Source organism: Rhizobium sp. 21-4511-3d, assembly GCF_053522545.1.
Genome location: NZ_JBNWCF010000011.1, coordinates 109,513 through 223,591, shown reverse-complemented (window position 1 = coordinate 223,591; position 114,079 = coordinate 109,513). Strand labels below are relative to the sequence as shown.

The window sequence follows — 114,079 nt, the reverse complement described above, 5'->3', positions numbered from 1 at the left end:
TCAGGCTGGGTGTCTGCAGCGGCTCGGATGCGGAAGAAGACCGCCAGCGTTCGCTGGCAGCCGGCGCCCATGTGTTTTTCCTGAAGCCTTTGAATCCTGAGGATATTCCGCTCGGTTGAGCGGCATGGAACCGGCGCTCGGAACGCTCCGGGCGCGCACGGAAAGGCCGATTGACAAGGCCGTTTCAGCGTCTCAAGATACAACCAATGGGAAGAGGAGTGATTTGAGCGCTGAGAGAGCCGACCGACCCTTGTTCGCCGCCACGAACTTCAGCCAACCCCTTAGCTGAACGGATCTATCGGCCCTCCCGCGCTTACTTCCGGCACTTTTTCCGCTATTCGAGAGATCAAGAATAACGAAAAATGCGATACCTAGGTAAGACTACGATTTCAGTACATCTGGCCTTTGCATCACTTGCGGTTGAGAAATCGATGAGCGTTTATGCCTCAGGATATTGGAGGTCCCTGTTCCTTTATCCTCATCAACTGTCTCGGAAATTTTTCTAACTGTTCGCGTTTAGGACGTATATCCCAAGATTTCGGGATGAGGTGGGGTGACTTGTGAAGGCTTCGAGGTAAGGTTGCCGGAATGACCAACGCAGCGGCTGTTCCTTTTCATACTGGGCCCGAGCTGAACCGGGCCATCAACCGCACCGATTTCTTCCGCCTGTTCAAGGCGGCGGCGCACCATTATCACTTCGACAACTTCGCATTGGCGAAGATTTCCGAAGCCGCCGCCCCGTTCGGCGAGCGCGAAATCGTCATCACCAATATCGCCGAGCGCCGCGCCAGCCTGTTCATCCAGACGCTGAAGGAAGCGCTGGGAACGATCAAGGCCAAGTCCGCGCAGTTCCTGACGACGCCGGTCTTCGGCAAGAGCGCCCAGCTGGAAGGCTATCCGGCCGATCTGGTGTTCAACGAGTTCAACGGCAACACTTTCCTCTTCATCCCGCTCTTCACGCCCGAGGGCCGCCGCTACTGTCTGGTGCTCAGCGGCATTCGCCAGGAGCCGGATCAGAGCGAGATCGCCGATGTCCTCCTCGATGTCATGCGCATCTTCGACAAGCTGTACGAGGAAATCTTGACCCAGGAAATGACTGGACGTCTGACGCAGCGCGAGGCCGAGATCGTCAAGTGGACGAGCGAAGGCAAGACCTCTGCCGAGATCGCCATCATTCTTGGCCTCTCGGAGCATACGGTGAATTCGCATATCACCGCTGCGGTGCGGAAACTCGATGCGGTCAATCGCGTTCATATGGTTGCGATAGCGCTGAGAAACGGGCTCGTTTCGTGACCGGGGGAGATCAGATGACAGCCGAGGCCAGAGCCGCGGGGACCGTCAAGGTCCTGTTCGTGGACGACGAGTTCATCGAGTTCCGCTCGCTGAAGAAGAAGATCGGCAGCCTGTCGGAGCCGGCGGTCGATGTCGAATATGCCCAGTCGGTGGGTGATGCCGTCGACAAGATGAAGAGCGTCAAGTTCGACCTGATCCTGCTCGACAACCGCCTGCTGCCGAATGCCGATTTCCGCGAGACGGTGCCGGAATTGCGTGGCATCGGCTACACCGGCCCGATCGGCGTCATCTCGACGGATATTTCCGACGGCTATTTCCAGCAGTTTCCGGATTACGGCGTCGATTTCCGCATCGGTAAGGACGAGATGGACGCGCGCACACTGCAATACATCATCCGCGAATACGTGACCTACGACGTCCCCGACTTCTGGAAGGACGACTACAATATCTGACGATTTCAGGCGGGCAGGCGGATTTCGAACCGGCTGCCATTCTCGGATGAGCTTGCGAGATCGAGTGTTCCGCCCATAGCAGTGATCAGCTCGCGCGAGATCGACAGCCCGAGCCCCGGACCCGCAATGCGGCCTGGCTTCGGCAATTTCCAGAAGGCTTCGAAGATGCGCCCCTGATGATCAGGATCGATGCCGTGTCCATTGTCCGCAATGGCGATGACCAGCGCCGACCCATCCTGGGACGCCGTTACCTCCACCCGCAGGGCATCCCGGTCGCCATGAAAAACCGCATTCGCGAATAGCTGCCTCAGCACCGCGGTCAGCAGCGCGCCGTCGGTGCGCAGTTCCGGCAACTCGCCGTGAACGAGGGTCGCATCGGTACCGGGGATCTCGACAATCGCCTCATCCCATGCCGTTTGTGCAGCGGCGTTGAGATTGACGCTCTCGCGCGCCACCTGCGGCGTACCCGCGGCAAAGGTCATCAGCGCCTTCGTCAGCCGCTGTGCCGTCTGCACCTTGTCGAGAATGGTCGTCAGGCTCTGCTTTTCGTCGGCGCTGATCCTGCCTTCGAGATCCTCAAGCAGGATTTCCGAATACATTGCGATATGACGAAGCGGCGACTGCAGGTCGTGCGATGCGACTGCGAGGAAGCGGCGGATGCGCTCCTCGGTAGTGTTCGTCTCCTGCGGCGTCGTGCTGGATGACATGGCGGTATCTCCCCTCGACCTCAGGGCTACCATAAAAAGAGGGCGCCGGTTCTGCAACCGGCGCCCGCCTCAAGCTTTTGTTAACAACCGATTTTTAGCCGATCGATTTGCGCGGCTCCACAGCGTCCGGCGGAATGATCTCTGCTTCTGGCTTCGCATCGGCTGCCGGCTTGGCATGACGGCGGCGCCAGTCGCCGAGGAAGAGCAGGATCGGCGCCGCGATGAAGATCGACGACGCGCCGGCAACGAGGATGCCGAAGACCATCGGGATCGCGAAGCTCTCGACCGCGCTACCGCCCCAGATCGCCATCGGAAGCAGGGCGAGGAATGCGGTGGCGTTGGTGTAGAGGCTTCGTGCCAGCGTCTCGTTGATCGAGCGGTCGATGATTTCGCGCAGCGGCATCGACTTGTAGAGGCGCATGTTTTCACGCATGCGGTCATAGACGACGACCTTGTCGTTCACCGAGTAGCCGACCAGCGTCAGGATCGCTGCGATAGCCGTCAGGTTGAAGTCGAGGCCGGTCAGCGCGAAGAAGCCGATCGCCTTTGTGACGTCGAGGACGAGCGTCACGATGGCGCCGACAGCGAATGGCCATTCGAAGCGTGCCCAGATGTAGGCAAGCATCGCAAGGCTGGCGATGACGACGGACAGGATACCCGCCCACGCAAGTTCGCCGGAGACCTTCGGGCCGATGACGTCGGTGCCGGTGACGGTTGCCGACGGATCGATCTTGACGATCTCCGCCTTCAGCTTTTCGACGGCGGCCGTCTGTGCCTCTTCGCCACCCTCCTGGCGCTGCGCACGCACCGCCATGGTATTGTTGTCGCCATAGGACTGCAGCGAGACTTCGCCGAGGCCGAGGCTGTTCAGGCCTTCACGGAACTTGCCGAGATCGGCAGCTTCGGTCGTCTTGACCGACATCTGGATACCGCCACGGAAGTCGACGCCGTAGTTCAGACCCGGATGGATGAAGAGGATGACAGAGGCGATCGATAGCAGTGCAGAGACGGTCACGCCGAAGAAGCGTGCCTTCATGAACTGGATGTGGCGGCCGTAGGGGTTGAACATCATCGGCAGCAGCGGCTTGATGTTCAGGACCTTGAGCTTACGGCGGCGGGTGATCTCGATCATCGTGACGCGAACGAAGGCGACCGAGGTGAACATCGAGATGATCAGGCCGAGTGCCATGGTGACGGCGAAGCCGCGGACCGGGCCGGAGCCGAACCAGAACAGGATGGCGGCAGCGATAAGCGCCGTCATGTTGCCGTCGATAATCGTCGAGTAGGCGCGGCGGAAGCCGGTATCGATAGCAGCAAAGGCGCTCTTGCCCTTGCGCGTTTCTTCACGGATGCGCTCGTTGATGAGAACGTTCGCGTCGACCGCAAGACCGATACCGAGAACGACACCTGCGATACCCGGCAGCGTCAGCGTTGCGCCGACAAGGGTCAGGGCCGAGAAGGTCAGGATCGTGTGGATCAGCAGGGCGAAGTTCGCGAGGAAGCCCCAGGTGCCGTAGAGCACGAAGATGAAGAGGGCGACGAGAACGAAGCCGACGATACCCGAATAGATACCCATGCGGATCGCGTCCGCGCCGAGGTCGGCACCGACGGTGCGTTCTTCGATGACGGTCAGCTTGGCGGGCAGGGCACCGGCGCGCAGCATGGCGGCGAGCGTCGTTGCCGTATCCGGCGAGAAGCTGCCTGAAATCTGGCCCGAACCACCGGTGATCGGCTCGCGGATGACAGGTGCGCTCAGCACCTTGTCGTCGAGAACGATAGCGAAGGGGTTGCCGACATTCTGGCGCGTGATGTCTGCGAAGCGGGTCGCACCGGCGCTGTCGAAGCGGAAGCTGACGATCGGCTCATGCGTGTTCGGGTCGAAGCCGACGCGGGCATCCGAGAGGCGGTCGCCGGAGATTTCGACGCGGTCGAGAACCGGATAGCTGTTGCCTTGATCGTCCTTCAGCATGGTCACGCCAGGACCCGGCTGGTTGTTCGGGGCGAGCATATGGAACGACATCTTGGCGGTCGAGCCGAGCAGCTGGCGAAGGCGCGACGGATCCTGGGCGCCCGGCAGCTGCACGAGAACGCGGTTGGCGCCGATGCGCTGGATCGTCGGTTCGGCAACGCCGACCTGGTCGACGCGCTGACGGATGACTTCAAGGCTCTGCTGGACGGCGGAGTCGACGTGGCTGGCGAGACCGGCCGGCGAGAAGGCGACGATGACGTTGCCGCCGTTTGCCGTGACCGAGAGGTCGGACTGGCCGGCGCTGAGACCGGTGCTGATCGGGTTGCCGAGCGTCTGCAGCTGGGTGATCGCTTCGCTGCTCTGCGCCGGATCAACCGGGGTCACGACGATCTGGTTGTTGTTGAGAACGATCGACTTGGTCTGGATGTTCTTCTCGCGCAGAACACGGCGGGCGTCCTGCAGCAGCGTCTGGAGACGTTCCTTGGTCAGGTCCGCTTCGTCGACTTCGAGCACGAGGTGCGAGCCGCCGCGAAGGTCGAGACCGAGGGAAACCTGGCTGTGCGGCAGCCAGGCGGGCAGCTTGTCGAGGGTGCTCTGCGAGAGCATGTTCGGCAGCGCGATGATAATGCCGAGCACGATGATCACCGAATAGGTGAACACCAGCCATGGTGAATTGCGCATTCTTTCAGTTCCTTGAATAAAAGTAGGCCGGCGCAAGGCGCTGGCTGTGTCTCTGCAGTTCTGGAGGCGCCCGTCAGAGGCGCGGAAAATCAGGCGACCGGCGGTGCGCGGGGCTGATGGGCCGCCGGGGCGGCAGGCCGGATGACCGTATCGGCGATGCCTGCAGGCGCAGGTGCAGGCCATTCGGCGAATGCGAGATGCGCAAGCAGCGGCAGGGCCGCGGCATCGGAATCGTGCAGTGTCTGTTTCGGCGCGATCTTGCGCTCGGTGGCAAGCAGCCCGCGCACGGCTTCACGCGCCGTCAGCTGCAGCGGCTGGCTTTCCTTGCCGGGCGCGCTCAGCGCATTATTGCCCTGGGAGTCGGGACCAAGAACCAGGTTGCCGCCGAAAAGCAGGCCGAGATAAGCGAAGACGGCAAGCAAGAGGGAAACGGCGATGCGGGCGCTCAGGCGGCGCGCATCCGGCATTCCCTCGTCATGTCCTGCGATCTCGCTCTCAAACCGGCTCAAAAGCGCAAAAACCCGTCATTCTTTCTCCGGCGGCTCTGTGGCCGCGGGCGGAATTGTATCAGTCTCCGGCCCATCTTCATAGGCTGGTCTGTCATGATGCACTTGAGCGAGCCGGTCAACCATCCCCATGGCGATTTCTCGCTCGCCCATGATCACGGTATCGGCGCCGTATTGCTTGAGTTCTTCCACCTCGGCGTCCGAATGCGCCCGCGCGACGATCAGGATCGAGGGGTTGACCGTACGGCCGAGCTCCGCCACGTGGCACGCCTCGAAGGCATTCGGAATGGCGATGACCAGGCTGCGGGCGCCGTTGAGATTGGCGAGATCGAGCACCTCGCGGGCCGCTGCGTTACCGAGCACCGTCTCGACGCCCTGGGCCGAGAGCTCTTCGATGCGCTTTTCAGAGTCTTCGATGACCAGGAACGGGGTGCCAGACGATTTCAGGTTCTGCCCGACGATGCTGCCCACGCGGCCATAGCCGACGAGGATCACATGGCCGGACAGCGACGTCGGCCGGATGTCGTCCTCCTCCGGCTGGATAGGCTCGACGGGGGCGGGCTCCTGGGACTCCGCTGCCTCTGCCGCTGGCTCCTCGCGCTTCGGACGCTCCAGGAGGGGCTTGATGCGGTCGCAGAGGTAGAAGAGAGCAGGATTGAGAATGATCGAGATGATCGCGCCGGCGAGGATGAGATCGCGTCCTTCTTCCGGCAACAGGCCGAGATCGACGCCAAGCGCCGCGAGGATGAAGGAGAATTCGCCGATCTGACCAAGGCTCGCCGAAATCGTCAGCGCCGTGCCCACCGATTTCCTGAACAGCAGCACGATCAGCAGCGCGGCGACCGATTTGCCGATGACGATGATGAAGACGGTGGCGAGAACCGGCAGCGGCTTCTCGATCAGAATGTTCGGGTCGAACAGCATGCCGACCGAAACGAAGAAGAGAACCGCGAAGGCATCGCGCAGCGGCAGGCTTTCCTGCGCGGCGCGGTGGCTGAGCTCGCTTTCGGCAAGAACCATGCCGGCGAAGAAGGCACCGAGCGCCAGCGAAACGCCGAACATCTTCGAGGCGCCGAAGGCAACGCCGAGCGCGATCGCGAGGACACCGAGGCGGAACAGTTCGCGAGAGCCGGTATGGGCGATGCGGTGCATCGTCCAGGGGATCAGCTTGCGGCCGAAGATCAGCATCAGCGCCACGAACAGTGCCACCTTGACCAGCGTCATGCCGATGATGCCGCCGATGCCAAGATCGAGGCCGAGCAGGCGGTTGAGACCGGCCGAGAGCGGCTCGACCGTCGCATGCTCACCACCGCCGATACTGGCAGCCGCCGGGATGAGAACGAGTGCCAGAACCATCGCAAGGTCTTCGACGATCAGCCAGCCGACGGCGATCTTGCCGCGCTCCGTCTCGACGAGACGCCGCTCCTGCAAGGCCTTCAGAAGCACGACGGTCGAGGCGACCGACAGCGCAAGGCCGAAGACCAGACTGCCGCCGGTCGGCCAGCCCATCAGCCAGCCGAGACCCCAGCCGAGCAGCGTTGCAAAGCCGATCTGCACGATCGCGCCAGGCACCGCGATGCCGCGAACGGAGAGAAGATCCTTGAGCGAAAAATGCAGGCCGACGCCGAACATCAGCAGGATGACGCCGATTTCGGCGAGCTCGGGAGCTAGGTTTTGGTCAGCGACGTAGCCGGGTGTATGCGGCCCGACGAGAATACCGGCGAGCAGATAGCCCACCAGCGGTGGCAGCTTCAGCCTGTTGGCGATGGCGCCGAAGATAAACGCCAGCACGAGACCTCCGACGATTGTCGAAATCAAAGGTGTGTCGTGCGGCATCGCAATCTCCCGATCTGGTATTCCCGTTCAAAACATGACATATATGGCTTATGTTGACCAATATGGGTGACTTGAAATCATGGGTCAAGGCGCTAAAGAAACAATTCTGACGCCTGCTTTATGCCGCGCTGCCCGAGGTTTGCTCGATTGGACGCAGAGCGACCTTGCCGACAAGGCCGCCGTCTCACGCAGCACGATACGCGACTATGAAGGCCGGCACCACGAAATCCACCGTGCGACCGAGGCACAGCTGCGCCTCGCCTTCGAGGAAGGCGGCGTGAGATTCGTCGATGTGGAAGGCGCGGGGACCGGTCTCTGTCTGCCCCCGCAAGCGCCTGCCTAGCGCTGCCGGTCGAGGCAGCTGCCCGGCATCTTGTAGGCGTAGACGTCCTTGCCGCGATAGTAACCGTCGGCCGGCTGCCAGCTCTTCACCAGCTCGGCAGTGCCGGTGGTGCAGGTAAATTCATTGCGGCTGACGAAAAGCACCGGCTCCTGCGAACCCGCGGGCAGGGCGAAGTTCTGCTCGTAATAGCTGTTCGGCAGGTCGACGGGCGCCCGGGCATAGATCTTCACCGGCTCGTTGCGCAGCGTGTGGAACATGTCGGCGACGAAATCGCGGTTGTCGGTGACGATGGTCGCGGTCCCGGCCTGCTTGGCAAGCGCGGCGGCTTCGCGGCTGATTTCGGCGCGGCCGAGATAGCGCTTCATGATCTCGTTGCCGCCGGGTAGCACGAGTTCATGCGCGAAGATCGTAGCCAGCGGGAAGAGGATGCTGGCGACAGCGCCGATGATCAGCGAGATGTTGAGCCCCTTCGGCCAGAGGCGCGAAAGAACGGTCACGGCAAGCACGGTCCCGGCGACATAGGCCGTCACGCCCCAGTTGGCCTCGGCCTTGGCGACGAATGCCTGCAGGGTGATCAGGAATACCACCGGCAGCGAGAACCAGACGAGCAGCTTTTCCGTTTCTCCGCTCCGGCCCCGGATCATCCGCCATCCGGCCCAGAGCATTGCGAAGAAGATGATCGGGCCGACGACACCGAACTGCGCAGCGAAGAATTCCGCAGCGCCGGCGAAATCCAGTTTCATCTGGTCCCACTTGGCGATGTCCTCGGTGTGGCGAACCGTGGTCGCGTCATGCGTGAAGTTCCACCAGAGGTTCGGCGAAGCGAAGATCAGCGCCGTGACGACGGAAATGAAGAAATCGCGCCAGGCAATGCGCGCCGCAGGCACGAAGAGCAGCGCGATCAATCCGCCGGGCACGACGAAGAGGATCGCGTATTTCGACAGGAACGAGCAGCCGAAGGCAGCGCCCATCAGGAGTGCCAGCCCGATCGAGGACTTCTTCGTCAGGCCGGCATAGGCCCAGAGTCCGATCGTCATGAAGAACAGCAGCACGACGTCGGTGGAGAAGAACACCGACGAAAGGGCAACCGCGGGCATCGTCACATAGATGGCGCCCGTCCATCCCTCGACCTCGGGTCCGACGACGCGCTTGGCGAGCTTCATCAGCAGGAAGGCGGTGGCGGCGTGAACGATCGGTCCGCAGAGGCGCACCCAGAAAATATCGGTCGAACTCGCAATATCGGTCATAGCCCGGATGAACCAGGCGATCATCGGCGGCTTGGAATAGTAGCCGAAGTCGAGATTTTGCGACCAGAACCAGTATTGCGCCTCGTCGACGAAGAAATCCGTCGTGTCGAAATGCAGCGTCACGATGCGCCACAAGGTGACGGCAAGAATGATGAAAAGGCCGGTTCTGGCAGACATATAGAACTTCCGCTGGTTAAGGCGCCTGCCATACATCAGCGAAGCTGCACTGCCAACACGGGCGGCTCACAAAGCCGCACTATGCCGCAGTCAAGGGCTTTTCAGAGAACCCGAAGGTCGATGCTGCCGCGGCGCGCCTCGATCTGGTCGAGCAGGGCGACGGCTGCCAAAGTGGCAATTGCGATGAGGCAGGATCCCAATCCGAGAACAATCATTGCTCTATCCTTAACGACATCATGTCATGTCTTAAGGGTGCGATATAACACAAAGCTTGCGCAGGACTTGTAGCGCGCCTGCAACTCCTTGGGACTATTTCATTTGTTGCTCCAAAAATGCTTTCAGCGGCTGCGTTGATTAAAAAGCGCATTAACCTTCAAGCAAGGAATTAACCATAAACATGGCGTTACACGTCGGAATGGGAAATGTTGCTCGTTCCCACCAGGCATGACGCCGTCCCGCCGTACCGGCTCGATCCGGTATCCACTCTTTTCCGAAACAGATTTCTGTTGATGGGAGACGCCTGTCTTCCGGCCATACTGCCGGAGGCTGAAGGCCGCTTCCCTGCATTGTGCTCGTCGGATGGAGCAAAACGGTTTTTCACCGGACCAGGTCCGGATGTGGTTGGGGATAGGCATTGCGGCAGGATATGCCATCAGATCAGGCCAAGGGCGCGCAGGCAGGCAGCCTCCGTGATCGCCTGCGTTTTGCCGGCCTAGATGCCGCGCAATGCGAGCTTGTTCGCCGCCACCGACCGCTGCTCGAAACCGAGCTGAAGAGCGGCCTCCGCGATCTTTTCCAGCGGTTCCAGGCATTTCCGGACGCTGCCAGCAATTTCCAGAACGACCGCCAGCTCGACCGGCTGCACGATCTGCAATCCTCGCACTGGGATGTGCTGACCGATGCGCGCTTCGACAGCCTCTATGCCGAGCGCGTCAAGGTTCTCTCCGATACGCAGAGCAAGATGGGCCTCGACCCGCGCTGGCACGTCGCCGGCCACGGCGTCATGCTCGAGCATATCATCTCCGGTCTCGCGAGTGATCTCGCCGGCAAGCCGCTGCTTCCGGGCGCCAAGCGGCGCGCCAAGGAAATCAGCGAGATGATGACGGCGATCATCCGCCTCGTGATGGTCGATGTCGAAATCGCTGTTTCGCTCCGCTTCAATGCCCTGCGCGCATCGCAGGGCCGCGTGCTCTCCGAGCAGCGCGAGAAGGACAAGGCAGATATCGCCCGCATCTTCGGCGACGTTATCGATGGTCTTGCCGCCCGCGACCTGACGGTTCGCGCACCCGTCGAGGCCGATGGTGCCCATGCGGAACTTGCCGCGGCCCTCAACGCCGCGCTCGACGCCGTCCAGACAGAATTCGTAGGGATCTCCGATCGCACCCAGAAGGCAGAGCTGTCGACGCGCTCGCTTTCCGAGGCGTCGAAGAACTTTGCGGGTCACGCCGCCGGTCATGCCGGAGAGCTGCAGTCCTCGGCTGCTGCGCTGCAGGCGATCGCCGAAAGCGTTCGTCAGGGGGCGACGGGAAGCCGCGCCGCCGAACAGGCGGCCGCTTCGACGCGCGTTGCGGCCGAAGAAAGCGGCGCCGTCGTTGGCCGGGCGATCACCGCCATGGCCGATATCGAGCAGTCGGCCGAGAAGATCGGCCAGATCATCGGCGCCATCGACGAGATCGCCTTCCAGACCAACCTTCTGGCACTGAACGCCGGTATCGAGGCTGCCCGCGCCGGTGAATCCGGCCGCGGTTTTGCCGTCGTCGCTCAGGAAGTCCGCGCTCTGGCGCAGCGCTCGGCAGATGCCGCCCGCGAGATCAAGACGCTGGTCACGACCACCAAGGCGCAGGTCGATGCCGGTGTCCAGATGGTCGGCCGCACCCAGGATTCGATCGGCAGCATCGTCCGCCAGGTCACCGGCATCAACGAGGCGATCGCCGCGATTGCCGTCAATACCGGCGAGCACGCCGCAAGCCTCGATGCCGTCACCGGCGAGGTGAAGAGCCTGAGCGCGGGTGTCGCCGCCAATGCCAATGCAGCCCGCCATTCGGCCGATGGTGCCGATCACCTGCACACCGTCATTCTCGAACTCGGGCAGACGATCCGCGAATTCCGCATCGCCCGCGAAAGCGCCCAGCCGGCGCGCCGCGAACCGGTTCGCGCAGCAGCGCCGCGTGTCGAGATCGCCGCCCAGCCGGTGACGCTCGACGAGCAGTTCGACAACGAAGATTTCGACTTTTCCCGCCCCGCAGCAAGCTTCGGAGGACGGAATGTTTACTAACCTATCGGAATATGAGGTCCGCTCGCTTTTGCGGGTTGGACACAAGGGGACAAGGACAGGCTGATGGCAGCGAAGAAGAGCGGCAAGACGCTTAATCTTGCAGCGGTACTCGATCTCAATGAAGCGACAGCACTCCGCGATAAGCTTCTTTCCATGCGCGGCAGCGACATCGTTATCGATGCATCGGGCGTCGAGCGTGTTGGTGGCCTCTGCGCACAGGTGCTGATGGCTGCGGAAAAGACCTGGGATCAGGACAAGCAGTCTTTCAAGTTCTCGAAAGTGTCTGATGCATTCGAAAAAACCATGCAGCTGGTCGGCGTCGATATAGACCACCTGCTTGCCAAGGAGATCCGGCAATGAAGAAAAAAGTGCTTACCGTGGATGATTCACGGACGATCCGAAACATGCTTCTCGTGACGCTCAACAATGCGGGCTTCGAGACGATCCAGGCGGAAGACGGTGTCGAGGGCCTCGAAGTTCTCGAAGAGTCGAACCCTGACGTCATCGTGACCGACATCAACATGCCGCGTCTCGACGGTTTCGGCTTCATCGAAGGTGTTCGCCGCAACGAAAAGTACCGCGCGATCCCGATCTTGGTGCTGACCACCGAGAGCGATGCCGAAAAGAAGAACCGTGCCCGCCAGGCCGGTGCGACGGGCTGGATCGTAAAGCCTTTCGACCCTGCCAAGCTGATAGATGCCATTGAGCGTGTAACCGCTTAAACCCAGGAATTTCTCCTATGGATATGAACGAAATCAAAGAGATCTTTTTCCAGGAGTGCGAGGAGCAGCTCGCCGAACTGGAATCCGGTCTCATGAAAATGAATGATGGCGATCGTGATCCGGAAACCGTCAACGCGGTGTTCCGTGCCGTCCATTCGATCAAGGGCGGCGCTGGCGCCTTCGGTCTGGATGATCTCGTCGCTTTCGCCCATGTATTCGAGACCACACTTGATTGCGTTCGTTCCAACAAGCTTGAGCCTAATCAGGACGTCCTGAAGGTCATGCTGAAGTCGGCCGACGTTCTGGCCGACTTGACGAATGCTGCCCGCGACGGCGGCAGCATCGATGAAAGCCGCAGCCGCGGCCTAGTGAAGGAGCTCGAGGCTCTGGCACACGGCGAAATGCCGTCGTCGTCGGCTGCCGCCGAAGCGCCCGCACCGAAAGCGGCTGCAAAGCCTGCTCCGGCCCCGGCACCCGTTGCGGCAGCCCCGGCTCCGACCGACGATAGCGGTTTCCAGCCGATCCCCTTCTCCTTCGGCGATTTCGGCGATGAAGAGGAAGCCGGTTCCGATCTGCCGGCCTACGAGATCACCTTCAAGCCGCGCTCGGACCTATATTCCAAGGGTAACGACGCAACGCTGCTGCTGCGCGATCTCTCCCGCCTCGGCGAGATGAGCATCTATTGCAACATGGACGCGCTCGTCGGCCTCGACGAGATCGATCCGGAAGCTGCCTATTTCTTCTGGAACGTCACGCTCAAGACGGACAAGGGTGAAGACGCCATCCGCACCGTCTTCGAATTTGCCGAATGGGATTGCGAACTGACCGTGACGCCGGTCGAGGACGCCAAGTCCGCGGAAGCTTCGAACGAAGAGCTGCCGATGATCCCGGTTCCGTTCGATCTCTCGGCCCTCGACGATGCGCCTGAAGCACCGGTCGAGCCCGCAAAGTCGGATGTTGCCGCAGCCGTTGCTGCCGCTGAGACCGCTTCCAACGTCACGCAGATGGCCGCTGCCGCTGCCCGTGTCGAGAAGAAGGAATCGGCTGCTGCCGCCAGTGCCGCTGCTGCCGCAGCAGCCCAGAACAATGCTGCTGCCAACAGCGCAGGCCAGACGATCCGCGTCGATCTCGATCGCGTCGACCGCCTGATCAACCTCGTCGGCGAGCTTGTCATCAACCAGGCGATGCTCTCGCAGAGCGTCATCGAAAACGACACGACCGGTACGTCCTCGATCAATATGGGCCTCGAAGAGCTGCAGCAGCTCACCCGCGAGATCCAGGACTCGGTCATGGCGATCCGCGCGCAGCCGGTAAAGCCGGTCTTCCAGCGCATGTCGCGTATCGTTCGCGAAATCGCCGACATGACCGGCAAGTCGATCCGCCTGATCACCGAAGGTGAAAACACCGAAGTCGACAAGACGGTTATCGACAAGATCGCCGAACCGCTGACGCACATGATCCGAAACGCCGTCGACCACGGCATCGAATCGCCGGAAAGACGCGCAGCCGCCGGCAAGAGCGCCGAAGGCACCGTCCGCCTCACTGCAAAGCATCGTTCGGGCCGCATCCTGATCGAACTCGCCGACGACGGCGCCGGCATTAACCGCGAAAAGGTCAAGCAGAAGGCAATCGCCAACGAGCTGATCCCGGCCGATGCCAACCTGTCGGATGAAGAAATCGACAACCTGATCTTCCTGCCGGGCTTCTCCACGGCCGACAAGATCTCCGACATCTCGGGCCGCGGCGTCGGCATGGACGTCGTCAAGCGCTCGATCCAGGCACTCGGCGGCCGTATCAACATCACCTCGAAGCCGGGCCAGGGTTCGGTCTTTACGATGAGCCTGCCGCTGACGCTCGCCGTCCTCGACGGCATGGTCGTCACGGTTGCCGGCCAGACGCTAGTCGTGCCGCTGACGGCGATCGTCGAGACGCTCCAGCCGGAAGCCTCCGCGATCCACTCCTTCGGTGCGAGCCATCGCCTGATCTCGATCCGTAACTCCTTCTGCCCGCTGGTGGATGTCGGCCGGATCCTGAACTTCCGCGCAACCCAGGCAAATCCGGTCGAAGGCGTTGCCCTGCTGGTGGAATCCGAAGGCGGCGGCCAGCGCGCTCTGATGGTCGATGCCATCCAGGGTCAGCGTCAGGTCGTCATCAAGAGCCTCGAAGCCAACTATACCCACGTTCCGGGTATCGCGGCCGCAACGATCCTCGGCGACGGGCGCGTGGCGCTCATCCTCGATGTCGATGCAGTGGTCGGCGCCTCGCGCGGCCAGGCCTTGAAGCAGGAAATCTCCCTGGCAGCGGTAGGATAAGACGATGTCGTACGGCGTAAAAAATCTGAACCATGGGGATAGCGAGCTCATCGCTTTCCGCATCGGTGACCAGGAATTTTGCGTGAATATCATGGCGGTGCGCGAAATTCGCGGCTGGACGCCTGCAACGCCCATGCCGCATGCGCCTGCCTATGTCATCGGCGTCATCAACCTCCGCGGCGCGGTCCTGCCGATCATCGATCTGTCGGCCCGCCTTGGAATGAAGGCGGCCGAACCGACCCCGCGCCACGTCATCATCGTGGCGCAGGTCAAGCGGAAGGTCGTCGGTCTGCTGGTCGATGCTGTCTCGGATATCCTCACGGTGACCGAGCAGCATATCCAGCCGACCCCGGAAATCGCATCCGATATCCAGCGTCAGTTTGCCCGCGGCATCCTGTCGATCGACAAGCGGATGATCTGCCTGATCGAACTCGAAGCCCTCTTCCCGGAAGCTGAAAGCGAAGCTGCATGAGTGTCATGAGTGCAAAAGATGTGCGGCAGGGAAGCCCCGACGAGGTTCTGGCGAGCGGCGAATATCCGCTGACCCGTCGCGACCTCTCGGAGATCGCCGCCATGATCTATTCGGACGCGGGGATTTTCCTCAACGAGACGAAGGCCTCGCTGGTCTATTCGCGTCTGTCGAAGCACATCCGCAATCTCGGCCTGTCCGGCTTCCGCGAATACTGTTCGCTGGTGGCTTCGCCGGCCGGTGCCGCACCGCGCCGCGAGATGCTGTCGCACCTGACGACCAACTTCACGCGCTTCTTCCGCGAAAACCATCACTTCGATCACCTGCGCGATCAGGTGCTGCCGGAACTTCTGCACCGCGCCAAGATGGGTGGCCGTGTGCGCATCTGGTCGGCCGCTTCGTCGGATGGCCAGGAGCCCTATTCGATCGCATTGACGGTGCTGTCGCAGATGCCGAATGTCGCCGATTACGATTTCAAGATTCTGGCGACCGACATCGACCCGAAGATCCTGGCGATCGCCCGGCAGGGCGCCTATGACGAGAGCGCGCTGGAAACCGTGTCGCCGCAGATGCGCAAGCAGTGGTTCTCGGAAGTCGAGATCCAGGGCCGCCGCAAGTTCCAGGTCGACGACCGCGTCAAGCGCCTGATCACCTACAACGAACTTAACCTGATGGCGCAGTGGCCGTTCAAGGGCAAGTTCGACGTGATCTTCTGCCGCAACGTCGTCATCTACTTCGACGAGCCGACCCAGATGAAGATCTGGTCGCGCTTTGCCGAGCTGCTGCCGGAAGGCGGCCATCTCTATATCGGCCATTCCGAGCGTGTCTCGGGCGATGCCAAGAACGTCTTCGACAATATCGGCATCACCACCTACCGCTATACGACCAAGGGCGTCGGGAGGAAGGCATGAGCGCACCTGCAAGGGTACTCGTCGTCGATGACTCGCCGACCATGCGCGGCCTGATCACCGCGGTTCTGAGCGCCGACCCCGACGTGACCGTCATCGGCCAGGCCGGCGACGCGCTCGAAGCCCGCGAAGCGATCAAGAAGCTGAACCCTGACGTCGTGACCCTCGATATCGAGATGCCGAACATGAACGGCCTCGATTTTCTCGAGAAGATCATGCGCCTGCGCCCGATGCCGGTGATCATGGTGTCGACGCTGACGCATCGCGGCGCCGAGGCAAGCCTCGCAGCCCTCGAAATCGGTGCGTTCGACTGTATCGGCAAGCCTGCTCCGGGCGATCTCCGCCCGTTCGGCGATCTCGCCGAAAAGGTCAAGGCTGCAGCCCGCACGCAGCGCCAGTTCACCCAGCGCCCGGCCGCAGCACCTGTTGCGCCGCCCGCGGTCGCCGATTTCCGGGTCGGCCGCAAGATCGTCGCGATCGGTTCGTCGACCGGCGGCGTCGAAGCTCTGATCGCGGTTCTGCAGAAGTTTCCGGCCAATTGCCCGCCGACGGTTATCACCCAGCATATGCCGCCGACCTTCACCAAAAGCTTCGCCGAACGGCTGAATCGCCTCTGCGCCCCTGTGGTCGAAGAGGCGAGGGACGGGGCTCGTTTGGAAATTGGCAAGATTTATCTGGCACCAGGAGGTGAACGACACCTGCAGGTCGCCAATGTCTCGGCGCCGCACTGCAGGCTTGTCGAGCGTGACCCCGTCAACGGCCACCGTCCTTCGGTCGATGTGCTGTTTGATTCCGTCGCGGAACTTGCCGGCCGCAACTCGGTCGGCGTGATACTCACAGGGATGGGCCGCGATGGCGCGGCTGGCCTGCTGAAGATGCGCCATGCGGGCGCACGCACCATCGGACAGAACGAGAAGACCTGCGTGGTCTACGGCATGCCCCGTGTTGCCTACGAGCTTGGAGCCGTTGAGCATCAGCTGCCACTGAATGCCATCGGCGAGGAAATCTTGAAAATGACAGCCGCCCGAAAGGAAGGGACAGAATAATGTCGATAGCGGAGAAAATTAAGGTTCTGATTGTTGACGATCAGGTCACCAGCCGCCTGCTGCTCAGCGATGCGCTGACCCAGCTCGGTTTCAAGCAGATCACCTCTGCGGGTGACGGCGAACAGGGCATGAAGATCATGGCCCAGCAGCCCCACCACCTGGTCATCTCGGACTTCAACATGCCGAAGATGGACGGCCTCGGTCTGCTCCAGGCCGTGCGCACCAACCCGGCAACGAAGAAGGCCGCCTTCATCATCCTGACCGCGCAGGGCGACCGCGCGCTGGTTACGAAGGCCGCTCAACTCGGCGCCAACAACGTGCTTGCCAAGCCCTTCACCATCGAAAAGATGAAAGCGGCTATCGAAGCCGTGTTCGGAGCACTGAAATGACAATCGAGGCAGCAGCCCGCCGTGTCCACATCATCCAGGGAGAATGGAAAGTCCTGAATGATCCGAATGCGGTTCTGACGACCATTCTTGGCTCGTGCGTGGCTGCTTGCCTGCGGGATCCCGTGGCAGGAGTGGGCGGCATGAACCATTTCCTTCTGCCGGGAACCGGCAATACACCGATGACCGGCGGGGATGCCACGCGCTACGGCGTGCATCTGATGGAACTGCTGATCAACGGCCTTCTGAAGCAGGGCGCGCGCCGCGACCGCCTCGAGGCCAAGATCTTTGGCGGGGCGAAGACGATCTCGACCTTCTCCAATGTCGGCGAACAGAACGCCGCTTTCGCCGCGCAGTTCCTGAGGGATGAAGGGATCCCCGTTGTCGGCTCCAGCACCGGCGGCGATCACGGCCGCAAGCTGGAATTCTGGCCGGTCTCCGGCCGGGCCCGTCAATATCCGCTTACCGGCGCCGAGACGCAGAAGACCGTTGCCCTTGAGCAGCGTCCGGTCGCGCCTGCCAAACCTGTTGAAAATAGTATCGAATTTTTCTGAGTTTGAGGATTTTTATATGACTTTTAATGCCCCCATCGAACCGCCCTCGCCGTTGGAGGCTCTGCCCGACCTCCTGATGCGCATCGTTTCCGAGCTGCATGACGTTGCCTACCTGATCGAACGCATCGAACCCCAGCTTCTCGAAATCGGCGGTGCCGATATCCTCAATGCGCCCGACAGCATGAAGGTCATGCAGGGCATCGACCTTGCCGTCCAGAAGACCCGCGGCCTCGCCGAATTCATCGATACGATCACCGGCGAAATCCCGCAGAACTGGACCGTCGACGTCGCAACGGCCCTGAGTCTGGTCAAGCTTGCAGAAATGCAGAAGGCCCTTGGCGGTGCCACGCGGCATGGTCATTCCCAGCCTCTCAGCAAGGCAGCAGGCGACTTCGACTTTTTCTGATCCCTGCTTTTCAAGCATGCCCTGACGAAACGCTCGCACAAGTTTCGGTCTCTATCAAGGAATGAGGCAATAAGCCTGTTTTGTCTTTGACGGATCGTGCGAGAACAGAATGAATCTGTTAAATCAATTAGTTCAGGTCATGAAGAACCTCGGTTCGCTAGGCCGGACCCGCCTGCTGGCGCTTGCGGGTGTGGGTGTTCTTTCAATAGCAATTGTTTTGGCTGCGGCCCTTTTTGTTAATAAGCCTGCCCAGGAAACCCTTTACGTCGGCCTCGACAGCCCTGATCTCAACCAGATCAGCATGGCACTTGCCGAAAACAATATGGCATTCGAGGTTGGTACCGACGGTTCCAGCATCACCGTACCGGCTGGCATGACCGGCAAGGCCCGTCTGCTTCTTGCAGAACGCGGCCTGCCGAACAGCGCCAATGCCGGTTACGAGCTTTTCGACAAGGTCGGCTCCCTCGGCCTGACGTCGTTCATGCAGGAAGTCACTCGCGTTCGCGCGCTTGAAGGTGAAATCGGTCGCACCATCCAGTCGATCTCGGGCATCAATGCCGCCCGCGTTCACATCGTCATGCCCGAAGTCGGCAACTTCCGCAAAGCAGAGCAGAAGCCGACGGCATCGGTCATGATCAGAGCGAGCGCCGCCACGGGGCGAAGCGCTGCAAGCTCCATCCGCCACCTGGTCGCCTCGGCTGTGCCGGGGCTCGATGTCGATGACGTCACGATTCTCGATTCGACCGGCCAGCTGCTCGCTTCCGGCGACGAAGCCGGCAACAACACGCTTAATCGTTCTCTCGGCATCGTGCAGAACGTCCAGCAGGAAGTTGAATCCAATATCGACAAGGCTCTCGCACCCTTCCTCGGTATGGATAACTTCCGCTCCAGCGTGACGGCGAGCCTCAACACCGACGCTCAGCAGATCCAGGAAACCACCTACGATCCGGAATCCAAGGTCGAGCGTTCGGTTCGCACGACCAAGGAAGCCAACCAGTCGTCGCAGAAGCAGTCTGACAACGCCACGACCGTCGAGCAGAACGTTCCCCAGGCCGCTCCTGAAGCTGGTGGCGCTGCCGGTCCTCAGTCGGAAGACAAGTCCGATAAGAAGGAAGAGCAGACCAACTACGAAATCAACAGCAAGACGACGGCCACGACGCGCAACAGCTACAAGATGGAAAAGCTCTCCATCGCCGTTGTCGTCAACAAGGGCCGTATCGCCAAGATGGTCGGCGAGCCCGCAGACCAGGCCAAGATCGACGCCTACCTTGCCGAGATGAAGAGCATCGTCTCCTCGGCCGCCGGCATCGACGCCAGCCGCGGCGACGTCGTGACGGTCACCGCCATGGACTTCCTCGAGAACCAGCTGCTCGACGATACCACCAGCGGTCCCCGCGTTCTCGACATGCTGAGCCGCAACCTTGCGACCATCATCAACTCGCTCGCCTTCCTGGGTGTCGCCTTCATCGTGGTCTGGATGGGCATGCGTCCTCTGGTCCGTTCGATCGGTGGCGGCGGTGCCGGCGCAGGCATCCTCGGCGACAGCTCGTCGGAATCGGCCGGCCTCGAACTGCCCGACTTCGCTCCGGCAGCAGCAGGCGGCGGGGCAGGCGGAGCGCTCATGGACGGCTTCGGCTCGGACTTCGGCTTCGACAGCACCGAGGACCTTCTCAGCCTCGGCGACGACGACGGCAACTTCAATCGCCGCGTCAAGGAAGGCCCGGAACGCAAGCTGTCTCGAATGGTCGAAATCAACGAGGAGCGCGCTGCGAAAATCCTCAGAAAATGGGCGGTCGATCACGCCGCGTAACGAACAAAGGCCGGGCAACCGGCCTTTTTCTTTGCCTGTAACAGGCCGCTGGAGCGGTCCGGCGATCCGTCAACTTGACTGACCTTTTTTGGGGGAATGATTAGCTGGCACAAAGAAAACGCATTTTGTCCGATTGTGGCAAAATGGCCTTAATCCCCAGGCGAAACATATACTCTCGATTGAACGAAAAAGGGAAATACACAGGAATTGCTTAAACGATTATCTAGTTGTTCATTAAGTACATTTTCGGCTAATCATCGTAATATTGCTGATCAATATCGACACTTGGCGATATACATTAGATATGCTGATGCAATATTGACTGTTCTTGCCTCGCGCATGGCGTGAATTGTGTTGCGGAACAGAGAGAATCAATTTAGCTTTACTAGAAATTAATCGAGCGACCTCTGCGTGCGAATCAGCGCACGGAATGCGGCAACAGTAAATCCCCAGAACTCGGAGATGGCGATTTGGAGCGCTTCGCCTAGGCTTTGGTGATTCGTGTAAGGGTTGCCGCGGGCCGGAGTTGAACCTGCGCAGTTAGTGCTTTTGCAAAGATTGGTTTTGAGCCGCAGGACGCTGCCTATGGATATGCATATATTGCAGTCGCTTAAGGGCGAAAATCAAACGGCGAATTTTATTGGCCTTCAGGCGTCTAGTCTGTGTTCGCGGGACGAGTTGATCAAGCAGCTCGGAGAGATCGCGGATACCGGCCGTTTGCAACCTGCGATGCGCACCCTGACAGATTACGTCGGCGCCTCCCATTACCTGCTCGCCCGTTCCGACCTGGTTCAGGAAGATGGCCTCGATTTCATCGTTTCCTCCGACTGGCCGTTCGATCTGGTCAAGGATCTGGCCGGTGCGCTCGTCAGCGGTTATTCGCGCACGACCGAGCTTGAGAAGTGCATGCAGCTCTTCCAGCCAAGCTTCTCGCTGCTGCCCGACAATGCCGATGTGCCGGATGGCGCCAGCCGCCAGTATTGCACGCTGTCCTTCAACGTCGGCCGTTCGCGCCTGTCGCTGATGTTCCTCTTCGACGACGGCTTCATTCTTTCTCCGGAGCGCCTGCGCGACGTCGGTCTGCTGGCCGGCTATTTCGCCAGCTTCCTGCGCTGCGGCGGCACCAAGGCCGACCGCGACTTCGAACTGACCGAGCGCGAGCTCGAGTGCCTGTTCTGGATTGCCGAGGGCAAGACCAGCGACGAGATCGCCATGATCCTCGGCATCTCGCGCAACACAATCAACAACTACATCACAAGCGTGATGCGTAAGACTGCTACCAAGACGCGGTCTGAAGCGATTGCATTTGCGGTCAGGAACAGTCTGGTCTGAGAGGGGTTACATGGGGCAGCCGTCAACCAGAACGATGGGAAATACCGACATACGGTCGATGAGGGTCAGCAGGGTTTCCAGCCGCTCCGATCTTTTCCCGCGCCTCGTCGCCATGCAGAAGCTGGCTGACGCGCAGAATTTCGGTGTCTTCCGGGTCAGCGGCTCCGGCGTTCCGGCCAAGCAGCGCCTCGTTTGCGAGCTCGAGAATTGGGGACCGTCCAGCAACGCCGCAAAGGCCTTCGTCGACGCCTACGGCGAGTTCCTGCTCGAACATATCGACAAGTCTCTGTTACCGCTGACATGGGCTGGAGGCCACGACAGGGCCGCTCCTGGCCCCGCAGCATTTGCACCCTTCCTGACGCGTCTGAAGGACGGCGTGCTGCCGTTCTCGGGCATGGCCTTCCCGGTGCGCCTCGGCGCCAACGGCAACGGCTATGTCGTCTTCACCGGCGATTATATGGAACCCGGCAGCGATACGATCATCGAGCTCCACGGCCGCAGCAGCCATATCATGATGGACCTGCTCTCCCTCGACGAGCGCCGCGCGGCCGCATCGGAAGCGCTCAGCGAGCGCGAGATCGCCTGCCTGCAGCTCGCCGGCGACGGCCGTATCAGCGAAGAGATCGCCGACAAGCTTGGCCTCTCGGTTCACACGGTCAATGCCTATCTCGGCTCGGCGACCATCAAGCTGGATTCGGTCAACCGCATCCAGGCGATCGCCAAGGCGATCCGCCTCGGCTACATCAGCTGAGAGCAGAAAGCCCGGCGGGAGAACCAGCCGGGCTTCAGCACTGAATTTCGAAAATGATCAGCCGGCGAAGGCCGGGTAGGACGGGCGCACGTTGTAACGTGCTTCGCGCAGCGCATTCTCGAGGAAAGCGGTGTTCTCGTCCGGATCTGCAGACGGATCCTGGAAAGCGATGTGATTGATCTCGATGCCGGCGACATCTTCGGCGAGCGTCAGCTGCGCATAGACGGTGACGCCGCGCGGCTTGATCTCGAGGTCGAGCACCACTTCCGGCTTGCCACCCCATTCCAGCGTATAATTGCCGCCCAGGCCGAAATTGACGGTGCCCGGATGGAAGAAAAGCTCGGCAGCGGAAGCCACCAGATCGGCGAGATTGCCGTAATACTCGAATCGCAGCAGCGAAATCAGGTCGGATGCGTCCAGAAGCCGAAGCTCCGTCGCAACCGGGCTGATCGCCTCAGCTAGAATTCTTTCACGCTGCGAGGAGTAGGGGCACTTCTTCATGCTGTTTATCTGACCCGCTTGTTCTTGGCTTGTGCGGCGTACACCCGGTGGATGAGCTCCGCGACGGCCTTGTAGAAGACTGACGGGATGACACTATCTATCGAGACTTGCGCAAACATGGAGCGTGCAAGCGGCGGATCTTCGAAAACGGGGATTCCTTGCTTCTCGGCTATCTCTCTGATTTTCAACGCAATGAGGTCCTGGCCCTTGGCAATGACGATCGGCGCGTCGTTTTCCTCGCGCACGTAGCGCAGTGCCACGGCAAAGTGCGTCGGGTTGGCGATGACCAGCGTTGCGCGCTCGACATTGGCGATCATGCGGCGGCGGGCGCGGTCGCGCATCAGCGAGCGCTGGCGGCCCTTGACGAAGGGGTCACCCTGCGACTGCTTGTTTTCTTCCTTCACTTCGTGGCGCGTCATCTTCAGTTCGCTGAACCAGTGATGGCGGGTCCAGAAGAAGTCGGCGATCGCGACGAATGCGGTGGCAAACAGCACGATCAGCACGATCTTGCGCATGATCGTCATCGCCCGCTCGAAGAAGGTCTGCGGGTCGGAGAACATCGAATCGATCGAGCTGAAATATTCGCTCTTCAGCACGAAGAACATGATGAGGCCGACGACGACGACCTTGAACAGCGATTTGCCGAATTCGATCAGGCCGGGCACGCTGAACATGCGCGCGAAACCCTTGGCCGGCGACAGCCGCGAAAATTGCGGTCGGATACGCTCCAAGACGACGCTTGGAAGGTTCTGGCTGAGCGAGGCGATCAGCCCGAAACACATGAACAGCAGCATGGCGGGCGTCAGCAATACCGCGCTGACCCAACCGAGATGCACGAAGAGAGACATGGCATCCGGGCCGGTCTCGATCTTCCATTGGTCCGGCTGCTCGAAAATGTCGCGCAGCTGCTCGCTGACGGTGCTGATACCGTCGGGCAGGTAGAAGGTCAGATAGACGTAGGTGGCGAGAACCGTGGCAAAGATCGGCACCTCTCGCGAGAAGGGGGTATTACCTTTCTCGGCGGCATCCGACAGTTTTTTGCCTGTCGGGTCTTCTGTTTTGCTGTCCTTGTCTTCATCAGCCAAGTGAACGGCACTCCCTGAACGGAAAAGGCCGCGACAGAGCGCGGCCCGACAGGGAAAGGGTAGTCTCCCGGCGCATGGCGATCAACCGCGCGGCGCCGGGAGGAGATAATTGTCAACAGCTGCGGTGGCTTATGCCGCCGCCGCTGGCTCGCCCTCGGTCTCCTTGAGCTGGATCTGGCCCGAATTTGCCAGGCGAATCGCTTCCTGAGCGACGGCGCGGCGGGCAATAGCGATCTCGCGCGGGTTGATACCCGTCGTACCGCTCTGCAGATCCGATTCGATCATGCGGCGCTGACGCGGGCTGATCGAAGCGAGAACCGATTCGCGAATTTCGGCAGAGGCGCCACGCAGCGCCATCGTGAGAATGTCTGCCGAAATGTCGTTGAGCAACATGACGCGGCTGCGCTGCGGCATGAGGAGCAGGTCTTCGAAGAGGAAGATCTTCGGACGAACCTTGTTGACCGCTTCGCGGCTGATCGATTCGAGCGAGGTGAGCAGCGTATCGACCTGCGGCTTGTCCATCTCGTTCATCAGCTCGGCGACCTTGTTCGAGCCGCTCGAATTCTTCTCGGCATCGATCTCGGCAAGCAGCGTCATGACCTGCTTCTCGATGATCTGCGCCGCCTTCGGGCTGACGGACTTCAGGTTGACCGTACGGTTCATGATGTCGGCACGGCGGCTGTCGGGCAGCTGCATCAGCACCTTGGCGCCGAAGGACGACGGCATCATGGACAGGATGTAGGCGATGGTCTGCGGATGTTCGCGCAGCAGGAACTTGCCGATGAAGGCCGGGTCGCCTTCACCAAGGCGATCCCAGATCGACGTCTCATAGGCCTGGAAGGCCGTACGGCGGCCGAGCAGGCTATCGACTTCGTCAGGCGTCAGGCCTTCCTCGAGAATGCTCTCGATGGCCTTGGCGTTGTCCATAAGGCCAGCGCCTTCGGTAAACAGGTCTTCAAATTCAGCGACGAGGCCAAGCAATTCATCCGGCGGAATAGCACGAAGGGCCTGTGCCGAAGAGATGATCGTCTGCAACTCAGCCTGCGTAAAATATTTCAACAGCCGGCCAGCGACTCCCTTCCCCATAGCGAGGAGTACAGCCGCTGCCTTTTCAGCCTGGGTCAACGGTTTCCCGGCAATAGCGCCGCTGAAATCGTCAAAGTCCATCATGGTCTAACCTCTCCGTCCCTAAAACCGGGATCAGGCTTTTTTGGTACTTAAAACTTCTATCAGTTTTACGCCGAAACGCGTGTCGTCATTTTCCAGAACGGTGATTTCGCCGCGTGCAATCTTGCGGCCATTCACCATGATATCTACCGGCTCGCCGATCCTCTTGTCGAGCGCGATCGTGGCGCCCTCGTTGAGGTTCATCAGGCCGGAAACCTGCATGCGGCTGCTGCCGAGCATGATCTGGACGTCGATCGGAATGTCCATGATCAGTTCGAAATTCGAAGACAGCGCGCTGCCGAGCGGAGCAGGTTCGCCGGAGCCTGCCTGGAAACCGGTATCACCGAAATCCGAGCTGCCGCCGAAGTCACCGCCGCCAAAGGCCGCACCGGCATCGTCGTCACCACCGAAGTCGCCGAAGGTCGAAAGGTCGGTGCCGGTGCTGAATGCATCGGCGTCGCCGCCGAATTCCGGGAGACCGCCTTCGGAATCCTGCTTCAGGACACCGCGAAGATCATCGATCGCCTGATCGAGGTCAGCCTCGTTGCCCGGAAGCTCCAATGACAGATCGTCGTTCTGCTGTGTTTTCTTCGTAGCCATGAAATCACTATTCCAGTTGAAACTTGCCTCAAGCTGCCGTGGCAGCGAAATGGCGGGAACCGATTAATTCATTAAGTGGCGGATCAGCTCGTCGTCCGAGCTCATCGTATCCTTGACCCGGACCGTGTAATTCTCGCCGGAACGCCCAAACTCGCACACATACAATTCCTTGCTGTTGGCGCTGACCTCGACCCGGACATCGCCGGAATCGCGGAAAGGAATGACATCGCCGGCGGCAAGCTTGGAGATTGTGCGCAGCGTCAGGTCCTGCAGCCGGATCTTGGCTTCGAGCGTCACCTGCGAGCGGCGAACCTGCTCGCTGATCTGCTCCGTCCAGGCGGCCGACTTCGAGGCCTGGCTCTTTGCCTTCGGCGCCGAAATCTGCGTCTTCAGCAGGGCCTGCTGCAGCACGATCAGCGAGAATTCCGAGGTGATGCCGGCAAGCGTGATCGACATGTTGATCGCCGCGCCAAATTCATCCGCCTTGTCGTCGGCAGGCTTCGGGCGGTTTTCCAGCGCATGCGGCAGTTCGATTGCAGGCTCGAAGCCACCAGGCGCGTTGACCGCAGAGCGCAGCACGCCGGCAATCTTGTCGAACACCATGACCGCAAGTTCGAGCTCGATCGCCGAAAGCAGGCGGTCGGCCGGCGGTTCGATCGTTTCGGGCGCCGCACCAAGCAGGCTTTCCATCAGCGTGATGACGAAGCCGTTGCCGCAGGCAAGCGTGATATCCTGGGACCAGTTGCGCAGCGTCGCATCGACCAGCGTCGAGTTGGCGCCGAGATCGGCAATCAGGTCGTTCTTGTATCCGGAATCGCAGCCGAGATAGGCGATCGTCACGTCGAGGCCGGTCTCGCTCTTGAACATGTCCGGCATGAATTCGATGTAGACGTCCGCGAATGCGGCGCAGAGTTTTTCGATTGTAGCCTTGTCGCCGAGACGGCCAGTAAGTTTGGCCAGCAGTGCGGCATTCATTGCCGGATTCTCTAGTGCAACGTTGTTCATGGTCGCTTAGGCCGCCTTGTTCTCGCCACCCGGGTTCATCATTTCCTGTTCGACCGCGTCGATCGACGGACGCTCGTAAGCGGAGATCGTCTTGCGGCCGTATTCGAGAGCAACCTGCGGTACCGAGCCGTTCATGTAGGCCAGCAGCGTCTGCTTCACGATGACGTAGAGGCGGTGCTGCTTCGAGCGAACGATCTTGATCTGCGAGCAGATCGGCGAGCAGACGCAGTAAGAGAGAAGAATACCGAGGAAGGTGCCAACGAGAGCCGAGCCGATCAGGTGACCGAGGACTTCCGGCGAGTCGTTGATGTGCGCCATGGCCTTGATAACGCCAAGAACGGCCGCGACGATACCAATAGCCGGGAAGGCGTCACCCATGGTCTGGATGGCGTGGTAGGGCTTCAGCTTGTCGTGCAGGATGGTGTTGATTTCTTCGTCCATCAGCGCCTCGATCTCGTGGGAGCGGGCATTGCCGATGATGATCAGGCGAACGTAGTCGCAGATGAAGGCCGTCAGCTCCTTGTTCTTCAGAACCGTCGGAGCGGTCTGGAAAATCGAGGATTCGGCCGGATTGTCGATATGCGCTTCGATCTCGTTGCGCGACTTCGTGCGCAGGTCGCGCATCAGCGAATACAGAACGCCGAGCGTGTCGAGATAGTTGCGCTCCTTCGGAACGGTGTGCTTGAAGGCTTCGCCGAGCGCCTTGCCCGAGTCCTTCACCACCTTCATCGGGTTACCCATGATGAAGCTGCCGAGACCGGCGCCGCCGATGATAACGAGCTCGAACGGCTGAAATAGTGCCTCGAGATGGCCACCCATGGCCATGAAGCTGCCGATGATGCAGCCGAGCGTAATCACAAATCCGATAATGATATTCATCGTCAGTCACACCTGATCGTTATTTTCACCGGAAGGGATAGGGTTGCTGGCTTGCGTCAGGCTGACGGCAGGCCGCAGAAACCGGTTTTCTGCGTGCCAGCTTCGCACAAGGAATTGCCGTCAGATTGGAGATGACGAATGGGCGAATCTCGCCCGTTTCTGAGATGCCGCCTCAGCGGAAGCCGTCGTCGAACGACAAGGAACCCGGCTTTCGTCCCGTTCATCGCCAATGCCAGGAGCTTACCCCGATGCAGTCCGGTCTTTATGTTTCTCTGTCGTCACAGATGGCACTTGAAAAGCGTTTGACGACCATCGCGGACAACATGGCAAACGTGAACACGACGGGCTTCCGCGGCACGGAAGTGAAGTTCAACCAGATCCTCAGCAATACCGACAACAAGCTGAACGCCAAGGTCGCCTTCGTTTCGCAGGGCAACGACTATCTCTCCAACGAGACGGGCGAACTGCAGCACACCGGCAACATGCTGGATTTCGCGATTAAGGGCGACGCCTGGTTCTCGCTCGATACCCCGGCCGGTCAGGTCCTGACAAAGGACGGCCGCTTCACGATGAAGGATACGGGCGAGCTCGTGTCGGTTCGCGGCTATCCGGTCCTCGACGCCGGCGGCGCGCCGATCATCCTCAATACGGCAGGCGGCGAGCCGAAGGTCGGCGCTGACGGCAATATCTATCAGGGCGGCCGCCAGGTCGGCTCCATCGGCCTCTTCGAAGCCGATATCTCCAAGGGCTATCTCCGCTACGAAAACAGCGGCGTCATGACCACGGAAACGCCGCGCACCGTCACCGACCGCTTCAATATCGGCGTCGAGCAGGGCTATCTCGAAAACTCCAACGTCAACGCCATGCGCGAAATCACCCAGCTGATCGAAGTCAACCGCGCCTTCGAAAGCATCGCCTCGCTGACGACCGATAGCGAAAACTCCTTCGGCGAAGCGATCAAAACGCTGGGCGGCAGCCGCTAAGCGGAAGGGTCTGAGACATGAGCCAGACACCGCTCACCGATGGCGCGCTTTCGCCGAAGCTTGGCCACCTCGCATCGCTCGTCGACCGCTACAGCAAGCCGGAATTCTCCGTCGCCCATGGCGGCCATGTGCAGACGATCGCGGCGGGCCACTACACCGTGACAGGCCTTTCCCGGCATGTCCGCCTCGGCGAATTCGTCGCCCACAAGTCGGCAACCGGTATCCATCTCGGCGAAGTCGTTCGCGTCGAGCCAGATCTCGCCTATGTCTGCCCCATCGAGCCCGGTGAGCCGATCGGCATCCACGACACGGTCATCCGCAAGGGCGCCTTCCGCATTTCGCCCTCCGAAAGCTGGTGCGGCCGCACGATCAACTCGCTCTGCGAGCCGATCGATGGTCTCGGCCCGGTTGTCGAAGGTCTCGACCGTCGCTCGATCTCCAATACCGCCCCGCCGTCGATGACGCGCCGCCGCGTCGACAAGGGCTTCAAGACCGGCGTTCGCGCCGTCGATATCTTCTCGCCGCTCTGCCACGGCCAGCGCCTCGGCATCTTCGCCGGCTCCGGCGTCGGCAAGTCGACGCTCTTGTCGATGCTCGCCATGGCCGATGCCTTCGACAAGGTGGTGATTGCGCTGGTCGGCGAACGCGGCCGTGAAGTGCGCGAATTCATCGAGGATACGCTCGGTGAAAACATGAAAAAGTCGATCGCCGTCGTCGCCACCAGCGATGAAAGCCCGATGCTGCGCAAGATGGCGCCGCTGACGGCGGTGACGATCGCCGAATATTTCCGCGACCAGGGCCAGAACGTCCTGCTCATCGTCGACAGCGTCACCCGCTTCGCCCATGCGATCCGCGAAGTCGCTACGGCGTCCGGCGAGCCGCCGATCGCCCGCGGCTATCCGGCCTCGGTCTTCACCGAATTGCCGCGTCTTCTTGAGCGCGCCGGTCCCGGCCCCGAAGGCACGGGCACGATCACCGCGATCATCTCGATCCTCGTCGATGGCGACAATCACAACGACCCGATCGCCGACTCTACCCGCGGGATTCTCGACGGCCACCTCGTTCTGCAGCGCAGCCTGGCGGAAGAGGGGCGCTATCCGCCGATCGATCCGCTGGCCTCGATCTCGCGTCTCGCCCGCAAGGCCTGGACGCCGGATCAGGAGAAGCTGGTCTCGCGCCTGAAGTCGCTGATCCACCGTTTTGAAGAGACGCGCGACCTTCGCCTGATCGGCGGTTACCGCCCGGGTGCTGACCCGGATTTGGACATGGCGGTCAAGCAGGTACCAATTATTTACGATGTTTTGAAACAGTCGCCGGGCGAATCGGCGTCGGCAGATGCCTTTGCTGATCTCGCGGCTGCGCTCAAGGCTGGGGCAGCCCCGCCCAACCAGCCTGCACCCAAAAGAGGTTAGTCGTGACCGGGTTTGAAGACGACGACGAGCGCATTGCTCCGCTGAAATCCGATGAGAAGCGCAAGTCGATGATGCTCGACCGCGTGCTGACCGTGACCGGTCTCGCGCTCGCCGGCGCTGCCGCGATCTTCCCTTGGTACGTCTTCTTCAACGAAGACAAGTTCAGCCTCAATATCGCCCAGGGCGACCGCACCCGCGACCTCCCGGATTGGCCGGCCCGCAATGTCTTCAGCGTGTCGCCGCTGGCGATGGTCAACAAGAACGAAGTCAAGAACAAGCCGGAACCGCCGATCGACCCGCTGACGACAGCAACGGTCTCGAGCGTCGGCAAGGAAATCGACAAGGGCCTGGTCCCGGAAGACCAGCCATTCCCGGCGAGCTCCGGCTTCAAGCTCCTGCATGTCGCAAACGGCCGGGCGCTGATCGAAGACCCCTCGGGCATGTATGTCGTGCGCGTCGGTTCGGTGCTTCCCGACGAAAGCCGCCTGGCGACGATCGAGCAGCGCGACGGCAAATGGGTGATCGTCACCTCCAAGGGCGACATCTACCAGTAAGCGTCAGCCTCTCGAGCTGAATGGAATGCTTCACGGCCCCGGTTTTCCGGGGCCTTTCCGTTTGTGCTGCGCCTGATCGGCAACAGGCCGCAAAAGCCGAATTCTCCGTAAGTCTGACGCAAGATTACCGCCCTAGGGTCGTCTCAGTAAAAACGGAGAGTTCCCATGCAACCGATTCAACTTTTCGACTTGGCCTCGCGGCAGGCGGAATGGCTGACGATCCGTCAGGAGGTTGTGGCCGGCAACATCGCGAACGCGAACACGCCGAAGTACCGTGCGAAGGACATCACGCCCTTTCAATCGGTTCTCGACAAGTCTGATGTTGCCATGGCGCGCACCAATCCTGCGCATTTCAGCGGCAATGACTTCAGCACCAGCGGCGACATCGACGTCAAGGAGGCCGCACTCGATCAGGAGATCGGCGTGCAGGAATCCGGCAACACCGTCGGTCTCGCCGAGGAACTCTCCAAGTCCGGCGAAATCAAGCGCCAATACGAGCTGAACACCTCGCTGGTCGGCTCCTTTAATCGAATGATGTTGATGACCGTAAGGAAGTAAAATCGTGGATCCTTTATCAGCAGCCATGAAGATTGCTGGGTCGGGGCTTGAGGCTCAATCGACTCGCCTGCGCATTGTCTCGGAAAACATCGCGAACGCCCGTTCGACCGGCGACACGCCTGGTGCCGATCCCTACCGCCGCAAGACCGTTACCTTCGGCGAACAGGTTGACCGTGCAGCCGGCTTAACCACCGTCAACGTCAAGAAGCTCGGCGTCGACGAATCGGAATTCACCACTGAATACGACCCCAGCAATCCGGCAGCGGATGAGCGCGGCGTGGTGAAGCTGCCGAACGTCAACATGCTGGTCGAAATGGCCGACATGCGCGAAGCCAACCGATCCTATGACGCCAATCTGCAGACCATCAAGCAGACCCGCGACTTGATCTCCTCCACCATCGACCTCCTGAAGAGCCAGTAATGATCAGCAACGTACAGAACATCGGTTCTCTTTCCTCCACACGCGGCCTCGGCAGCGTCGTTGGCGAGAATTCTTCCTCTTCGGTCACTTCGGCGGCCGAAAGTGCAAAGGCAGACCAGAGCTTCGCCTCCGTTATGGGCAACATGGCCACCCAGGCCATAGACTCGGTAAAAGGCGCGGAATCCATGTCCTTCGCCGGCCTCAAGGGCACCGCGACGACCCGCGAGGTCGTCGACTCCATGCTGCAGGCGGAACAGACGCTGCAAACCGCAATTGCCATCCGTGACAAGGTCGTTTCGGCCTTCCTCGACGTCACCAAGATGCAGATGTAACCGGATAAGGACGGACCGATGAGAGCGCTTGCCATTGCGGCCACGGGCATGGATGCCCAGCAGACCAACCTCGAAGTCATCGCGAACAACATCGCGAACATCAACACCACCGGTTTCAAGCGCGCCCGCGCCGAGTTCACCGACCTTCTGTACCAGACCGAGCGCGCCAAGGGCGTTGCCAACCGCGCCAACCAGGCGATCGTGCCGGAAGGCGCGAATATCGGTCTCGGCGTTCAGACCTCGGCCGTGCGCAACCTGCACATCCAGGGCGAACTCAGCCAGACCGGCAACGACCTCGACGTCGCGCTCGTCGGCCGCGGCTTCTTCCAGGTTCAGGCGCCCGACGGCACGACGCTCTATTCCCGCGCCGGCGCCTTCAACAAGAACGAGACCGGCCAGCTGGTCACCGCCGACGGCTATACCGTCGTTCCCGGCGTCACCATCCCGACCGGCTCGACGCAGCTGACGATCAGCCGCTCCGGCGAAGTGACCGCCGTTCTCGCCGGCCAGACCGATCCGACGACGCTCGGCCAGCTGACGCTTGCAGACTTCGTCAACGAAGCCGGTCTCCAGCCGATCGGCGACAACCTGTTCCAGCAGACGCCGGCATCCGGTGAAGCTGTCGTCGGCACGCCCGACGAGCAGGGCTATGGCTACATGAAGCAGGGCTACCTGGAATCGTCGAACGTCGATCCGGTGAAGGAAATCACCGACCTGATCTCCGCGCAGCGCGCCTATGAAATGAACTCGAAGGTCATCACCACTGCCGACGAAATGGCCTCCATCGTCAGCAAGAACCTGAAGTAATCTAGGAAAGGGCCGAACATGATGTTTCGCCGGGCGAGAAATACCGTCGCTCTGACGGCATTCGCTGCGATCGCTTATGCCGGGATCCTCGTGACCCCGGCGGCGAACGCCAGCATGGGTTACGCAGTCGTTCCGACCGCGATCATCTATCCCGGCGAAACCATCGCTGCCGGCCAGCTCCAGGAAGTCGAAGTCACCAACCCGAACCTCTCCGGCGGCTATGCAAAGTCGATCGACGAGGTGCAGGGGATGATTTCGAAGCGCACCTTGCTTCCAGGCCGCACGATCAGCGTCTCGGCGCTGCGCGAACCCTATACGGTGACGCGCGGCTCGCAGATCCGGCTGGTCTTCAACATCGGTAACATGACCATCTCGGCGGCCGGTTCGCCGCTGGAAGACGGCTCGACCGGTCAGGTCATCCGCGCCCGCAACATGGATTCGGGCGTCATCATCAGCGGTACAGTCCTCGCTGACGGCACCATTCACGTGGCGGCAAAATGAAGATCGTCTCTCGCATCATCGCCGCGTTTGCGGCTCTTTCCATGTGCATGGGAAGCGTGACGCCCGCCTCGGCGCAGATGGCCTCGCGCATCAAGGACATCGCCTCGCTGCAGGCCGGCCGCGACAACCAGCTGATCGGCTACGGCTTGATCGTCGGTCTGCAGGGAAGCGGTGACGGTTTCCGCGCCTCGCCTTTCACCGAGCAGTCGATGCGCGCCATGCTGCAGAACCTCGGCATCTCGACGCAGGGCGGTGAATCGAACGCCAAGAACACGGCGGCCGTCATGGTCACCGCCAACCTGCCGCCGTTCGCCAGCCCCGGCAGCCGCATCGACGTCAATGTCAGCTCGCTCGGCGACGCCACGTCGCTGCGCGGCGGTACGCTGGTCATGACCTCGCTGTCCGGCGCCGATGGCCAGATCTACGCCGTCGCCCAGGGCTCGGTCGTCGTATCGGGCTTCCAGGCGCAGGGTGCGGCCGCAAGCGTGACCGAAGGTGTGACCACCGCCGGCCGCGTGCCCGGCGGCGCGATCATCGAGCGCGAGCTGCCCTCGCGCTTCAAGGATTCCGTCAATCTCGTGCTGCAGCTGCGCAACCCCGACTTCTCGACGGCCGTGCGCATCGCCGACGTTGTCAACGGCTATGCATCCTCTCGTTTCGGCGGTCCGGTTGCCGAAGCCAAGGACGCCCAGGAAGTCATCGTCCAGAAGCCGCGCGAAGCCGATCTCACGCGCCTGATGGCCGATATCGAAAATCTCATCGTCGAGACCGATACACCGGCCAAGGTCGTCGTCAACGAGCGCACCGGCACCATCGTCATTGGTGCGGACGTCCGCGTCTCGCCGGTGGCCGTCAGCTACGGAACGCTGACCGTGCAGGTCACCGAGACGCCGCAGGTCATCCAGCCATTGCCCTTCTCTAAGGGGCAGACGGCGGTCCAGCCGCAGACGGATATCGCCGCACAGAAAACCGGCGGCCGTGTCGCGATCCTGCAGGGGCCCGATCTCAGGACGCTCGTCGCCGGCCTGAACAATATTGGCGTCAAGCCTGACGGCATTATCGCCATCCTTCAGGGCATCAAATCTGCAGGCGCTCTGCAGGCGGAGCTCGTACTGCAATGATCAAGCTCAACAAGGACATGACCGTCTCGGAACTCGTGCGGCGCCTGGCATTGCCGGCCGCCGCCGTCATGCTGCTGACGATCCCGGGCGCCTTTGCCCAGGAAGCGCCGAAGCCTGAGGGCGACATCACCTCCGAGGACGAGATCAAGCAGTTCTGCACCAACATTGCCGATCCCGCTCGCGACCAGCGCTATCTGCTGCAGAAGCAGGATCTGGAAAAGCTCCGGGCCGATATCGATACGCGCATGGCCGAGATGGACAAGCGCAAGGCCGAGTATCAGGATTGGCTGAAGCGCCGCAACGACTTCCTCAAGCAGGCGGAAGCGGGCCTCACCGACATCTACAAGAACATGAAGCCGGACGCGGCGGCGCTGCAGCTTGAGAAGGCCAATACCGGGATCGCGGCGGCCGTGATCATGCGGCTCGGTGCGCGTCAGTCGAGCCTGATCCTGGCCGAGATGGATCCTGAAAAGGCAGCCGTCATCGCCAACATCATTGCAAGTGCATCCGATCCCAATACGTCGAAGGATCCCTCATGAATAAGCGTTTCCCGGCTGCCATCGCCGCCGTTGCCCTTCTCGCCGGCTGCCAGTCGCCGCAGTCCGTGAGAGAGATCGGCAGGGCGCCCGCCATGAGCCCGATCGGCAGCGGCCTGGCCTATGGCCAGACGCCGCAGATGGCGCTTTATCCAAAGCAGCCGCGCCAGGTCGCACAGGGCTATTCGCTCTGGAGCGATAGCCAGGCCGCGCTCTTCAAGGATGCCCGCGCTCTGAACGTCGGCGATATCCTGACGGTCAACATCCAGATCAACGACAAAGCGTCGTTCGAGAACGATACCAGCCGTAGCCGCACCAATTCCAGCGGCATGAACTGGGACGTTCAGGCCAATATCCTCGGCTGGAACCCGAAGTCCAAGACCGACCTGACCTACGGCTCTGACACGAGCACCGACGGCAAGGGCAAGATCGACCGCTCCGAAAAGCTGACGCTGCTCGTCGCCGCGGTGGTCACCGGCATCCTGGAAAACGGCAACCTGGTCATCAGCGGCTCGCAGGAAGTCCGCGTCAACCAGGAAATCCGTATCCTGAACGTCGCCGGTATCGTTCGACCGCAGGACGTCAACGCCGAAAACCAGATCTCGTATGAAAAGATCGCCGAAGCCCGCATCTCCTACGGTGGCCGCGGCCGCCTGATGGAAGTGCAGCAGCCGCCGCGCGGCCAGCAGGCCGTCGATCTCTTCTCACCGCTCTAAGGCCAGGAAACCATGGCAGACGAAGAAACAGGCGAAGCCAAACCGAAGAAGAAATCCGGAGCGATGATGACGATCGTCGGCGTCGCGGTATTGACCCTTCTCGGCGCCGGCGGTGGCTGGGCTGTCGGCTCGATACTCGCCCCGAACGTCAAGAGCGCCGAGCAGGCCGAAAAGCCGGCCGACCCGAAGGCGGCCGGAGGCGAGAAGAAGGAGGGCGAAACCGGCCTTCCGCATATCTCGACCGAGGCCAACAACGTCGTCCAGCTCGAGCCGATCACCTCGAATCTCGCTTATCCCTCCGAAAACTGGGTGAGGCTAGAGGTCGCACTTCTCTTCAATGGCCCCCCCGACGTGAAGGTCGCGGAGGATATCCATCAGGATATAATGGCTTACATCCGCACTGTTTCGCTGCAGCAGATCGAAGGTCCGCGCGGCTTCCAATATCTACGGGATGACATCCAGGAACGTGTTGACCTGCGCTCTCAGGGGCGCGTATCCAAGGTCATGTTCAGGACCTTTGTCGTCGAATGATTCGATTCATAATTTTCTTGGCCGCCATGATGGCGGTACCGGAATTGGCGGTGGCTCAGCAGCTGCCGACAAATCTGTTGAATATCCCTGTCGATGGTTCGGTCGCGGCCTGGATCATCCGTACATTCGGCCTTCTGACCGTTCTTTCGGTCGCGCCGGGCATCCTGATCATGGTGACGAGCTTTCCGCGCTTCATCATCGCCTTCTCGATCCTGCGCACCGGCCTCGGCCTCTCCTCGACGCCATCCAATATGATCCTGTTGTCGCTGTCGCTGTTCATGACCTTCTACGTCATGACGCCGACCTTCGACAAAGCCTGGCAGGATGGGGTGCAGCCGCTGCTTTCCAACCAGATCCAGGAACAGGAAGCCATCCAGCGCATCGCCGAGCCGTTCCGCACCTTCATGGCCGCCAATACCCGCGACAAGGATCTGGCGCTTTTCGTCGATCTTGCACGTGAGCGTGGCCAGAACGTCCAGACCGGCGCCCAGATCGATTACCGCGTGCTGATCCCGGCCTTCATGATCTCGGAAATCCGCCGCGGCTTCGAAATCGGCTTCCTCGTCGTCTTGCCGTTCTTGGTCATCGACCTGATCGTCGCCACCATCACCATGGCCATGGGTATGATGATGCTGCCGCCGACGTCGATCTCGCTGCCCTTCAAGATTCTCTTCTTCGTGCTCATCGACGGCTGGAACCTTCTGGTCGGCAGCCTGGTTCGCTCGTTCAGCTAAGCCACAGCAGTTTTCCCTGGCCGGGTCTTCGGCCGCCACAGCAGACAACAAAAAACCCGCCTGGATCTCTCCGGCGGGTTTTGTGTTTGTCGGCTCTCGAACCTTATGCGGTCCAGAACGGCTGCGTGCGGGCCGGCAGGGCAGGGACGTCGAAGTGGTCGGGAGCCTCGCCGCGCTTGGCGCGGTCGGCCATAGTCACGAAGGCCTGCTCGAGATGCTTGCAGAAGCGCTCGGCATCGAAGAGCGGAGCGATATAGCGCTGCTCGGCGAGATGCGCCTTGTAGGCCGTGACCTTCTCGCGATTGTTGGCGAGCTCGACAGCCATATCCTCGTAATCCTGCAAATCCTTGCCGACCAGCTCCGGCAGGCCGATGGCGTTCAGCAGGCTCTCGCTGACGCGCGAGGCGAAGTTGGTGCCCTTCATCGTCAGAACCGGCAGACCGCCCCACAGCTGTTCCGATGTGGTCGTGTGACCGTTGACCGGGAAAGTGTCGATACCGAGATCGGCGGCCTGGATACGGTCGATATGCTCCTGGTAGCCGGTACGGGCGCAGAAGATGATCCTGTTCGCCGCGATACCGGATGCCCGGAACGCCTTGCGCAGGTTCTCCTCATTGCGGGGAGAATTGCTCATCAGCCACAGCACGCTGTTCGGCGCCCGCTTCAGGATCCGCGTCCAGCTCGCAATGGCTTCCGGCGTGATCTTGCGGTTACCGTTGAAGGAAGCGAATACGAAGGCATCGTCCGCCAGGCCGTACTGCTCGCGCGTCACCGGCTTCGGCTGCGGACGGTTCGACGGGTCGTTCGGCTGGTAGCTCTCCGGCATGCGGCAGAACTTCTCGTGGTAGAACGGCTTGGCGACGTCAGGCAGGACGAACTGGTCGCCAATGACGTAGTCGAGGTCGATACCCAGCGTGCTGCCGGGGAAGCCGAGCCATGCGACGTGCACGGGCGCCAGCGGGATGTTGAAGCTGTTGGCGCGGCTATCTGCGGTATGACCCTTCAGGTCGACCATGATGTCGATATTGTGCTCGCGCACCAGCCGGAGAACTTCCTGGTCGGAGACGCCGTGGATGTCGACGATCGTGCCCCACTTGCTGCGGTCGGTCTTGTTGTTCAGCAGGGCATAGGGGCCGCTGTGGTCGAACAGCACGATCTCGAACTTGTCGCGATCGTGGAGTTCGAGAACCCGCTGCATCAGCTTCATGGTTGCGTGGTTGTCCCAGAAGTCGGCGGACATGTAGCCGATGCGGATCTTGTCCGACCATGCATGCGGCTGCGCCCGGCGCGCCGCGACCTTGTCGGGATCGAGCTTCGGCACGCCGACCATCGGCAGGCGGTTGAGATCTTCGTTGCCGCACCAGTGCAGGTGATAGAAGGGATGGTCCTTGCGCAGCACTTCCGGCCGGCCATCGAGGACCGCGTCGTCGACGACCTTCTGGTGCCTGAGGCTTTCCTCGTAGTCGTTGAATTCGCGCAGGAAGATCAGATACAGGAAGCGCGCCGAGAAATCCTTCGGGAAGCGCTTGAAGATGTTGCGGGCGAGCTGCTCGTTGGACGGGTCGCTGAGATCGTTGGAGACCAGCGTCGCGGCGGCCTGGAGATGTTCGCGGTTGCTGCTCTTGGACAGCACGTTCTTCAGCGGCTGGATCAGATCGCGCTGCTGGCGCGCATAGAAGACCGAGACCAGGATGAATGCCAGGTCGGGATCCTTCTGCGCCTTCTCGAAGTTGCGCATGCAGATGACCAGCGCTTCATCGTGTTCGCCGCAATCGTAGTGCAGGCGCGCGGCAAGCTTGTAATATTCGTAGGCGTTCGCACCGCCGGCCTTGGCCGCAAGCCCGTAGGACTTCGCCGCGTCGGACTTGAAGCCGAGCTGCAGCAGGTTCTTTGCGAGCAGGGCGTAGGTCTTCGCATCCTTCTGGGTGTCAATCAGCTGGTTCAGTGTTGCGAGGGACTGCGTATAGCGGCCTGCCTGAAATTCTCGGGACGCCACCGAAAACGAGACTTTGCTGTTCAAAACCGAACTCCGTTAGGAAATGCGCTGATCAAAACATCGATGCTGCCGCACGCAGCGAGCCGCCGCGTCTGGACGAGGCGAGCTGTGCTGTTTCTGGCCATGGCACATTTGCATCCGAAGCTTGCACGAAGCCGGTGTATTGCTTTGGAACGGGCGGAATTTAACTGTCTCCGACCCCCTGTTCCGGATTGTTTAACTATAGACTGCAGGGGTTTGGCGCCCCCTGCCACTTTTAAGAAGTTGGCAAGTATTGGCTGCGAGATTGCCCTGGACATGACGGGTTTGGGGCCAAAAAAGAAGGCGCCGAGTTGCATGAAGCAGGTCCGTCATCGCCGGTAATAGCAGTCCGGTAATGTCCTCCTTTTTGTATCTAGTTTTCTAGGGGACAGATTATGACAAGCATTAACACCAACACTTCCGCAATGGCAGCTCTCCAGACGCTGCGTAACGTCAACCAGAACCTCTCCTCCACGCAGAGCCACGTTTCGTCGGGCCTGCGCGTTGGCAAGGCTTCCGACAACGCTGCTTACTGGTCTATCGCCACGACGATGAAGTCGGACAACAAGGCCCTCGGCGCTGTTTCTGACGCTCTCGGCATGGGCGCTGCCAAGGTCGACACGGCTTACACCGCCGTTGAAAGCTCGATCGATGTCGTTTCCGAAATCAAGTCGAAGCTGGTTGCTGCAACTGAAGACGGCGTTGACAAGTCCAAGGTTCAGGACGAAATCACCCAGCTCCAGGCTCAGCTGAAGAGCATTGCTTCTTCCGCTTCGTTCAACGGCGAAAACTGGGTTGCCAACACCGCCGGCGAAACGATGAGCGTTGTCTCGTCCTTCGTCCGCAGCAGCTCGGGTGCCGTTTCGGTCACGACTTCGGAATACACGGCTGCCGATACCGACCTGCTCTACACCGACGCAACTGCCGGCACCGGCGGTATCCTCGGCACGGCTGGCGCTTCGTCGGGCAAGTCGATCACCGAGTTCACGATCGACTCCTCCACGACCAAGGGCGGCATCGACAACCTGCTTTCGGACGTTGAAACCGCACTGAAGAGCATGACCTCGCTCGGCTCCAAGTTCGGCTCGATCTCCTCGCGCATCGACATGCAGTCGAACTTCGTCTCGTCGCTCAGCGACTCGATCGAATCGGGTGTTGGCCGCCTCGTTGACGCGGACATGGAAGAAGAGTCCTCCAAGCTGACCGCGCTGCAGACGCAACAGCAGCTCGCGATCCAGTCGCTCTCGATCGCTAACTCCTCTTCGCAGAACATCCTGTCGCTCTTCCGCTAAGACCGGAACAGCACATCACAAAAATGGAAATGGCCGGTGTTTCACCGGCCATTTTTCGTTAACAAGCCCTTAATGCTAAAATAGCGTAAGTTACCGATTTTTAACGATTTTTTTTGGGTCGTGTTTAGGTTGTTTTAACTATGATGCTGTTTCCTAGGGACATCGAAACGGCGGTCGATCAACAGACGATCGGCAGGCATGACGCTGAGCGCCGTTCCCGGTGAGACCGGAATGCCCTTCATCACGTAGCCAATTAGGGGCACATTTAAAATGACCAGCATTCTTACCAACAATTCCGCAATGTCCGCACTGCAGACGCTGCGCAACGTCAACCAGAACCTGTCCGACACCCAGAACCACGTTTCGTCGGGCCTGCGCGTTGGCAAGGCTGCCGACAACGCAGCTTACTGGTCGATTGCCACGACGATGAAGTCGGACAACAAGGCCCTCGGCGCTGTTTCTGACGCTCTCGGCATGGGCGCTGCCAAGGTCGACACGGCTTACACTGCCGTTGAAAGCTCGATCGACGTCGTTTCCGAAATCAAGTCGAAGCTGGTTGCCGCAACTGAAGACGGCGTTGACAAGTCCAAGGTTCAGGACGAAATCACCCAGCTCCAGGCTCAGCTGAAGAGCATCTCTTCTTCCGCTTCGTTCAACGGCGAAAACTGGGTTGCCAACACCGCCGGCGAAACGATGAGCGTTGTCTCGTCCTTCGTCCGCAGCAGCTCCGGCGGCGTTTCGGTCACCACGACCGAGTACACGGCTGCCGAAACCGACCTGCTCTACACCGACGCAACGGCTGGTACGGGTGGCATTCTCGGCACGACCGGCGCTTCGTCGGGCTTCTCGATCACCTCGTTCACGATCGGCGCTTCCACGACCAAGGGCGACATCGACAACCTGCTGACCGACGTTGAAACCGCTCTGAAGGACATGACTTCGCTCGGTTCGAAGTTCGGTTCGATCTCCTCGCGCATCGACATGCAGTCCAACTTCGTTTCGTCGCTCAGCGACGCAATCGACTCGGGTGTTGGCCGCCTCGTTGACGCCGACATGGAAGAAGAGTCCTCCAAGCTGACCGCTCTGCAGACGCAGCAGCAGCTCGCGATCCAGTCGCTCTCGATCGCTAACTCCTCTTCGCAGAACATCCTGTCGCTCTTCCGCGGCTAATAAGTCCAGAAAACATACCCGCCGGCTAAGTCCGGCGGGCACTGAAAAGAAGCCGCGCCTTAACAGGTGCGGCTTTTTGTCGTTGGCGTTAACGATTTGTTAACCATTTTGCCGTCTTCTGCGCTCAACGTAACGGTGAGTTAACCGAGATTAATCGCAGGTTAACAGGCATGAGCGCTGCTTCCCGTTCCCGGTAGGCCGGAATGTCCCTTCTCGACGTTTTTGCCAATAAGGGGCACATTTTTCATGACGAGCATTTTGACGAACGTCGCAGCCATGGCTGCACTTCAGACACTTCGTAGCATTAATAATAATCTTGAAACGACACAGAACCATGTTTCCTCGGGTTACCGTGTCTCCAAGGCTGCAGATAACGCAGCCTACTGGTCGATTGCGACCACCATGCGCTCCGACAACAAGGCCCTGTCCGCAGTCTCCGACGCACTGGGTCTTGGCGCCGCAAAGGTAGACACCGCCTATTCCGCGATGGACAACGCCATCGACGTCGTCACCGAAATCAAGGCCAAGATCGTCGCTGCAACCGAAAAGGGCGTCGATCGCACCAAGATCCAGGAAGAAGTGAAGCAGCTGCAGTCGCAGCTCCTGAGCATCGCCCAATCGGCATCCTTCTCCGGCGAAAACTGGGTCGCAGGCAACGAAACGAAGAGCGTCGTCTCCTCCTTCGTCCGCGACGGCAACGGCGAAACCTCGGTTACGACCACCGAATACGTCCTCAATTCGGCCTCTAACGGCAACGTCCTGTTCGGCACCAGCAACGGCGCGATCGATACCTCCACCGGTATCATCGGCTCGACCAACGGCACTGTCGGCTCGATCTTCTCGCTCGACATCTCCAACATGTCGGACGGCGATATCACACTCGCGTTGAACGTCGTCGAGCAGGGTCTGGAATCGATGACCAAGGCTGCCTCGCAGCTCGGCTCGATCTCGACGCGAATTCAGCTGCAGGAGAATTTCGTCTCGTCATTGAGCGACTCGATCGACTCCGGTGTCGGCCGTCTCGTTGACGCGAACATGGAAGAAGAATCGTCCAAACTGACGGCGTTGCAGACACAGCAGCAGCTCGCCATCCAGTCGCTGTCGATCGCAAATTCGAGCGCACAGAACGTTCTCACGCTCTTCCAGCGCTAAGCCGGAAAATTGAAGCTGGATCGAATCTTGCGTCGCGATTTTCAACCAGCAGAAAAGATCTCGAAATCGCGCTCAAAAGGCGCGATTTCTCATTTAAAAACAATTTGTTACAGCGATCGTGAAGTTTCCGCCCGCCGGACCGCTCCAAGCCTTGAAAGCATGCTTAAGTTCGGGTTAATTTCACCGGCGAGTTGATTTGTTTTACAGCGACGCACCGGCCGATTGCCGGGGGCATGAGGCCATAATCTGTCGCTACCGGTTTCCGGTCTGTCCCTTTCCATTCATACAAGAGATCGACAGATGGCTTATTCCATTCAGGACCCTGCTGCGCTGACCGCACTGAACGTTATGCGCGGCCTCGGCAAGGATAACGACAAGATCCAGCAGCAGATCTCGTCCGAGCTGCGCATCCAGTCCGCGGCCGATGACGCCACCTACTGGTCCTACGCCCAGACGTTGCGCACCGACGGCAATTCGCTGAAGACCATCGACGACGCTCTCGGCCTCGGCGCTGCCAAGGTCGATACGACCTACACGTCGATGAACTCGCTGATCGACCTCGTCACCAACATCAAGTCGACGCTCGTCTCGGCTGCCGACCCGGCAAACGATCGCGACAAGCTGAACACGACGCTTCAGCAGCTGAAGGGCCAGCTCCAGTCCGCCGTCACCGGCACCAGCTTCTCCAGCGAAAACTGGCTCTACAACAACAGCTCCGCCATGCCCGACACCCGCTCGGTGATCGGTGGCTATACGCGCGGTCCGAACGGCCAGTTCTACCCCGAGAACATCAGCATTCCCTCGTCGAACCTGGTGATGATCGATTCCCGCGACGCGTCGAAGGGTCTGCTGACGAAGGCGATCGATCCCGGCAATGGCACCGGTAGCCAGTTTTACCTGCTCAACGCCAATTCCAGCACGCCGGCAGGCGGCACCGAGATTGCGCTTTCGGACAGCACATCGAGCCAGGACCTTGCCGACATGCAGTCCGCGGTCGAGAAGATCCTCTCGAGCCTGAACACGACGGCATCCGGTCTCGGCATCATGCAGAACCAGATCGACGCGCGCTCCGATTACATCAGCAAGATGATGGATTCGCTGGACACCACGGTTGGCGCGCTCGTCGACACCGACATGGACGAAGCCTCCACGCGCCAGACGGCGATCGGGACGCAGCTCAACGTTGCCACCGAAGCGATGAACATCCTCAACACGTCGGCCGGCAACATCCTGATCCTTCTCGAGTAGCATTCCCGTCCAGATGGCGGGCGTTTGCGTCCGCCATTCATCCTCGCGCAAGTTTGGCTTTCTAGGTTTCAGGCAAGGATGGCGCATCAGGTTTTGGGCGGCCGTCGGAGTTGGTTTGAACGGGGCGCAGGCATGCCGCATCTTTTCGCAGATAACGGGTCGACACGATGAGCGCGATGCTTTCCCGCTATCTCAAGGATTTCAGTGACATCAAGCCCGTCGCCCCGGCTCCGGAGCCGTTGGAGTTTGCCGACGATACCTTTGGCGGCTTCGCCGATATCGCCGAAGAGCCGGTTGTCGATCTGGAAGCCGAGAAGCGCGGCGCCTATGCCGAGGGCCATGCGGCCGCGACGGCGGAGCTCAGCGAAAAGCATGCCGTCGAAATGCAGACCCTCGAACTCATTCACCAGCGTGAATTCGAGGAGCTGAAGGCCAAATATGAGGAAGAGCTGGCGGCGCTGATTGCTGCGCGTCTTTCCAATATCGCATTCGATGTCGCCGATCTCGTCAGTGCCGCCGCCGTCAAGGCCGTTGCGCCTGTCGTGACCGAGGCAGTCGCCGAGGATGCCGTCAAAAGTCTCGCCGCCCTGTTGCGCGAGGCGATCCTGGATGGCGCTGCCGGCCCTGTCGTCGTCAAGGGACCGGCAAAACTCTTTGCCCTGCTGGAAAAGGCACTTGGCGAAAAGCCCGGTCTGCTGCGTCATCTCGAAACCGATGATGTGGATCTTGCAGTTGAGGTTGATGGTTCCGTTCTCGTGACGCGCATCTCGGCCTGGTCGGCCAGCCTGAAGAAAGTTCTGGAATGAGCGAGAGCGAAAATCACCACCACGGCAAGAACGAAGTCATCATCGTCAAGAAACATGGCGGTGGCGACCACGATGGCGCCCATGGCGGTGCCTGGAAGATTGCCTATGCCGACTTCATGACGGCACTGATGGCCTTCTTTCTCGTCATGTGGCTGGTCAACGCCGCCAACGAGGAAACCAAGGCCTCGGTCGCGACCTACTTCAATCCGATCAAGCTCGCCGATGAAAAGCCGACCGAAAAGGGCCTGAAGAAGCCTGTCGATACGGCTGACGGCGAGGAGACTAAGGACAAGTCCAAGCAGAAGGAAGAGCAGCAGACGCAGGGCGCATCGGCTGCAAGCGGCGACGACCAGACATCGACCTCTGGCGACCAGACCAACTATTCCGAAGCCGACTTCTTCGAGAACCCATACTCCGTTCTGGCCGAGATCGCCCAGGAAGTCGGGCAGCAGGCCAATGTCAGTGCCAAGGGCGAGGGCGGTGCAGCCGATTCCGGCCCCGCGACCGGCGCCGACGGCGGTCAAGCCTATCGCGATCCCTTCGATCCGGATTTCTGGACGAAGCAGGTCGAGGTGACGCGCGCCGACAATCCTGGCAAGACGCCGGCGACCAAGGACGCCAAGGAACAGCCTGACGCGACCGAGCTGGCAAAGCTCGAAGCCGAGAAGCCGGACACCGACACCGCGGACGTCAAGCCTGCCGACCAGCACGCAAAGCCGGCCGACAAGCAGCACGACAAGACCGCAGACGGCAAGGCGGACGATCAGAAGCCTGACGATGCCGCAAAGACCGAAGAAGAAAAGTCCGATCCGGTCAAGCAGGCCGAGGAAGAGAAGAAGGCCGACGAACTGAAGCAGGAGATCGCCAAGCAGATCACCGGCGTCGCCGGCAAGCTTGCCGAGGGTCTCACCGTCGTTCCGGCGGAAGGCGGGTTGCTGGTCAGTCTGTCGGACCAGGCGAACGACTCCATGTTCAATGTCGGCTCGGCCGTTCCCCGCAAGGAAATGGTTCTGGCGATGGAGAAGATCGGCGAAGTGCTGAAGGCCCGCCAGGGTGCGGTCGTCATCCGCGGCCATACCGACGCGCGTCAGTACAAGGGCGCCGATAACGAGAACTGGCGCCTGTCCATGGACCGCGCCCAGGCTGCCTACTACATGCTGGTTCGCGGCGGTCTCGGAGAGGGGCGTGTCTCGCAGGTCTCCGGCTTTGCCGATCGCAAGCTGAAGCTGCCCGATGATCCGCTCAATGCCGCAAACCGCCGTATCGAAATCCTCGTCCAGGGGGATCAGGGGTAAGCCATGGCGCGCCGCAAGCACCATCGTCTTCTGTCGATCGCACTCGGGCTGGCGCTTGCAGCGACTGCGGCCGCGCGCGCCGACGAGCAGGAAGATCTGGCGCCTTACAAGATGCTGCGCTCGCTGCAGTTCGTGCAGGATTCCGTTGTCTCAGGCGATCACTCCGCCGCGGAAATGCAGCGCTTCATGCTGGGCACGATCGATCAGCGCCTGCGCACCGTCGATCCCGCCGTCTTTGATGACGACCGCAACGTCGATGCGGCGCTTGTCTATGCGATGAGCGGCGGTAACCCCGCCACGCTCGAATATCTCGTCTCCCGCGACGTCAACGGCTATTTCGACAATCGCGTCACCGATGTGCTGCGCAAGTATCTGAGCGGCAAGGGCCTGCTCGTCGCCAAGACGCTGGTCGAGACCGCAAACGAATATCGCGACAAGAAGATCGGCCCCTATCTCTCGCTGGTCGGCGGCAACGTCATGGTTGCCCGCAGCCCACTCGAGGCGCTGAAGCTCTACGATCAGGCGCGCCTATCGGCGCCCGGCACTATCGTCGAGGAGGCGGCGCTGCGCCGCTCCGTGGCGATCAGCGTCGAGGCCGGGCTTGTCGACAAGGGCATGGCCTATTCGCAGCGCTATGTCCGCCGCTTCCTGCACTCGCCTTACGCCAGTCAGTTCGCCGATCTCTTCGTTAAGCTGATCGTCGATCATGAGCATGACGTGAAGACCGAGGACGTCGTCAGCATCCTGAGTTTCATGGATGATGCGCGTCAGCGCGAAGTCTATCTGCGCATCGCGCGCGCTGCAGGCATTGCCGGCAAGGTCGAGCTCTCCAAGACGGCCGCGGAACACGCCCAGGCCCTGTCGGGCGGCGAAACCGATCCGCTCGGTGCGCTGGCGAGCTTCTATGGCAATATGGCGTCGGTCTCGACGCCGGACGTCGATTCGGCGGCCCAGCATATCGGCAAGGTCGCCGATGGCGATCTCTCGGATCGAGACAAGGCGCTGCGGGCCGCTGCCCGCTCCGTGGCAGAACAAGTATTGAAAGCGCCTGACCCTGCAAGCTTGACGCAAGCAAGCGATTCTACTTCTTCTAATGAAGAGAATACTTCAGAACAGGCCGCTGTTACTACGGACGCCGAATCGCAATCGCCCACCGCTCCCCCGTCGGAACCGGTTGACGACGGAGCGGCACCGGCGCTCCCGGCAGACAGCAGCCAGGACCAGCAGAATGCTGATCCTGCCTACAAATCCTTTATGGCTGCGAACCGGTCCAAGCTTGACGATATCGACAAGTTGCTGGGCGAAGAGGGCAATTGAGATCATGGATATCAGCGTTTCGGGGGGAGCGGCACCGGTTGAGGCGCCGTCAGCGAAATCCAATCGCCCTGTCGGCAAGGACGATGATGGCGGCAAGGGCGGCTTTTCAGACGTCCTGCAGAAAGCCGGCGATAACGGCCAGGGGGCGAACGACGCGCAGGCCGCTGACGGCTCGCAACCCGCTGACACCCAGGCCGACGCCAATGTCATCGCCCGGTCGCGCCAGCATCCGAAGCCGATCATCGACCTCAGCGACACCTCGCTGAAGCAGCAGGCCGAAACCAAGCCGGAAACGGTCTCGGTCGGCAAGACGCTGAAGGAACAGTTGCAGGAAGCCGCTGCGCTGCCGAAAGAAAAGAATACCAAGGACAAGTCCGACAAGCTCGACGAAGACACCCTGCCGCAGGCCGCCAAGGGCGCCAAGCCGGCAAAGGGCGAAGAAACCAAGAAGTCTTCCAAGGGCGAGACCGAGGATGCCGCAAGCGATGCGCTCGATCTCCTGAAGAAAGACGTCCCGCAGCAGCCTGCCGTGATCACCACGGTCATGCAGGGCACCGCCGTGAAGGCGAAGGACGACACCGCGCCTGGCAAGGACAAGAAGGAAGATAAGGTCGAGGCAACCGGCAAGGCGGAAACGCATGCCACGGACGCGCTGGCGGCGATCAGCGGCCCGAAGGCTGCCGAGGTGCCCGTGCCGGGCGCTGAGGGCTCCGAGGCTGCCGATGGCAAGATCTTCCGTTTGAGCCGCGCCGATGGCCGCGGTGAATCGATGGATATTCATATCGGCGCCGAAAATGCCGGAGAGACCGGCGCCAAGGCCAAGACGGATGTCGAGAACGTCACCGTGCTCGAATCGCGCCGCTATATCGGCCTCGCGCAGAACTCCGCTTCGGTCACCGCTGCCATCAGCGGCGACAAGGAATGGGCGCAGGCCATGCAGCCTGGCTCGGCGCTGTCGAACGCCGCCGAGTGGACGAGCACCGGCAAGGTCGTCAATACGCTGAAGATCCAGATGACGCCGATCGATCTCGGTCTCGTCACGGCGACGATGCGCCTGTCCGGCGATGCCCTCAACGTCGATCTGAAGGTCGAGACGGGCGCGGCCTACCGTCAGCTCAAGGAAGATCACAGCAAGATCCTCGAATCGCTGCGCAGCCAGGGTTACACGGTCGACAACGTTACCATCAGCATGGCGCCGGTCGAAAAGACCGATACCAGCGCACAGGCGAACGCACAGGGCCAGTCCGGCCAGCAATCCCTGCAGCAGGGACAGGGCGGCGAGGCGCGTGAGCGCCAGTCGCAGACCGCACAGCGAGGGAATGGAGGCTTTGATGGCGCAGCTGAGACCGGCGTGGAAGGCGCTGCTTCTGGCTCCGATCGCAGCAGCGGTTCTGGCGGCGTTTACCTCTGAGGCAGCCGCCTCCAACGGCGCGTGCGAGAAGGAAATCCAGTCGGCCGCTGCCAAGTACGGCATCCCCGAAGGCATCCTCTACTCGGTCGGTTTGACGGAGACGGGACGCAAGGGATCGTTGTATCCCTTCGCGCTCAATATCGAGGGAAAGGCGGTCTTTCCACCCTCCGAAGCAGATGCCATGCGCCAGTTCGATACGGCGACCCGCGCCGGCGCGAAACTGATCGACATCGGCTGCATGCAGATCAACCATTACTTTCATGGCGAGAACTTCCGCTCCGCTGAGGAAATGTTTGACCCGCACACCAATGTCGAATACGCGGCGAAGTTCCTGCGCAACCTCCACGACCGTCACGAAACCTGGACGATGGCGGTAGCGAGATACCACGCAGGACCCAACAACGACCCCGCGCAGAAGCAGTATGTCTGCCGGGTGATCGCCAATCTGGTCGCCACCGGCTACGGCAAGTGGACTCCTAATGCGAGTAACTTCTGTCAGAATTGATGCAACCAAAGATGGTAAAAAGAGAACAAAGCGGAATCGTGTCGAAATGTGGCAGGAATCCGCCAGAATCTGGCCACGCAAGGCCTAATTTACCAGGTGTTAACTTTTCCACGAAATTTTTGTGTGCATAAGTCCGGTGACCTACTATATGTAGAGCAAATCGGGACGCAAAGGTTAAGCAACTATTAATTCCTGCCATTAACTTCCAACACCTTGTTCCAGATTCGTACGATTCGTACCCATAGATCATCGAAGTGCCACACTGATTCGGAGGCGGACGAATGATCGTCGTGGTTGATGAGCGCGAGCTCGTTAAGGATGGATATACATCTCTATTTGGCCGGGAAGGCATTCCTTCGACAGGCTTTGATCCAAACGAATTTGGCGAATGGGTGCAGACGGCGGCGGACTCGGATATCGCTGCTGTTGAAGCATTCCTGATCGGCCAGGGCCAGCAGACCTTCGAGCTGCCGCGGGCAATCCGCGATCGCTCCCAGGCGCCTGTCATCGCGGTCAGCGATCAGCCCTCGCTCGAAACGACGCTTGCACTTTTTGATTGCGGTGTCGACGACGTGGTCCGCAAGCCGGTTCACCCCCGTGAAATCCTCGCTCGCGCTGCGGCCATCCGCCGCCGCCTGAAAGCGATTGCAAGCCACACCGATATCGGCGCGATCCGCGTCTTCTCGGACGGCCGCGATCCCGAAATCCACGGCGAAGTTTTCGCGCTGCCGCGCCGCGAGCGCCGCATCCTCGAATATTTGATTGCCAACCGTGGACGCCGCGTCACGAAGACCCAGATCTTCAACGCCATCTACGGCATCTTCGACGAGGAAGTCGAAGAGAACGTCGTCGAAAGCCATATCTCCAAGCTGCGCAAGAAGCTGCGCAAGAAGCTCGGTTTCGACCCGGTCGATTCGAAGCGTTTCCTTGGCTACTGCATCGACTGGAACTGATTTCAGTGCTGGGCCCTGCTGCGCGGGCGCCCGTTCAACATTTCGAACGGTCCGCTCGCCACCAGACAGCTTCACGCAAGGCCCGCCAAATACTCTCCAAGCTATCAAGGAAAACGAGGTTTTCAGATGAGCATTTTTGGCAGCATGAAGACGGCAGTGTCCGGCATGAATGCCCAGGCAAACCGCCTGAGCACCGTCGCCGACAACATCGCGAACGCAAACACCACGGGCTACAAGGCGGTATCGACGGCTTTCTCGTCGCTCGTCCTGCCCTCCACGGCCGGTAACTACAATTCCGGCGGTGTACAGTCCTCCGTTCGTCAGGCCGTTTCTGCTCAGGGTGACATCTCCTACACCACCTCTGGCTACGACCTCGCTATTTCCGGCGACGGCTTCTTCATTGTTCAGGGCGCTGACGGTACGCCGGTCTTGACGCGTGCCGGCGACTTCACGAAGGACGGCAGCGGCAACCTCGTCAACTCTGCCGGCTTCACGCTGATGGGTTATCCGTGGGGTGCATCGGCTCCGGCCGTCGTCGTCAACGGCTTCGATGGCCTCGTGCCGATCAACGTCATGGGCGACCAGAAGCTGGAAGCCGTCCCGACATCGACCGGAACCTGGACGGGTAACCTGAAGCCGGGTGCGACGGTCGTCACTGACCCCAATACGCTTCCGAGCGAAAACGCGGCTGTCGACCCGGTAACGTCGAACACGCAGAAGTACTCGATCGTCACCTACGACAAGCTGGGCTCGAAGGTGATGTACGATATCTACTACACCAAGGTCCCGGTTGACTCTCCGCCCGCAACTGCTGGCGCTGCGTACCAGTGGGAAATGTCGGTCTACCGCAACGCCGACAAGGCGACGACGGGCACCAGCTCGTTCCCCTACAGCTCGGGTCCGGTTTCTGTAAAGACGATTGAGTTCGATGACTCCGGACAGATGATTTCGCCCGGTTCGGCGACGATCACCGACCCGGTCACCGGATTGAGCATCGACATGAACCTCGACCTCTCGCAGGTTGGCGATAACTGGTCCGGTACCGGTAACGTCGACGGTCAGGGTGCAAATTCGCCGGTCGACATCACCATCGACTCGAACGGCGTTGTCTACTCGAAGTACGACGACGGCAGCACCAAGCCGGTCTATCAGATCCCGCTCGCAAACGTTCCGAGCCCGGACCTGCTGACCCTGATGTCGGGCAACGTCTACTCGGCCAACGGCAACTCCGGCGTGACGGTCACCGGCTTCCCGCAGACCAGCGGCTTCGGCAAGATCCAGTCGGGCGCCCTCGAAGGCTCCAACGTCGATATGGCCGGCGAGCTCACCGAGATGATCGAATCGCAGCGTAGCTACACCGCGAATTCCAAGGTCTTCCAGACGGGTTCCGACCTGATGGACGTTCTTGTGAACCTCAAGCGTTAAGAGCAGGGTAACGGGTAAATCATCATGTCGCTCACGTCAGCACTTAACACCGCGCAGAGCATATTCAACAACACCGGCACTCAGAGCAGTGTGGTGTCGAACAATATCGCCAATGCCGGCAACAAGGATTACGTGCGCCGGCAGGCGATGATTACGACGTCGCTGAACGGCGCGCAGGTCGTGCAGATCAGCCGTGCGCAGGAGGATCCCCTCTTGCGCCAGTATCTGAAGAGCAACGCGCAGGACAGCGCCCAGCAGACGCTGTTGAACGGCATCACCGATATCAAGAGCGTTCTCGGCGGGAACGACTACGAGACGTCTCCCTCGGAATATCTTTCGGCTTTCCGAGACAAGCTGGGTGCTTTCGCGGCTTCGCCGAACAATACGATCGCGGCTCAGGGCGCGGTAACCGCAGCCCAGGATCTGGCGAACTCGCTCAACAACGCCTCCAGCTATGTTCAGCAGGCGCGGTTGAATGCCGACAAGTCGATCGATCAGCAGGTCACGACGCTGAACTCGCTTCTGTCGCAGTTCGAGACGGCGAATAACGCGGTTAAGCTGGCGACGTCTTCGGGTGGGGATGCATCCCAGGCTCTCGATCAGCGCGATGGCCTTCTGAAGCAGATATCGAGCATCGTTGGCGTGACGACGACCACGCGCGCCAACAATGATATGGTGCTCTACACGTCCGACGGCACGACGCTGTTCGAAACCATTCCGCGCTCGGTCACCTTCGCAGCGACGAAGAGCTACAGCGCCGGCATGGACGGCAACAAGGTCTATATCGATGGCGTTGCGCTGGCTTCCGGCGCGGGCGGAACGACATCGGGCCAGGGTAGTCTTCAGGCCTTGCTTCAGGTCCGCGATGATGTCGCGCCGACTTTCCAGTCGCAGCTGGACGAGATCGCCAAGGGCCTGGTGAGCATGTTCTCGGAAACCAGCACCGATGGAACGACGACGCTTCCGGGCCTCTTCACCTGGAGCGGCGGCACCACGCCCACGTCAGGCGATATTATCGATGGGATCGCCGGCAGCATTTCTGTCAGCTCGGCCGTAATCACTTCGGCCGGCGGCGATCCGATGAAGCTGCGTGACGGAGCAATCAACGGAGCGGCTTACGACCAGAACCCCGATCCGAACAAGAGCGGTGGTTACACGGCGCAGCTGGATAAGCTGAATAACGCCCTCGGCGCCAAGATGAATTTCAATACTGCCGCTGGCATCGATTCCAACGTCAGCATCATGGACTTCGCCTCGAATTCCATCGGTTGGCTGGAACAGTATCGAAGCGACGCGGACGGCGCAGCTGAAAATACGTCTGCGGCCCTGTCGCGCTCCGACGAGGCCTATTCCAACGAGACCGGCGTCAACCTCGACGAAGAGCTGACGCTGATGCTCGATATCGAGCAGTCATACAAGGCGGCAACGAAGATTTTGAATGCCGTCGATGAAATGCTGAAGTCATTGCTGGATATTGCGAGTTAACGATGAAAAGCTCATTCATTTCTAGTTCAGCCATTCAAAACGCCATGCGGTTGACGATCCGTCAGTCGCAGAACCAGATGGTGCAGTCGGCTGTTGAGGCCAGCACCAAGACCTACGCCGACGTTGGTTTGGCGCTTGGTATGAACACGGCAAAGAGCATCGATTTCAATCGCGAGATCGATCGCATCAAGTCGATCAAGGACAGCAACTCCGTTGTCAACCTTCGCCTGGAGATGTCGCAGAACGGTCTCGGTGATCTGAATAGCGCTGCCGACGACCTGATGGCCAAGCTGACCGCGCTCAAGGGCAGCGAGAGCTCGACGACAATCACGGTGACATTGCAGCAGGCAACCAGCGCGTTCTCGACGCTGATGGGAACGGCCAATTCGTCCGCCAACGGTGAGTATCTCTTCTCCGGCGTCAATACCGATGTGCCGCCGCTCAGCGACCAGAGCGCGGATGCGATCAGCGCCATGCAGACCAATCTTCAGGCCTATGCCAGCGCTTTGACTGATCCGGTTACCGGCAATCCCAAGACGGTTGCCGATCTCGATGAAACCGACATGAAGAACTTCACGACGATGTTTGTCGAGCCGATGTTCACCGGTGACACGTTGCCGACAGGCTATCCGGTCGGTGCACCGGTGCCGACGTCAGGCGCTTACGTCACAAACCCGCCGGCTTGGGCTGACTGGTCTTCTGCATCCAACCAGAACATGACCAGCCGCATCAGCAATTCTGAAGTCGTTACGTCTTCGACCAACGCCAATTCTGACGGCATGCGCTATTTCGCCATGGCGACGATCATGACCCAGGCCCTGGCCGGTCAGGGACTTGGAACTGCCGGCATGGCAGGCCTCTCCGATGCAGCGATTGACTATGCCGGCCGCGCCGTCGACGGTCTGACGAGCCAGCAGAGCCAGCTTGGTCTCTCCCAGGAGCGTGTGACGAAGTCCAACGACGCACTGGATGCGCAGTCGACTATTCTGCAGGGCAAACTCATCGATCTCACGGGCGTGGATCCGGTCGAGGCGACCACGATCGTCAAGAACATGGAAACCCAGCTTCAGACCTCTTACACGATCATCTCCAAGATCCAGCAGTTGAGCCTCGTAAACTACCTTTGATGATCAAAGGTACCTAGAAGGATGCATGAATGTATCAGTTCTCTTATGCCGAGGTCATGCAAGACTCGGTGGCCGATGCAAAAGAAAGGGAACGTCAAGTTCTCGATCGGTCTATCGAAATGCTTGCCGCGGCGCGCGACAAGGGAAAATACGGCCGGGAAGCCATCGAGGCGCTGTTTTACACCCGCCGCGTTTGGGTCAGCTTCGTGGAGGACTTGAAGCACCCGGACAATCAGCTTGAGATTGAGCTCCGCGCCAATCTGATTTCGATCGCAATCTGGATTTTGAAGGAATGCGACAGGATCAGACGGCGGCAATCGGACAACTACCAGGGCATTATCGACATTACCACCATCATCAGGGATGGACTTAAATGAAAAGTACACTTCGCATTTCGCTTAAAGCCGGGGAAAGAATCTTCATCAACGGCGCGGTTTTGCGCGTTGACCGCAAGGTCGCGCTGGAATTCCTGAATGATGTGACGTTCCTTCTCGAAAATCACGTCCTGCAGCCGGAAGATGCCACGACGCCTCTGCGCCAGCTTTACTTCATCGCGCAGATGATCCTCATCAATCCGGAAGGCAAGGAACAGTCGACGGCGATGTTCCGCAAGTCGATCACCATGCTGCTCACCTGCTTCCGCAACGAGGAAGTTCTGGCCGAACTGAAGCGCATCGACGGTCTGGTTTCGACCGGCCGCGCCTTTGATGCTCTCAAGGCGATCCGCTCGCTCTACGCTATTGAGGACAACATCCTCAACACGCAGGAAATGGCGCCGGCGATGGTCGAACAGATCCGCAAGGAGATCGCACCATGGCGGTAGATGCACTCTCGGGCGTAGGCTCTTCTACGCAGGGCAACACCGCCGCTGCGCAGCAGAAGGCAACGCTGAACTACGACAACTTCCTTCAGCTGCTCATCGCGCAGATGAAGAACCAGGACCCGACCGATCCCGTCGATGCCAGCCAGCAGATGGCGCAGCTTGCGAGCTTCTCGCAGGTTGAGCAGACGATCCAGACCAACAGCAAGCTGGACACGCTTCTTGCTAGCTCCAGCCTGACCCAGGCCGGCAGCTACGTAGGCAAGTACATGGAGAGCGCTGACGGTACCGTCAAAGGCATGATCTCGTCGGTCAAGGTTTACTCCGACGGCATCATTGCAACGACCGACAAAGGCGATAAGATTCTCGTCCAGGCGGGCGTCACGATCTCTGATTCGGCTCCGGCTACGACCCCGACCGACGGCAGCAGCTCTAGCTCCAGCTAATCGCTGCTCCGGTCATGAAAACAATGAGAAAGTCCGGCTCGCGCCGGACTTTTCTCCCAGGGCGATATGAGGTTGCCTGATGAATGAAGCTGATGCACTCGATCTGTTCCAGGCAGCCATCTGGACCGTGCTTGTCGCGGCGGGCCCCGCGGTTGCTGCGGCCATGGTCGTCGGTCTGATCATCGCGCTCATTCAGGCCCTCACGCAGATCCAGGAAGCGACGCTGACCTTCGTTCCGAAGATCGTCGCCGTCCTCATCACCGTCGGTATCTCGGCGCCCTTCGTCGGCTCGCAGATTTCGATCTTCACGGACATGGTTTTCTCGCGCATCCAGTCCGGCTTCTGAGCCATCTTCGCGCAAGCTTCGCCATTTAACTGTCGATGCGAATAGGGCGGGTCCCGGTATCCGCCTCCTCTCATGAAGAGACGGAACCAGTTATGGCGCAACCACCTGCACTACCGCTTCCCAAATCCGCACCGAGTTTGCGCGATATCGGCTTTGCCTTCGGCATCATCGTTATCATCTGCATTCTCTTCCTGCCGATTCCGCCATTTCTGATCGACCTCGGCCTGGCATTCTCGATCGCTTTCTCGGTGCTGATCCTCATGGTCGCGCTGTGGATCAAGAAGCCGCTGGAATTCTCGTCCTTCCCGACCATTCTTCTGATCGCGACCATGACGCGATTGGCGCTGAACATCGCCACGACGCGAGTCATCCTTTCGCACGGCAACGAAGGTCATGATGCGGCCGGTGGCGTTATCGCCGGCTTTGCAAGCCTCGTCATGTCCGGCGACTTCGTGATCGGTTTGATCGTCTTCCTGATCCTGATCACCATCAACTTCATCGTCATCACCAAGGGTGCGACGCGTATCGCGGAAGTCGGCGCGCGTTTCACCTTGGACGCCATTCCCGGTAAGCAGATGTCGATCGACGCCGACCTTTCGGCCGGCATCATCGACGAGAAGGAAGCCCAGCGCCGCCGCAAGGAACTCGAAGAAGAAAGCTCCTTCTTCGGTGCCATGGACGGTGCGTCCAAGTTCGTGCGCGGTGACGCTGTCGCCGGCCTTCTGATCACCGGCATCAACGTCTTCGGCGGCATCATCATCGGCTATTTCCGCCACGGCATGCCGATCGGCGAAGCAGCTGACGTCTTCGTCAAGCTGTCTGTCGGCGACGGTCTCGTGTCGCAGATGCCGGCTCTTATCGTTTCGCTCGCTGCAGGCCTCCTGGTTTCGCGCGGCGGCAATGTCGGCTCCACCGACGAAGCGGTTATCGGTCAGCTCTCCGGCTATCCGCGCGCCCTCTCGGTCTCGGCTGCCCTCATGGCGATCCTCGGCCTGATGCCCGGTCTGCCGACCGTCCCCTTCATGCTGCTCGGCGGCCTGATGGCTTTCGGCGCCTGGTTCATCCCGCGCCAGATCGAGGCTGAGAACAAGATCCGCCGCGAACAGGAAGAAAAGAAGGTCGTCCAGAGCAAGGAGCTCGAGAAGGACTCGGTCAAGTCTGTCCTGCGCACCTCGGAAATCGAGCTCGCACTGGGCAAGATGGTCTCGACCCGCCTGCTCGGCGCGCATCAGGAACTCGCCTTCCGCGTCGGCAAGATGCGCAAGAAATTCGCGACGCAATACGGTTTCGTCGTTCCCGAGATCAAGGTCACCGACGATATCGCGATCGCCGAAAAGTCCTACCAGATCCGCATCCACGGCACGACCGTTGCATCGAACCAGCTGCGTGTCGGCGAAGTGCTCGTCGTCACCGGCTCGGGCCGCAAGCCGCGTATTCCGGGAGACGAAATCCGCGAACCCGCTTTCGGCATGCCGGCGGTTTCGGTTCTCGAAGCCTTTACCGAAGATCTGAAGCGCGAAGGCTTCCAGCCGATCGACAACGTCTCCGTCGTCCTGACGCATATGAGCGAAGTCATCCGCAACAACCTGCCGCAGCTCCTGTCCTATAAGGACGTCAAGGTGCTGATCGACCGGCTCGATCCGGAATACAAGAAGCTGGCGGACGAGATCTGCACGTCGCACATGTCCTATTCGGGCCTGCAGGCGGTGCTGAAGCTGCTGCTCGCCGAGCGCGTCTCGATCCGCAACCTGCATCTGATCCTCGAAGCCGTCGCCGAACTCGCTCCGCATGTCCGCAAGACGGAGCAGATCGTCGAACACGTCCGCATCCGCATGGCGCAGCAGATCTGCGGCGACCTTGCCGATAACGGTGTGCTCCGCGTCCTGCGACTCGGCAGCAAGTGGGATCTCGCCTTCCACCAGGCTCTGAAGCGCGACAACAAGGGCGAAGTTGTCGAATTCGACATCGATCCGCGTGCTCTCGAAGAGTTCAGCGAGCAGGCGACGAAGGTTATCCGTGAATTCATGGATCGCGGCTTGCCTTTCTGCCTTGTCACGTCGCCGGAAACGCGCTCCTATGTGCGCATGATCATCGAACGCTTGTTCGCGACGCTTCCGGTTCTGTCCCACGTCGAGTTGGCGAAGGGCATCGAGATAAAGATTTTGGGCTCGGTTTCATGATAACAGACCCGCAGGGCACCATCCTTGCGCTCTTTCTGATCTTTTGCAGGGTTGGTGGTTGCGTCTTGGCGATGCCGGGGTTTTCCTCGGCACGCGTGCCTGAAATCCTGCGGGTTTTCGTTGCTGCCGGTCTGTCTCTCGCCTTGCTGCCGATGATGTGGGATACGGTCTATCCCTCGGTCAGCGGCACCAGCGCCACCTATATCGGCCTGATCTTCACCGAATCGCTGATCGGCGTCATGTACGGCCTTCTGGCCCGCGTCTACACGATGGGCTTCCAGTTCGCGGCGACGATCATCGCCATGATGGTCGGCTACACCTCGCCGGCCGGCAACGACGTCGTCGAAGATTCGCAGGAAACCAGCCTGTCCGGTTTCATCACCTTCGCCGGCATCATGGTTCTCTTCCTGATGGACTTCCATCACATCGTCTTCAAGGCACTGGTCGATTCCTACACGACCATGCCCTTCGGCGGCCCCGGCGACATGCGCGCCAACCTGATCTCGCTCACCGATACGCTGGTCTCGACCACCTACATCATGCTCCGGCTCTCGAGCCCGTTCCTGATCTACAGTATGATGTTCAATGTCTCGATCGGCTTCATCAACAAGCTGGCGCCGCAGATCCCGGTCTACTTCATCTCGACGCCTTATCTGCTGCTCGGTGGGCTCTTCCTGTTCTATTTCTCGGTCGCGGCCCTGATCAGCCAGTTTGCGCAATCCTTCCCCACCGTCTTCATAGGGCTCTAGAGCAATGGCGGAACAGACCCGGTCTCAGAAGCTGAAGCGCCTGGTCGCGGTGCAGCGTCATCTCGAGCAGATGGCCGAATATGACCTAGCCGAAACGGCGCGCCAGCGCGTTGAGGTCAACCAGTCGATGGACAATGTCATCGACGCGTTAGGCTCCGTCGATCCGATTCACCGCGCCTTCTCGCAGAGCTATGCCGACCGCTTCGAGCGACTCAGCACCAAGGACAAACAGCTGACGGGCATCCAGCAGCTGCACGAAATGCGCCTGCAGCGCGAGCGCGCAAAGGGTGACAGGCTGGAGGAGGGGATGAAAGAAGCCCTGGAATCCGAGCGCCGCGAGGCCGATGACAATGCGGTCTACGATATCATCGACCAGAAATTTGCAACGCCAGCCTCCAGCAAGCTTCAAAAATAATAATCGCCACAACCTTACATTAGAGGATTGTGACGTTGGCTATCTCGCCCCCCAGTGATCTTGTCCTGGACGTTGTCAAAGCTGCCGACCCGACAGAGGTCGCGGCCGCCCAGGAGAAACTGAAGGCAGCCCGTGCTGCGTTCCGGGCAACCAGCCTTGCCGAGAACGGCAATGGCTTCTCCTCGAAGATCGAAGGTCTCGAAAGCACGGCGAAAACCGGCCTCGACGACGTCAAGAACCGCGAAAAGACCGAGCAGATTCCGGAAACCTACCGGAAGTTCGAGTCGATGGTTCTGCAGAACTTCATCAAGAACATGCTGCCGAGCGACAGCGAGCAGGTCTACGGCAAGGGCGCAACCGGCGACATCTGGAAGGGCATGATGGCCGAGCAGCTCGGTAACGTCATCTCCAAGGGTGACGGCATCGGCATCGCCAAGCAGCTCTATCACGATGCCCTTCGCAAGAAGGAAGGCGGCATCGTCAACGCCACTGCCGACCAGGATGACCGCAAGGTCGCCTTCAGCATGATCGACGAATTCCAGCGCAAGACATTTGGCACGCCGACGGCGGAGACCAAGTCCAGTAAAGAAGCATAGCCGAGGATAAAAATGGAAATAATCTCGAACGAATATCGTATCAAATCGGTCCTCGGCCGCCTGGAAATGATCATCGATAACGAGAATACGCGTATCGGTGCCGATCCGCAGTTCGACCTCAAGGTATCGAACGCGCACAAGAGCCGTTGCCTGTATGAGCTGTCGATGCTGTTCCGCGATACCGATCCGGCTGAACTTGCCGCTTCGCATCTCGACCAGCTGCATGGTCTGAAGAAGAAGCTGACGCTCAACGCGCGCCGCGTCGAGGCTCACCTCGAAGCCGTCCGTGCCGTCGCCGATCTCCTGAAGAGCGCCGTGCAGGATGCGGATGCCGACGGTACCTATTCCCAGGAACAATTCGTCGCGCGTGATAACTGATGCTTAAACTCGTCTTTACAGGCATCTGGGTCTGCGTGATCACGCTGGCTTCGGTCTATTTCTCGGTGAAGATGGCGACTGCGCCAGCGCCGCCGCCGGACGATTCCAAGCAGGCGCAGCTCGAGCTTGTCAAAGGCGAGACCGTCACCATTCCGATCATCGGCGATGGCGCGGTAACCGGCTATTTCATCGGCCAGCTGAACTTCATGATGAACAAGGATGTCGTGAAGGGAGCCACGCTGCCGCTGACGGAAATGACGACGGATCAGCTGTTCACGCTGCTCGTCGGCAACAAGATGGTCGATATCAGCAAGGTCAAGTCCTTCGATCCGCAGGCATTCCGCGATGCGGTCAAGAAGGGCATGAACGAGCGGTTGGGCGGCGACTACATCGCCGACGTTATGCTGCAGCAGCTCGATTATCTCTCGAAGGAAGATCAGAAGGCCGCCACCTCCGGCCAGCAGCCGAAGATGGGCAAGCCGGTCAAGATCGTCGAAGCGGCACCTGCAGAGGATGCGGCAGCGGCCCCGGCCGCGCACTGATCGTATTCATCGTCCGGATCGAGATGGCGCCCCACGGGCGCCATCTGCGTTTTTGGGTCGGTGATGGTTAACCGTTCCTTTCCCCGGTTCCCGCAATGCGACGGGTTTTCCTAAAGGTTGTTTGAAATTGAGCTGATATACCCTTGGTTCAGGCCAGTCATGGCTCTGCATCCGGGATAGCGGCTGCAGGCTCTGCCAGCCACGCTCCCCGCCATCACCGGCAGGAGTGCCGTCTGTCGCTTGTTTTCCGGGATGCTGGGCGCATGAAGCACCCCCTGCAGGAGGTTGGGATGAATCTGATCGCGAATTTCGCGGTTATGGCCTCGCGCCGCACGATCTTCGACGTGCCGGTCTGCGATCTCGGATGGGACGACGCGCTCGTCTTCATCAACGAACTGGCGTCGCTGCCGGTCGGCCAGACGGTCATCTCCTTCGTCAATGCCCACAACATGCTGATGACGCTGCGCGATCCGGAATATCGCGACATCCTCGAACAGAACCTGGTCCTGCCCGATGGTATCGGCCTCAACATCGCCTCGCAGGTGTCGCATGGCGGTCCGTTCCCGGCCAATCTCAACGGCACCGACTTCGTCCCCGCACTGCTGACCTTCATGGAAACGCCGCGCCGCGTCGGCCTGATCGGCGGCAAGCCCGCCGTCGTCGAGCGCGCTGCGGCGAATTTCGCCAAGCATGCGCCGTGGCACGAATTCGTCGTCATTTCCGATGGTTATTTCGACAAGGACAATCCCGTCGATGTCGTCGCCGAGCTCGACGCCCAGAAGGTCGACATGCTGATCATCGGCATGGGCACGCCGCTGCAGGAAAAGTGGGCGCATCGCCATGTCCGCCCGGAGCATGCCCGTCTCGTGCTGACGGTCGGCGCGCTCTTCGATTTCGTCTCGGGCGAGATCCCGCGCGCGCCGGAAACGGTGCGGATGATGCGGCTCGAATGGGCCTACCGATTGGTCCAGGAGCCGTCCCGCCTCTGGCGCCGTTATGTCGTCGGCATTCCGGTCTTCCTGTTTCATGTTCTGCAATACCGGTTCAGCCGGCGCGAGCGGATCATGAAGCTTGATGGCGATCGCGGCAATTCTCTGCCGCCGCAGAAGCGCAGCGGCACGCATCAGTAGCGGCCTCCTGAACCGTTCATTAACCATTTCTTTGCCATGATTGTTTAGGCTCGATTAATACTCGCTGAGCCGCGGGTAATGGCCGGACTATCACGTGCGTGAGAAGTGGCATCCATGTATGACAATAAGGCATTGAACGGCAGACGGACAGGCGCCCCGCTCGGCGCGCGGGAAGCATCGCGCGGCGGTCATGCGCCTGCGGTTCGCCCCTCCGAAGCCGAATTGCTGCGTGTCATCGAAAAGGCGCTCGAAGAGCAGCGCCAGGCGCGGGCGAGGGCAGAGGCTCCGCTGACAAGCCGTATCGAAGCCATTCTTGCTCCGCAGTTCGTGCCCGCCAATGACGCGCCATCGCAGCCGGTGAAAGCAGAAAAGCCCCCGGTCCAGCCTGCCGCCGTCCCGCAGCTGCCGGAACCGGTATTCGTCCCCGCCAATACCAATGACATCCCCGCAGCCGTCGATGACGAGCCGCTCCATCTTCCCGTGAAGCCGATTGCGTTTGCGCTTGTTGGCCTGATGCTCGGCGCGGCCTTTCCGCTCATGATACCTCAGGCGCCCGTCCGCTATTCCGCCGCCACCGTGCTCCATGTCGGCGGCGATACGGCGACCCGTCCGGCGCTGACGCAGGCGGCCGCGAAGAAGCTGGTCTCCGCCCCGATGATCGCCGCGGCGGTGGCTTCGCTGAAGCTCGACCGCGATCCTGAATTTGCCGGCGAGAAGCCCAACGCCGTCGGTATCGCCCTCGATCTTTTGTCCGGCAACGGGGCGGCAGCGGATGCCGCGTCCCGCGCCGAGGCGTCTCTGGCAGCCGTCGTCGAAGCCGTGCCGGATGGCGGCACCGGGCTCGTCAGGCTCAATGTCTCCACCGCAAGCGCCGAGAAATCCCGCCAGATCGCCGCGCGCCTGTCAGGCATGTTGCTTGCATCGCCGGCAGGCAGCGCCGCCGGATCGGACGGCACGCTGAAGAAGGCCTATGATCAGGCCCGCGCCGAACTCGATGCCTTCACGGCCAAGACCGGTGAAGGCAACGTCAAGGTCGCCATCGACCTTCAGCAGCGGATCAACCAGCTCGATGCCGATCTCAAGGTCGCCGAACAGCGTATTACCCTCTCGAAGGAGCGCGCCGATCGCCTGAAGGCGGCCAAACCGGCCGATGTCGTCGATGGCGTGCTGCCCACAGACATGATGTCGCCGGTGCTGCTGGACGCGCGTGACAGATATGCCGCCGAGAAGGCAACGCTTTCGCAGCTCTCGATCGATCTCGGCCCGCGTCACCCGAAGCTTCTTGCCCAGCAGGGGATCGTCGATGGTCTTCGCGACAAGCTCTCCCGCGAACTCCTGGTGCAGGCGAAGGATGCTGCCGTCGACGCTAAATCCGCCGTCGACGCGCGCCGCAAGCTCAGCGACGAACGCAACGGCCTGATCGCCCAGAGCCGCGATACCGGCGTCGATCTCGCCAAGCTGACTGAGCTGCGCGACAAGGCGGATGCAGCCAAGTCGCGGCTCGATACGACCCCGCCTCAGGCTGGCATGGGCGGCGGCAACATCTCCATGCAGGCCGCTCCGCAGGTCTTCGCGATCGCGACCGGCTACAGCACGCCCCTTCGCTCCGCGATCGGCGGCGGCATCGGCCTGATCATCGGTCTCGCGGCCTCGATGCTGTCAGGCCTGTTTCGCAGGCGACAGGAAGACCCGCTCGATCTCCTGGATATCCCGGTGATCGTCGAGCCGCCCGCCGTCCAGCAGCCGGAGCCCGAGCCGGAGCAGCCGGACGATCTCACCGCGCTGCGGGCCGAACTGGCAGAGTTGCGCAGCCGCTTCCAGAGCTATGCGGCAACTGGCCGCTAACTGCGATTTCTCCTCGCGCGGCGGCATCATTGCCCTTGCATTTGCCGCTTTTAAACAGGATAGGGCGTTCTGAGGCAAACGGCGTGGCGGGCGAAGGCCTAGCTTCGCACGCGATGGCACAGGCGGGAGAGACGCGTGACGACAGTGATCGATGGCAAGCAGGTAGCCGCTTCGGTGATCGAAACCGTGAAGGCGGCGACGGCATCGCTCGAAAAGCAGAGCGGCGTGAAGGCGGGTCTTGCAGTGGTGATCGTCGGCGATGATCCGGCAAGCCATGCCTATGTCAATTCCAAGAGCAAGATGGCGAAGGAATGCGGCTTCAAGTCGGTGCAGTACACGCTGCCGGCCGAAACGAAGCAGGAAGAGCTTGCCGCTCTCGTCGCATCGTTGAACGATGATGCATCCATCCACGGCATTCTCGTGCAGCTGCCGCTGCCGAAGCCGCTGAACAGCGAGCCGATCATCCAGTCGATCCTGCCGGAAAAGGACGTCGACGGCCTGCACGTTGTCAACGCCGGCAAGCTCGCCACCGGCGATCTCGAAACCGGTCTTGTCTCCTGCACGCCGGCCGGCGCCATGGTCTTCGTTCGCCGCACGCATGGTGAAGACCTCTCCGGTCTGAATGCCGTCGTCATCGGCCGCTCGAACCTCTTCGGCAAGCCGATGGCGCAGCTGCTGCTGAATGCCAATGCGACCGTCACCATCGCGCACTCGCGCACCAAGGATCTGCCGGCCGTCTGCCGCAATGCCGATATTCTGGTCGCAGCCGTCGGCCGTCCCGAGATGGTCAAGGCCGATTGGGTGAAGCCCGGCGCAACCGTCATCGATGTCGGCATCAACCGCGTTCCGGCACCGGAAAAGGGTGAGGGCAAGACCCGCCTCGTCGGCGATGTCGCCTTTGCGGAAGCCGAACAGGTTGCCTCGGTCATCACCCCGGTTCCGGGTGGCGTCGGCCCGATGACGATCGCCATGCTGATGGCCAATACCGTGATCGCCGCTCACCGCACCGCCGGCCAGAAGCCGCCGCAGTTCTGATCAGCTGCGCGGGGCAGGGCCTGTCGATCCCCTGACGATCAGTTCCGCCTTCCAGAGTTCCTGCTCGGGGAAGGCGGCGGTCTGCTTGACCGTTCCGATCAGACGCTGCGCGATGCGGGCGCCTGCGGCGCGTAGCGACGAGCGCGTCGTCGTCAGCGGCACCGAGAAATTCTCAGGCTTCAGAAGCGGCAGCACGTCGTCATGGGCGATCAGCGAGATGTCTTCGCCGAGCTTCAGTCCCGCCTGGTTCACCGCGCGGATGGCGCCGAGCGCCAGCACCGTACTTGAACAGAGAATTGCCGTCGGCCGCTCCGGCAGCTGCAGGAACTGTTCCATCGCCACCATCCCCTGCTCGTCCGTCATCAGCGAGTGGCTCATGCAGTCTTCGTTGAGATGCAGGCCGCGCTCGCCAAGCGCCGCCTCGACGCCTTCTCTCCGCCGGATCGCGAAATCCAGATGCGCCGGGCCGTTCATCAGCCCGAAGCGCGTATGCCCGAGCTGCAGCAGGAGCTTCGTCGCATCGTAGAAGGCGGCTTCGTTGTCGATGTCGAGATAGGGGTAGTCGGGCTCGGATCCATGCGACCGGCCATGGACGACAAAGGGCGTCGAAAGCGATTTCAGCATCGCAAGCCGGGGATCGTGGCCGCGCATATAGGCGACGAACAGCGCATCCACATTGCCGCTGATCGCCAGCCGCCGCAGCGCGCCGACCTCGTCGTCGGGGTCCGATGGCATGATTACGAAATGAAAGTCGTGACGCAGCGCTTCCTCGCCAAGCCCCGCCAGGAATTCGCCGAAATGCACGTCGGACTGGTGGCCGGGAGCGGTCGGCATCACGAGGCCGATCGAGCCGGCCTTGCCGGTCGCCAGACGCTGGGCCGCCTTGTTCGGGCGATAGCCGGTTTCCTTGACAGCCTGGAGCACACGCTCGCGCGTCGCCTCATTGACTTCGGGGTAGCCATTGAGGGCGCGGCTGACGGTCGTTTGGGAAAGACCGAGCAATTCCGATAGCTGTTTCAGATTCACGTGCTATGCTTCCTCCGCCGGTTTCTGCACGCAACGGTTTCTCCCGGACCGTTCAAAGCGCTTTTAAATTATGTAGCATTTGGTCCGCTTGACTCAAGAAAAATCGCTCCATATTCCCGTGTAAGCGTTGCTGCAACGCGAAATTTGCCAGTGTTTGCGCGGTATTCGCGAATTAGCTTGACTCCGTTCGGAGGAAAGTGGAATGACTTTGTTGTCAAAGCGCTTTGAAAGGCTCCGGTGAGAGGCTGAAAGTGCGGTTGGGATTGTGATGGGAGGTTGATCACATGAAAAAGATTTTTCTGATGGGCGTCGCTGCGGCGGCGCTTTTTGCAGGTAGCGTCTCTGCTGCCGATCTCAAGTTTCCTCCGGGGCAGGACGCCAAGTTCAACTGGAAGAGCTACGACGAATTCAAGGCATCGCATGCTGACCTCAAGGGTCAGCCGCTGACGATCTTCGGACCGTGGCGCGGCGAAGACGAAGCCTTCTTCCGCAGCATTCTTGCTTATTTCACCGAAGCGACCGGTATCGAAGCCACCTACTCGTCCTCGGAAAACTACGAGCAGCAGATCGTCATCGACACCCAGGCCGGTTCGCCGCCGAACGTCGCGATCCTGCCGCAGCCGGGCCTTCTTGCTGACCTCGCCAGCAAGGGCTTTCTGACGCCGCTCGGCGACGATACCTCGAAGTGGGTCAAGGACAATTACGGCGCCGGCGACAGCTGGGTCGGTTACGGCACCTACAAGGGCAAGGACGGTAAGGAAGGCTTCTACGCATTCCCTTATAAGGCCGACGTGAAGTCGCTGGTCTGGTATGTGCCGGAAAACTTCAAGGAAGCGGGCTACAAGGTCCCGACGACCATGGAAGAGCTCTTCGCGCTCACCGACCAGATCGTCAAGGACGGCGGCGTTCCGTGGTGCATCGGTCTCGGTTCTGGCGGCGCGACCGGCTGGCCGGCGACCGACTGGATCGAAGACATCATGCTGCGCACGCAGAAGCCTGACGTCTACGACAAGTGGACGACGAACGAAGTAAAGTTCACCGATCCGGCCGTCGTTGCCGCGATCGAGGAATTCGGCAAGTTCGCCAAGAACGAGAAGTATGTCGATGGCGGCGTTGCAGCCGTGGCTTCGACCGACTTCCGCGACAGCCCGAAGGGCCTCTTCGCCGTTCCGCCGAAGTGCTACCTGCATCATCAGGCCTCGTTCATCCCGTCCTTCTTCCCGGAAGGCACGAAGCTCGGCCAGGACGCCGACTTCTTCTACATGCCGACCTATGCCTCGCATGCCGATCTCGGCAAGCCGGTTCTCGGTGCAGGCACGCTGGTCTCGATCGCCAAGGACTCGAAGACGGCCCGCGCCTTCGTCGACTTCCTGAAGACCCCGATCGCCCATGAAGTCTGGATGGCTCAGTCGAGCTTCCTGACGCCTTACAAGGGTGTCAGCACGGCGGCTTACGCCAACGAGCAGATGAAGCGTGAAGGCGAAATCCTGACCACTGCCACGACCTTCCGCTTCGACGGTTCGGACCTGATGCCGGGCAAGATCGGCGCCGGCGCCTTCTGGACCGGCATGGTCGATTTCGTCGGCGGCAAGTCTGCCGAAGATACCGGCAAGGAAATCCAGGCTGCCTGGGACGCCATCAAGTAATCATCGTTGTCAGATGCCGCGGCTCGGCCGCGGCATCGCTGCATGCAGGGCCGGATCCTCAAAGGGGTTCGGCCGGCGCCAGCACTGTGGTCAAACGCGTAGAGAAGTTGACGCAGGCCGGCGTAAGCCCTTCAGATAGACAGGGGTAGCAGGGGAGGGACGAATGCTATCGCAGATAGTTTCCGCTTTGGGCGTGGTGGTCGTGGCGGTTTTCGCCTGCTCGGCCTACTTTTATTTCTCGAACAAGATCTTGGATCTGGCACTGCCGGTGAAGGATGGCGACATCCGCGCCGCATCGCGCAATCTCAATCGCCGCGGCTTGATCCGCCCCTGGCTGTTCATCGGCCCGGCGCTGCTTCTGCTCGTCGTCTATCTCGTCTATCCCGTCGTCGCGACGCTGATCCTGTCGTTCTATGATCGCTCGGGCGTCAATTTCGTCGGCTTCGCCAACTATCAGTGGGCGCTGGGCGATCGCGAATTCCGCCAGTCGATCTTCAACAACATCCTCTGGCTTGCCGTTGTGCCCGCCGCCTGCACCTTCTTCGGCCTCGTCATCGCCGTGATGACCGACCGCATCTGGTGGGGCAACATCGCCAAGAGCATCGTCTTCATGCCGATGGCGATCTCCTTCGTCGGTGCTTCGGTCATCTGGAAGTTCATCTACGAATATCGCGGCGGCAACGACGTCCAGATCGGCCTGCTGAACGCTATCGTCCAGCTCTTCGGCGGCACGCCGGAAGTCTGGATCTCGGTTCCCTTCTGGAATAATTTCTTCCTGATGGTCATCCTCATCTGGATCCAGACAGGTTTCGCCATGGTCATCCTCTCGGCTGCCCTTCGCGGCATTCCCGAGGAGACGATCGAGGCCGCCGTCATCGACGGCGCCAATGGCTGGCAGATTTTCTGGCGCATCATGGTGCCGCAGGTCTGGGGCACGATCGCCGTCGTCTGGACGACCATCACCATTCTCGTCCTCAAGGTCTTCGACATCGTTCTGACGATGACCAACGGCCAGTGGCAGACCATGGTGCTCGCCAACCTGATGTTCGACTGGATGTTCCGCGGAGGCGGGGATTCCGGCCGAAGTGCTGTCATCGCGCTGATCATCATGCTGGCCGTGACGCCGATCATGGTCTGGAACGTCCGCCGCGCCAACCGCGAACTCGGAGGCCACTGAGATGACTGCGACTGCAAGCTTCTTCAAGATCGGCCCCGCCCGTCTGTTCGTTCACGCCTGCGTTCTCCTGATCGTCATCATCTGGCTGATCCCGACGCTCGGCATCTTCGTCAGCGCGCTGCGCGACAAGGACCAGATCGTCGTTTCCGGCTGGTGGACTTCGTTCGCGGGTTCCACCCGCACCGTCGCCGCCCGCGTCGGCGGCGTCGATCAGCAGAAACAGGAAGGCGCGACCTATGTGATCGCGGGCAACCTGCTGCAGGGCCAGGAAGGTCATTCGCTGACCGCCTTCGGTACCCGCGTCCAGCAGCCCTCCGCCTATAAGGCCGGCGAAACCGCCGATCTCGGCGAGGGCCTGTCGCTGCAGGTCAATGCCGACGGCAGCTACCGCTATTCCAAGCCGGCTGCCTTCACCGATGACGATGCCGGCCGCCGCGTCTATGTCGCGGTCTCGACGCCGCCGGAATTCACCCTCGACAATTACCGCACCGTTTTGACGGGCGAGGGGATCGGCCAGTCCTTCATCAACTCGCTGACGGTGACCATCCCGGCAACCATCATTCCGATCCTGATCGCGGCTTTCGCGGCCTATGCGCTGAGCTGGATGGAATTCCCCGGCCGCGCGCTGCTAATCGCGCTGGTCGTCGGCCTCATCGTCGTGCCGCTGCAGATGTCGCTGATCCCGCTTCTGCGGCTCTACAATCAGGTCGGCATGCTGCTCGACGCGCCGTCCAAGACCTATCCCGGCATCTGGCTGGCGCACACCGCCTTCGGCATGCCGCTCGCCATCTATCTGCTCCGCGCCTATATCGCGGGGCTGCCGAAGGAGATCATCGAGTCCGCCCGCGTCGACGGCGCCAGCGATTTCGAGATTTTCGTGAAAATCGTTTTGCCCTTGTCCTTCCCCGCGCTCGCGTCCTTCGCGATCTTCCAGTTCCTGTGGGTGTGGAACGACCTGCTCGTCGCCATGGTTTTCCTCGGCACCGACAGGCAGCACCTCGTGCTAACCGGCGCGCTGAATGCGCTCCTCGGTTCGCGCGGCGGCAACTGGGAAATCCTGACGGCCTCGGCCTTCGTCACCATCATCGTGCCGCTCTGCGTCTTCTTCGCGCTGCAACGGTATCTGGTGCGCGGCCTGCTGGCGGGCTCGGTCAAGGGTGGTTGATCAATCCCAAGACCTGACTTCGCATAGGAAAGCACATGAGCGTGGCATCTCAACCCCAACTGGCTGACGACAAGGACTGGTGGCGTGGCGCGGTGATCTATCAGATCTATCCGCGCTCCTACCAGGACTCCAACGGCGACGGCATCGGCGACCTCAAGGGCATCACCGCCCGGTTGCCGCATGTCGCAAGCCTCGGCGCCGACGCCATCTGGATCTCGCCGTTCTTCACCTCACCGATGCGCGACTTCGGTTACGACGTGTCGGACTACGAGAATGTCGATGCGATCTTCGGCACGCTCGTCGATTTCGACACGCTGATCGCCGAGGCCCATCGCCTCGGCATCAAGGTCATGATCGATCTGGTCATCTCGCACTCGTCGGACCAGCATCCCTGGTTCGTCGAGAGCAGATCGAGCCGCACCAATGCCAAGGCCGACTGGTATGTCTGGGCGGATGCGAAGCCGGATGGCACGCCGCCGAACAACTGGCTGTCGATCTTCGGCGGCTCCGCATGGGCGTGGGATCCGACGCGTATGCAATATTACATGCACAACTTCCTGACCTCGCAGCCGGACATGAACCTTCATAATCCGGAGGTGCAGAACCGCCTGCTCGATGTCGTCCGCTTCTGGCTGAAGCGCGGCGTCGATGGCTTCCGCCTGGATACGATCAACTTCTACTTCCACGACAAGCAGCTGCGCGACAACCCGGCGCTGGCGCCTGAGCGCCGCAACGCCTCCACTGCGCCTGCCGTGAACCCCTATAATTTCCAGGAGCATATCTACGACAAGAACCGGCCTGAAAATCTCGAGTTCCTGAAGCGCTTCCGCGCCGTGCTCGAAGAATTTCCGGCGATTGCCGCTGTCGGCGAAGTCGGCGACAGCCAGCGCGGCCTGGAGATCGTCGGCGAATACACGTCCGGAAACGACAAGATGCATATGTGCTATGCCTTCGAGTTCCTGGCGCCCGATCCGCTCTCGCCCGATCGCGTCGAAGAGGTGATGAAGGACTTCGGCCGTGCCGCTCCGGATGGCTGGGCCTGCTGGGCCTTCTCCAACCACGACGTCATGCGCCATGTCAGCCGCTGGGGCTCGCTGGTCTCCGATCACGATGCCTTCGCCAAGCAATATGCATCGCTGTTGATGACGCTGCGCGGTTCTGTCTGCCTCTATCAGGGCGAAGAACTCGGCCTCACCGAAGCCGACCTCGCCTATCAGGATCTGCAGGATCCCTACGGCATCCAGTTCTGGCCGGAATTCAAGGGTCGCGACGGCTGCCGGACGCCGATGGTCTGGGATAGCCAGGTCGCCCAGGGCGGTTTCTCCACGGTCAAGCCGTGGCTGCCGGTTCCGGTCGAACACATCCTGCGCGCCGTCAGCGTTCAGCAGGGTGACGAGAACTCGGTGCTGGAGCATTACCGCCGCTTCCTCGCCTTCCGCAAGCAGTTCCCGGCCTTCGCCAAGGGCGAGATCGCCTTTGCCGAACCGCAGGGCGACGCGCTGATCTTCATGCGCGAGTATGGAAACGAGAAGCTGCTTTGCGTTTTCAATATGGGCGCTGCCGAAACCGCCGTGGCGCTGCCCGAGGGCAACTGGCAGGCGTTGACGGGTCACGGCTTCACCAGCAATAACTACGGTGGGAAGATAGATATTCCGGCGTGGGGCGCATATTTCGCCCGGCTCGCCTAAGAAATCAGAGGGAGGCACTGATGACAGGACTGTCGCTTAAGGAAATTCGCAAGTCATACGGTTCCGTGGACGTGCTCCACGGCATCGACCTTGAGATCAATCAGGGCGAGTTCATCGTTTTCGTCGGTCCTTCCGGCTGCGGCAAGTCCACGCTGCTGCGCATGATTGCCGGCCTCGAGAACATCACCGGCGGCGACATGTACATCGACGGCCAGCACGTCAATGACGTGCCGCCGTCGAAGCGCGGCATCGCCATGGTCTTCCAGTCCTACGCGCTCTACCCGCACATGACGGTCTTCGACAACATGGCCTTCGGCATGAAGATCGCCGGCGAGAGCAAGCAGGAGATCGACCGTCGCGTGCGTGCCGCTGCCGAAAGCCTGCAGCTCACCAAATATCTCGACCGCCTCCCGAAGGCGCTCTCCGGTGGTCAGCGCCAGCGCGTCGCCATCGGCCGCGCCATCTGCCGCAACCCGAAGGTCTTCCTCTTCGACGAGCCGCTGTCAAACCTCGACGCGGCCCTTCGCGTCGCAACCCGTATCGAGATCGCCCGTCTGAACGAGCAGATGGCCGATACGACGATGATCTACGTCACCCACGACCAGGTCGAGGCGATGACGCTGGCGGACCGCATCGTCGTTCTCTCAGCCGGCCATATCGAACAGGTCGGCGCCCCGCTCGAACTCTACGAGCGCCCGGCAAACCTCTTCGTCGCCAAGTTCATCGGCTCGCCGGCCATGAACATTATCCCGGCTGTCGTTGCCGAGGCTGGTAGCGCCACGACGGTGACGCTCACCGGCGGCAAGTCGGTCACGCTCGATATCGCAACGGCGGCGTCGGAGAAGGGCAAGTCGGCAAGCTTCGGTGTGCGCCCCGAGGATTTGATCATCGCCTCGGGCGACGACTATCTGTTCGAGGGCGAAGTCTCGATCGTCGAAGCGCTCGGCGAAGTGACGCTGCTTTATATCGAAGGCCTCGTTCAGGGCGAACCGATCATCGTCAAGCTGCCCGGCACCATCGACATCAAGAAGGGTCAGAAGATGCGGTTCTCGGCCGATCGCCAGAAGCTGCATCTCTTCGATGCCGAAGGCCGCACCTATCGCCGCTGAGGATGTCGCGGCCAAATTTGGGGGCTTTGAAAACAAGCCCCCAAACGTGTCTCTCCAATACCTTCTGTTAAGTCCCGGCTGCTAGCATTCCCCCATTGTATTGAGTGGGGTTAAGGTCTTGGGTATTGCCAATCCATCGCCATCTGGGCATTTTTTGAATAAGGAAGAATCCTTCATGTACGACCGCGAACAGCGGTTCAAAATGGAGGACACGATGAACGCGGCGCGTCTCGAATATACCGAGAAGGGCGTCATGCACATGGCCTCGCGCCGTTGCGATATCATCCGCATTTCCATGAGCTCGGCGGTTCTCGCCATCCTGACGCAGTTCAATCTGCCGAAGCAGTTCTATCTGGATATTCCGGACGCCCGCATCACCAAGGTCGGCTGCATGCTGATGCGGGTGAATGCCAACAACACCGTCGAAGTCCGCTTCCTGCGCCTGCTGACGCAGAAGGAGCTGAACAAGATCTTCGTCTACAGCACGCATCCCGCCCATCGCGACTACGTTCTCGACGTACGCGGCTGATCGGCTGCAAGGCACGAAAGAAAAAGCCCGCGATCGTCTCGCGGGCTTTTTTCGTTTCAGTGGAAGAGGACGCTCGCCCCGTGGTCGGAAGCACCGACCGCCCGGCGGAAGGGCGCGAACAGCTCGCGGCCCATGCCATATTCGTTTTCGGAGAGATCGGCCGTCACCGGCTCGCGCTCTGCCATGGTCGCGGCATCGACGAGCACTTCCAGCGTGCCGCGGATCGCGTCGAGACGGATGATATCGCCATCCTTGATGCGCGCGATCGGGCCGCCCTCGACAGCCTCGGGGGTGACGTGGATGGCGGCCGGAACCTTGCCCGACGCGCCGGACATGCGCCCGTCGGTCAGCAGCGCCACGCGGAAGCCGCGGTCCTGCAGCACGCCGAGCGGCGGCGTCAGCTTGTGCAGCTCAGGCATGCCGTTCGCCTTCGGGCCCTGGAAGCGCACGACGGCGACGAAATCGCGGTTGAGCTTGCCTTCCTTGAAGGCGTCTTGCAGCTCCTGCTGGCTGTGGAAGACGATCGCCGGTGCCTCGATGATGTGGCGCTCCGGCTTGACGGCGGAGATCTTGATGACCGCCTTGCCGAGATTGCCGCGCAGCATCTTCAGGCCGCCATTCGCCTGGAACGGCGTCTCGATGCTGGCGAGCACCTTCGGATCGTGGCTCTTCTCAGGGGAGGGCTCGCGCACGACGGTGTTGTTCTCGCCGAGCCGGGCGTCGATCGTATAGGCCTCGAGACCCTGACCGGCGACTGTGCGCACGTCATCATGCAGCATGCCCTGCTTCAGCAGTTCCTTGATCAGGAAGCCCATGCCGCCTGCCGCGTGGAAGTGGTTCACGTCGGCAAGACCGTTCGGATAGACGCGGGCCAGCAGCGGGATCTCTTCCGAGAGCTCGGCAATATCCTGCCAGGTCAGCTGAATGCCGGCGGCACGCGCCATCGCCACGAGATGCAGCGTATGGTTCGTCGAGCCGCCCGTCGCATGCAGGCCGACGACGCCGTTGACGACAGAGCGTTCGTCGATCATCTCGCCGGCAGGCGTGAATTCGTTGCCGAGCGCGGTGATCGCCAGCGCACGCTTCGCGGCTTCACGAGTCAGCGCTTCGCGCAGCGGCGTGCCGGGGTTGATGAAGGACGAACCCGGCAGATGGAAGCCCATGATCTCCATCAGCATCTGGTTCGAATTGGCGGTGCCGTAGAAGGTGCAGGTGCCCGGGCCGTGATAGGACTTGGATTCTGCTTCCAGCAGCTCGGCGCGGCCGACCTTGCCTTCGGCATAGAGCTGGCGCACGCGCGACTTCTCGTCGTTCGGCAAGCCCGTCGTCATTGGGCCCGCGGGCACGAAGATCGACGGCAGGTGGCCGAAGGAGAGGGCGGCGATGACGAGGCCCGGAACGATCTTGTCGCAGACGCCGAGGAACAGCGCCGCATCGAACATGTTATGCGACAGGCCGACACCCGCCGACATGGCGATCAGGTCGCGCGAGAATAACGAGAGCTCCATGCCCGGCTGTCCCTGGGTAACACCATCGCACATGGCAGGCACGCCGCCCGCGACCTGGGCGATACCGCCGGCTTCGGCCGCTGCTTCGCGAATGATCGCCGGATAGGTCTCGAACGGCTGATGCGCCGAGAGCATGTCGTTATACGCGGTGATGATGCCGAGGTTTGGAACGCGGTCGCCGGCGAGCGCGTCCTTTTCGGCGGGGGAACAGACCGCGAAGCCGTGCGCAAGGTTGGCGCAGCCGAGGATAGACCGGACGGCACCCTTCGATGCCGCGCCGCGCAGGCGCTCCAGATATCGCTCGCGCGTCGGTTTTGATCTCTCGACAATGCGGGACGTGATCGCAGAAATGCGTGCGTTAGCGGACATGGGAGTTATCCTGCCTTGGTTGCTGTTCAAATTGTATGTTCGCGGCTCGGCCCGAAGGCTTGGTATTACGGAGCCCAGTAGATATCGACAGGCGTCGCCGCCCGCCGCAGCACGGCCCGGATCGGCATCTCTGCCTCGTCTCCGGCGCCTTCAGCCTTCGTCAGCACGTCCTTCTTGCCCTGGCCTTCGATATGAAGCACCAGGAGCTTGGCGTCCTGAAGGCTGGAGAAAGTGAAGGTCAGGCGCGGTTCGCCCGCATCCTGCGCTTCCATGGTGATGATGCCGCGCGGTGTCTTCGGATCCAGAGCAACGGCCAGGTTGTTGCCGCCGGGGAAGAACGAAGCCGTATGTCCGTCGCCGCCCATGCCGAGGATGACGATATCGAAAGGGTTGCCGATCGATGCCGTCTCCGCGGCGGCAAGCTTCGCGGCCGTTTCCGCGGAGCCCGTGTCGTGGAACAGCGGCAGGAACCGCGCCGCTTTTGCCTTGTTCTGCAGCAGGTTGCTGGCAACCAGCAGATGGTTGGAGCGGTCGCTGGTCGCAGGCACGAAACGCTCGTCGACGAGCGTGATCGTCACCTTCGGCCAGTCGAGGTCCCGCGTCGAAAGCGCCTGGAAGAAGGCCTTCGGCGTGGAGCCGCCGGAAACGGCGATAGTGGCCGTTCCCTTCGCTGCGATCGCCTTGGAAAGCGTGTCCGCTACCTTGTCTGCAAGGTTGGCGGCCAGTTCCGCGGCATTGGCAAAAGCATGCATGGTCGCTGCCATCGCTGTTGATCCTAGATGTTGTCGTGCCAGGTGCGGCCGTCGCGCTCGATCAGCGCGATAGCCTGGCTCGGGCCCCAGGTGCCTGCGGTGTAACCCTGAACCAGCTGGCCGGTGGATTCCCAGCCTTTCAGGATCGGGTCGACCCAGTCCCATGCCGCCTCGACTTCGTCGCGGCGCATGAACAGCGTCTGGTTGGAGCGGATGACGTCCATCAGCAGGCGCTCGTAAGCATCCGGGTTACGGACATGGAACGCTTCCGCAAAGCTCATGTCGAGCGAAACGTTGCGCAGGCGCATGCCGCCCGGGCCCGGATCCTTGATCATCAGCGACTGCTTGACGCCTTCGTCCGGCTGCAGGCGGATGATCAGCTGGTTCTGGCTGATACGGCCGGCAGACTGGTCGAAGACCGAGTGCGGGATCGACTTGAAGGTGATGACGATCTCCGACATGCGGCCGGCAAGACGCTTGCCGGTGCGGATGAAGAAGGGAACGCCGGCCCAGCGCCAGTTGTTGATCTCGGCCTTGATCGCGACGAAGGTTTCCGTGTTGGAAACGCCGCCTTCCAGCTCTTCGAGATAGCCCTTGACCGGACCGCTCGCCGAAGCGCCGGCGCGGTACTGGCCGCGAACGGTGAACTGCTCGACATTCGAGGCGTCGATCGGCTTCAGGGCGCGCAGCACCTTGAGCTTCTCGTCGCGAACGGCTTCGGAATCCATCGAGGAGGGAACTTCCATCGCCGTCAGGCAGAGCAGCTGCAGGATGTGGTTCTGCACCATGTCGCGCAGCGCGCCAGCCGTGTCGTAGTAACCGGCGCGGCCTTCGAGGCCGACGGCTTCAGCCACGGTGATCTGCACGTGGTCGATATAGTTGGCGTTCCACAGCGGCTCGTAGAGGGCGTTGGCAAAGCGCAGCGCCATCAGGTTCTGCACGGTTTCCTTGCCGAGATAGTGGTCGATGCGGAAGATCTGCTCTTCCTTGAAGACCTTGCCGATCGTGTCGTTCAACGACAGTGCCGAGGCGAGGTCGCGGCCGATCGGCTTCTCGACGACGATGCGCGTCGACTTGGTGATCAGCTTGTGCTCGTGAATCTTCTGCGAGATGTCGCCGAAAATGCCCGGGGCAACGGCGAGATAGAAGGCGCGAACGCGATCCTTGCCGTCGTCGAGCAGCTTCTTCAGCTTGTCCCAGCCGCCGTCGGAGCGGGCGTCGACCGATACATAGTGCAGGCGCTTGCAGAACTTCTCGACTTCAGCCTCGTCATACTCGCCCTTCTTCAGGTGCTCCTTGAGAGCTTCCTGGGCGAATTTGCGGTATTCCTCGTCGGTCAGCGGGCTGCGCGAAGCGCCGATGATGCGGGTCGGCTCGGTGAACTGGCCCTCGATCTGGCGGTGATAGAGCGCCGGCAGAAGCTTGCGCTCGGCGAGATCGCCACTGCCGCCGAAGACGACATAGTCAAAGGGTTCAACGGGAATGATTTGGCTGCTCATGAGCTTTTCTCTCAATCAGTCTGGTTGGCGGCCGTTTTAATCTAATCGATTTAAAAAAGCCAGTGTGCGATGCAATGAATCTCTCGGGTCCCGGTTTTAAAGCGAATTGACCCGAGAGGAAATCCCGCAATCGCCCTAAAACTTGTCGCGCAGCGCGAACCAGGACAAGGCTAGAAACAGCAGTGGGGCACGCATTGCCGCACCGCCTGGAAAAGCCGGGATATCGAGCTCCTTGAAGAGATCGAGATCGGCGGATTTTCCAAGCACTGTTTCTGCATAAAGTTTGCCGCAGTAATTTGACAGCATGACGCCGTGGCCGGAATAACCGCCGATCGATGTGACATTTGGCATCACTTCGCGCACGAACGGCTGCCGCGGCAGGGTGATCCCGACAGAGCCGCCCCAGGCATGGGTGATCTCGACATCCTTGAGAGCAGGATAGATCTCGGTGATCTGCCGGCGGATATGGTCGGAAATGTCGCGCGGGTTATCCGCCGTATAGGCCTCGCGCCCACCGAATAGCAGCCGGCCATCCCTGGATTTGCGGAAGTAGCGCACCACGAAGCGCGAGTCCGCCACCGCCTCGCTGCCTGGAATTACCGAGGGAAAGCTGTCGAGCGGTGCCGTCGCGCCGATGAACGAGCGGATCGGCATCACATGGCTTGCGGTGACCGGTTCAAGATTGCCGATATAGCCGTTGCAGGCAATCAGCGCCTTGTCTGCGGTGATCGTCCCCTTCGGCGTATCGATCTTTACCTTGCCGCCTTCGTTGCGCACGGCACTTGCCGGCGTCATCTCGAAGACCTGCGCGCCCGCATTGGCTGCGACCCGGGCAAGTCCGATCAGCAGCTTCAGCGGGTGGATATGCCCGGTGCCGGTGTCGCGCACGCCGCAGTGATAACGCGTCGAACCCAGCCGTTCCTGCGTCTCCTGCCTGTCCATGAACTGGACATGCGGATAGTCGTAGCGAGTGGCTGCGATCTCGGCGTTTTCGATATAGGAGCGCTTGTAGCTCTCCTTGTGCGCCACGTTGATCTGCCCGGGCATGAACTCGATGTCGATCTGGTGTTCGCTGGCGAAATCGAGGAGGTGCTTCTTTGCCCCTTCCGCCAGATCGAACAGCGCCCTGGAGCGCTCGTAGCCGATCTTCTCTTCGAGTTCCTCCGGCCACCAGCGCTGGCCGGTGCCGAGTTGACCGCCGTTTCGGCCGGATGCGCCGTCGCCGAAGCGGTTGGCGTCGATCAATACGACCGAGACCCCCGCCTTGGCGAGATTGTACGCCGCCTGCAGCCCGGTATAGCCGCCGCCGACGATGGCGACGTCACATGTCTTCGATCCGTCAAGTTCCGGATAGGTCGCCCGCTCGCCCGCCGTCGCCTGATACCAGGAAACGCCGGGCGCGATGGGGCTCTGCCAGTCTTGCTTCACAGCCATGAGGAACGCCTCCTCACACGTTGAGCAACAGGAACTCGCGCTCCCAGGGGCTGATCACTTCCATGAAGGTCTCGAACTCGCCGCGCTTGACGCCGGCATAGATCCCGATGAACTCCTCGCCGAACACTTCTTCGAAGGCCGGTTCATCTTCCATCAGCGCGATCGCTTCCAGCAGGCCGCGCGGCAGGTCGATCGACCCCTCGTTGGCGGAATCTTCGGTCGGCGCGGTCGGCTCGATCTGCTTGGTGATACCGAGCAGACCCGATGCCAGCGATGCGGCAAGCGCCAGATACGGATTGGCATCCGAGCTCGGCAGCCGGTTCTCGACGCGCCGCGCCTGCGGATCCGAAACCGGAACGCGGAAGGCGGTTGTGCGGTTGTCGTAGCCCCAGGCGTTGTTGACAGGGCAGGACATGTTCGGTGCCAGGCGGCGGTAGGAATTCACGTAGGGCGCCAGCATCGCCAGCGCGCTCGGCACGTATTTCTGCATGCCGCCGATGAAGTGGAAGAACTCCTTCGACGGCGAACCATCCGGATTGGAGAAGATGTTCTTGCCGGTTCCCTCATGCACCACCGACTGGTGAATGTGCATCGCCGAACCCGGCTGGCCCTGCATCGGCTTGGCCATGAAGGTGGCGTAGATGCCGTGCTTCAGCGCCGCCTCGCGGATCGTGCGCTTGAACATGAACACCTGGTCGGCAAGCTCGATTGGGTTGCCGTGGCGCAGGTTGATTTCGAGCTGCGCCGGACCCTCTTCATGGATCAGCGTGTCGATCTCGAGACCCTGCTTTTCCGAGAAGTGATAGATGTCGTCGATCAGTTCGTCGAACTCGTTGATCCCGGCGATCGAATAGCCCTGACCGCCGAGGATCGAACGGCCCGAACGGCCCTTCGGCGGATGCAGCGGATAATCCGGGTCATCATTGGTAGCGACCAGATAGAACTCGATTTCAGGCGCGACGACCGGCTTCCAGCCGCGGGCGCTGTAGAGCCCCATGATGCGCTTCAAGACGTTGCGCGGCGTGTAGGACACCTCGGCACCATCGGAATTGACGATATCGCAGATGACCTGCGCCGTCGGATCGGTTTCCCACGGCACCACCGACAGCGTCGAAAGGTCGGGCACCAGCTTCAGGTCGCTGTCGCGCGGCTCGTAGCGGAAGCTTTCGGTCTCCTCGGGATAGGCGCCCGAGATCGTGTGACGGTAAATCGCCGACGGCAACGCGAGCGAGGTGTTGGAGGTGAATTTCGATGTCGGCATCATCTTGCCGCGCGGAACCCCGGCAAGGTCGGGAGTGATGCATTCGATGTCTTCGATGCCGCGTGCCCGTAGCCACTGTGCCGCTTCCTTCCAATTCGCTACGCCGCGCGACGACCCGGGGTCAGGGGGAGTCTTGATGGTGGGGCGGACGTTCTTGGCAGGCTTAAGCGTCGTCTTTTTTGGAGACATGACACACCGGTTACGTTGATCGGAAGGCCATCATAACCAGAGTTTGGCAATTGGCGAGGGGGGTAGAGACGTTGACTTTCGCCATTTGATAGAAAAAGAAGACGCCGTTCAGAGAAGGATCGGGGCGTGGCAGAAAAAAGCGATGTGATCGTCATCGGCGCGGGTGCGGCCGGCATGATGTGCGCCATTCGCGCCGGTCAGCGCGGCCGCTCCGTGCTCGTCCTCGATCACGCCAAGACGCCGGGCGAGAAGATCCGTATTTCCGGCGGCGGCCGCTGCAACTTCACCAATATCCATGCCGGTCCGAAGAATTTCCTCTCGGCCAATCCGCATTTCTGCAAGTCGGCGCTCGCCCGCTTCACCCCCGCCGATTTCGTTGCCATGGTCGATCGCCACAAGATCGCCTGGCACGAGAAGACCCTCGGCCAGCTCTTCTGCGACGACAGCGCCAAGGACATCATCCACATGCTGCTCGACGAGATGCGGTCGGCCGGTGCCGAATGGCAGCTGCGCACCGAGATTACCGGCATCGAGAAGACCGATGGCGGCTTTCGCGTCAGCACATCGGAAGGCGCCTATGACTGCGCCTCGCTGGTCATCGCCACCGGCGGCAAGTCGATCCCGAAAATGGGCGCCACCGGCTTTGCCTATCGCATCGCCGAGCAGTTCGGTCTCGCCATGACCGAAACCCGCCCGGGCCTCGTGCCGCTGACGCTCGATCCCGTCCTGCTGGAAGCGATCGCGCCACTCTCGGGCATCGCCGCCCCCGCAGAAATCCGTCACGGCAAGACGGCATTCCGGGAAGCGCTGCTTTTCACCCATCGCGGCCTCAGTGGTCCGGCCATCCTGCAGATTTCGTCCTACTGGCGCGAAGGCGAGGGGGTTACCGTCGATATCGAACCCGATGTCGATCTGCTCCAGCATCTGAAGAGAGCCAAACAGACGAACGGCCGCCAGTCGGCGCAGACGGCGCTGGCGGAAATCCTGCCGAAGCGACTGGCGCAGTATCTGACCGAGCGCGAAGGCATCTCCGGCAACATGGCCGACCTCTCCGACAAGGCGCTTTCAAGGCTTGCCGATGCCGCGCAGAACTGGACCGTCAAACCTTCGGGTTCCGAAGGATACCGCACGGCGGAAGTGACGCTCGGCGGCATCGATACATCGGCGCTTGACTCCAAGACGATGGAAGCGAAGGCCGTTCCCGGTCTCTATTTTATCGGCGAATGCGTCGATGTTACCGGCTGGCTCGGCGGCTATAACTTCCAATGGGCCTGGGCCTCGGGCTTTGCGGCAGGTGAATCCTTATAGGGTCGAATCCGGATCAATAGATTCAAGACTTCTTAAGCCGGGTGCGCCATCGTGTCCCAATGGTGTCCATGGAACAAGCTGCCCATTTAAAGCTTTACCGGACAGCCATTTTGATGGATTGTTACAGTATTGAGAAAGTGAGGTCCTTTACATGAATAGGAACACACGCCGCGCTCGCGCCATCGCAATCGCCCAGGCAAAGCCTGACAGCAAGCTTGCGACGCTCCGCTTTCTCATGTTGGCCACCGGTGCAACTGCCGCGATTATCGCGCTTCTGATCGCCCACACCATCTGACCATTCCCGCAATTGTCATATAAATAGCGGCTAGCCCTTTTGTGCCAGCCGCTTACGGGTGGCCATAAGTACGATTTCAAACGATTTGGCTTATCCGAAAATTAATATCTCTTCTGTCACACTTGCTGAAACTATGGGCATCCCGTTCGCGCGGCGATGACTTGGCAATGACTGCCGCCTGAGCCCTCGGGTTTCCCATTATTCCAAAAAGTCAGCTCGATGCACTCGGCCGGCGCCGCAACAGCAGCCGGTGGGAGGAGTGGTGTATGGAAGGCCGGTATAGCCATGTTCATTGATAAGATCCTGTCGCGCTTCAAGATCAAGACGAAGGTGTTGATCTTCGTTCTGCCTTTCGTCGTCGCCATCTCGGCCGTCGGCCTTACCGGGCTTTATGCCTCGGGCATGCTGCAAGGGCGCATGGAGATTTCGAACAGCATCCTGCAGTCGCTCAGCGGCTTCAAGGATCTCTACGGTTCGATGGACGACTTCCTGCAGAACACCAATGAGCAGGCTCGCGACAAGCTCTATACGGATATCAAGACGCAGGGCCAGACGCTGAATTCCACGCTGTCGCAGATCGGCGAGAATGCCGGCCGCGAGAACCTGCAGGCCGCGATCGATGGCACCAGCGCCATCTCGGGCACTGTCGGCAAGCTCTGGACGCTGCATGAGCAGGAAGTCACGCTGCGCCAGCAGATCGAAGACTCCCAGAAGGTGATGATCACCAACCGCTTCAACGTCAGCTATGACGCCCGCCAGCTCGAAGAGAGTGTGCGCACCGACGAAGGCAACGCGACCGCAACGCTGCGCGCCGCCGACCGTCTGCTCAAGGGTGGCGACACGCTGGCGACGGCCATGAACGATTTCAGCAAGGCGCAGCTTCCTGCCGACAAGCTGAAGGTGGTGACCACGGCGCTGCCGTCGATCATCAAGGCCCAGCGCATGATCGAAATCTCGGTTCCGCAGAACCAGAAGAGCATGACGCAGTCGATGGCCCAGACCATCAGCGACCTGAAGACCCAGGCTGCCGCACCCGATGCCGGCACCGATGATGGCGTCGCCAATCTCGGCCGCCTCGTGTCGCGCTTCCGCCAGATGTCGACCTACACGCAGCTGACGGCAACGCAGATGATGCGCGAAGCCACCACCACCTTCGTCCAGCTCGACAGCCGTATCGCCCAGACCAACTCGGTTCTGGAAGACACCCGTCGCCTGGAAACTTCGATCTACTCGCTCCAGCTCGTTCTGGCCGATTTCAGCGCCAAGCCGAGCAAGGAGAACCGCGTTCGCCTGAACCAGGAAATCGCCACCCTCAACACCATGCTGAACACCCTGCAGGCCAGCGCCAAGGGCATGGATTTCGCCAGCGACATCATCGCTGCGATTAATCCGGCACTGGTCTCGATGGACAAGGACGCACAGAGCCTCGTTGACGTCATCAACCAGCGCGTTGCCGACTATGCCGCTGCCCGCCAGGAGCTCGACAGTGTCTGGGGCCAGCTGACGAGCTTCGCCGAACTGCAGAAGCAGACGGCCGGCGCCGAGCGCGATCAGGCCAACAGCATCTCCGTCGGCACCACCGGCCTCGGCATCCTGGTCTCGATCATCGGCGGTATCGCCCTGGTTCTGACCCTGCAGCGCCCGATCGGCCAGATCACCGCCGCAATGCGCCGCATCGCAGACGGCGCGCTCGACACCAGCATTTCCGGTGAGCAGCGCTTCGACGAAATCGGCGACATGGCCCGTGCACTGGGCATCTTCAAGGAAAACGCAATCTCCAAGATCCGCATCGAGGAGCAGAGCGACGAGGAGCGCCAGGCCGCCGAGCACGAGCGCCAGCGCAACGATGCCGAAAAGCGCGAGATGGATCGCCAGATCGAGTATGCGGTCAACGAACTCGCCGCCGGCCTCGAGCGCATGTCGCAGGGCGATATCTCCACGACTATCGACACGCCTTTCATTGGCCGCCTCGAGCAGCTGCGTGAAGACTTCAACGGCTCGATGCTCCGCCTCCAGGCAACGATGAGCCAGATCCGCGACAACGTGCAGATGATCCAGGGCAACGGCAACCAGATGGCCCAGTCGGCCGAGGATCTCGCCAAGCGTACGGAACAGCAGGCCGCTTCTCTCGAAGAAACCGCTGCCGCCGTCGACGAGATCACCGTCACCGTCCGTTCGTCTGCCGAACGCGCCAAGGATGCCGACCAGATCGTCCGCCAGGCCAAGCGCAGCGCCGATGACTCGGCGACCGTCGTCGGCAAGGCGATCGACGCCATGGGCCGTATCGAGGATGCATCGCGCCAGATCGAGCAGATCATCGGCGTCATCGACGAGATCGCCTTCCAGACCAACCTGCTCGCCCTCAACGCCGGTATCGAAGCCGCGCGTGCCGGTGAAGCGGGCAAGGGCTTTGCCGTCGTCGCCATGGAAGTCCGTGAGCTCGCCCAGCGCTCCGCCGCTGCCGCGCAGGAGATCAAGGGCCTGATCAACAAGTCGACCACCGAGGTCAGCTCCGGTTCGCAGTCCGTCCAGGAAACCGGCACGGTGCTCGCGAAGATCAGCGCTCAGATCGTCACCATCAGCCAGCATGTCGAAATGATCGCCCGCGCCAGCCACGACCAGTCGGGCGCCCTGCAGGAAGTCAACTCGACCGTCAACTCGATGGACCAGATGACCCAGCAGAACGCTGCGATGGTGGAAGAAACGACCGCCGCCAGCCGCGAGCTCGCCTCGCAGGCCGACAGCCTGCTGGCCCTCGTGCAGCAGTTCAAGATCGACGGTGAAACGCACGCGACCTACTATCGCGCCGCCTGAGACCAGCGAAAATTCAGACTATGAGAACGGCGCCACAAGGCGCCGTTTCTGTTTGTGCAGCATGCCTGAAATATGGGCGCAAAGGTTGTGTTTCGATCGCGACGCCACTGATTTTCTACCGATGTTCGAAAAGATGCTGACGAATAGTCATATTTATACAAGTTATTACAGCGTTTTCAGATAATTAGCGGATAATTTTCCTTAACGTTTAACGCATAGGATAGCTGCAATTCGTATTGCAGAGGATTGCTATGCTGCGCTTTTTCTCGACATCCATCGTCCGCCAGGCGGTTGCCATCACACTCGGTTTGCTTGTGGTCAGCACCGGCGCGATCGTTGCCGTGACCTATTATGACCTCAGCCGCTATGTCATGGACAATGCGGTGGCGGACGCCAAGGATGCCAGCCGCACGATGGCGATCCTCTACGGCGCAGCCGATGACAGCGCGAAGATCGCCGTCAAGGATGCGCAGCTCTCTACGGTCACCGAAGAAAAGATCCCCGCATTCACCGATCACTCGCTGGTCGATCGCACGGCCGAATCCATTGCCGGTGTCGCGACGATCTTCGACAAGCAGGGCGGCGACTACGTCCGCGTCTCCACCAATGTGAAGAAGGAAGACGGTAGCCGCGCCGTCGGCACCAACCTCGCCGCCGATCACCCGGCGCAGACCGTGCTCGCCAAGGGCGACGCCTATTACGGTCCTGCAGTGCTGTTCGGAAAGAACTACATGACCGGCTATTTCCCGGTGAAGAATGCCGCCGGTGCCAATACCGGCATCCTCTTCATCGGTATTCCGATGGAAGTCTATTTCGCCCGCCTCCAGCATCTGCAGATCCTCGTGATCGGCGCCGGTGCCGCCGTCATGCTGGTCGTCAGCCTGCTCGCCTTCTTCGCGATCCGCCGTACCGTCAGCCCGCTTCAGGCGCTGACCAAGACGGTGCATTCGATCTCTGCCGGCAATCTCTCCGGCGCGATCCCCTGCGTCGACAAGCCGAACGAATTCGGCGAGATCGGCCGCGCGCTGTCGGCCTTCCGCGATAGTGCCAAGGCGCGCCTGGATCTCGAAACGCAGGCCGCCGAGCAGCGCGCGCTGACCGAAGCCGAGCGCACCCGCAACGATGCCGAAAAGCGCACGCTCGACGGCCAGATCGACTTCGCCGTCAACCAGCTCGCTGCCGGTCTCGGCCGTCTGTCGCAGGGCGATGTCTCCGAAACCATCGAGACGCCGTTCGTCGGCCGCCTCGAGCAGCTGCGCGTCGATTTCAACAGTTCGTTGCTGCGCCTGCAGGACACGCTGACCCGCATCCGCGACAATGCCAACGCCATCCAGCGCAACAGCGGCGCGATGCTGGCCTCTGCCGGTGAGCTCTCGAAACGCACCGAGGCGCAGGCCGCCAATCTTGAGGAGACGGCTGCTGCCGTCGAGGAAATCACCGTTACCGTCCGCTCATCCGCCGATCGCGCCCGCGAGGCCAACAATACGGTGGCTCTAACCAAGAAGACCGCCGACAGCTCCGGCGCTGTGGTCGGTGATGCCGTCGCCGCCATGGGCCGCATCGAGGAAGCCTCGCAGCAGATCGAGCAGATCATCGAAGTCATCGACGACATCGCTTTCCAGACCAACCTTCTGGCGCTGAACGCCGGTATCGAAGCTGCGCGTGCGGGTGAAGCCGGCAAGGGCTTTGCCGTCGTCGCCCAGGAAGTCCGCGAACTGGCCCAGCGCTCCGCCGATGCCGCCCGCGAGATCAAGGGTCTGATCGAGAAGTCGAGCCGAGAAGTCACCGTCGGTTCCGAGCTGGTGCAGAAGACCGGCAATGTTCTCGCCTCGATCAGCCAGGAAATCATCGTCATCAGCAAGCATGTCGATACGATCGCGACGGCAAGCCAGGATCAGTCGGCAGCCCTTCAGGAAGTCAACGGCTCCGTCAACGCGATGGACCAGATGACCCAGAAGAACGCCTCGATGGTCGAGGAGACGACGCAGGCAAGCCGTCAGCTTGCCGACGAGGCCGATGCCTTGATGGGCCTGCTTCAGCAGTTCCGCATCGGCAACGGTGCGGCCGCTCACCGCCCGGCAAGGCAGGCTGCCTGATCCACGCGCTTTACACGAGTATCCTTGGGCCGCGCCTCGACAGCGCGGCCTTTGCTTTTCAGGCCTATGTCGGTCAGCCAGGCGACGGCGCGGATGACGCGGGAGCCGCCATATTGCTCGTAGAATTCGTCTTCGGATGTCCGGCAGGCAATCCGGCCGCCCCGTGAGAGGCCGAGCATGCTGGCAATGGCGATCTGGTCGATCATGGTGATGTCCTCCGTTTCAAAGACATCACTTCAGATACACATCAAAAATCGCTTCTTAAACAGCTGAAATCGGCATACGATTTTCACCAATGAAAAACACAGCTTGGGATTCCTATCAGCTTTTCCTGCAGGTCGCCCGTCTCGGCGGGCTCACGGGCGCGAGCGGCACCAGTGGCCTCAGCCCGGCAACCGTCGGCCGCCGCATGCTGGAGCTCGAGCAAGAAACCGGCCGCACGCTCTTCCTGCGCAGCCAGACCGGTTACCGACTGACGCCGGATGGTCAGGCTCTCCTCGACCACCTGCAGGAGATGGAGGCCGCCGCCCGCAAGGTCGATGCCTGGCGCCAGTCGGCCGAGGGCGGAGCGACGGTAAGGGTTGCGGCGGGAACCTGGGTTGCCTGGCTGCTGACCGAGAATTTCTCGGCGATCCGCATGTCCGGCGATAGCTTTGCCATCTCGCTGACGATCGGCGAAACCCGCGCCAATCTTTCCTACCGGGAGAGCGATATCGGCATCCGCGCTTTCGAGCCCGACGAGGCAAACCTTGCCGCCCGTCTGCTCGGCGAGGTCGCGTACGCCGTTTATGTCAGGCGCAACGCTGCTGAGGCTGCGGAGCAATGGGTGGCCGTTGCCGAGGACGAGGCGATCTCCGGCTATCTGCGCTGGCCCTATCGCAATGTGTCCGGCTCGATCGCCGCCACCGTCAACCGGCCGCGGTCGCTGCCGGATCTGGTGCGCGCCGGGGCGGGCAGGGCGGTGCTTCCGTGTTTCGTCGGCGATCTCGATCCGGAGCTTCAGCGGCTCGGCGGCGAGATCCCGGAGCTCAAACATCGCCAGTGGATCGTCATGAACAACGAAGACCGCCACCGGCCGGAAATCCGCGCCGTTGCCGATCGCATGACCAGATTGCTGAAAAGCTATTCCGATCTTTTCGCCGGCAAGCGCGCCAGCCGCAGCTAGCTCACGGTATCAGCCTTCGTACCAAGGCCACCTGGCTGTTGACGCCGAGCTTGGAAAAGATGTTTTTCAGGTGCGAGCGCGCCGTCTCGTAGCTGATGTCGTTCAGCTTGGCGGTATCGCGCAGCGACAGCCCGCTGGCGATCGACGAGGCGATGCGCAGTTCGGCGGCCGTCAGGTGCTCGTTGCCGCTCAGCCTGTCGTTCAGATGGGCGCAGATGCCGCCGGAGCGCTCGATGATCAGCGCCGAGGTCGGCTCCTGCAGGAACTCGCTCATGAAATCGGACTGCAGCCGTACCAGCGTGTATTTGATGTTGCCGATGCGCCCGCTGCAAACCGGCTGTAGCGGCTCGCGGGAGCGGCCGGTGGCGCGCAGCTGCTCGTTGACATTGGCATCGTTGACATTCAGCCGCCCGGTCGGGGTCACGCTGATGCCGCATCCCTCCGTCAGCATCATCTGCGCCGCGGTGTTCATCGAGCGCACCTTGCGCTCCTCGCCGAGATAGATCAGCCCGACACCGATCGCATCGAGCAGCGGCTTGCCGCCGGCCTCGTTGCTTCGCTCGCGGCGCAGGTAATCGAATGCCCGACGCAGATGCGGGGCAAGCTCGGTCAGCACCTGGGCGTTGGCGCGGTTATAGCCGGCGTCGGTGCTCGAGGTCAGCGTCGAGAGATTGAAGGACCGCCCCTTCTCCCGCATGATCGTCACGCCGATGCTGCTGCGGCAGCCGATGCTGCGCAGGTAGTCGTGATAGAATTCTGTTTTCAGCAGCTCTTCATGCGGCAGCATCTGATCGGCGATGACGCCGAGCCCGACGGGTCGGACGGCGGCCTTCGCCATCCATGGGTTCACGGTACTGAAATGGGTGTTGTAGGCTTTCGCGGCAGCGTCTTCGAGACCGGATGAAAGCGACAGCCCGCCGGCGCCGAGAACCGCATCATGAAAAAAGAGCGTCGACTTTCCATCCGGCATGCGCGTGTTCAGCGTATCCAGAAAATCCTGCCAGCTGGTTTCCCCGAGCAGTGCCCCATAGACCATATCGGTCAGGGACTGCACGTCCGCGCGTATTGTTGCAGGCATATGACGTCCCATAAGAGCTTGATGATATTATGCTCGCCTTTGCTGGGACTGACAATTGCGTCAAATGACGCAGAAGGCGCCGGTTTTCCCGGCGCCTTCTGCCTCTTTAGGTGCGGTTGGCAACGACAACCGGGATCATCAGATCGCCCCAGTTGCCGTCGCCGCCGTGATGGCGGGCGGACCGGACAAGCTCTACCGAAATACCGGATTCAACCGCCTTCATGACAGACTGATTGAGCCGGTGCAGATCGTTGGCGAGCATGCGGATCATGCTCTGCTGGTCCGGCGTCATCGTCGAGGACTGCTCTTCCGCGCGTTCGCGGACACGTGAGATGGAAGCCATTGTCTTCTCCTCCTGTTGCGCGGTCATTCCGCTGCGGGCTTGAACTGTGCGTGTTCGGTCGATTCCCTCATCGCGGTCGTCGAGGACAGGCCGCCGGTGATGGCAAGCGATACGGCATCGAAATAGCCGGTGCCGACTTCGCGCTGATGCTTGGTCGCGGTGTAGCCGTTGACCTCGGCGGCGAACTCCGCCTGCTGCAGCTCGGAATAGGCGGCCATCTGTCGGCTCTTGTAGCCGCGCGCCAGCTCGAACATGCCGAAGTTCAGCTGATGGAAGCCGGCAAGCGTGATGAACTGGAACTTGTAGCCCATGGCGCCGAGTTCGCGCTGGAACCTGGCGATCGTCGCCTCGTCCAGGTTTTTGCGCCAGTTGAAGGACGGCGAGCAGTTATAGGCAAGCAACTTGCCCGGGTGCACCTTGTGCACGCCTTCGGCAAAGCGCCGCGCCTGATCGAGATCGGGCTTCGACGTCTCGCACCAGATCAGATCGCAATAGGGCGCATAGGCGACCGCGCGGGCAATGCAGGGCTCCAACCCGTTGCGGACCTGATAGAAGCCCTCGACGGTGCGCCCGGCATCGTAATCGACGAAGGGCTGGTCGCGCTCGTCGATATCGGAAGTCAGAAGCTTTGCTGCCTCGGCATCCGTGCGCGCAATCACCAGCGTCGAAACGCCCATGACATCGGCTGCCAGACGCGCGGCGTTGAGGTTGCGGATATGCGCTGCCGTCGGGATCAGAACCTTGCCGCCGAGATGGCCGCACTTCTTTTCCGACGCCAGCTGATCCTCGAAATGGACGCCAGCAACGCCCGCCTCGATATACGCCTTCATGATCTCGAAGGCGTTGAGTGGCCCGCCGAAACCGGCCTCGGCATCGGCAACGATTGGCGCAAACCAGTTCTCGACAGAGAGGCCCTTGCCTTCAGAGGTCTCGATCTGGTCGGCGCGCTGGAGCGTGCGGTTGATGCGCTTGGCAAGCTCCGGCCCGGCATTGGCGGGATAGAGCGACTGGTCTGGATACATCGCCGAGGCGGTATTGGCGTCTGCCGCGACCTGCCAGCCAGAGAGGTAGATCGCCTTCAGACCGGCGCGGACCATCTGCATGGCCTGATTGCCGGAGAGAGCGCCGAGCGCATTGACGAAATCGTCGCGGTGCAGGAGCTCCCAGAGCCTCGCAGCACCCATTTCCGCCAGCGAGTGGCTGATCTCCACGGAACCGCGCAGCCGTCTGACGTCCTCTGCGGAATAGGGACGCTCAATGCCGTCGAAACGGCCAGCCGGTGCGTTGCGGATCAGCTTGTCAAACTCAGTCACAATATCCTCCTTCAGCTCGATTGCTTGTGTGACAGAATTTACAAGATCGCCGTCAAAAGCCAGAAAAGACTTGCTTAAGTGCCTGAGAAAGAGGTTATATTGGCGCAAGATTTACAAGCTGGCTTTGTCAATTTGTAAAATTTTGTAAAAGGCATCGATATGGAACGGAAGATCTTTGCCGGACCGAAAGTCAGGCGCATGCGCAATGGCCTCGGCGTCACGCAGACGGCGATGGCCGAAGCCCTCGGCATCTCGCCGTCCTATCTGAACCTGATCGAACGCAACCAACGGCCGCTCACCGTTCAGCTGCTGTTGAAGCTTGCCTCGGTCTACAAGGTTGATCTCGATGAGCTCCAGAGCGAGCAGGGCAATAACCTCGCCGAACTGCGCGAAGTCTTCGCCGACCCGCTGCTGTCGGGCGAGCTTCCCGGCGATCAGGAACTGGTGGAGATATCGGACGCTGCGCCCAATGCGGCGAGCGGCATGGTGAAGCTCTACCGCGCCTACCGCGAACAGGCTGCCCGGCTTTCGGATCTCAGTGCGCTGATGGCTGACGGGGCGCAGGTCCCCGCTGCCGGAGCGCGCCTTCCGGCCGACGAGGTGCGCGACGCGCTGGAGCGGCGCCCGGCCTATTTCGCCGTCCTCGAGGATGCCGCCGAACAGTTCTTCATGACGCTTCCCTCTGGCGATCTGCAGCAGGTGCTTCGGGATTGGCTGCAGAAGGAGCGCGGCATTACCGTGCGCGTCCTGCCTGTCCATGTCATGCCGGATCTGCGCCGCCGCTTCGATCGCCACTCCATGCGGCTTTTCCTCTCCGAACGCCTGTCGCCGCAGGACCAGCTGCAGGAGATCGCCATCGAGGCCGCAACGCTCGCGCTGAAGGCGGCGATCGGCAAGGAGCTGGAAGGGCTCGCCCTGTCGACGCCGGAAGCCCAGCGCATCGCCCGCTTCGAGCTCGCCCGCGCTGCCGCACTGGCGCTGATGATGCCTTACGAGGCCTTCCTGACGGCGGCGAAATCCGTGCGCTACGACATCGATCTGCTGCGTAGCCGCTTCGGCTGTTCCTTCGGCCAGGCGGCGGCCCGGCTCACCATGCTGCAGCGGCCGTCGAACAGCGCCGTGCCATTCTTCCTGATGGAGATCGATGCGGCCGGAAACCGTCTGCGCCGGGCAGGGGCGTCGGGCTTCCCGCAGGCTCGCTTCGGCGGCGGCTGTCCCAAGCTCAATATTCACGCCGCCTTCCTGCAGCCCGGCCAGATCCTGGCGGAAACCGTCGAGACGCCGGATGGCAGTACCTTTCTGACGATCGCACGAACGCTGGAAGGCCCGGCAGCCCCCTTCGGCGAGAGGGTCAGGCGCACTGCGCTGCTCATTGCCTGCGACGCCCAGTTCAGGGATGCGACCGTCTACGCCCTGGCGGCGTCATCTTCGCCACATGCAGTTGCAATTGGCCCGGCCTGCCGCCTTTGTGAACGAAAGGGCTGTCTTGCCCGCGCCGAGCCGCCGGTCACTCGCCCGCTTGGGCTAGACGAGATGGTGGCCGGTCTTAGCGCCTTTGATTTTCAGTGATAGTTGAAATCATTGAGAGCGCAGGATTTTGCGCTTGTCGGCTCTCAAAATCCTTCTTAGTCTAGCTAAAAATCCAGAGGGAATGGGTGTCCGGGGGCGTGATACCTAATAATTATAAGCCACAGGAGAGATTATGAGGTCAGTCATTGCAAAGCTCGCGGCAACTGTTGCCGTGGCCATTCTTGCCGCCGCGCCGTCCTACGCCCAGGAACGCGTCGTCAATGTCTACAACTGGTCCGATTATATCGACAGCTCGATCCTTGAGGACTTCACCAAGGAAACCGGCATCAAGGTCGTCTACGACACCTTCGATTCCAACGAGACGCTGGAAACCAAGCTGCTCGCGGGCGGCACCGGCTACGACGTCGTTGTTCCGACCGTTTCCTTCATGCAGCGCCAGATCGCTGCCGGTGTCTATCAGAAGCTCGACAAGTCGAAGCTGCCGAACCTGAAGAACATGTGGGACGTCGTCATGAAGGGCGTCGCGACCTTCGACCCCGGCAATGAATACAGCGTCGACTACATGTGGGGCACCACCGGCATTGGCTACAATGTCGACAAGGTCAAGGCCGCGCTCGGCACCGACGAGAAGCCAAACTGGGATGCGCTATTCGACCCGGCAAAGGCCGAGAAGCTCAAGGATTGCGGCATCTACATGCTGGATTCGCCGACCGACGTCATCCCGTCGGTTCTCGCCTATCTCGGCCTCGACCCGAACAGCAAGAAGCAGGCCGATCTCGACAAGGCGCAGGAAGTCCTGCTCAAGGTTCGTCCCTTCGTCCGCAAGTTCCATTCGTCCGAATATATCAGCGCGCTCGCCAACGGCGATATCTGCATCGCGCTCGGCTATTCCGGCGACATGTTCCAGGCCCGCGACCGCGCTGCCGAAGCCAAGGCCGGCGTGACGATCGACTACTCGGTTCCGAGCCAGGGCGCGCAGATCTTCTTCGACGTCTTCGGTATCCCGAAGGATGCTCCGCATGTCGAGGAAGCGCATGAGTTCATCAACTACATGATGAAGCCCGAAGTCGCGGCCAAGGCATCGAACTTCGTCTTCTACGCCAACGGCAACAAGGCCTCGCAGGAGTTCCTGGACAAGGAAGTCATCGGCGATACGGCGATCTATCCGACGCCCGAGGTCATGGCCAAGCTCTTCACGGTGCCGCCGCTCGATCCGAAAACGCAGCGCCTCGTGACACGAATCTGGACAAAGGTCGTCACCGGCCAGTAATCGAGACTTCGGCCCGGACGGCAACGCCCGGGCCTTTTATTGACGTGCCGGCCGTCGGGGGAGCGCCGGTTTCAAATTCATAATTTCGGGGAAAACCATGAAGTCTCTTGGCAATATTCGCCGCTCCTTCGCGCCCTGGGCCGATCCTGCCTCTAAGCCTTTTATCTCATTCAAGAACGTTACGAAGCGCTTCGGCGATTTCACCGCCGTCAACGATCTCAGCCTCAACATTTACCACCGCGAATTCTTCGCACTTCTCGGCGCTTCCGGCTGCGGCAAGTCCACGCTGCTGCGCATGCTGGCCGGCTTCGAGCAGCCGACCGCGGGCGAGGTCATCCTCGACGGCACCGACATGGCCGGCACGCCGCCGTACAAGCGGCCGGTCAACATGATGTTCCAGAGCTACGCGCTCTTCCCGCATATGACCGTCGAGAAGAACATCGCCTTCGGCCTGCGTCAGGACGGCATGGGTAAGGACGAGATCGCCGAGCGCGTGTCGCAGATGCTGAAGATGGTCAAGCTCGAGCAGTTCGCCTCGCGCAAGCCCAACCAGCTTTCCGGCGGCCAGCGCCAGCGCGTCGCACTCGCCCGCTCGCTTGCCAAGCGCCCGAAGGTGCTGCTGCTCGACGAGCCGCTCGGCGCACTCGACAAGAAGCTGCGCGAGGAAACCCAGTTCGAACTGATGGACCTGCAGCAGAATCTCGGCCTGACCTTCGTCGTCGTCACCCACGACCAGGAAGAGGCGATGACCATGGCAGACCGCATCGCCGTCATGAGCCACGGCAAGGTGGTGCAGGTCGCGACCCCCGCCGAGATCTACGAGGCGCCGAACTGCCGTTTCGTGGCCGACTTCATCGGCGACGTGAACATCTTCGACGGCAAGGTGATCTCCGCCGATGGCGCCAAGGTCGAGCTCGCGGTCGGTGAAGGCTTCGGCATCAAGGTCGCCACGTCGGACATGCCCGCCAAGGGCAGCAGCGCCGGCTTCGCGATCCGCCCGGAAAAGCTCCGCGTCACCCGCCAGCCGCCTGCCAACCCGACCGTCAACGCCGCCTCCGGCGAGCTCTGGGACATCGCCTATCTTGGCGACATGACGGTCTTCCACGTCAAGCTGAAGAGCGGCCAGGTGGTCAAGGCGTCGCTGCTCAATGCCCAGCGCGCCGTCGACGATCCCTTCACCTACGATCAGGAAGTCTGGGTCACCTTCGCCGAAGACGCCGGCGTGCTTTTGAAGGATTGATCATGGGCAAGCTCGGTTCAGCCGTCTACAACCGCCTGGTGATGATCGTCCCCTATGCGTGGCTTCTGATCTTCTTCCTGGCGCCGTTCTTCATCGTCTTCCGCATATCGCTGTCGGCGACGGCGATTGCCATGCCGCCCTACGAGCCGTCCTTCTCGTTCAGCGATGGCTGGGCCGGTTTCATGGAGAAGATTTCGACCTTCTCCTTCGACAATTACAGCTACCTGATAGACGACCCGCTCTATTTCAACGCCTATATATCGAGCCTGGTCATCGCCGGTGTCTCGACCTTCCTGACGCTGCTGATCGCCTATCCGATCGCTTACGGCATGGCGCAGGCGCCGCGCAGCATCCGCCCGACGCTGCTGATGCTGGTCATCCTGCCGTTCTGGACGAGCTTCCTGATCCGCGTCTATGCCTGGATCGCGATCCTCAAGCCGGAGGGACTGCTGAACCAGCTGCTGATCGGAACCGGCGTCATCGACACGCCGCTGATCATCCTGAACACCAATGTCGCCGTCTATATCGGCATCGTCTATTCCTACCTGCCGTTCATGGTGCTGCCGCTCTATTCCTCGCTCGAGAAGATGGACGGCACGCTGATCGAGGCGGCGCAGGATCTCGGCTGCACGCCGATCCGGGCTTTCTGGCGGGTCACGTTCCCGCTGTCGCTGCCGGGCGTCGTTGCCGGCTGCATGCTGGTCTTCATCCCCGCCGTCGGCGAGTTCGTCATCCCCGACCTGCTCGGCGGATCGCAGACGCTGATGATCGGCAAGACATTGTGGAACGAGTTCAACTCCAACCGCGACTGGCCGGTATCCTCGGCGGTGGCGACCATCCTTCTCTTGATCCTCGTGGTGCCGATCGTGTTCTTCCAGAATGCCCAGGCCAAAGCCGACGAGCAGGGGAGATAAGAGATGCTACGCTGGACACGCTTCAACATCATCTCGGTCACGCTCGGCTTCGCCTTTCTCTATCTGCCGATCGTGCTGCTGGTGATCTTCTCCTTCAACGAGTCGAAACTCGTCACCGTCTGGGGCGGCTTCTCGACCAAGTGGTACGTGTCGTTGATGCACAATGACGCCCTGCTGGATGCGGCCTGGGTCACTGTCCGCGTTGGCGTCCTGTCGGCAACGGCGGCGACCATCCTCGGTACGCTGGCGGCGATCACGCTGGTGCGCCACACGCGCTTCCGCGGCCGCATGCTGTTTTCGGGCATGGTCTATGCACCGCTCGTCATGCCCGAAGTCATCACCGGTCTGTCGCTGCTGCTGCTCTTCGTGGCGATCGGCCTCGACCGCGGCTTCTGGACGATCACGCTGGCGCATACGACGCTGACCATGTGCTTCGTCGCCGTCGTCGTGCAGTCACGCCTGATGAGCTTCGACCAGTCGATCGAGGAAGCGGCGCAGGATCTCGGCGCGCCGCCGGTGCGCACCTTCTTCGAGGTGACGCTGCCGATCATCGCACCGGCCGTCTTCTCGGGCTGGATCCTCGCCTTCACCCTGTCGCTGGACGATCTGGTTATCGCCAGCTTCACCTCCGGCCCGGGCGCCACGACGCTGCCGATGAGGATCTACAGCCAGGTACGATTGGGCGTGACGCCTGAGATCAACGCGGTCTGCACCATCCTGATCGCCGTCGTTGCCGTCGGCGTCATCGCGGCATCGGTGATCACCAAGCGCCGTGAAGTCCAGCGCGAACGCGATGAACGCGCTGCTGCCAACGCGCCCTGATTACTGAGCGCTGGGTGCCGGCTGCGTCAGCACCGGCACCGGCGAGATGACCGGATTGGGCCAGGAGCCGCCGATGAAGAAGGGCAGGAGCGGCAGTTCGGCAGCCCGCGTATCGTCGGTCGCCTGTAGCGAGCCGGAAAGCGCCAGCCCGTTGGATTCGTAGGGGATGATGCCGGAGAGCGTCAGCGTCTCGACGGCGCCCTTGATGCTGACGCCTTCAAGCTCTGCCGAACCAGCCGAGAAATTCGCCGTGAGCTGTGCCTCGGTGAACGGGAACGAATGGTCGCCTGCAGCGCTGAGCGGAAAAAATTTCTGCTGCGCAGACTGATTGCGGATCGCCTCGACATCGAGATTGGCGATCGAGCCGGTTCCCGCATGGAAGGTGAGCTGACCGGTCACGTCGCCGAGTCCGGCCGTCCAAAGCGGCTTTGCCGTCTTCAGGTTCAGGTCGAGTGAGCCGGTCGTCAGCGGCAACGGCCCCTTGAGCTGCAGCCGCTCGACCAGCGCGCCGAAATCCGCGCCGCGGATCGACATCTGTAACTTGCCGCCACCGTCGAAATCGCCGCGCGTTGCTTCCAGATGCGCCAGCATCGTGCCGCCCTCGAACTGGCTGTCGCCGATATCGAACTTGGCTTCGTTGCTGGAAACGATGACGCTGGCGCCGACATCCGAGAGGTTGAAGGGCGCAAGCTGCATCTCCTTGGCGGAGAAGCGCAGATCGAGATCGAGACGCTGCAACGGCCCGCCATCCGGCGTCGCGGTTTCTTCACCCGCGGCGAGGCGCAGCGCGAAGGCGTCGAAGAACGGCTTCAGGTTCATCGTGTCGAAGGCGAGCGTCCCACCGAGCTTCGCCCGGTTGTTACGCACGCTGGAAATGTCCATCACGCCGGTTGCCGTCGCGCCGTTCAGCCCGAGCGTCACATTGTTGAAGCGCAGGCCATTGGCGGCCGAGAGCACGTCGCTACTGATCGAGAAGGACTTGAGGCTCTCGATCCCCGGGATCGACTTGCCCGACCATGCAAGCAGGGCCGGCATGTCGCCGATCGTGGCGCTGATATTGCCGGAGAGACCGGTCAAGTTGGTGATGCTGCCGAGCCCCGAGAAAGAGGCGGTGACGAGGTTCGAGGCAAGCGATGCCTTCAGCTCGGTGGTCTTGCCGCCGAAGACCAGCAGCGGATTGCGCGAGGAGAAGTCGAGCTTCAGATCCTGACCCGCGGTCCGCGCAATCAGCACGGCCGACATGCCACTCGAAAGCCGTGGCCAGTTGATATCAGCCGTCACACCTTCGAAATGATAGGTTCTGGACGTCGCGAGATCGGCCACATTGAGCGTCCCGTCCTCGACGGTAATGGCGCCGACTTCGGCATCAAGCTTGCGGTCGAGTACCTGCGCATTGCCATCCTGGTGCGCGCCGTCGATCGCCTTGGCGAGTTGGCCGGCATAGGTCCAGTCGATCAGGCCCTGCTGATCACGCGTGAGCGACAGGTTGGGCCGCAGTAGATGGAATTCATGGAAGCTGGCATGGCCGCGCAGCGCCTCGATCAGGCTGAAATCGGCCGAGAGGCTGTCGATCGTGCCGAGCAGCTTGTTGCCGGCATTCGGCGGCTGGCGGATGGCGATCTGGTGCAGCGTGATGCGCGGCGTCGGCCAGAATTCGAGTTCCGGGCTGCCCTTGATCTCGGCCTTGTAGCCGGTCCAGCGCGAGAGCGCATCCTCGATGCCGGAGCGCACCATGCCCGTCGAAACCACGAAAGGTGCGGCAACGCGCAGGGCGACAAAGATCACGGCGGAAATAAGCAAGAGCAGGGTTGCGAGACGTGTAATACCCGGAAGCCAGCGGGAAACGGGGGCCATCTTTTTACGCCACTTCGGTTGTCTTGACGTACTCATGAGCTCTGCCAGTATTTTCAGTCGCTTACCCGTTAGGCGCTGATCTTGCCGGATATATGAAATACGCGCCATATGCAATTCGGACGGCCGATCGCAGAGCGCCATGCACACTTTATAATGCAGTGCAGCATGTTATATAGCGAATAAACGGGAGGAAATGGGAATGAACGACACAGTGCCGCTCTGGACGCCGTCGCGGGAGTTCATCGAGAAGAGCCCGATGTATGCCTTCATGCAGCGCTGCAACGAGGCGTTCGGCCTGTCACTTCAAGACTATGCCGGCCTGCATGCCTGGTCGATCGCCGAGCGCGAGCATTTCTGGTCCACCCTCTGGGATTTCTGCGGCGTGCGCGGCGAACGCGGCGAGCGGGTGCTGGCCGATGGCGATCTCATGCTGAAGGCGCGCTTCTTCCCCGATGCCCGGCTGAACTTCGCCGAAAACCTGCTGCGCAATAGCGGCGAGGGCGATGCTCTGATCTTTCGCGGCGAGGACAAGGTGCAGGATCGCTGGTCCTGGAACCGCCTGCACGAAACGGTCTCGAAGCTGCAGCAGGCCTACCGGGCGCTCGGCATCGGCGAGGGCGATCGTATCGCCGCGATGATGCCGAATATGCCGGAGACCATCGCCTGCATGCTGGCCGCCGCCTCGATCGGCGCGATCTGGTCCTCCTGTTCTCCTGATTTCGGCGAACAGGGCGTGCTCGACCGCTTCGGCCAGATTAACCCGAAGCTGTTCATCGCCTGCGATGCCTATTGGTATAACGGCAAGCTGCAGGATGTCTCCGCCAAGGTCGCGACGGTCGCCGGAAAATTGCAGGCGCCGTCGATGATCGTCCACTATGCCGGCGATGCCGATGCCGTGGCCGCCGCTGTAACGGACGCCAGGACTTTCGATGCGATGATCGCGCCTTATCAGGCAAAGCCGGTCGAATTCACCCAGCTGCCTTTCGCGCACCCGCTCTACATTCTCTTTTCCTCCGGCACGACCGGCGTGCCGAAATGCATCGTCCATTCGGCCGGCGGCACGCTGCTGCAGCACCTGAAGGAACATCGCCTGCATTGCGGCATCGAGCCGGGCGACAAGCTTTTCTACTTCACCACCTGCGGCTGGATGATGTGGAACTGGCTGGCGAGCGGCCTTGCTGCGGGCGCAACCCTCTGCCTCTTCGACGGCTCGCCTTTCGCTCCCGATGGCAACGTGCTCTTCGACTATGCCGAGGCCGAAAAATTTGCCATCTTCGGCACCTCGGCCAAATATATCGACGCCGTCCGCAAGAGCGGCTTGACGCCGCGCAGCAGCCATGACCTTTCGAGCCTCCGTCTGATGACCTCGACGGGATCGCCGCTCTCGCCCGAAGGCTTCACCTTCGTCTATGAAGGTATCAAGAAGGACATCCAGCTCGCCTCCATCTCCGGCGGCACGGATATCGTCTCCTGCTTCGTGCTTGGCAATCCGCTGCAGCCGGTCTGGCGCGGCGAGATCCAGGGCGCCGGTCTCGGCCTTGCGGTCGATGTCTGGAACGATGACGCAAAGCCGGTGCGCCAGGAAAAGGGCGAGCTCGTCTGCACCAAGGCATTTCCTTCCATGCCCGTCGGTTTCTGGAACGATGCCGATGGCGCCAAGTATCGCGCTGCCTATTTCGAGCGTTTCGACAATATCTGGTGCCACGGCGATTTCGCCGAATGGACGGAGCATGGCGGCCTCGTCATCCACGGCCGCTCGGATGCGACACTGAACCCGGGCGGCGTGCGCATCGGCACTGCCGAGATCTACAATCAGGTGGAGCAGATGGAAGAGGTCGCCGAGGCGCTCTGCATCGGCCAGGACTGGGATGATGACGTCCGCGTCGTGCTCTTCGTTCGCCTAGCGCCCGGGGTCGCGCTCAGCGAGGATCTGGCGAAAGCGATCAAGAACCGCATCCGCACCGGCGCCTCGCCGCGCCACGTTCCGGCAAAGATCATCGCCGTCGCCGATATCCCGCGTACCAAGTCGGGAAAGATCGTCGAGCTCGCCGTTCGCGAGGTGGTTCACGGCCGCCCCGTTAAGAACAAGGAGGCGCTCGCAAATCCTGAAGCGCTTGAGCTATTTGCGGGATTGGCAGAGTTAAACGTTTAAAGTCGCGTAAAATGCGCCCGAAACTACAAGCTTCCACCCTTCAGAGCTTCCCGGTCCCGGCAACCATTCGTTAACGGAGGTCCGTCAAAGGTGATGGCACTTGGAGCTGTGAATGATAGGCAGCTAGGAGCACTTGGCTCCCGTGACATGACGTTGAGCGACTGAGCCCCTTGTTGAACAGCACCAAACTCCAGGCAGCCTAAACCCCAGGCTGCCTTTTTTCGTTTCAGCCGGCCAGAACCCGCTGCGACGGGAAGGTGATCTCCACAAGCGTGCCTTCGTTCGGCGTCGAGTTGATCGCGAAGATCGCCCGGTTGGCATCGACCATCGCCTTGGTCAGCGGCAGGCCGAGACCGGTGCCGTCGCCGCGGTGGCGCGATTGCGCCGAGACTTGCCGGAACGGCTTCATCGCTTGGTCGAGCTCGCTGCGCGTCATGCCGATGCCGGTATCGCGAACGCGAAGCACGACGCTGCCATTGCTCTCATAGGAGGTCGAGACGACGATCTGGCCGCCCGACGGCGTGAAGCGGATGGCATTCGACAGGATGTTCAGCGCGATCTGTTTGACGGAGCGCAGGTCGGCAACGACATTCGGAACCGATTGCGACAGCGCCGTGCGGATGATCACCCGCTGCCCGTTCGCCTGCGGCTGCACCAGCGCCACGGCCTCTGACACAGCATCGTTCAGGCCGACCGAAGCGAAATCGAGATCCATCTCGCCTGCCTCGATCTTCGAGATGTCGAGCAGGTCGTTGACGATATCCAGCACATGGCGGCCGGAGCGGCCGATGTCGTTGGCATATTCGATATAGCGCGGGTGGCCGATCGGTCCGAAACGCTCGCTCGCCATCATGTCGGAGAAGCCGATGATGGCATTCAGCGGCGTGCGGATTTCGTGGCTGATGCGCGCCAGGAAATCGGTCTTGTGGGCATTGGCGGTTTCGGCCGCGCCCTTGGCGCTGCGCAGCTCGTCTTCCGTCCGCTTCCACTGGGTAATGTCGCGGATGACGGCGCAGTAGCCGCTGGAGGAGGTGAGGCGGCCCATCGTCATGAACAGCGGCACGAAACCGCCGGACGCCTCGCGGCCGATCACTTCGCGCCCGTCGTTCAGCACGCTGGCAACGCCATGGCCCGAAAGGCCGTTCAGATAGTCGAGCACCGCCTTCTGGCTTTCATGAGCGAAGAGCATGACGAAGGGTTTGCCGCGCGTTTCCTCTTCGTCGTAGTTGAAGAGCGCGCTTGCCGAGCGGTTCATCGAGCGGATATCGCCCTCGGCACCGATCACGACGACGCCATCGGTGGCCGTCTCCAGGATCGAGCGCAGTTCCTCGACTTCGACCTGCAGCTTGGCGACCTTCTCGACCATGCGGTCGGAGCGGTTTTCCTGGCGCGGCTCTTCTTCCACCTTCGCGGGCGGCACGTCCTTGGCCTCGACCGGCATCAGCGCCAGCATCAGCGCGCTCGCATCTTCCCAGCGAACCGACTGCAGCCGTGCCGTCACCGGCACCAGGCTGTCATCGGCGGTAACAAGCATCATCGCGCCCGGACGGCCGGTATTCTCTTCCAGCTCGCGGCGCTGCAGCAGCGCATCGAGACCGCCGACCTCGCCGAGCGCCTCGAGCGAGGCATAGCCGGTCAGGCGCATGAATTCCGGATTGGCATGCATCAGCTCGTCACCGGCATGGATCAGCACCGCGACCGGCAACTGATCGACGGTGTCGGAAGACAACCCGTCCGTCATCTTCACGCGCGGAGGGATGACGCTGCTCAGCATGTCGAGCGGGCTCACCGACGTTTCCGGCAGCCCCTCGGTGGCATCGTCATCGCTATCGTCGGCAACGGTCTCGTCTTCTGCTGCTTCTGCAGAAACATCATCGTTTGCGTTGGCAGCCTCGAAGCTCGCAACGTCTTCGGCGCCTGAAATCTCCTCAGCAGGAGCAGCCGTCTCGATCTCCACCGGAGCCGCATCGTTGGCAGCAGCCGGCGTTTCGGGCTGTACCGGTTCGCCGGCTTCATCTTCGGTATCGCGTACGCCAAACGCTTCGAGGCGCTTGGCGATCTCGCGGAAATTTGCCTGCTCGGCAGCGCTGAGGCCCGGTCCGGCATTGTGCAGCTGCACGATCTTGTCGGTCAGGCGGCGGCTCGGCGTTTCCGCCATGCGCAGCACCGGCGGCTCTTCGCGCGGTAGCGGGATTTCGGCAGGTGCCGGAGCTTCAGCTTCTACGGCCACATGCTCTTCAATTGCTTCGACAACCGGTTCTTCCGGTACATCGACCGGCTGGTCAAGGCTGGCAGCATCCCGGCCGATGCCATCGGGCCCGAGCGTCAGGCCAAGGGCGAGCGGATCTTCCGCCGCATCCGACAGGCGCACGACGCCGAAGCCGCGGAAGCCGTCGAATTCGCGCTGGCGCGTATAGGTCGGCAGGGCCGCGAGATCGACCGGCACGACGAGGCTCGTGCCTTCGATCGGCCAATGGATGGTCTTGCCCGACCAGGTATCGCGGCGCTCCAGCGCCTCGGCGATCTTGCCTTCGGGGTCGAGATTGAAGAGGGCGGAAATATCGCTGAAGGCAACGCCGATGACATTCGCCGCATTCGGGCCGACCGCCTCGGCAAACTCGTTCGACACTTCGCTGAAACAGCCGGCCGAATCGATCTTCCAGACAAAGCGCGTGGCGCGGCTGTTCGGCTGGAACTTGAAGCCGGAGGAGGGCGCTGCAGCAACGGCTTCAACCGGAGCCGCTTCGGCCGCGGCAACGCTCTCTTGCTCGGGCTCCTCCGAAACCGCGCTTACCGGCTCTTCTTCCGCAACATCCTCGGCAGGGGCGTCCAGAGGCTCCGCATCCAGCACGACATTCGGTTCCGGCTCGATCGCGATGGGGCCGTCGTCTTCGGCGGCAGTTGTTTCCAGCTCGGCAGCCTCGGGAAGCGTCTCTTCTTCCTCGACAGCGCCTTCCGCCAGATCCGCCTGGGCCTCTACGTCGGCAACGAGTTCTTCGACTTCAGGCTCTTCGGCAACAGGCTCCTCAGCCTCGGCGACGCTCTCCAGAACCTCTTCGACATCCTCGATGCCGGCGACCGCATTGAGCGCCTCGTCGAACTTCGGTGGCTCGATATGGTTAACGGCGGCTGTGGATAAGGCCGGTTCCGGCACTGCAGCATCGATCGGGTCGAGGTGGCCGAGCACCGTTTCGACGGCGAAAAGCAGGTTGAGGACAGGTTCGTCGCTGAGCTTGCCGACGGCGGCCGGCAGGTAGCCCTTGCCGGTCGCAACAGGGCGCTTCACCAGCCGGTCCGGATGGGCGGCGGCAAGGCCCGTCAGGCTCTTTGCGGTCTGCTGCGTGATTCCCAGAGAGGCATAGCCGGGCGAGGAGGCGATCACTTCGCCCTCGGCGCCGATCACCGCCATATGCGTATCGGGATCGTCGAGACCCTGGATCATCTGCGCCGCCGAAGCGCTGGCCGGCAAGGCCTTGCCCGCAACGGGAACCGAAAACAGGATGGCCCGCTCGCCGGTCGAAAGCGCGATGCGCTCGACCACGGCCTGCACGGGCACGCGCTGAAAGCCCTTGACGATACGGATCATCAGATTGCGGCTGTCGCCGGTCGATGTCAGCTGCCGCGCCGTCGTCTCCAGCTGGCGGAAGGTGATGTCGCCATTGCCGACGCCCTGATCGAGCAGGTCATAGACGGCTGAGTGGCCGAAAAGCTCGGCGCCGGTGCCGTTTGCCCAGAGCAGGCGGGTCAGATCGGCGGAGAACAGCACCATGGCTTCCCCGCGCGAAAAGCGCTCCCGCACCCGCTGATGCACGGCAATATCGATGAACGGGTACTGGACAGCGGGCATGGGGAACCTTGTTGCCTTCGGCCTCATTTAAATTAACGGTCTATTAATAACGATGCGCCGGAAAGGGGTCCAGCTTGAGGCCGCCTTTTCGGGCGGAAAGGTTAATGCGTTGTGCGTCGCACAATTATGTTGCAATGCACAATAAGATCGTCTATATAAGCTCTATCCAAACTAAAGGGCGTCAAACGCCCGGACTCAAGGAGCTCGCATCCATGGCTACCATAAAGACCGACGACGTTTTTTCAATGGCTGCATTCGATCCGTCCAAGTTCGCAGAATCCTTCCGCGATTTTGCTGAAAAGGGCGCACAGCAGTCCCGTGATGCCTATTCCAAGATGAAGTCTGCTGGCGAAGAAGCTGGCAAGACCCTGGAAGCCACCGTTCAGACGGCGCAGGCCGGCTCTGTCGAGATCGGCCTCAAGGCGATCGACGCCCTGCGCACCAATGCAGAAAACTCCCTGTCGCACATGGAAGCGCTCCTCGGCGTCAAGTCCATTGCCGAATTCGTCGAGCTGCAGACCGCTTTCGTCCGCAAGCAGGCCGAGCTGACCGTCGAGCAGGCAAAGTCGATGCAGGAAACCTCCAAGCAGGTTGCCGAAAAGCTGGCAAAGCCTTCCAAGGAAGCCGCTGAAAAGGTCATGGCCTCCTTCAAGGTCGCCTGATCCGCTGATCGAAAATCAAAGAAAGGCTGGACCCCTCGTCCAGCCTTTTTGTATATTGAGGGGAGATAGGGCTTGAATTAATTTTCAAGTCCTCGTATGTGACCCCCGTCGCGCCGAGCGCGGCATTGTGCGGTTGTAGCTCAGTTGGTTAGAGCGCAGGTTTGTGGCACCTGAGGTCGGAGGTTCGAGACCCCCCAACCGTACCATTTTTCCACAATAAAATGATATCTTTATGGAAGTTGCAATTTTCCCGAATTGGGTAAAGCATTCCGAAAACGGCCTTGCGGAACACGTCTGGAACATTCGATGTGTTTCGGAGCTAGTCAATCGGGCCGCCGAACGCCAATTCTCTCCGTAAAATCCTAAACGTTTTCCCACCCAAACGATTCGCCAAGGTTGGTGATTTGCCTCATGACGTGGGGCAATTTAGCGATATTGATGGCTGCTGCATCAGCGGGAGCACATCTCACCCCCGCCGTAGGAACAGGGCGCTTTGTAATCCATCATGACGGTGGGGGTAATCTCTTACGTTGTGCTACATTAGTTAAGCTCCAAGCCGCCGGGGTGGCAACACTCCGCTAACGGAATCGCGATATGCCCGTCTTGCGTGCAACGTGCAATTGGAGGCGGTCATGGGGTTTTGTAGCTATTGCGGGGAAACCGCCTCTAAGATCACCAAGGAACATTTGTGGCCGACAAAGCTACACAGCAGATTGATGACAGCAAACGACCAGCAGGAAAATGCGTTCTGGCTTAGGAAACTCGACGCCACGCTCGGGGTCGAGCCGACTATTCGTGACGTCTGTGCGCCATGCAATAATGGTTTTCTTTCGAGCCTCGATGGATACGCCTGTACCCTTTTCGATAAATCGTTTTCGAATATCGTCCAGCGCTATGAGACGGTGAAATTTGATAATGACTATCATCAGCTAAAGAGGTGGTTGCTGAAGGTTTGCTATAACTCAGCACGCGTACATGCTGCCTTTGACGTTTTCGCCTATCAACCGCTGCTGCCTTATATTCGCGGCATTTCCCAAACGACGGGCCGCTCTGTACACCTATACGCTCACTTGACATATCCGGACATGGCTCCGGCTGAAAAAGTAAAAGCCGGGGTACCGCTTCTATTCGAGCCAACAAGCAATCGAGTGGGCTTTATGGATTTTACCGTGCCACGTGTAGGTCGGAAGGTCCTACGTACCGTGCATATGCGGAGCTATTCATTTTTCCTTGCATTTTTCGAACCAAAGGAGACTGCCGCAGTTCGAAAAGATTTTGACGCTCAGTTCCTGGCGGAAATTCCCAACGCTGTTCGCCTACGGCCCTCGGACACATCTATCAGCCTAATCTGTGACGGATGGTCAGCCTGGGATTCCTTCGAAGGTTCACGAGCGAATCGGTTTGTGGTGGAGCAATAAGCAGCAGAAGAAAGGCAGGCAGGACGTTGTACCTACGCACCAAGATCGCAGCGGCCGTCGGCCTGCTATGCAGCCCGGCTATCGGCGATGCCAAGATGACGACGGCACTTCTCGACCGCCCGACGCACCATTGTGAGATTGTCGAGACCGGAAACGAATCTTGGCGCTTCAAGAACCGCTCTCAAAGCTAAAGCCGAAGAACTCTCCATCACCCGCACCTGTGGCAGAGAAGAGCGCATCGGAGCGCCAAGCATAGCGTTCTCCGGCACCGGGGATGGCGCGGGAATTCGCACATGTCGAGACCGGTTCTCGGGGTAGCCGCAGGAGGAGCAGCATAGCGCGGCTGGCATTTGGATCGACTGCCTCCGAGTAGGCATTCCATATCTCGCGTCCAGATCGTCGGATTGCTGTTGGAAAACCTACGCGCGTTGCAACTCTCTATTGCATTTCAATCGGCTTTGGATTGTACCTGCTAGTGATTTAGACACGTTTGATAAGCATTGCGATGGCGAAAGATACACCCTTCAGCGCGGTCACGCGAAAGATGATCGACAACTGGTTGCAAACGGACCCAAAGACCCCGAGCACGCCAGATTTCGTCTACCGCGATATCCTCGACATGCTGTCGATCAAAATGAGACTGACAGTATTCTCGATCTATGGTGACGACCCCAAGCGGTGGCACATGAAGGCCATACGCCATTCGGGATTCACGTCGCGCATCCTGAATATCAACGGGATATTCGCCGACACGTATATTGGGGATTTCAAGGACCAGACGTACATGGAGGAGGCGGTCATCCCGCGCCTTCTTCAAGTTCTTGAAAGTCAGCAGCCGTCGATGGAACTCGTGAAGACCAAGCTCTTCGGCGTAAGTCTTGGCTACGATCGCATCCTCATTCCTCAGCGGAATGTCGAGCGGCCACGCTGGATCATTTCTTCGTCCTATGCGCAATTCCTGGTGAGCCAACCAAAGCGACAGGAGAAGCTCGACATCGCGGATGAGGCGATCGTCCAACTCCTTTTTGAGGGGGCTAGCGCGAAGGAGATGGCGGTCACCCTCGACGTTTCTCATCGTACCATCGAGCATCGGCTTGAGAAAATGAAGGAGCGATATGGAGCCAGAAACACTGTGCATCTGGTCGCGATGCTCATGGCCAACCATCTTGAGCGGGTGGCAGATAGCAATCGATTCTAGACACTCTACTGGGACACGCCGGGCTGGCTAATTTCTCCCGACGTAGGCATCACCTGAAAAGCTGGATGATGTTGTTCGGTGCGTTGTTGGCGATGCTCATTGACTGGAGCGCTAACTGTTGTTGGGTCTGAAGCGCTGTCAAGCGCGTCGATTCCTCTTCCATATCGGCATCAACAAGTCGGCCGATCCCCTTGTCGATGTTAGCGGCTGCTTTTGCCGCAAATTCCGCCTGCATGTCGATGTGGTTTTTCAGGGAGCCAAGGGCTGCCGCACCGTCGACCACCCGCCGCAGCATCGTCTCCACCGTATACAGATAGGCGTTCACCAGGCCGGGGTTACGTTCGACATCAACGTCCTTCAAACCGCTCATTGGAAGCGGCTCGACGTTCACGGTCATATTTGAGAAACCGATTTGAGTCTTTCCGCCGTTCAACCTGTCATCCAAGGGGTCCGACCTAACGAGAATCTGCGAGCCGTTTGCTTCAATGATGGTGTTGGGGCGGGTGATCAGCGCCTTCAAAACGGTAACCATGTCGTCGGCCGTGTTGACCCAGCCGTCCGTCGTTCCGAGGATCGTATTGATCGTGTTGCGATCGATTGTGTGGGTCTCGGTCGCCTCGCCGTTGACGCCAAAGGTGAAATCCAGAGAAACGTCCCGGTAGATCTTGAACGGCGTGAAATTCAATGTCATCGCAGAGCCGAGATAGCCGTAAGCGTTACCGTTTCCTAGATCGCCGACGGCCGTGCTTGCACTGTAGTTGCTGATTTCGATCTGGGACCCGTTAAGGCCGAAGGACGCGTCTTCATCGGTTTCGATTGTGTACCGATCAGGGATCACGTTTCCATTTTGGTCACGATAGTAACTCGCCGATGCGCCGGTTCCTGCGAGTGCCGCATTCAGCACCCTCACCAACTGGACATTGTCGCTGATAAGACCATCGGAGCGGCCGAGTGTCGAGTTGATCAGCGCCCTGTTGATCGTGACGCCGACCGTTGTATGACCAGCGTTCAGAGGTGGTGCCAATCCTTGGCTCGGGTTGTCACCGTCAACGGTGACATCGAACGTGACCTGATCGGTGTTCGAAAATGTGGTGGGGCCGGTGAAATTGAATAACCTGACTGCCGGCGCGCCGGGGTGGACATTGTCCGCGAAATAGTCGTTGGTGATGTCGGCGGTAAGGTAGTTTGCATCTCGCATGCCGCCGATGGTGAGCGGACTCCGGGGATCACCGTCGAGAATCCCTCCGCCTTCCTTGTTGTAGAGCGATGTCATGATCTGGTCGATCGACATCGTGCCGACCCCCACCGTGCCGTCCGCATTCCGCACAAATGACGACACGACGTGGGCGGATCGATCCTCCGGGTCCGCCTCGAAGAGGTCGTGGATATCGGTGTCCAACCAGTTAACACCGTTGAAGGAGGCCGAACCGGCGATGGTCACGGTCTGTTGGACCAGCTGCGATATTTCGTCCTGTATTTTGGCCTTGTCCACCCCATTCTCGGACGCGGCGACCAGCTTCGACTTGATCTGACTCAACACTGTTCCGGTCTGCTCCATCGCCTGGTAGGCGATGTCCACCTTGGCCGAACCTAGTCCCAACGCATCTGAGACGGCCGCAACCGCCATCCGATCCGACCGCATCGTCGTGGAGATCGACCAGTAGGCGGCATTGTCGGAAGCAGTCTGTATCCGCAGTCCGGAACTGACACGGCTCTGCGTATCGGCAAGGTTGGAATTCACCGTGCGCAATGCATGCAGGGCCACCATAGAGGCTGTGTTGGTCGAAACGCTGGTCAAAAGTCACCACAAAGGTAGGATCATGTGGCGGCATCATGCGCCTAGAGGGGGCTATATAGCCCGTGAGAATATGGTTCACGACATCTTAACGAAGACGGCGAGCGCGTAGGGTAAAAATACGGCGGTGACGCATTAGCTCCAAAAAACCATCGTTGACATTGGAAGCTGGTCCCGACCTATAGAGAATATCTCTTACTATATAAGGAAAACGGGACAGAAATTGATAAGACACTGTAACTGCTTATAAAAGGCAGCTCACATTTCGTTTTCAGCGCGGCCGTCACGCTCGGGTAGGTACTGTGCCAAAACTTCGTCGCTAGGCGCGCACCACTCGCCGTTCGTTTCCAAGTCAAGCATGTTCGCTAGCCGTTCGCGGACGTCGTGATAGTATTCACCGCTGCTCTCAAACCAATCCCGGAGATAGGCCAGTCTGGCGAAGCTCTTGGGCGACGTCTCAGCGGTTTTGTCCATTACGCCTAGTACGAAATCCACCATCTGGAATGCATCGAAAACATAACGAACAATCGCCCACGAAGCCCTTCAGGTCGCCAAGAAGTTTTGCAAGGCGTCTGGTGGCAGCCCTTACATCTGGGTCAGTGATCATCCCCACGAGGTCAGCCAGATTTTCGTGCATTCTATTGCCGGAATATGAGCGGTAGGCGCGCTCCACCCAAGGCCTTTCAAACCTGAAGATGGGGCGCAGCTTCTCGAATGGGTAGAAATTACCATTGTCGCTCATATCGATGATAGCCATGACATCAACTACGAAAGGGTCGGACCAGAAGTAGTCTTCGGCCGGCTCTGCTGGAGGTGTAGGAAATTGGATCGGCAGATATCGGTTCAATCGCTTTTGTTCGTCAGTCCACGTCGCGGCCTCCGACATCGAATGAAAGCGGCGTCCTCGATGGACACAGCAGACGCCGTCGATGGCGAGCATGTTGTAGCCAAGTCCGGCGGACGAAACTTCGGAGAGAACGGTCTTCAGTTTTTTAATTCGAGACGCTAGGGTCGTCGCCGGCACCACGCTAAGCTCCTTGCCGTCCCACAGGGCCGAGGCGAGGCGGTCGAGTTGAATGATACCTGCGGAGCGACGATCGAATGTCGCATCCAGTATTTCGAGCAGCCGTTGGCCGGTTTTTGTCAGCTTGCGAGCTTTGATATCGCGTCGAGGCGATATCCCCCTGTCTCACAAGGTGTCTGCCGACGGTGCTCTTGGACTGTCCAGTAAGGCGTGCGGCTCCTCGCACCGACGCCTTTCCGTAGAGCTCGCCAGAAATTGCAAGCGCCTCGGGAGCCAGCAGGAAGAAACCGGCGCGCTCCTCTCGGCTGCGTTTTGGCCGGTAGCGCGGAATATTGTACCTGTTCATCGTCCAGCTAACGACGTCGTGGACTAGTTCGCACTCCTCCTGCGCACTCATCTCGCGGATTGAACCCGTCTCACGCCTACGACGCATAAAGTCTTCGCAGAACCGCTTTAGGACGTCCGCGTTTTTCCCGTTCTCGTTGGCGAAGGAATAAACCGCCTTGCGTAGGGCGTTGAAAGCTTCAGGGTTTTCGCTCAAGTCTTTCGCCGTGCTCTTGCTTGCTGACGTAACAATGCTGTCGCGAAAAATGCCGCAGATCAAGGTGACGGAGAACGGTCCCCTGACCTGCGGGGTCTCTACTGACGGTGGCTTCGGGCTAGAACTTCGGCGCGCTTATCGTGCTAAGCGCGGATTTAGCCTTGGCGGTCTCCAATGATTTCGCGGCATACGCCTCGTCGAGCGGAGCCGCATCAATTGCGCGGCGATGGTCGATCATCTGGAAATCGAGGCGTCCAGCGCGGCCCAGGTTGTCCGACGAAATCCCGGCCGTGACATAGAGGCCGCAATTGGGGTCCATCCTCAAGCCAACAAGGTCGCTGCTGATTATGCAGTTTCCGTCGTATTTATAAGCATCCGTCTTATTTCCCTGTGCGTCGAATTGCCAGGTTATCCGGTAACTTCCACCATCTTCAGAGATTTGGCTCGGCTCGCCCAGACGTTCCAGCAGACCGTCTGCAACCGCCTTTCCAAGCGGAACTTTTGATAAATCCTCGCCGAAGAGGATAGTGCGGTGCAATGCGACCATTCCATTGCCGCTCCCCAAACCCGAGAACATGACGTCGATATCTTCTCGGGAGCGCGTCTCGATGTTCGGATGACCCCATTTGCCGAATTTGATGTACTCCTCGCCCGAAGGCAGTTCCCACTTCGTGAAGCCAGACCAGCGCCAGTCAGGGTTGATATCCAGCGCGGCTTTCTCGATCTGATCCGGCGTCATGCCGATGTTCATACCCGAGATTCCAATTTCCGCTGAGAAAGCGGGCGCGGCGGGAAGAAGCGCGAGTGCGAATAGGGCAGCCGGCAGGGCTGCGCATTTAGGGATACGCATGATGACCTCGTTGAGTTGGAAAAGGCGAGTATTTGCCTGTCTAGGAATGTTGGGGGATTAGTCGCCGACGCTGACGAACTTCAGCAGTGCGTTGCCGTTCATTTTGTGGCCGATAACGCCGCAGCCGTTTTTTTCTCTTACAGGCGCAGCTCCTCGAAGGATCAGCGTATGCCAGCCTTGTTGCTTGCCTGTGACTTCATATGGAGCGGGTGCGCAACCTGCTTTGAAGGTATAGGCCGTACCTTTGATGATGGCGCTGTCGTCGTAAGGGTCCCACGGCGCGGTGGACTTGAAGAGCAACGCACCAGGCTTGACCGTCGCCGAGATTGAGCGTTTCGGTTTCTGATAGATGATCGTGCCTGCGCTGGGGCTAATGACCGTATCCGAGCCGTTGTGATCGAATACCGCCCGATTGTCGACTGTTGCCGTTGCGCTTTCATCGGTTGATGAAATCGACACTGGTTGAGGAGCGGCTACCGGATCGCGAACATAATATTGATCGAGGGGCGGCGGGCCACCGCAGGTTGGCAGCATCGTGCCGGAAGAATAAAGGCGACCGTCTTCATGCACGGTCAGGTAAAAATAGTAGTTGCCGTACGGATCGTGAGCAACTGGACCTCCCCAGCTCTTCTCGTAGGTTGCGGGAACGGACCAGTGGCAAGGCGCAGCCTTCCCCTTCATGGAGAAAGTGATTTCGACGCTGTTGGATGAGGCCGAGGTAGCGATGTCGAGGATGCAGGTGCCATCCGCCCCGCAATCGCGTGACCATCTGCCGCGAAATTCATCCGCACCGCCTACAGCGAGTACAGGACTGTAGGTGGCGGCAACGACTGCAGCGGCCGCCGACGCCATAAACGTGTATTTTGTGAACCAGCGTCTGCCGTTCGCCGGCGCTTCTAAGATGCGACGCATCTGTAACCCCCAGGCCTTGATGTCAAATCCCCTCGGGGCTTTACTCGCCCCGAAACGACCATCGGCGGTTACGTCTTAAATTTCCCCCGGAATCCGTAGGGTAATTATACCCGGCTACTGCGTGTGGAAGTGCCCGCGAGATTACAGGATTAACGGCAGCTAAAGCGATCTCTATCATTTTTACAGATCGAACCGTCATCATCGAAGAGGTGGCCAATAACGCTTACCTGTCGGCTGGAGTCCAATTCGATTTGAGCGCCATGTACTCGTCGAGAACTGCATCCGTCCAGACTGTCATGGCCTTGCGTTTCAAATGAAGGTGCTGCGCCCCGCCATACGCGAGCCGCGTGATGCGAGCGACGCGCTGCTCGCTCCATCCGTCGTCGTGGCGATCCAATTTGTCGGTGCGCCTGACTTCGTGAGCAAGCACCGCGGACGCGCCGCCGGGAATGCCCGCATCGTCAAGCGCTTGAGTGATTGACCGACGCGTATCATGCGGCGTCCACCATTTGATCCCGTTCGCGGCGAATGGATTAACGGCGGTCGCTCTATGCTTTGTAAGCGTGTCTCGCGCGGCAAGCCGCTGACAAACGACCAAGGTGGACGATCGGTGGATATGGATGTCTTTTTCGCCACGTTCCGACGGAAAGAGCCATTTGCTCTCGGACTTTTTTATGTGTTCGCTTTTGGATGCCATGTGCATGACCAAGCGGGGCGGTATTGGGAGAATATGAGCCACCCCCGCCTTCATGATGCCTTCGCCCCAAGCAGCCAGATACCAGCCTTCGTTTGCGCGTCAAGCTGACGCGATTAAATAGCAGCTTAAAGGCACGGTACGTTAATCTCTCGCGTGAAAATTGCCGCCTCACAATCGTTGAGGTTTTTTGATGATGACGCGAAATAATATACGCTTTCTAGTGTTTCTGGTCGTTGTTGGGGTGTCCGTCTGGCACGTAAATCATTCCGTGACGAAACATCTCGCCGGCATTTTGGTTTCAACCGATGCTATCGCGAGTACGGCAGCTCCTCGGGATATTGTCGACTCAAATCTCGATGTCGTCAGCGACCTCCTCAACAAAGGCCTCAAGGAGGAGGAGATCAGCCCGCTTGCGCTTGAAAGTTACTATGGCAACTTCTATCTGGCAGAGGTAGATAATGGCGGATTTGCCCAGTTTGTTTTCAATTCGGGATGGGACCGCAATGTCGTCCGATATGTAAGGCGAGGACTTTTGGACATCGATGCCCGCCAGAATTTGGCGTTATTCGACGAGGTAGTCGAAAAGGTGGCGGCACTCGATCCCAAAAAGCTTGAGACCTTCTTGAGTGTGCAGACCTTCGGCAAAGATGAGATAAGGGATAGTCTCAACGGCGACGATAGCAAGTTCTTTGCCCTCCAAAACGCTGAGAACTTGACCAAACTCAACTCAACCTGGTTGCGGCGGCAACCGTCCCTGACTGCCCTGTCACCAGATGCCCTGCGCTCAGAAATCAGAAATAGAGTTGCGGCCATACCAGACAAGGATGTGCGTGCTGCAGCGGCTTGGGAGGGGACGCCCTCTTATGTGAAGTTAATCGCCTCGCTTTGTGCCGCAAGCGGGCAAAAGCTGGATCGGATTACTGCGGGGGATCCCATGCTCCGTTACGATGGCAAGAAGATCGTCAAGCTGTCAGATGCTGAGCTTAAGCAGAAAGGCACAAAGGAACATGATATCGTCTGGTTCTTTCTGACGGACAAGGGCCTTCATATGATGGGAGAGAACAACGGCAGGGCTGCCATGTTCGATTCGAAGTCTGGCGCCAAAGTCGCTGAAATTGCGGTTCCATAGACCGATTTTTTGTTGGCTAGCTTTACCGCCGCAAATCGAACCAGTCCTGCGCGCCCGTCGAACCGTCATACCCTTAAATTCTACGGGTCTTGCCCTCTCCGGTGGCCCGCCTATCTACCCGCTGCGGCACAAGTAAACTTTCTCTTATAT

Annotated in this window: 106 protein-coding genes, 1 tRNA gene and 1 pseudogene (1 of these 108 cut by a window edge); 79 read left to right on the top strand and 29 right to left on the bottom strand. The window is 60.6% G+C overall.

Annotation, left to right across the window (positions count from 1 at the left end; translation table 11 throughout):
- The 3 genes from ACQZ5H_RS23490 to ACQZ5H_RS23480 all read left to right on the top strand — a co-directional run.
- On the top strand, positions 1-119 hold the 3' portion of the coding sequence (locus tag ACQZ5H_RS23490) for a response regulator (protein ID WP_112713364.1). Its footprint begins 250 nt before the window's first position; the window shows 119 of its 369 coding nt (coding positions 251-369); its start codon lies off the left edge, out of view; its stop codon occupies positions 117-119.
- Between the two features lie 469 nt (positions 120-588).
- Positions 589-1,293, top strand: coding sequence for a response regulator transcription factor (locus ACQZ5H_RS23485; protein ID WP_112713362.1), 705 nt, complete (start codon positions 589-591; stop codon positions 1,291-1,293).
- 14 nt (positions 1,294-1,307) lie between these two features.
- Complete coding sequence (locus tag ACQZ5H_RS23480) at positions 1,308-1,745, top strand: response regulator (protein ID WP_112713360.1); 438 nt, start codon at positions 1,308-1,310, stop codon at positions 1,743-1,745.
- A 5-nt stretch (positions 1,746-1,750) separates the two neighbouring features.
- Here the strand turns inward: ACQZ5H_RS23480 and ACQZ5H_RS23475 are convergent, their stop codons facing one another.
- The 4 genes from ACQZ5H_RS23475 to ybaL form a co-directional block, all read right to left on the bottom strand.
- Positions 1,751-2,452, bottom strand: coding sequence for a sensor histidine kinase (locus ACQZ5H_RS23475; protein WP_449099130.1), 702 nt, complete (start codon positions 2,450-2,452; stop codon positions 1,751-1,753).
- 94 nt (positions 2,453-2,546) lie between these two features.
- Complete coding sequence (gene secD / locus ACQZ5H_RS23470) at positions 2,547-5,102, bottom strand: protein translocase subunit SecD (protein ID WP_449099129.1); 2,556 nt, start codon at positions 5,100-5,102, stop codon at positions 2,547-2,549.
- A gap of 89 nt (positions 5,103-5,191) precedes the next feature.
- Positions 5,192-5,569 carry a hypothetical protein gene (locus ACQZ5H_RS23465; RefSeq protein ID WP_449099128.1) on the bottom strand — a complete coding sequence of 126 codons (378 nt, stop codon included), beginning with the start codon at positions 5,567-5,569 and terminating at the stop codon, positions 5,192-5,194.
- Between the two features lie 57 nt (positions 5,570-5,626).
- Positions 5,627-7,444 carry a YbaL family putative K(+) efflux transporter gene (gene ybaL / locus ACQZ5H_RS23460; protein WP_449099127.1) on the bottom strand — a complete coding sequence of 606 codons (1,818 nt, stop codon included), beginning with the start codon at positions 7,442-7,444 and terminating at the stop codon, positions 5,627-5,629.
- 79 nt (positions 7,445-7,523) lie between these two features.
- Between ybaL and ACQZ5H_RS23455 the strand changes: the two genes are divergently transcribed.
- On the top strand, positions 7,524-7,787 hold the full coding sequence (locus ACQZ5H_RS23455; RefSeq protein ID WP_112713350.1) for a helix-turn-helix transcriptional regulator: 264 nt from the start codon (positions 7,524-7,526) through the stop codon (positions 7,785-7,787).
- Here the strand turns inward: ACQZ5H_RS23455 and ACQZ5H_RS23450 are convergent.
- On the bottom strand, positions 7,784-9,211 hold the full coding sequence (locus ACQZ5H_RS23450; protein WP_449099126.1) for an ArnT family glycosyltransferase: 1,428 nt from the start codon (positions 9,209-9,211) through the stop codon (positions 7,784-7,786). The genes ACQZ5H_RS23455 and ACQZ5H_RS23450 overlap by 4 nt on opposite strands.
- Before the next feature lie 646 nt (positions 9,212-9,857).
- On the opposite strand from ACQZ5H_RS23450, the gene ACQZ5H_RS23445 reads away from it, so the two are divergent.
- From ACQZ5H_RS23445 to visR, 13 genes are all read left to right on the top strand, one after another.
- Complete coding sequence (locus ACQZ5H_RS23445) at positions 9,858-11,486, top strand: globin-coupled sensor protein (RefSeq protein ID WP_449099125.1); 1,629 nt, start codon at positions 9,858-9,860, stop codon at positions 11,484-11,486.
- A gap of 63 nt (positions 11,487-11,549) precedes the next feature.
- Entirely contained in the window at positions 11,550-11,846 is a 297-nt protein-coding gene (locus tag ACQZ5H_RS23440) for an STAS domain-containing protein (protein ID WP_112713344.1), read from the top strand.
- Positions 11,843-12,208 (top strand): chemotaxis response regulator CheY1, encoded by a 366-nt coding sequence (gene cheY1 / locus ACQZ5H_RS23435; RefSeq protein ID WP_003570362.1) that lies wholly within the window; start codon positions 11,843-11,845, stop codon positions 12,206-12,208. Before ACQZ5H_RS23440 ends, cheY1 begins: the two co-directional genes overlap by 4 nt.
- A gap of 17 nt (positions 12,209-12,225) precedes the next feature.
- Entirely contained in the window at positions 12,226-14,520 is a 2,295-nt protein-coding gene (locus ACQZ5H_RS23430) for a chemotaxis protein CheA (protein WP_130279059.1), read from the top strand.
- A 4-nt stretch (positions 14,521-14,524) separates the two neighbouring features.
- Complete coding sequence (locus ACQZ5H_RS23425; RefSeq protein WP_112713340.1) at positions 14,525-14,992, top strand: chemotaxis protein CheW; 468 nt, start codon at positions 14,525-14,527, stop codon at positions 14,990-14,992.
- Entirely contained in the window at positions 14,989-15,900 is a 912-nt protein-coding gene (gene cheR, locus ACQZ5H_RS23420; RefSeq protein WP_112713338.1) for a protein-glutamate O-methyltransferase CheR, read from the top strand. Before ACQZ5H_RS23425 ends, cheR begins: the two co-directional genes overlap by 4 nt.
- Positions 15,897-16,943: a protein-glutamate O-methylesterase CheB gene (cheB, locus tag ACQZ5H_RS23415; protein WP_112713336.1), complete on the top strand. Its 1,047-nt coding sequence runs from the start codon at positions 15,897-15,899 to the stop codon at positions 16,941-16,943. Before cheR ends, cheB begins: the two co-directional genes overlap by 4 nt.
- A complete protein-coding gene (locus tag ACQZ5H_RS23410; protein ID WP_112713334.1) occupies positions 16,943-17,332 on the top strand; it encodes a response regulator in 390 nt (129 codons plus the stop codon). The genes cheB and ACQZ5H_RS23410 overlap by 1 nt, the downstream gene beginning before the upstream one ends.
- A complete protein-coding gene (gene cheD, locus ACQZ5H_RS23405; protein WP_112713332.1) occupies positions 17,329-17,883 on the top strand; it encodes a chemoreceptor glutamine deamidase CheD in 555 nt (184 codons plus the stop codon). Before ACQZ5H_RS23410 ends, cheD begins: the two co-directional genes overlap by 4 nt.
- Before the next feature lie 16 nt (positions 17,884-17,899).
- Positions 17,900-18,289 (top strand): chemotaxis protein CheT, encoded by a 390-nt coding sequence (cheT, locus tag ACQZ5H_RS23400; RefSeq protein ID WP_112713330.1) that lies wholly within the window; start codon positions 17,900-17,902, stop codon positions 18,287-18,289.
- 109 nt (positions 18,290-18,398) lie between these two features.
- Entirely contained in the window at positions 18,399-20,099 is a 1,701-nt protein-coding gene (gene fliF / locus ACQZ5H_RS23395; RefSeq protein ID WP_112713328.1) for a flagellar basal-body MS-ring/collar protein FliF, read from the top strand.
- Positions 20,100-20,684: 585 nt separating this feature from the next.
- Complete coding sequence (gene visN / locus ACQZ5H_RS23390; protein ID WP_112713326.1) at positions 20,685-21,431, top strand: transcriptional regulator VisN; 747 nt, start codon at positions 20,685-20,687, stop codon at positions 21,429-21,431.
- Between the two features lie 10 nt (positions 21,432-21,441).
- On the top strand, positions 21,442-22,182 hold the full coding sequence (gene visR / locus ACQZ5H_RS23385; RefSeq protein ID WP_112713324.1) for a transcriptional regulator VisR: 741 nt from the start codon (positions 21,442-21,444) through the stop codon (positions 22,180-22,182).
- A 57-nt stretch (positions 22,183-22,239) separates the two neighbouring features.
- Here the strand turns inward: visR and ACQZ5H_RS23380 are convergent, their stop codons facing one another.
- The 6 genes from ACQZ5H_RS23380 to motA all read right to left on the bottom strand — a co-directional run bounded on the left by ACQZ5H_RS23380 (position 22,240) and on the right by motA (position 27,419).
- Positions 22,240-22,683, bottom strand: a complete 444-nt coding sequence (locus tag ACQZ5H_RS23380; protein ID WP_112713322.1) for a hypothetical protein — start codon at positions 22,681-22,683, stop codon at positions 22,240-22,242.
- Positions 22,684-22,688: 5 nt separating this feature from the next.
- The gene (flhB, locus tag ACQZ5H_RS23375) at positions 22,689-23,768 is read right to left on the bottom strand and encodes a flagellar biosynthesis protein FlhB (protein WP_112713320.1); all 1,080 of its coding nucleotides are present in this window, start codon (positions 23,766-23,768) and stop codon (positions 22,689-22,691) included.
- A 129-nt stretch (positions 23,769-23,897) separates the two neighbouring features.
- A complete protein-coding gene (gene fliG / locus ACQZ5H_RS23370; RefSeq protein WP_112713318.1) occupies positions 23,898-24,938 on the bottom strand; it encodes a flagellar motor switch protein FliG in 1,041 nt (346 codons plus the stop codon).
- 30 nt (positions 24,939-24,968) lie between these two features.
- The gene (fliN, locus tag ACQZ5H_RS23365; RefSeq protein WP_112713316.1) at positions 24,969-25,535 is read right to left on the bottom strand and encodes a flagellar motor switch protein FliN; all 567 of its coding nucleotides are present in this window, start codon (positions 25,533-25,535) and stop codon (positions 24,969-24,971) included.
- 63 nt (positions 25,536-25,598) lie between these two features.
- The gene (locus ACQZ5H_RS23360; RefSeq protein WP_449099124.1) at positions 25,599-26,540 is read right to left on the bottom strand and encodes a FliM/FliN family flagellar motor switch protein; all 942 of its coding nucleotides are present in this window, start codon (positions 26,538-26,540) and stop codon (positions 25,599-25,601) included.
- 6 nt (positions 26,541-26,546) lie between these two features.
- Entirely contained in the window at positions 26,547-27,419 is an 873-nt protein-coding gene (gene motA / locus ACQZ5H_RS23355; RefSeq protein WP_112713312.1) for a flagellar motor stator protein MotA, read from the bottom strand.
- A 248-nt stretch (positions 27,420-27,667) separates the two neighbouring features.
- On the opposite strand from motA, the gene flgF reads away from it, so the two are divergent.
- From flgF to fliP, 13 genes are all read left to right on the top strand, one after another.
- On the top strand, positions 27,668-28,402 hold the full coding sequence (gene flgF / locus ACQZ5H_RS23350) for a flagellar basal-body rod protein FlgF (RefSeq protein ID WP_112714354.1): 735 nt from the start codon (positions 27,668-27,670) through the stop codon (positions 28,400-28,402).
- Positions 28,403-28,419: 17 nt separating this feature from the next.
- Positions 28,420-29,814, top strand: coding sequence for a flagellar protein export ATPase FliI (gene fliI / locus ACQZ5H_RS23345; protein ID WP_449099123.1), 1,395 nt, complete (start codon positions 28,420-28,422; stop codon positions 29,812-29,814).
- 2 nt (positions 29,815-29,816) lie between these two features.
- On the top strand, positions 29,817-30,368 hold the full coding sequence (locus ACQZ5H_RS23340) for a flagellar protein (protein WP_112713308.1): 552 nt from the start codon (positions 29,817-29,819) through the stop codon (positions 30,366-30,368).
- A 165-nt stretch (positions 30,369-30,533) separates the two neighbouring features.
- Positions 30,534-30,926: a flagellar basal body rod protein FlgB gene (flgB, locus tag ACQZ5H_RS23335; protein WP_112713306.1), complete on the top strand. Its 393-nt coding sequence runs from the start codon at positions 30,534-30,536 to the stop codon at positions 30,924-30,926.
- A 4-nt stretch (positions 30,927-30,930) separates the two neighbouring features.
- Entirely contained in the window at positions 30,931-31,347 is a 417-nt protein-coding gene (gene flgC / locus ACQZ5H_RS23330) for a flagellar basal body rod protein FlgC (RefSeq protein ID WP_112713304.1), read from the top strand.
- Positions 31,347-31,679 carry a flagellar hook-basal body complex protein FliE gene (locus tag ACQZ5H_RS23325; protein ID WP_112713302.1) on the top strand — a complete coding sequence of 111 codons (333 nt, stop codon included), beginning with the start codon at positions 31,347-31,349 and terminating at the stop codon, positions 31,677-31,679. Before flgC ends, ACQZ5H_RS23325 begins: the two co-directional genes overlap by 1 nt.
- An 18-nt stretch (positions 31,680-31,697) precedes the next feature.
- A complete protein-coding gene (flgG, locus tag ACQZ5H_RS23320) occupies positions 31,698-32,486 on the top strand; it encodes a flagellar basal-body rod protein FlgG (RefSeq protein ID WP_199626184.1) in 789 nt (262 codons plus the stop codon).
- 18 nt (positions 32,487-32,504) lie between these two features.
- The gene (flgA, locus tag ACQZ5H_RS23315) at positions 32,505-32,987 is read left to right on the top strand and encodes a flagellar basal body P-ring formation chaperone FlgA (protein WP_112713298.1); all 483 of its coding nucleotides are present in this window, start codon (positions 32,505-32,507) and stop codon (positions 32,985-32,987) included.
- On the top strand, positions 32,984-34,108 hold the full coding sequence (locus tag ACQZ5H_RS23310; protein ID WP_112713296.1) for a flagellar basal body P-ring protein FlgI: 1,125 nt from the start codon (positions 32,984-32,986) through the stop codon (positions 34,106-34,108). The genes flgA and ACQZ5H_RS23310 overlap by 4 nt, the downstream gene beginning before the upstream one ends.
- Complete coding sequence (locus ACQZ5H_RS23305) at positions 34,105-34,647, top strand: MotE family protein (protein ID WP_112713294.1); 543 nt, start codon at positions 34,105-34,107, stop codon at positions 34,645-34,647. The genes ACQZ5H_RS23310 and ACQZ5H_RS23305 overlap by 4 nt, the downstream gene beginning before the upstream one ends.
- Positions 34,644-35,360 (top strand): flagellar basal body L-ring protein FlgH, encoded by a 717-nt coding sequence (gene flgH / locus ACQZ5H_RS23300; RefSeq protein WP_112713292.1) that lies wholly within the window; start codon positions 34,644-34,646, stop codon positions 35,358-35,360. Before ACQZ5H_RS23305 ends, flgH begins: the two co-directional genes overlap by 4 nt.
- Positions 35,361-35,372: 12 nt before the next feature.
- Positions 35,373-35,891 carry a flagellar basal body-associated FliL family protein gene (locus ACQZ5H_RS23295; RefSeq protein WP_449099122.1) on the top strand — a complete coding sequence of 173 codons (519 nt, stop codon included), beginning with the start codon at positions 35,373-35,375 and terminating at the stop codon, positions 35,889-35,891.
- Positions 35,888-36,625, top strand: a complete 738-nt coding sequence (gene fliP, locus ACQZ5H_RS23290; protein ID WP_112713288.1) for a flagellar type III secretion system pore protein FliP — start codon at positions 35,888-35,890, stop codon at positions 36,623-36,625. The genes ACQZ5H_RS23295 and fliP overlap by 4 nt, the downstream gene beginning before the upstream one ends.
- A 103-nt stretch (positions 36,626-36,728) precedes the next feature.
- Here fliP and ACQZ5H_RS23285 read toward each other — a convergent pair whose 3' ends face one another.
- A complete protein-coding gene (locus ACQZ5H_RS23285; RefSeq protein WP_112713286.1) occupies positions 36,729-38,645 on the bottom strand; it encodes an O-linked N-acetylglucosamine transferase, SPINDLY family protein in 1,917 nt (638 codons plus the stop codon).
- A gap of 392 nt (positions 38,646-39,037) precedes the next feature.
- On the opposite strand from ACQZ5H_RS23285, the gene ACQZ5H_RS23280 reads away from it, so the two are divergent.
- The 26 genes from ACQZ5H_RS23280 (at position 39,038) to folD (ending at position 64,310) form a co-directional block, all read left to right on the top strand.
- Entirely contained in the window at positions 39,038-39,934 is an 897-nt protein-coding gene (locus tag ACQZ5H_RS23280) for a flagellin N-terminal helical domain-containing protein (RefSeq protein WP_112713284.1), read from the top strand.
- 270 nt (positions 39,935-40,204) lie between these two features.
- Positions 40,205-41,104, top strand: coding sequence for a flagellin N-terminal helical domain-containing protein (locus ACQZ5H_RS23275; RefSeq protein WP_130279054.1), 900 nt, complete (start codon positions 40,205-40,207; stop codon positions 41,102-41,104).
- Positions 41,105-41,350: 246 nt separating this feature from the next.
- On the top strand, positions 41,351-42,256 hold the full coding sequence (locus ACQZ5H_RS23270) for a flagellin N-terminal helical domain-containing protein (protein WP_112713280.1): 906 nt from the start codon (positions 41,351-41,353) through the stop codon (positions 42,254-42,256).
- A 300-nt stretch (positions 42,257-42,556) separates the two neighbouring features.
- Complete coding sequence (locus ACQZ5H_RS23265; protein ID WP_449099121.1) at positions 42,557-43,504, top strand: flagellin N-terminal helical domain-containing protein; 948 nt, start codon at positions 42,557-42,559, stop codon at positions 43,502-43,504.
- A gap of 167 nt (positions 43,505-43,671) precedes the next feature.
- Positions 43,672-44,310, top strand: coding sequence for a hypothetical protein (locus ACQZ5H_RS23260; RefSeq protein WP_449099120.1), 639 nt, complete (start codon positions 43,672-43,674; stop codon positions 44,308-44,310).
- On the top strand, positions 44,307-45,605 hold the full coding sequence (locus tag ACQZ5H_RS23255) for a MotB family protein (protein ID WP_130279052.1): 1,299 nt from the start codon (positions 44,307-44,309) through the stop codon (positions 45,603-45,605). The genes ACQZ5H_RS23260 and ACQZ5H_RS23255 overlap by 4 nt, the downstream gene beginning before the upstream one ends.
- Before the next feature lie 3 nt (positions 45,606-45,608).
- Positions 45,609-46,922 (top strand): chemotaxis protein MotC, encoded by a 1,314-nt coding sequence (gene motC / locus ACQZ5H_RS23250; RefSeq protein ID WP_449099119.1) that lies wholly within the window; start codon positions 45,609-45,611, stop codon positions 46,920-46,922.
- Position 46,923: 1 nt separating this feature from the next.
- Entirely contained in the window at positions 46,924-48,333 is a 1,410-nt protein-coding gene (gene fliK / locus ACQZ5H_RS23245) for a flagellar hook-length control protein FliK (RefSeq protein ID WP_449099143.1), read from the top strand.
- Positions 48,254-48,838: a transglycosylase SLT domain-containing protein gene (locus ACQZ5H_RS23240; protein ID WP_203429578.1), complete on the top strand. Its 585-nt coding sequence runs from the start codon at positions 48,254-48,256 to the stop codon at positions 48,836-48,838. The genes fliK and ACQZ5H_RS23240 overlap by 80 nt, the downstream gene beginning before the upstream one ends.
- A gap of 281 nt (positions 48,839-49,119) precedes the next feature.
- On the top strand, positions 49,120-49,791 hold the full coding sequence (gene rem, locus ACQZ5H_RS23235) for a transcriptional activator Rem (RefSeq protein ID WP_112713268.1): 672 nt from the start codon (positions 49,120-49,122) through the stop codon (positions 49,789-49,791).
- Positions 49,792-49,917: 126 nt separating this feature from the next.
- On the top strand, positions 49,918-51,216 hold the full coding sequence (locus ACQZ5H_RS23230) for a flagellar hook protein FlgE (RefSeq protein ID WP_449099118.1): 1,299 nt from the start codon (positions 49,918-49,920) through the stop codon (positions 51,214-51,216).
- Between the two features lie 24 nt (positions 51,217-51,240).
- Positions 51,241-52,701, top strand: coding sequence for a flagellar hook-associated protein FlgK (flgK, locus tag ACQZ5H_RS23225; protein ID WP_112713264.1), 1,461 nt, complete (start codon positions 51,241-51,243; stop codon positions 52,699-52,701).
- A 2-nt stretch (positions 52,702-52,703) separates the two neighbouring features.
- On the top strand, positions 52,704-53,828 hold the full coding sequence (locus tag ACQZ5H_RS23220; RefSeq protein WP_112713262.1) for a flagellar hook-associated family protein: 1,125 nt from the start codon (positions 52,704-52,706) through the stop codon (positions 53,826-53,828).
- A 29-nt stretch (positions 53,829-53,857) separates the two neighbouring features.
- Positions 53,858-54,205, top strand: a complete 348-nt coding sequence (gene flaF, locus ACQZ5H_RS23215) for a flagellar biosynthesis regulator FlaF (protein WP_112713260.1) — start codon at positions 53,858-53,860, stop codon at positions 54,203-54,205.
- Positions 54,202-54,651 carry a flagellar biosynthesis repressor FlbT gene (flbT, locus tag ACQZ5H_RS23210; protein WP_112713258.1) on the top strand — a complete coding sequence of 150 codons (450 nt, stop codon included), beginning with the start codon at positions 54,202-54,204 and terminating at the stop codon, positions 54,649-54,651. The genes flaF and flbT overlap by 4 nt, the downstream gene beginning before the upstream one ends.
- Entirely contained in the window at positions 54,642-55,094 is a 453-nt protein-coding gene (gene flgD, locus ACQZ5H_RS23205; protein WP_112713256.1) for a flagellar hook assembly protein FlgD, read from the top strand. The genes flbT and flgD overlap by 10 nt, the downstream gene beginning before the upstream one ends.
- A gap of 79 nt (positions 55,095-55,173) precedes the next feature.
- Positions 55,174-55,440: a flagellar biosynthesis protein FliQ gene (gene fliQ / locus ACQZ5H_RS23200; RefSeq protein ID WP_112713254.1), complete on the top strand. Its 267-nt coding sequence runs from the start codon at positions 55,174-55,176 to the stop codon at positions 55,438-55,440.
- Positions 55,441-55,532: 92 nt separating this feature from the next.
- Positions 55,533-57,620, top strand: a complete 2,088-nt coding sequence (gene flhA / locus ACQZ5H_RS23195) for a flagellar biosynthesis protein FlhA (protein ID WP_112713252.1) — start codon at positions 55,533-55,535, stop codon at positions 57,618-57,620.
- Positions 57,617-58,369 (top strand): flagellar biosynthetic protein FliR, encoded by a 753-nt coding sequence (gene fliR, locus ACQZ5H_RS23190; protein ID WP_112713250.1) that lies wholly within the window; start codon positions 57,617-57,619, stop codon positions 58,367-58,369. The genes flhA and fliR overlap by 4 nt, the downstream gene beginning before the upstream one ends.
- A 4-nt stretch (positions 58,370-58,373) precedes the next feature.
- The gene (locus ACQZ5H_RS23185) at positions 58,374-58,784 is read left to right on the top strand and encodes a hypothetical protein (protein ID WP_112713248.1); all 411 of its coding nucleotides are present in this window, start codon (positions 58,374-58,376) and stop codon (positions 58,782-58,784) included.
- A 35-nt stretch (positions 58,785-58,819) separates the two neighbouring features.
- Positions 58,820-59,380, top strand: coding sequence for a rod-binding protein (locus ACQZ5H_RS23180; protein WP_112713246.1), 561 nt, complete (start codon positions 58,820-58,822; stop codon positions 59,378-59,380).
- 12 nt (positions 59,381-59,392) lie between these two features.
- A complete protein-coding gene (locus ACQZ5H_RS23175; protein WP_112713244.1) occupies positions 59,393-59,758 on the top strand; it encodes a hypothetical protein in 366 nt (121 codons plus the stop codon).
- Entirely contained in the window at positions 59,758-60,300 is a 543-nt protein-coding gene (locus ACQZ5H_RS23170) for a hypothetical protein (RefSeq protein WP_130279049.1), read from the top strand. Before ACQZ5H_RS23175 ends, ACQZ5H_RS23170 begins: the two co-directional genes overlap by 1 nt.
- A 290-nt stretch (positions 60,301-60,590) precedes the next feature.
- The gene (locus tag ACQZ5H_RS23165; protein WP_449099117.1) at positions 60,591-61,430 is read left to right on the top strand and encodes a WecB/TagA/CpsF family glycosyltransferase; all 840 of its coding nucleotides are present in this window, start codon (positions 60,591-60,593) and stop codon (positions 61,428-61,430) included.
- A gap of 114 nt (positions 61,431-61,544) precedes the next feature.
- Positions 61,545-63,275, top strand: a complete 1,731-nt coding sequence (locus tag ACQZ5H_RS23160) for a succinoglycan biosynthesis protein exop (RefSeq protein ID WP_449099116.1) — start codon at positions 61,545-61,547, stop codon at positions 63,273-63,275.
- A 135-nt stretch (positions 63,276-63,410) separates the two neighbouring features.
- On the top strand, positions 63,411-64,310 hold the full coding sequence (gene folD, locus ACQZ5H_RS23155) for a bifunctional methylenetetrahydrofolate dehydrogenase/methenyltetrahydrofolate cyclohydrolase FolD (protein WP_449099115.1): 900 nt from the start codon (positions 63,411-63,413) through the stop codon (positions 64,308-64,310).
- Here the strand turns inward: folD and ACQZ5H_RS23150 are convergent, their stop codons facing one another.
- Entirely contained in the window at positions 64,311-65,336 is a 1,026-nt protein-coding gene (locus ACQZ5H_RS23150; RefSeq protein ID WP_449099114.1) for a LacI family DNA-binding transcriptional regulator, read from the bottom strand.
- A gap of 284 nt (positions 65,337-65,620) precedes the next feature.
- On the opposite strand from ACQZ5H_RS23150, the gene ACQZ5H_RS23145 reads away from it, so the two are divergent.
- The 6 genes from ACQZ5H_RS23145 to ACQZ5H_RS23120 all read left to right on the top strand — a co-directional run bounded on the left by ACQZ5H_RS23145 (position 65,621) and on the right by ACQZ5H_RS23120 (position 72,650).
- Positions 65,621-66,982, top strand: a complete 1,362-nt coding sequence (locus ACQZ5H_RS23145) for an ABC transporter substrate-binding protein (protein ID WP_112713232.1) — start codon at positions 65,621-65,623, stop codon at positions 66,980-66,982.
- Positions 66,983-67,145: 163 nt separating this feature from the next.
- The gene (locus tag ACQZ5H_RS23140) at positions 67,146-68,159 is read left to right on the top strand and encodes a carbohydrate ABC transporter permease (protein ID WP_130279045.1); all 1,014 of its coding nucleotides are present in this window, start codon (positions 67,146-67,148) and stop codon (positions 68,157-68,159) included.
- A 1-nt stretch (position 68,160) separates the two neighbouring features.
- On the top strand, positions 68,161-69,324 hold the full coding sequence (locus tag ACQZ5H_RS23135; protein ID WP_112713228.1) for a carbohydrate ABC transporter permease: 1,164 nt from the start codon (positions 68,161-68,163) through the stop codon (positions 69,322-69,324).
- A 35-nt stretch (positions 69,325-69,359) separates the two neighbouring features.
- Positions 69,360-71,012, top strand: a complete 1,653-nt coding sequence (bglA, locus tag ACQZ5H_RS23130) for a beta-galactosidase BglA (protein ID WP_449099113.1) — start codon at positions 69,360-69,362, stop codon at positions 71,010-71,012.
- A gap of 20 nt (positions 71,013-71,032) precedes the next feature.
- Positions 71,033-72,121, top strand: coding sequence for an ABC transporter ATP-binding protein (locus ACQZ5H_RS23125; protein WP_112713224.1), 1,089 nt, complete (start codon positions 71,033-71,035; stop codon positions 72,119-72,121).
- Positions 72,122-72,296: 175 nt separating this feature from the next.
- Positions 72,297-72,650 carry a hypothetical protein gene (locus ACQZ5H_RS23120; protein WP_112713222.1) on the top strand — a complete coding sequence of 118 codons (354 nt, stop codon included), beginning with the start codon at positions 72,297-72,299 and terminating at the stop codon, positions 72,648-72,650.
- Between the two features lie 56 nt (positions 72,651-72,706).
- Here ACQZ5H_RS23120 and edd read toward each other — a convergent pair whose 3' ends face one another.
- From edd to ACQZ5H_RS23095, 5 genes are all read right to left on the bottom strand, one after another.
- Entirely contained in the window at positions 72,707-74,527 is a 1,821-nt protein-coding gene (edd, locus tag ACQZ5H_RS23115; protein ID WP_203429572.1) for a phosphogluconate dehydratase, read from the bottom strand.
- 65 nt (positions 74,528-74,592) lie between these two features.
- Positions 74,593-75,291, bottom strand: coding sequence for a 6-phosphogluconolactonase (pgl, locus tag ACQZ5H_RS23110; RefSeq protein ID WP_112713218.1), 699 nt, complete (start codon positions 75,289-75,291; stop codon positions 74,593-74,595).
- A gap of 11 nt (positions 75,292-75,302) precedes the next feature.
- On the bottom strand, positions 75,303-76,778 hold the full coding sequence (zwf, locus tag ACQZ5H_RS23105) for a glucose-6-phosphate dehydrogenase (protein WP_449099112.1): 1,476 nt from the start codon (positions 76,776-76,778) through the stop codon (positions 75,303-75,305).
- Positions 76,779-76,913: 135 nt separating this feature from the next.
- Positions 76,914-78,212 carry an NAD(P)/FAD-dependent oxidoreductase gene (locus ACQZ5H_RS23100; protein ID WP_449099111.1) on the bottom strand — a complete coding sequence of 433 codons (1,299 nt, stop codon included), beginning with the start codon at positions 78,210-78,212 and terminating at the stop codon, positions 76,914-76,916.
- Between the two features lie 13 nt (positions 78,213-78,225).
- Positions 78,226-79,662: a glutamine synthetase family protein gene (locus ACQZ5H_RS23095; RefSeq protein WP_413710998.1), complete on the bottom strand. Its 1,437-nt coding sequence runs from the start codon at positions 79,660-79,662 to the stop codon at positions 78,226-78,228.
- Positions 79,663-79,788: 126 nt separating this feature from the next.
- On the opposite strand from ACQZ5H_RS23095, the gene ACQZ5H_RS23090 reads away from it, so the two are divergent.
- The 4 genes from ACQZ5H_RS23090 (at position 79,789) to ACQZ5H_RS23075 (ending at position 86,175) form a co-directional block, all read left to right on the top strand.
- Positions 79,789-80,970 carry an NAD(P)/FAD-dependent oxidoreductase gene (locus ACQZ5H_RS23090; RefSeq protein WP_449099110.1) on the top strand — a complete coding sequence of 394 codons (1,182 nt, stop codon included), beginning with the start codon at positions 79,789-79,791 and terminating at the stop codon, positions 80,968-80,970.
- A gap of 151 nt (positions 80,971-81,121) precedes the next feature.
- Positions 81,122-81,265, top strand: coding sequence for a hypothetical protein (locus ACQZ5H_RS23085; protein ID WP_449099109.1), 144 nt, complete (start codon positions 81,122-81,124; stop codon positions 81,263-81,265).
- Positions 81,266-81,550: 285 nt separating this feature from the next.
- Entirely contained in the window at positions 81,551-84,079 is a 2,529-nt protein-coding gene (locus ACQZ5H_RS23080; protein WP_449099108.1) for a methyl-accepting chemotaxis protein, read from the top strand.
- Between the two features lie 251 nt (positions 84,080-84,330).
- On the top strand, positions 84,331-86,175 hold the full coding sequence (locus ACQZ5H_RS23075; protein ID WP_449099107.1) for a methyl-accepting chemotaxis protein: 1,845 nt from the start codon (positions 84,331-84,333) through the stop codon (positions 86,173-86,175).
- Here ACQZ5H_RS23075 and ACQZ5H_RS23070 read toward each other — a convergent pair.
- Positions 86,148-86,381, bottom strand: a complete 234-nt coding sequence (locus ACQZ5H_RS23070) for a hypothetical protein (protein WP_449099106.1) — start codon at positions 86,379-86,381, stop codon at positions 86,148-86,150. The two genes, ACQZ5H_RS23075 and ACQZ5H_RS23070, sit on opposite strands and share 28 nt — an antisense overlap.
- Positions 86,382-86,470: 89 nt before the next feature.
- Here ACQZ5H_RS23070 and ACQZ5H_RS23065 point away from each other — a divergent pair, with 89 nt between their 5' ends.
- Positions 86,471-87,340, top strand: a complete 870-nt coding sequence (locus ACQZ5H_RS23065; protein ID WP_449099105.1) for a LysR family transcriptional regulator — start codon at positions 86,471-86,473, stop codon at positions 87,338-87,340.
- Position 87,341: 1 nt separating this feature from the next.
- Here the strand turns inward: ACQZ5H_RS23065 and ACQZ5H_RS23060 are convergent, their stop codons facing one another.
- The 3 genes from ACQZ5H_RS23060 to aceA form a co-directional block, all read right to left on the bottom strand.
- Entirely contained in the window at positions 87,342-88,418 is a 1,077-nt protein-coding gene (locus tag ACQZ5H_RS23060; protein WP_449099104.1) for a helix-turn-helix transcriptional regulator, read from the bottom strand.
- 106 nt (positions 88,419-88,524) lie between these two features.
- The gene (locus ACQZ5H_RS23055) at positions 88,525-88,761 is read right to left on the bottom strand and encodes an SMc00767 family acetate metabolism repressor (RefSeq protein ID WP_112713198.1); all 237 of its coding nucleotides are present in this window, start codon (positions 88,759-88,761) and stop codon (positions 88,525-88,527) included.
- A 23-nt stretch (positions 88,762-88,784) separates the two neighbouring features.
- Entirely contained in the window at positions 88,785-90,074 is a 1,290-nt protein-coding gene (gene aceA / locus ACQZ5H_RS23050; protein WP_449099103.1) for an isocitrate lyase, read from the bottom strand.
- A 159-nt stretch (positions 90,075-90,233) separates the two neighbouring features.
- Here aceA and ACQZ5H_RS23045 point away from each other — a divergent pair, with 159 nt between their 5' ends.
- The 5 genes from ACQZ5H_RS23045 to ACQZ5H_RS23025 all read left to right on the top strand — a co-directional run bounded on the left by ACQZ5H_RS23045 (position 90,234) and on the right by ACQZ5H_RS23025 (position 95,850).
- Positions 90,234-91,643 carry a helix-turn-helix domain-containing protein gene (locus tag ACQZ5H_RS23045; RefSeq protein ID WP_449099102.1) on the top strand — a complete coding sequence of 470 codons (1,410 nt, stop codon included), beginning with the start codon at positions 90,234-90,236 and terminating at the stop codon, positions 91,641-91,643.
- Between the two features lie 133 nt (positions 91,644-91,776).
- Positions 91,777-92,874 carry a polyamine ABC transporter substrate-binding protein gene (locus ACQZ5H_RS23040; RefSeq protein WP_112713192.1) on the top strand — a complete coding sequence of 366 codons (1,098 nt, stop codon included), beginning with the start codon at positions 91,777-91,779 and terminating at the stop codon, positions 92,872-92,874.
- A 97-nt stretch (positions 92,875-92,971) separates the two neighbouring features.
- Positions 92,972-94,114 (top strand): ABC transporter ATP-binding protein, encoded by a 1,143-nt coding sequence (locus tag ACQZ5H_RS23035; protein WP_449099101.1) that lies wholly within the window; start codon positions 92,972-92,974, stop codon positions 94,112-94,114.
- A 2-nt stretch (positions 94,115-94,116) separates the two neighbouring features.
- Entirely contained in the window at positions 94,117-95,028 is a 912-nt protein-coding gene (locus tag ACQZ5H_RS23030) for an ABC transporter permease subunit (protein ID WP_449099100.1), read from the top strand.
- Positions 95,029-95,031: 3 nt separating this feature from the next.
- Positions 95,032-95,850, top strand: coding sequence for an ABC transporter permease (locus ACQZ5H_RS23025; protein WP_112713186.1), 819 nt, complete (start codon positions 95,032-95,034; stop codon positions 95,848-95,850).
- On the opposite strand, the gene ACQZ5H_RS23020 is transcribed toward ACQZ5H_RS23025, so the two are convergent.
- Positions 95,851-97,740, bottom strand: a complete 1,890-nt coding sequence (locus tag ACQZ5H_RS23020; protein ID WP_449099099.1) for an AsmA family protein — start codon at positions 97,738-97,740, stop codon at positions 95,851-95,853.
- A gap of 163 nt (positions 97,741-97,903) precedes the next feature.
- Here ACQZ5H_RS23020 and ACQZ5H_RS23015 point away from each other — a divergent pair, with 163 nt between their 5' ends.
- Complete coding sequence (locus ACQZ5H_RS23015; RefSeq protein ID WP_449099098.1) at positions 97,904-99,856, top strand: acetoacetate--CoA ligase; 1,953 nt, start codon at positions 97,904-97,906, stop codon at positions 99,854-99,856.
- Positions 99,857-100,082: 226 nt separating this feature from the next.
- On the opposite strand, the gene ACQZ5H_RS23010 is transcribed toward ACQZ5H_RS23015, so the two are convergent.
- Entirely contained in the window at positions 100,083-103,703 is a 3,621-nt protein-coding gene (locus ACQZ5H_RS23010; RefSeq protein ID WP_449099097.1) for an ATP-binding protein, read from the bottom strand.
- A gap of 212 nt (positions 103,704-103,915) precedes the next feature.
- Here ACQZ5H_RS23010 and ACQZ5H_RS23005 point away from each other — a divergent pair, with 212 nt between their 5' ends.
- The 5 genes and pseudogenes from ACQZ5H_RS23005 to ACQZ5H_RS22985 all read left to right on the top strand — a co-directional run bounded on the left by ACQZ5H_RS23005 (position 103,916) and on the right by ACQZ5H_RS22985 (position 106,981).
- On the top strand, positions 103,916-104,365 hold the full coding sequence (locus tag ACQZ5H_RS23005; RefSeq protein WP_112713178.1) for a phasin: 450 nt from the start codon (positions 103,916-103,918) through the stop codon (positions 104,363-104,365).
- A gap of 129 nt (positions 104,366-104,494) precedes the next feature.
- A tRNA-His gene (locus tag ACQZ5H_RS23000) sits at positions 104,495-104,571 on the top strand.
- 510 nt (positions 104,572-105,081) lie between these two features.
- Complete coding sequence (locus ACQZ5H_RS22995; protein WP_449099096.1) at positions 105,082-105,783, top strand: hypothetical protein; 702 nt, start codon at positions 105,082-105,084, stop codon at positions 105,781-105,783.
- 26 nt (positions 105,784-105,809) lie between these two features.
- Positions 105,810-105,974: pseudogene (locus ACQZ5H_RS22990) on the top strand (ATP-binding protein); the annotation flags it as partial.
- A gap of 314 nt (positions 105,975-106,288) precedes the next feature.
- Positions 106,289-106,981 carry a helix-turn-helix transcriptional regulator gene (locus ACQZ5H_RS22985; protein WP_449099095.1) on the top strand — a complete coding sequence of 231 codons (693 nt, stop codon included), beginning with the start codon at positions 106,289-106,291 and terminating at the stop codon, positions 106,979-106,981.
- Positions 106,982-107,030: 49 nt separating this feature from the next.
- Here the strand turns inward: ACQZ5H_RS22985 and ACQZ5H_RS22980 are convergent, their stop codons facing one another.
- From ACQZ5H_RS22980 to ACQZ5H_RS22960, 5 genes are all read right to left on the bottom strand, one after another.
- Positions 107,031-108,779, bottom strand: coding sequence for a flagellin N-terminal helical domain-containing protein (locus ACQZ5H_RS22980; RefSeq protein ID WP_449099094.1), 1,749 nt, complete (start codon positions 108,777-108,779; stop codon positions 107,031-107,033).
- A 454-nt stretch (positions 108,780-109,233) separates the two neighbouring features.
- Positions 109,234-109,800: a hypothetical protein gene (locus ACQZ5H_RS22975; RefSeq protein ID WP_449099093.1), complete on the bottom strand. Its 567-nt coding sequence runs from the start codon at positions 109,798-109,800 to the stop codon at positions 109,234-109,236.
- A 659-nt stretch (positions 109,801-110,459) separates the two neighbouring features.
- Positions 110,460-111,191, bottom strand: coding sequence for a hypothetical protein (locus ACQZ5H_RS22970; protein WP_449099092.1), 732 nt, complete (start codon positions 111,189-111,191; stop codon positions 110,460-110,462).
- 57 nt (positions 111,192-111,248) lie between these two features.
- Positions 111,249-112,103 carry a hypothetical protein gene (locus tag ACQZ5H_RS22965; protein WP_449099091.1) on the bottom strand — a complete coding sequence of 285 codons (855 nt, stop codon included), beginning with the start codon at positions 112,101-112,103 and terminating at the stop codon, positions 111,249-111,251.
- A gap of 223 nt (positions 112,104-112,326) precedes the next feature.
- A complete protein-coding gene (locus ACQZ5H_RS22960; protein ID WP_449099090.1) occupies positions 112,327-112,800 on the bottom strand; it encodes a hypothetical protein in 474 nt (157 codons plus the stop codon).
- 190 nt (positions 112,801-112,990) lie between these two features.
- Between ACQZ5H_RS22960 and ACQZ5H_RS22955 the strand changes: the two genes are divergently transcribed.
- A complete protein-coding gene (locus ACQZ5H_RS22955; RefSeq protein WP_449099089.1) occupies positions 112,991-113,929 on the top strand; it encodes a DMP19 family protein in 939 nt (312 codons plus the stop codon).
- Positions 113,930-114,079: the final 150 nt, after the last annotated feature.

What these genes read in the sequence shown, in the direction of transcription:
- ACQZ5H_RS23275 (WP_130279054.1), top strand. Translation starts at nt 40,205, where the DNA reads ATGACCAGCATTCTTACCAACAATTCCGCAATGTCCGCACTGCAGACG.
- ACQZ5H_RS23230 (WP_449099118.1), top strand. Translation starts at nt 49,918, where the DNA reads ATGAGCATTTTTGGCAGCATGAAGACGGCAGTGTCCGGCATGAATGCC.
- rem (WP_112713268.1), top strand. Translation starts at nt 49,120, where the DNA reads ATGATCGTCGTGGTTGATGAGCGCGAGCTCGTTAAGGATGGATATACA.
- ACQZ5H_RS23360 (WP_449099124.1), bottom strand. Translation starts at nt 26,540, where the DNA reads ATGAACAACGTTGCACTAGAGAATCCGGCAATGAATGCCGCACTGCTG.
- ACQZ5H_RS23410 (WP_112713334.1), top strand. Translation starts at nt 16,943, where the DNA reads ATGTCGATAGCGGAGAAAATTAAGGTTCTGATTGTTGACGATCAGGTC.
- cheT (WP_112713330.1), top strand. Translation starts at nt 17,900, where the DNA reads ATGACTTTTAATGCCCCCATCGAACCGCCCTCGCCGTTGGAGGCTCTG.
- flaF (WP_112713260.1), top strand. Translation starts at nt 53,858, where the DNA reads ATGTATCAGTTCTCTTATGCCGAGGTCATGCAAGACTCGGTGGCCGAT.
- bglA (WP_449099113.1), top strand. Translation starts at nt 69,360, where the DNA reads ATGAGCGTGGCATCTCAACCCCAACTGGCTGACGACAAGGACTGGTGG.
- ybaL (WP_449099127.1), bottom strand. Translation starts at nt 7,444, where the DNA reads ATGCCGCACGACACACCTTTGATTTCGACAATCGTCGGAGGTCTCGTG.
- ACQZ5H_RS22960 (WP_449099090.1), bottom strand. Translation starts at nt 112,800, where the DNA reads ATGGCATCCAAAAGCGAACACATAAAAAAGTCCGAGAGCAAATGGCTC.
- edd (WP_203429572.1), bottom strand. Translation starts at nt 74,527, where the DNA reads ATGTCCGCTAACGCACGCATTTCTGCGATCACGTCCCGCATTGTCGAG.
- motC (WP_449099119.1), top strand. Translation starts at nt 45,609, where the DNA reads ATGGCGCGCCGCAAGCACCATCGTCTTCTGTCGATCGCACTCGGGCTG.
- ACQZ5H_RS23030 (WP_449099100.1), top strand. Translation starts at nt 94,117, where the DNA reads ATGGGCAAGCTCGGTTCAGCCGTCTACAACCGCCTGGTGATGATCGTC.
- ACQZ5H_RS23295 (WP_449099122.1), top strand. Translation starts at nt 35,373, where the DNA reads ATGGCAGACGAAGAAACAGGCGAAGCCAAACCGAAGAAGAAATCCGGA.
- ACQZ5H_RS23065 (WP_449099105.1), top strand. Translation starts at nt 86,471, where the DNA reads ATGAAAAACACAGCTTGGGATTCCTATCAGCTTTTCCTGCAGGTCGCC.
- ACQZ5H_RS23085 (WP_449099109.1), top strand. Translation starts at nt 81,122, where the DNA reads ATGAATAGGAACACACGCCGCGCTCGCGCCATCGCAATCGCCCAGGCA.
- ACQZ5H_RS23265 (WP_449099121.1), top strand. Translation starts at nt 42,557, where the DNA reads ATGGCTTATTCCATTCAGGACCCTGCTGCGCTGACCGCACTGAACGTT.
- cheB (WP_112713336.1), top strand. Translation starts at nt 15,897, where the DNA reads ATGAGCGCACCTGCAAGGGTACTCGTCGTCGATGACTCGCCGACCATG.
- ACQZ5H_RS23280 (WP_112713284.1), top strand. Translation starts at nt 39,038, where the DNA reads ATGACAAGCATTAACACCAACACTTCCGCAATGGCAGCTCTCCAGACG.
- ACQZ5H_RS23120 (WP_112713222.1), top strand. Translation starts at nt 72,297, where the DNA reads ATGTACGACCGCGAACAGCGGTTCAAAATGGAGGACACGATGAACGCG.
- ACQZ5H_RS22970 (WP_449099092.1), bottom strand. Translation starts at nt 111,191, where the DNA reads ATGCGTATCCCTAAATGCGCAGCCCTGCCGGCTGCCCTATTCGCACTC.
- cheR (WP_112713338.1), top strand. Translation starts at nt 14,989, where the DNA reads ATGAGTGTCATGAGTGCAAAAGATGTGCGGCAGGGAAGCCCCGACGAG.
- ACQZ5H_RS23380 (WP_112713322.1), bottom strand. Translation starts at nt 22,683, where the DNA reads ATGAAGAAGTGCCCCTACTCCTCGCAGCGTGAAAGAATTCTAGCTGAG.
- ACQZ5H_RS23480 (WP_112713360.1), top strand. Translation starts at nt 1,308, where the DNA reads ATGACAGCCGAGGCCAGAGCCGCGGGGACCGTCAAGGTCCTGTTCGTG.
- ACQZ5H_RS23015 (WP_449099098.1), top strand. Translation starts at nt 97,904, where the DNA reads ATGAACGACACAGTGCCGCTCTGGACGCCGTCGCGGGAGTTCATCGAG.
- fliI (WP_449099123.1), top strand. Translation starts at nt 28,420, where the DNA reads ATGAGCCAGACACCGCTCACCGATGGCGCGCTTTCGCCGAAGCTTGGC.
- ACQZ5H_RS23425 (WP_112713340.1), top strand. Translation starts at nt 14,525, where the DNA reads ATGTCGTACGGCGTAAAAAATCTGAACCATGGGGATAGCGAGCTCATC.
- flgG (WP_199626184.1), top strand. Translation starts at nt 31,698, where the DNA reads ATGAGAGCGCTTGCCATTGCGGCCACGGGCATGGATGCCCAGCAGACC.
- ACQZ5H_RS23035 (WP_449099101.1), top strand. Translation starts at nt 92,972, where the DNA reads ATGAAGTCTCTTGGCAATATTCGCCGCTCCTTCGCGCCCTGGGCCGAT.
- flgA (WP_112713298.1), top strand. Translation starts at nt 32,505, where the DNA reads ATGATGTTTCGCCGGGCGAGAAATACCGTCGCTCTGACGGCATTCGCT.
- ACQZ5H_RS22995 (WP_449099096.1), top strand. Translation starts at nt 105,082, where the DNA reads ATGACAGCAAACGACCAGCAGGAAAATGCGTTCTGGCTTAGGAAACTC.
- ACQZ5H_RS23185 (WP_112713248.1), top strand. Translation starts at nt 58,374, where the DNA reads ATGGCGGAACAGACCCGGTCTCAGAAGCTGAAGCGCCTGGTCGCGGTG.
- flgD (WP_112713256.1), top strand. Translation starts at nt 54,642, where the DNA reads ATGGCGGTAGATGCACTCTCGGGCGTAGGCTCTTCTACGCAGGGCAAC.
- cheD (WP_112713332.1), top strand. Translation starts at nt 17,329, where the DNA reads ATGACAATCGAGGCAGCAGCCCGCCGTGTCCACATCATCCAGGGAGAA.
- ACQZ5H_RS23140 (WP_130279045.1), top strand. Translation starts at nt 67,146, where the DNA reads ATGCTATCGCAGATAGTTTCCGCTTTGGGCGTGGTGGTCGTGGCGGTT.
- ACQZ5H_RS23060 (WP_449099104.1), bottom strand. Translation starts at nt 88,418, where the DNA reads ATGCCTGCAACAATACGCGCGGACGTGCAGTCCCTGACCGATATGGTC.
- fliG (WP_112713318.1), bottom strand. Translation starts at nt 24,938, where the DNA reads ATGATGGACTTTGACGATTTCAGCGGCGCTATTGCCGGGAAACCGTTG.
- visN (WP_112713326.1), top strand. Translation starts at nt 20,685, where the DNA reads ATGGATATGCATATATTGCAGTCGCTTAAGGGCGAAAATCAAACGGCG.
- secD (WP_449099129.1), bottom strand. Translation starts at nt 5,102, where the DNA reads ATGCGCAATTCACCATGGCTGGTGTTCACCTATTCGGTGATCATCGTG.
- ACQZ5H_RS23440 (WP_112713344.1), top strand. Translation starts at nt 11,550, where the DNA reads ATGGCAGCGAAGAAGAGCGGCAAGACGCTTAATCTTGCAGCGGTACTC.
- ACQZ5H_RS23485 (WP_112713362.1), top strand. Translation starts at nt 589, where the DNA reads ATGACCAACGCAGCGGCTGTTCCTTTTCATACTGGGCCCGAGCTGAAC.
- ACQZ5H_RS23020 (WP_449099099.1), bottom strand. Translation starts at nt 97,740, where the DNA reads ATGAGTACGTCAAGACAACCGAAGTGGCGTAAAAAGATGGCCCCCGTT.
- fliF (WP_112713328.1), top strand. Translation starts at nt 18,399, where the DNA reads ATGAATCTGTTAAATCAATTAGTTCAGGTCATGAAGAACCTCGGTTCG.
- ACQZ5H_RS23135 (WP_112713228.1), top strand. Translation starts at nt 68,161, where the DNA reads ATGACTGCGACTGCAAGCTTCTTCAAGATCGGCCCCGCCCGTCTGTTC.
- zwf (WP_449099112.1), bottom strand. Translation starts at nt 76,778, where the DNA reads ATGAGCAGCCAAATCATTCCCGTTGAACCCTTTGACTATGTCGTCTTC.
- ACQZ5H_RS23095 (WP_413710998.1), bottom strand. Translation starts at nt 79,662, where the DNA reads ATGTCTCCAAAAAAGACGACGCTTAAGCCTGCCAAGAACGTCCGCCCC.
- ACQZ5H_RS23465 (WP_449099128.1), bottom strand. Translation starts at nt 5,569, where the DNA reads ATGCCGGATGCGCGCCGCCTGAGCGCCCGCATCGCCGTTTCCCTCTTG.
- flgK (WP_112713264.1), top strand. Translation starts at nt 51,241, where the DNA reads ATGTCGCTCACGTCAGCACTTAACACCGCGCAGAGCATATTCAACAAC.
- flhA (WP_112713252.1), top strand. Translation starts at nt 55,533, where the DNA reads ATGGCGCAACCACCTGCACTACCGCTTCCCAAATCCGCACCGAGTTTG.
- ACQZ5H_RS23240 (WP_203429578.1), top strand. Translation starts at nt 48,254, where the DNA reads ATGGCGCAGCTGAGACCGGCGTGGAAGGCGCTGCTTCTGGCTCCGATC.
- ACQZ5H_RS23160 (WP_449099116.1), top strand. Translation starts at nt 61,545, where the DNA reads ATGTATGACAATAAGGCATTGAACGGCAGACGGACAGGCGCCCCGCTC.
- fliR (WP_112713250.1), top strand. Translation starts at nt 57,617, where the DNA reads ATGATAACAGACCCGCAGGGCACCATCCTTGCGCTCTTTCTGATCTTT.
- ACQZ5H_RS22965 (WP_449099091.1), bottom strand. Translation starts at nt 112,103, where the DNA reads ATGCGTCGCATCTTAGAAGCGCCGGCGAACGGCAGACGCTGGTTCACA.
- cheY1 (WP_003570362.1), top strand. Translation starts at nt 11,843, where the DNA reads ATGAAGAAAAAAGTGCTTACCGTGGATGATTCACGGACGATCCGAAAC.
- ACQZ5H_RS23045 (WP_449099102.1), top strand. Translation starts at nt 90,234, where the DNA reads ATGGAACGGAAGATCTTTGCCGGACCGAAAGTCAGGCGCATGCGCAAT.
- fliN (WP_112713316.1), bottom strand. Translation starts at nt 25,535, where the DNA reads ATGGCTACGAAGAAAACACAGCAGAACGACGATCTGTCATTGGAGCTT.
- ACQZ5H_RS23010 (WP_449099097.1), bottom strand. Translation starts at nt 103,703, where the DNA reads ATGCCCGCTGTCCAGTACCCGTTCATCGATATTGCCGTGCATCAGCGG.
- ACQZ5H_RS23260 (WP_449099120.1), top strand. Translation starts at nt 43,672, where the DNA reads ATGAGCGCGATGCTTTCCCGCTATCTCAAGGATTTCAGTGACATCAAG.
- flgF (WP_112714354.1), top strand. Translation starts at nt 27,668, where the DNA reads ATGCAGTCCGGTCTTTATGTTTCTCTGTCGTCACAGATGGCACTTGAA.
- ACQZ5H_RS23175 (WP_112713244.1), top strand. Translation starts at nt 59,393, where the DNA reads ATGGAAATAATCTCGAACGAATATCGTATCAAATCGGTCCTCGGCCGC.
- ACQZ5H_RS23055 (WP_112713198.1), bottom strand. Translation starts at nt 88,761, where the DNA reads ATGGCTTCCATCTCACGTGTCCGCGAACGCGCGGAAGAGCAGTCCTCG.
- ACQZ5H_RS23450 (WP_449099126.1), bottom strand. Translation starts at nt 9,211, where the DNA reads ATGTCTGCCAGAACCGGCCTTTTCATCATTCTTGCCGTCACCTTGTGG.
- flbT (WP_112713258.1), top strand. Translation starts at nt 54,202, where the DNA reads ATGAAAAGTACACTTCGCATTTCGCTTAAAGCCGGGGAAAGAATCTTC.
- ACQZ5H_RS23445 (WP_449099125.1), top strand. Translation starts at nt 9,858, where the DNA reads ATGCCATCAGATCAGGCCAAGGGCGCGCAGGCAGGCAGCCTCCGTGAT.
- ACQZ5H_RS23075 (WP_449099107.1), top strand. Translation starts at nt 84,331, where the DNA reads ATGCTGCGCTTTTTCTCGACATCCATCGTCCGCCAGGCGGTTGCCATC.
- ACQZ5H_RS23145 (WP_112713232.1), top strand. Translation starts at nt 65,621, where the DNA reads ATGAAAAAGATTTTTCTGATGGGCGTCGCTGCGGCGGCGCTTTTTGCA.
- ACQZ5H_RS23125 (WP_112713224.1), top strand. Translation starts at nt 71,033, where the DNA reads ATGACAGGACTGTCGCTTAAGGAAATTCGCAAGTCATACGGTTCCGTG.
- ACQZ5H_RS23310 (WP_112713296.1), top strand. Translation starts at nt 32,984, where the DNA reads ATGAAGATCGTCTCTCGCATCATCGCCGCGTTTGCGGCTCTTTCCATG.
- ACQZ5H_RS23100 (WP_449099111.1), bottom strand. Translation starts at nt 78,212, where the DNA reads ATGGCTGTGAAGCAAGACTGGCAGAGCCCCATCGCGCCCGGCGTTTCC.
- ACQZ5H_RS23475 (WP_449099130.1), bottom strand. Translation starts at nt 2,452, where the DNA reads ATGTCATCCAGCACGACGCCGCAGGAGACGAACACTACCGAGGAGCGC.
- ACQZ5H_RS23170 (WP_130279049.1), top strand. Translation starts at nt 59,758, where the DNA reads ATGCTTAAACTCGTCTTTACAGGCATCTGGGTCTGCGTGATCACGCTG.
- flgB (WP_112713306.1), top strand. Translation starts at nt 30,534, where the DNA reads ATGCAACCGATTCAACTTTTCGACTTGGCCTCGCGGCAGGCGGAATGG.
- ACQZ5H_RS23255 (WP_130279052.1), top strand. Translation starts at nt 44,307, where the DNA reads ATGAGCGAGAGCGAAAATCACCACCACGGCAAGAACGAAGTCATCATC.
- fliQ (WP_112713254.1), top strand. Translation starts at nt 55,174, where the DNA reads ATGAATGAAGCTGATGCACTCGATCTGTTCCAGGCAGCCATCTGGACC.
- motA (WP_112713312.1), bottom strand. Translation starts at nt 27,419, where the DNA reads ATGAATATCATTATCGGATTTGTGATTACGCTCGGCTGCATCATCGGC.
- ACQZ5H_RS23325 (WP_112713302.1), top strand. Translation starts at nt 31,347, where the DNA reads ATGATCAGCAACGTACAGAACATCGGTTCTCTTTCCTCCACACGCGGC.
- ACQZ5H_RS23305 (WP_112713294.1), top strand. Translation starts at nt 34,105, where the DNA reads ATGATCAAGCTCAACAAGGACATGACCGTCTCGGAACTCGTGCGGCGC.
- ACQZ5H_RS22955 (WP_449099089.1), top strand. Translation starts at nt 112,991, where the DNA reads ATGATGACGCGAAATAATATACGCTTTCTAGTGTTTCTGGTCGTTGTT.
- ACQZ5H_RS23455 (WP_112713350.1), top strand. Translation starts at nt 7,524, where the DNA reads ATGGGTCAAGGCGCTAAAGAAACAATTCTGACGCCTGCTTTATGCCGC.
- ACQZ5H_RS23080 (WP_449099108.1), top strand. Translation starts at nt 81,551, where the DNA reads ATGTTCATTGATAAGATCCTGTCGCGCTTCAAGATCAAGACGAAGGTG.
- ACQZ5H_RS23070 (WP_449099106.1), bottom strand. Translation starts at nt 86,381, where the DNA reads ATGATCGACCAGATCGCCATTGCCAGCATGCTCGGCCTCTCACGGGGC.
- ACQZ5H_RS23005 (WP_112713178.1), top strand. Translation starts at nt 103,916, where the DNA reads ATGGCTACCATAAAGACCGACGACGTTTTTTCAATGGCTGCATTCGAT.
- ACQZ5H_RS23040 (WP_112713192.1), top strand. Translation starts at nt 91,777, where the DNA reads ATGAGGTCAGTCATTGCAAAGCTCGCGGCAACTGTTGCCGTGGCCATT.
- ACQZ5H_RS23025 (WP_112713186.1), top strand. Translation starts at nt 95,032, where the DNA reads ATGCTACGCTGGACACGCTTCAACATCATCTCGGTCACGCTCGGCTTC.
- pgl (WP_112713218.1), bottom strand. Translation starts at nt 75,291, where the DNA reads ATGGCAGCGACCATGCATGCTTTTGCCAATGCCGCGGAACTGGCCGCC.
- ACQZ5H_RS23270 (WP_112713280.1), top strand. Translation starts at nt 41,351, where the DNA reads ATGACGAGCATTTTGACGAACGTCGCAGCCATGGCTGCACTTCAGACA.
- flgH (WP_112713292.1), top strand. Translation starts at nt 34,644, where the DNA reads ATGAATAAGCGTTTCCCGGCTGCCATCGCCGCCGTTGCCCTTCTCGCC.
- ACQZ5H_RS23165 (WP_449099117.1), top strand. Translation starts at nt 60,591, where the DNA reads ATGAATCTGATCGCGAATTTCGCGGTTATGGCCTCGCGCCGCACGATC.
- ACQZ5H_RS23430 (WP_130279059.1), top strand. Translation starts at nt 12,226, where the DNA reads ATGGATATGAACGAAATCAAAGAGATCTTTTTCCAGGAGTGCGAGGAG.
- fliP (WP_112713288.1), top strand. Translation starts at nt 35,888, where the DNA reads ATGATTCGATTCATAATTTTCTTGGCCGCCATGATGGCGGTACCGGAA.
- visR (WP_112713324.1), top strand. Translation starts at nt 21,442, where the DNA reads ATGGGGCAGCCGTCAACCAGAACGATGGGAAATACCGACATACGGTCG.
- ACQZ5H_RS22985 (WP_449099095.1), top strand. Translation starts at nt 106,289, where the DNA reads ATGGCGAAAGATACACCCTTCAGCGCGGTCACGCGAAAGATGATCGAC.
- ACQZ5H_RS23220 (WP_112713262.1), top strand. Translation starts at nt 52,704, where the DNA reads ATGAAAAGCTCATTCATTTCTAGTTCAGCCATTCAAAACGCCATGCGG.